Source organism: Leucogemmata humicola (assembly GCF_055379415.1).
Map to the genome: position 1 here is coordinate 4,311,234 of NZ_AP040875.1, position 115,343 is coordinate 4,426,576.

Annotated in this window: 109 protein-coding genes and 4 tRNA genes (1 of these 113 only partly in view); 23 read left to right on the forward strand and 90 right to left on the reverse strand. The window is 62.3% G+C overall.

Features of this window, described 5'->3' with window-relative positions; all coding sequences use genetic code 11:
- The 9 genes from AC6H4Z_RS18335 to AC6H4Z_RS18375 all read right to left on the reverse strand — a co-directional run.
- Positions 1–379: the 5' end (the start) of an adenylosuccinate synthase gene (locus AC6H4Z_RS18335; RefSeq protein WP_497543411.1), read on the reverse strand. It extends 902 nt beyond the left edge of the window; only the first 379 of its 1,281 coding nucleotides appear in the window; it begins with the start codon at positions 377–379; its stop codon lies off the left edge, out of view.
- Positions 380–492: 113 nt separating this feature from the next.
- Entirely contained in the window at positions 493–2,409 is a 1,917-nt protein-coding gene (locus tag AC6H4Z_RS18340; protein ID WP_497543412.1) for a multicopper oxidase domain-containing protein, read from the reverse strand.
- Between the two features lie 158 nt (positions 2,410–2,567).
- The gene (locus AC6H4Z_RS18345) at positions 2,568–3,062 is read right to left on the reverse strand and encodes a DUF456 domain-containing protein (protein ID WP_497543413.1); all 495 of its coding nucleotides are present in this window, start codon (positions 3,060–3,062) and stop codon (positions 2,568–2,570) included.
- A complete protein-coding gene (locus tag AC6H4Z_RS18350) occupies positions 3,062–3,964 on the reverse strand; it encodes a M28 family peptidase (protein WP_497543414.1) in 903 nt (300 codons plus the stop codon). Before AC6H4Z_RS18350 ends, AC6H4Z_RS18345 begins: the two co-directional genes overlap by 1 nt.
- 574 nt (positions 3,965–4,538) lie before the next feature.
- Positions 4,539–5,429, reverse strand: coding sequence for a dihydrodipicolinate synthase family protein (locus AC6H4Z_RS18355; RefSeq protein ID WP_497543415.1), 891 nt, complete (start codon positions 5,427–5,429; stop codon positions 4,539–4,541).
- On the reverse strand, positions 5,426–6,703 hold the full coding sequence (locus tag AC6H4Z_RS18360; protein ID WP_497543416.1) for a type IV pilus twitching motility protein PilT: 1,278 nt from the start codon (positions 6,701–6,703) through the stop codon (positions 5,426–5,428). Before AC6H4Z_RS18360 ends, AC6H4Z_RS18355 begins: the two co-directional genes overlap by 4 nt.
- 1 nt (position 6,704) lies before the next feature.
- Positions 6,705–7,739, reverse strand: coding sequence for a D-2-hydroxyacid dehydrogenase (locus tag AC6H4Z_RS18365; protein WP_497543417.1), 1,035 nt, complete (start codon positions 7,737–7,739; stop codon positions 6,705–6,707).
- A complete protein-coding gene (locus AC6H4Z_RS18370; RefSeq protein WP_497543418.1) occupies positions 7,739–8,383 on the reverse strand; it encodes an MgtC/SapB family protein in 645 nt (214 codons plus the stop codon). The genes AC6H4Z_RS18365 and AC6H4Z_RS18370 overlap by 1 nt, the downstream gene beginning before the upstream one ends.
- 215 nt (positions 8,384–8,598) lie before the next feature.
- Complete coding sequence (locus AC6H4Z_RS18375; protein ID WP_497543419.1) at positions 8,599–9,453, reverse strand: IS1 family transposase; 855 nt, start codon at positions 9,451–9,453, stop codon at positions 8,599–8,601.
- A 106-nt stretch (positions 9,454–9,559) separates the two neighbouring features.
- Between AC6H4Z_RS18375 and AC6H4Z_RS18380 the strand changes: the two genes are divergently transcribed.
- The gene (locus AC6H4Z_RS18380) at positions 9,560–10,708 is read left to right on the forward strand and encodes a P63C domain-containing protein (RefSeq protein ID WP_497543420.1); all 1,149 of its coding nucleotides are present in this window, start codon (positions 9,560–9,562) and stop codon (positions 10,706–10,708) included.
- Positions 10,709–10,833: 125 nt separating this feature from the next.
- Here the strand turns inward: AC6H4Z_RS18380 and AC6H4Z_RS18385 are convergent, their stop codons facing one another.
- The 4 genes from AC6H4Z_RS18385 to trpS form a co-directional block, all read right to left on the reverse strand.
- Positions 10,834–11,094 (reverse strand): hypothetical protein, encoded by a 261-nt coding sequence (locus AC6H4Z_RS18385; protein ID WP_497543421.1) that lies wholly within the window; start codon positions 11,092–11,094, stop codon positions 10,834–10,836.
- A gap of 354 nt (positions 11,095–11,448) precedes the next feature.
- A complete protein-coding gene (locus tag AC6H4Z_RS18390) occupies positions 11,449–11,709 on the reverse strand; it encodes a hypothetical protein (RefSeq protein WP_497543422.1) in 261 nt (86 codons plus the stop codon).
- Between the two features lie 83 nt (positions 11,710–11,792).
- A complete protein-coding gene (locus tag AC6H4Z_RS18395) occupies positions 11,793–12,335 on the reverse strand; it encodes a metal-dependent hydrolase (protein WP_497543423.1) in 543 nt (180 codons plus the stop codon).
- Positions 12,336–12,817: 482 nt separating this feature from the next.
- Positions 12,818–13,840: a tryptophan--tRNA ligase gene (gene trpS / locus AC6H4Z_RS18400; RefSeq protein ID WP_497543424.1), complete on the reverse strand. Its 1,023-nt coding sequence runs from the start codon at positions 13,838–13,840 to the stop codon at positions 12,818–12,820.
- Between trpS and AC6H4Z_RS18405 the strand changes: the two genes are divergently transcribed.
- The 5 genes from AC6H4Z_RS18405 to AC6H4Z_RS18425 all read left to right on the forward strand — a co-directional run bounded on the left by AC6H4Z_RS18405 (position 13,834) and on the right by AC6H4Z_RS18425 (position 21,738).
- The gene (locus AC6H4Z_RS18405; protein WP_497543425.1) at positions 13,834–14,643 is read left to right on the forward strand and encodes an inositol monophosphatase family protein; all 810 of its coding nucleotides are present in this window, start codon (positions 13,834–13,836) and stop codon (positions 14,641–14,643) included. The two genes, trpS and AC6H4Z_RS18405, sit on opposite strands and share 7 nt — an antisense overlap.
- A 63-nt stretch (positions 14,644–14,706) precedes the next feature.
- Complete coding sequence (gene ftcD, locus AC6H4Z_RS18410; RefSeq protein WP_497543426.1) at positions 14,707–16,230, forward strand: glutamate formimidoyltransferase; 1,524 nt, start codon at positions 14,707–14,709, stop codon at positions 16,228–16,230.
- Between the two features lie 392 nt (positions 16,231–16,622).
- Entirely contained in the window at positions 16,623–19,748 is a 3,126-nt protein-coding gene (locus tag AC6H4Z_RS18415) for a SusC/RagA family TonB-linked outer membrane protein (protein ID WP_497543427.1), read from the forward strand.
- 43 nt (positions 19,749–19,791) lie between these two features.
- Positions 19,792–21,159, forward strand: coding sequence for a hypothetical protein (locus AC6H4Z_RS18420; RefSeq protein ID WP_497543428.1), 1,368 nt, complete (start codon positions 19,792–19,794; stop codon positions 21,157–21,159).
- Positions 21,160–21,255: 96 nt separating this feature from the next.
- Entirely contained in the window at positions 21,256–21,738 is a 483-nt protein-coding gene (locus tag AC6H4Z_RS18425) for a hypothetical protein (protein WP_497543429.1), read from the forward strand.
- Between the two features lie 98 nt (positions 21,739–21,836).
- On the opposite strand, the gene AC6H4Z_RS18430 is transcribed toward AC6H4Z_RS18425, so the two are convergent.
- The 31 genes from AC6H4Z_RS18430 to rpsL all read right to left on the reverse strand — a co-directional run bounded on the left by AC6H4Z_RS18430 (position 21,837) and on the right by rpsL (position 46,010).
- Positions 21,837–24,743 (reverse strand): M14 family metallopeptidase, encoded by a 2,907-nt coding sequence (locus AC6H4Z_RS18430; protein WP_497543430.1) that lies wholly within the window; start codon positions 24,741–24,743, stop codon positions 21,837–21,839.
- Positions 24,744–24,883: 140 nt separating this feature from the next.
- Entirely contained in the window at positions 24,884–25,639 is a 756-nt protein-coding gene (gene map, locus AC6H4Z_RS18435) for a type I methionyl aminopeptidase (protein ID WP_497543431.1), read from the reverse strand.
- Complete coding sequence (locus tag AC6H4Z_RS18440; protein WP_497543432.1) at positions 25,636–26,271, reverse strand: adenylate kinase; 636 nt, start codon at positions 26,269–26,271, stop codon at positions 25,636–25,638. The genes map and AC6H4Z_RS18440 overlap by 4 nt, the downstream gene beginning before the upstream one ends.
- Positions 26,272–26,390: 119 nt before the next feature.
- Entirely contained in the window at positions 26,391–27,728 is a 1,338-nt protein-coding gene (gene secY, locus AC6H4Z_RS18445) for a preprotein translocase subunit SecY (RefSeq protein WP_497543433.1), read from the reverse strand.
- A gap of 9 nt (positions 27,729–27,737) precedes the next feature.
- Entirely contained in the window at positions 27,738–28,235 is a 498-nt protein-coding gene (gene rplO / locus AC6H4Z_RS18450) for a 50S ribosomal protein L15 (RefSeq protein WP_497543434.1), read from the reverse strand.
- Positions 28,232–28,486 (reverse strand): 50S ribosomal protein L30, encoded by a 255-nt coding sequence (gene rpmD, locus AC6H4Z_RS18455; protein ID WP_497543435.1) that lies wholly within the window; start codon positions 28,484–28,486, stop codon positions 28,232–28,234. The genes rplO and rpmD overlap by 4 nt, the downstream gene beginning before the upstream one ends.
- Positions 28,487–29,359, reverse strand: coding sequence for a 30S ribosomal protein S5 (rpsE, locus tag AC6H4Z_RS18460; protein WP_497543436.1), 873 nt, complete (start codon positions 29,357–29,359; stop codon positions 28,487–28,489).
- Between the two features lie 3 nt (positions 29,360–29,362).
- Positions 29,363–29,716, reverse strand: a complete 354-nt coding sequence (gene rplR / locus AC6H4Z_RS18465; protein ID WP_497543437.1) for a 50S ribosomal protein L18 — start codon at positions 29,714–29,716, stop codon at positions 29,363–29,365.
- 2 nt (positions 29,717–29,718) lie between these two features.
- Positions 29,719–30,258 (reverse strand): 50S ribosomal protein L6, encoded by a 540-nt coding sequence (gene rplF / locus AC6H4Z_RS18470; protein WP_497543438.1) that lies wholly within the window; start codon positions 30,256–30,258, stop codon positions 29,719–29,721.
- An 11-nt stretch (positions 30,259–30,269) separates the two neighbouring features.
- Positions 30,270–30,668 (reverse strand): 30S ribosomal protein S8, encoded by a 399-nt coding sequence (gene rpsH / locus AC6H4Z_RS18475; protein ID WP_497543439.1) that lies wholly within the window; start codon positions 30,666–30,668, stop codon positions 30,270–30,272.
- Between the two features lie 134 nt (positions 30,669–30,802).
- A complete protein-coding gene (locus tag AC6H4Z_RS18480) occupies positions 30,803–30,988 on the reverse strand; it encodes a type Z 30S ribosomal protein S14 (RefSeq protein WP_497543440.1) in 186 nt (61 codons plus the stop codon).
- 71 nt (positions 30,989–31,059) lie between these two features.
- Positions 31,060–31,743, reverse strand: coding sequence for a 50S ribosomal protein L5 (rplE, locus tag AC6H4Z_RS18485; RefSeq protein WP_497543441.1), 684 nt, complete (start codon positions 31,741–31,743; stop codon positions 31,060–31,062).
- Between the two features lie 11 nt (positions 31,744–31,754).
- Positions 31,755–32,159, reverse strand: coding sequence for a 50S ribosomal protein L24 (rplX, locus tag AC6H4Z_RS18490; protein ID WP_497543442.1), 405 nt, complete (start codon positions 32,157–32,159; stop codon positions 31,755–31,757).
- Position 32,160: 1 nt separating this feature from the next.
- Positions 32,161–32,529 carry a 50S ribosomal protein L14 gene (rplN, locus tag AC6H4Z_RS18495; protein ID WP_497543443.1) on the reverse strand — a complete coding sequence of 123 codons (369 nt, stop codon included), beginning with the start codon at positions 32,527–32,529 and terminating at the stop codon, positions 32,161–32,163.
- Between the two features lie 12 nt (positions 32,530–32,541).
- Positions 32,542–32,817, reverse strand: coding sequence for a 30S ribosomal protein S17 (rpsQ, locus tag AC6H4Z_RS18500; RefSeq protein ID WP_497543444.1), 276 nt, complete (start codon positions 32,815–32,817; stop codon positions 32,542–32,544).
- A gap of 1 nt (position 32,818) precedes the next feature.
- The gene (gene rpmC / locus AC6H4Z_RS18505; protein ID WP_497543445.1) at positions 32,819–32,995 is read right to left on the reverse strand and encodes a 50S ribosomal protein L29; all 177 of its coding nucleotides are present in this window, start codon (positions 32,993–32,995) and stop codon (positions 32,819–32,821) included.
- A 13-nt stretch (positions 32,996–33,008) separates the two neighbouring features.
- Entirely contained in the window at positions 33,009–33,437 is a 429-nt protein-coding gene (gene rplP / locus AC6H4Z_RS18510; protein ID WP_497543446.1) for a 50S ribosomal protein L16, read from the reverse strand.
- Between the two features lie 15 nt (positions 33,438–33,452).
- Positions 33,453–34,112 carry a 30S ribosomal protein S3 gene (gene rpsC / locus AC6H4Z_RS18515; protein ID WP_497543447.1) on the reverse strand — a complete coding sequence of 220 codons (660 nt, stop codon included), beginning with the start codon at positions 34,110–34,112 and terminating at the stop codon, positions 33,453–33,455.
- Complete coding sequence (gene rplV / locus AC6H4Z_RS18520) at positions 34,112–34,546, reverse strand: 50S ribosomal protein L22 (RefSeq protein ID WP_497543448.1); 435 nt, start codon at positions 34,544–34,546, stop codon at positions 34,112–34,114. The genes rpsC and rplV overlap by 1 nt, the downstream gene beginning before the upstream one ends.
- On the reverse strand, positions 34,547–34,873 hold the full coding sequence (rpsS, locus tag AC6H4Z_RS18525; protein WP_497543449.1) for a 30S ribosomal protein S19: 327 nt from the start codon (positions 34,871–34,873) through the stop codon (positions 34,547–34,549).
- Between the two features lie 13 nt (positions 34,874–34,886).
- On the reverse strand, positions 34,887–35,717 hold the full coding sequence (gene rplB, locus AC6H4Z_RS18530) for a 50S ribosomal protein L2 (RefSeq protein WP_497543450.1): 831 nt from the start codon (positions 35,715–35,717) through the stop codon (positions 34,887–34,889).
- 19 nt (positions 35,718–35,736) lie between these two features.
- The gene (locus tag AC6H4Z_RS18535) at positions 35,737–36,024 is read right to left on the reverse strand and encodes a 50S ribosomal protein L23 (RefSeq protein WP_497543451.1); all 288 of its coding nucleotides are present in this window, start codon (positions 36,022–36,024) and stop codon (positions 35,737–35,739) included.
- A 3-nt stretch (positions 36,025–36,027) separates the two neighbouring features.
- Positions 36,028–36,885, reverse strand: coding sequence for a 50S ribosomal protein L4 (gene rplD, locus AC6H4Z_RS18540; protein ID WP_497543452.1), 858 nt, complete (start codon positions 36,883–36,885; stop codon positions 36,028–36,030).
- 11 nt (positions 36,886–36,896) lie between these two features.
- Positions 36,897–37,583, reverse strand: a complete 687-nt coding sequence (gene rplC / locus AC6H4Z_RS18545) for a 50S ribosomal protein L3 (RefSeq protein ID WP_497543453.1) — start codon at positions 37,581–37,583, stop codon at positions 36,897–36,899.
- Between the two features lie 194 nt (positions 37,584–37,777).
- Positions 37,778–38,086 (reverse strand): 30S ribosomal protein S10, encoded by a 309-nt coding sequence (rpsJ, locus tag AC6H4Z_RS18550; RefSeq protein WP_025411782.1) that lies wholly within the window; start codon positions 38,084–38,086, stop codon positions 37,778–37,780.
- Positions 38,087–38,184: 98 nt separating this feature from the next.
- Positions 38,185–39,387: an elongation factor Tu gene (tuf, locus tag AC6H4Z_RS18555; protein WP_497543454.1), complete on the reverse strand. Its 1,203-nt coding sequence runs from the start codon at positions 39,385–39,387 to the stop codon at positions 38,185–38,187.
- Between the two features lie 159 nt (positions 39,388–39,546).
- A complete protein-coding gene (gene fusA / locus AC6H4Z_RS18560) occupies positions 39,547–41,643 on the reverse strand; it encodes an elongation factor G (RefSeq protein ID WP_497543455.1) in 2,097 nt (698 codons plus the stop codon).
- Between the two features lie 561 nt (positions 41,644–42,204).
- Positions 42,205–43,047, reverse strand: coding sequence for a carboxypeptidase-like regulatory domain-containing protein (locus AC6H4Z_RS18565; RefSeq protein WP_497543456.1), 843 nt, complete (start codon positions 43,045–43,047; stop codon positions 42,205–42,207).
- 257 nt (positions 43,048–43,304) lie between these two features.
- Positions 43,305–44,978: a glycogen synthase gene (locus AC6H4Z_RS18570; RefSeq protein WP_497543457.1), complete on the reverse strand. Its 1,674-nt coding sequence runs from the start codon at positions 44,976–44,978 to the stop codon at positions 43,305–43,307.
- 163 nt (positions 44,979–45,141) lie between these two features.
- Positions 45,142–45,612 carry a 30S ribosomal protein S7 gene (rpsG, locus tag AC6H4Z_RS18575; protein ID WP_497543458.1) on the reverse strand — a complete coding sequence of 157 codons (471 nt, stop codon included), beginning with the start codon at positions 45,610–45,612 and terminating at the stop codon, positions 45,142–45,144.
- A complete protein-coding gene (rpsL, locus tag AC6H4Z_RS18580; RefSeq protein WP_497543459.1) occupies positions 45,609–46,010 on the reverse strand; it encodes a 30S ribosomal protein S12 in 402 nt (133 codons plus the stop codon). Before rpsL ends, rpsG begins: the two co-directional genes overlap by 4 nt.
- Positions 46,011–46,194: 184 nt before the next feature.
- Here rpsL and AC6H4Z_RS18585 point away from each other — a divergent pair, with 184 nt between their 5' ends.
- A complete protein-coding gene (locus AC6H4Z_RS18585) occupies positions 46,195–46,905 on the forward strand; it encodes an SDR family oxidoreductase (RefSeq protein ID WP_497543460.1) in 711 nt (236 codons plus the stop codon).
- A gap of 95 nt (positions 46,906–47,000) precedes the next feature.
- Here AC6H4Z_RS18585 and AC6H4Z_RS18590 read toward each other — a convergent pair whose 3' ends face one another.
- The 5 genes from AC6H4Z_RS18590 to AC6H4Z_RS18610 form a co-directional block, all read right to left on the reverse strand.
- On the reverse strand, positions 47,001–47,816 hold the full coding sequence (locus AC6H4Z_RS18590; protein ID WP_497543461.1) for a DUF4397 domain-containing protein: 816 nt from the start codon (positions 47,814–47,816) through the stop codon (positions 47,001–47,003).
- A 7-nt stretch (positions 47,817–47,823) separates the two neighbouring features.
- Positions 47,824–49,407 carry a RagB/SusD family nutrient uptake outer membrane protein gene (locus AC6H4Z_RS18595; RefSeq protein WP_497543462.1) on the reverse strand — a complete coding sequence of 528 codons (1,584 nt, stop codon included), beginning with the start codon at positions 49,405–49,407 and terminating at the stop codon, positions 47,824–47,826.
- Positions 49,408–49,418: 11 nt separating this feature from the next.
- On the reverse strand, positions 49,419–52,496 hold the full coding sequence (locus tag AC6H4Z_RS18600) for a SusC/RagA family TonB-linked outer membrane protein (RefSeq protein WP_497543463.1): 3,078 nt from the start codon (positions 52,494–52,496) through the stop codon (positions 49,419–49,421).
- A 431-nt stretch (positions 52,497–52,927) separates the two neighbouring features.
- Entirely contained in the window at positions 52,928–54,241 is a 1,314-nt protein-coding gene (locus AC6H4Z_RS18605; protein ID WP_497543464.1) for a 1-acyl-sn-glycerol-3-phosphate acyltransferase, read from the reverse strand.
- Between the two features lie 72 nt (positions 54,242–54,313).
- On the reverse strand, positions 54,314–56,794 hold the full coding sequence (locus AC6H4Z_RS18610) for an ADOP family duplicated permease (RefSeq protein WP_497543465.1): 2,481 nt from the start codon (positions 56,792–56,794) through the stop codon (positions 54,314–54,316).
- A gap of 163 nt (positions 56,795–56,957) precedes the next feature.
- Between AC6H4Z_RS18610 and AC6H4Z_RS18615 the strand changes: the two genes are divergently transcribed.
- On the forward strand, positions 56,958–59,363 hold the full coding sequence (locus tag AC6H4Z_RS18615) for a phosphocholine-specific phospholipase C (protein ID WP_497543466.1): 2,406 nt from the start codon (positions 56,958–56,960) through the stop codon (positions 59,361–59,363).
- 40 nt (positions 59,364–59,403) lie between these two features.
- Here AC6H4Z_RS18615 and AC6H4Z_RS18620 read toward each other — a convergent pair whose 3' ends face one another.
- The 16 genes from AC6H4Z_RS18620 to cysS form a co-directional block, all read right to left on the reverse strand.
- Positions 59,404–59,943: a hypothetical protein gene (locus AC6H4Z_RS18620; RefSeq protein WP_497543467.1), complete on the reverse strand. Its 540-nt coding sequence runs from the start codon at positions 59,941–59,943 to the stop codon at positions 59,404–59,406.
- An 82-nt stretch (positions 59,944–60,025) separates the two neighbouring features.
- On the reverse strand, positions 60,026–60,490 hold the full coding sequence (locus tag AC6H4Z_RS18625; RefSeq protein WP_497543468.1) for a hypothetical protein: 465 nt from the start codon (positions 60,488–60,490) through the stop codon (positions 60,026–60,028).
- Between the two features lie 52 nt (positions 60,491–60,542).
- Positions 60,543–64,856, reverse strand: coding sequence for a DNA-directed RNA polymerase subunit beta' (gene rpoC / locus AC6H4Z_RS18630; protein ID WP_497543469.1), 4,314 nt, complete (start codon positions 64,854–64,856; stop codon positions 60,543–60,545).
- Positions 64,857–64,859: 3 nt separating this feature from the next.
- Complete coding sequence (rpoB, locus tag AC6H4Z_RS18635) at positions 64,860–69,476, reverse strand: DNA-directed RNA polymerase subunit beta (RefSeq protein WP_497543470.1); 4,617 nt, start codon at positions 69,474–69,476, stop codon at positions 64,860–64,862.
- Between the two features lie 223 nt (positions 69,477–69,699).
- Positions 69,700–70,092, reverse strand: coding sequence for a 50S ribosomal protein L7/L12 (gene rplL, locus AC6H4Z_RS18640; protein WP_497543471.1), 393 nt, complete (start codon positions 70,090–70,092; stop codon positions 69,700–69,702).
- A gap of 85 nt (positions 70,093–70,177) precedes the next feature.
- Positions 70,178–70,696, reverse strand: coding sequence for a 50S ribosomal protein L10 (rplJ, locus tag AC6H4Z_RS18645; RefSeq protein ID WP_497543472.1), 519 nt, complete (start codon positions 70,694–70,696; stop codon positions 70,178–70,180).
- A gap of 3 nt (positions 70,697–70,699) precedes the next feature.
- Positions 70,700–71,392: a 50S ribosomal protein L1 gene (gene rplA, locus AC6H4Z_RS18650; protein ID WP_497543473.1), complete on the reverse strand. Its 693-nt coding sequence runs from the start codon at positions 71,390–71,392 to the stop codon at positions 70,700–70,702.
- Positions 71,392–71,814: a 50S ribosomal protein L11 gene (gene rplK, locus AC6H4Z_RS18655; protein WP_497543474.1), complete on the reverse strand. Its 423-nt coding sequence runs from the start codon at positions 71,812–71,814 to the stop codon at positions 71,392–71,394. Before rplK ends, rplA begins: the two co-directional genes overlap by 1 nt.
- A 228-nt stretch (positions 71,815–72,042) precedes the next feature.
- The gene (nusG, locus tag AC6H4Z_RS18660; RefSeq protein ID WP_497543475.1) at positions 72,043–72,588 is read right to left on the reverse strand and encodes a transcription termination/antitermination protein NusG; all 546 of its coding nucleotides are present in this window, start codon (positions 72,586–72,588) and stop codon (positions 72,043–72,045) included.
- Positions 72,589–72,593: 5 nt separating this feature from the next.
- On the reverse strand, positions 72,594–72,863 hold the full coding sequence (gene secE / locus AC6H4Z_RS18665) for a preprotein translocase subunit SecE (protein WP_497543476.1): 270 nt from the start codon (positions 72,861–72,863) through the stop codon (positions 72,594–72,596).
- Positions 72,863–73,015: a 50S ribosomal protein L33 gene (gene rpmG, locus AC6H4Z_RS18670; protein WP_497543477.1), complete on the reverse strand. Its 153-nt coding sequence runs from the start codon at positions 73,013–73,015 to the stop codon at positions 72,863–72,865. The genes secE and rpmG overlap by 1 nt, the downstream gene beginning before the upstream one ends.
- 117 nt (positions 73,016–73,132) lie before the next feature.
- Positions 73,133–73,205 (reverse strand) — tRNA-Thr (locus AC6H4Z_RS18675).
- 86 nt (positions 73,206–73,291) lie between these two features.
- Positions 73,292–73,364 (reverse strand) — tRNA-Gly (locus AC6H4Z_RS18680).
- A gap of 67 nt (positions 73,365–73,431) precedes the next feature.
- Positions 73,432–73,516 (reverse strand) — tRNA-Tyr (locus AC6H4Z_RS18685).
- Between the two features lie 62 nt (positions 73,517–73,578).
- Positions 73,579–73,651: transfer RNA gene (locus AC6H4Z_RS18690), tRNA-Thr, on the reverse strand.
- A gap of 100 nt (positions 73,652–73,751) precedes the next feature.
- Positions 73,752–75,164, reverse strand: coding sequence for a cysteine--tRNA ligase (gene cysS, locus AC6H4Z_RS18695; protein WP_497543478.1), 1,413 nt, complete (start codon positions 75,162–75,164; stop codon positions 73,752–73,754).
- Between the two features lie 96 nt (positions 75,165–75,260).
- Between cysS and AC6H4Z_RS18700 the strand changes: the two genes are divergently transcribed.
- Positions 75,261–76,919 (forward strand): alpha/beta hydrolase-fold protein, encoded by a 1,659-nt coding sequence (locus AC6H4Z_RS18700; RefSeq protein WP_497543479.1) that lies wholly within the window; start codon positions 75,261–75,263, stop codon positions 76,917–76,919.
- Between the two features lie 9 nt (positions 76,920–76,928).
- Here the strand turns inward: AC6H4Z_RS18700 and AC6H4Z_RS18705 are convergent, their stop codons facing one another.
- The 8 genes from AC6H4Z_RS18705 to uvrA form a co-directional block, all read right to left on the reverse strand.
- Positions 76,929–77,447 (reverse strand): ATP-binding cassette domain-containing protein, encoded by a 519-nt coding sequence (locus AC6H4Z_RS18705; RefSeq protein ID WP_497543480.1) that lies wholly within the window; start codon positions 77,445–77,447, stop codon positions 76,929–76,931.
- A 347-nt stretch (positions 77,448–77,794) separates the two neighbouring features.
- Positions 77,795–79,006 carry an AI-2E family transporter gene (locus tag AC6H4Z_RS18710; RefSeq protein ID WP_497543481.1) on the reverse strand — a complete coding sequence of 404 codons (1,212 nt, stop codon included), beginning with the start codon at positions 79,004–79,006 and terminating at the stop codon, positions 77,795–77,797.
- The gene (locus tag AC6H4Z_RS18715) at positions 79,003–79,788 is read right to left on the reverse strand and encodes a PspA/IM30 family protein (RefSeq protein WP_497543482.1); all 786 of its coding nucleotides are present in this window, start codon (positions 79,786–79,788) and stop codon (positions 79,003–79,005) included. The genes AC6H4Z_RS18710 and AC6H4Z_RS18715 overlap by 4 nt, the downstream gene beginning before the upstream one ends.
- A gap of 3 nt (positions 79,789–79,791) precedes the next feature.
- Entirely contained in the window at positions 79,792–80,196 is a 405-nt protein-coding gene (locus tag AC6H4Z_RS18720; protein ID WP_497543483.1) for a type III secretion system chaperone family protein, read from the reverse strand.
- A gap of 111 nt (positions 80,197–80,307) precedes the next feature.
- Positions 80,308–81,186: an L-serine ammonia-lyase, iron-sulfur-dependent, subunit alpha gene (sdaAA, locus tag AC6H4Z_RS18725; RefSeq protein ID WP_497543484.1), complete on the reverse strand. Its 879-nt coding sequence runs from the start codon at positions 81,184–81,186 to the stop codon at positions 80,308–80,310.
- A gap of 24 nt (positions 81,187–81,210) precedes the next feature.
- A complete protein-coding gene (sdaAB, locus tag AC6H4Z_RS18730; RefSeq protein WP_497543485.1) occupies positions 81,211–81,879 on the reverse strand; it encodes an L-serine ammonia-lyase, iron-sulfur-dependent subunit beta in 669 nt (222 codons plus the stop codon).
- A gap of 39 nt (positions 81,880–81,918) precedes the next feature.
- Positions 81,919–83,796, reverse strand: coding sequence for a multicopper oxidase domain-containing protein (locus AC6H4Z_RS18735; protein ID WP_497543486.1), 1,878 nt, complete (start codon positions 83,794–83,796; stop codon positions 81,919–81,921).
- A gap of 53 nt (positions 83,797–83,849) precedes the next feature.
- A complete protein-coding gene (gene uvrA, locus AC6H4Z_RS18740) occupies positions 83,850–86,690 on the reverse strand; it encodes an excinuclease ABC subunit UvrA (RefSeq protein ID WP_497543487.1) in 2,841 nt (946 codons plus the stop codon).
- A 55-nt stretch (positions 86,691–86,745) separates the two neighbouring features.
- On the opposite strand from uvrA, the gene cutA reads away from it, so the two are divergent.
- The 6 genes from cutA (at position 86,746) to AC6H4Z_RS18770 (ending at position 91,969) form a co-directional block, all read left to right on the forward strand.
- Positions 86,746–87,081, forward strand: a complete 336-nt coding sequence (gene cutA / locus AC6H4Z_RS18745; protein ID WP_497543488.1) for a divalent-cation tolerance protein CutA — start codon at positions 86,746–86,748, stop codon at positions 87,079–87,081.
- Between the two features lie 40 nt (positions 87,082–87,121).
- A complete protein-coding gene (locus tag AC6H4Z_RS18750) occupies positions 87,122–87,454 on the forward strand; it encodes a tetratricopeptide repeat protein (RefSeq protein ID WP_497543489.1) in 333 nt (110 codons plus the stop codon).
- Positions 87,451–89,013, forward strand: coding sequence for a transglutaminase-like domain-containing protein (locus AC6H4Z_RS18755; protein ID WP_497543490.1), 1,563 nt, complete (start codon positions 87,451–87,453; stop codon positions 89,011–89,013). The genes AC6H4Z_RS18750 and AC6H4Z_RS18755 overlap by 4 nt, the downstream gene beginning before the upstream one ends.
- Positions 89,010–89,768, forward strand: a complete 759-nt coding sequence (locus AC6H4Z_RS18760; protein ID WP_497543491.1) for an ABC transporter ATP-binding protein — start codon at positions 89,010–89,012, stop codon at positions 89,766–89,768. Before AC6H4Z_RS18755 ends, AC6H4Z_RS18760 begins: the two co-directional genes overlap by 4 nt.
- Complete coding sequence (locus tag AC6H4Z_RS18765; RefSeq protein ID WP_497543492.1) at positions 89,761–91,536, forward strand: putative ABC transporter permease subunit; 1,776 nt, start codon at positions 89,761–89,763, stop codon at positions 91,534–91,536. Before AC6H4Z_RS18760 ends, AC6H4Z_RS18765 begins: the two co-directional genes overlap by 8 nt.
- Positions 91,537–91,666: 130 nt before the next feature.
- Positions 91,667–91,969 carry a hypothetical protein gene (locus AC6H4Z_RS18770; protein WP_497543493.1) on the forward strand — a complete coding sequence of 101 codons (303 nt, stop codon included), beginning with the start codon at positions 91,667–91,669 and terminating at the stop codon, positions 91,967–91,969.
- 1 nt (position 91,970) lies between these two features.
- On the opposite strand, the gene AC6H4Z_RS18775 is transcribed toward AC6H4Z_RS18770, so the two are convergent.
- From AC6H4Z_RS18775 to AC6H4Z_RS18815, 9 genes are all read right to left on the reverse strand, one after another.
- The gene (locus AC6H4Z_RS18775) at positions 91,971–92,477 is read right to left on the reverse strand and encodes a zinc ribbon domain-containing protein (protein WP_497543494.1); all 507 of its coding nucleotides are present in this window, start codon (positions 92,475–92,477) and stop codon (positions 91,971–91,973) included.
- Positions 92,474–93,112, reverse strand: coding sequence for a cytochrome c-type biogenesis protein (locus tag AC6H4Z_RS18780; protein WP_497543495.1), 639 nt, complete (start codon positions 93,110–93,112; stop codon positions 92,474–92,476). Before AC6H4Z_RS18780 ends, AC6H4Z_RS18775 begins: the two co-directional genes overlap by 4 nt.
- Positions 93,109–95,145 carry a heme lyase CcmF/NrfE family subunit gene (locus AC6H4Z_RS18785; RefSeq protein WP_497543496.1) on the reverse strand — a complete coding sequence of 679 codons (2,037 nt, stop codon included), beginning with the start codon at positions 95,143–95,145 and terminating at the stop codon, positions 93,109–93,111. The genes AC6H4Z_RS18780 and AC6H4Z_RS18785 overlap by 4 nt, the downstream gene beginning before the upstream one ends.
- Entirely contained in the window at positions 95,142–95,600 is a 459-nt protein-coding gene (locus tag AC6H4Z_RS18790) for a cytochrome c maturation protein CcmE (protein ID WP_497543497.1), read from the reverse strand. The genes AC6H4Z_RS18785 and AC6H4Z_RS18790 overlap by 4 nt, the downstream gene beginning before the upstream one ends.
- Positions 95,601–95,690: 90 nt before the next feature.
- The gene (locus AC6H4Z_RS18795) at positions 95,691–96,008 is read right to left on the reverse strand and encodes a hypothetical protein (RefSeq protein ID WP_497543498.1); all 318 of its coding nucleotides are present in this window, start codon (positions 96,006–96,008) and stop codon (positions 95,691–95,693) included.
- Positions 96,008–96,646 carry a uracil-DNA glycosylase family protein gene (locus AC6H4Z_RS18800; RefSeq protein WP_497543499.1) on the reverse strand — a complete coding sequence of 213 codons (639 nt, stop codon included), beginning with the start codon at positions 96,644–96,646 and terminating at the stop codon, positions 96,008–96,010. The genes AC6H4Z_RS18795 and AC6H4Z_RS18800 overlap by 1 nt, the downstream gene beginning before the upstream one ends.
- The gene (gene glpK / locus AC6H4Z_RS18805; protein ID WP_497543500.1) at positions 96,643–98,130 is read right to left on the reverse strand and encodes a glycerol kinase GlpK; all 1,488 of its coding nucleotides are present in this window, start codon (positions 98,128–98,130) and stop codon (positions 96,643–96,645) included. Before glpK ends, AC6H4Z_RS18800 begins: the two co-directional genes overlap by 4 nt.
- On the reverse strand, positions 98,127–99,146 hold the full coding sequence (gene mtnA, locus AC6H4Z_RS18810; protein ID WP_497543501.1) for an S-methyl-5-thioribose-1-phosphate isomerase: 1,020 nt from the start codon (positions 99,144–99,146) through the stop codon (positions 98,127–98,129). Before mtnA ends, glpK begins: the two co-directional genes overlap by 4 nt.
- Positions 99,147–99,162: 16 nt before the next feature.
- Complete coding sequence (locus AC6H4Z_RS18815) at positions 99,163–100,227, reverse strand: DNA topoisomerase IB (RefSeq protein WP_497543502.1); 1,065 nt, start codon at positions 100,225–100,227, stop codon at positions 99,163–99,165.
- 53 nt (positions 100,228–100,280) lie between these two features.
- On the opposite strand from AC6H4Z_RS18815, the gene AC6H4Z_RS18820 reads away from it, so the two are divergent.
- The 8 genes from AC6H4Z_RS18820 (at position 100,281) to AC6H4Z_RS18855 (ending at position 108,023) form a co-directional block, all read left to right on the forward strand.
- The gene (locus tag AC6H4Z_RS18820) at positions 100,281–101,060 is read left to right on the forward strand and encodes an enoyl-CoA hydratase/isomerase family protein (protein WP_497543503.1); all 780 of its coding nucleotides are present in this window, start codon (positions 100,281–100,283) and stop codon (positions 101,058–101,060) included.
- A gap of 6 nt (positions 101,061–101,066) precedes the next feature.
- Positions 101,067–102,197, forward strand: coding sequence for a DNA replication/repair protein RecF (recF, locus tag AC6H4Z_RS18825; protein ID WP_497543504.1), 1,131 nt, complete (start codon positions 101,067–101,069; stop codon positions 102,195–102,197).
- A complete protein-coding gene (locus AC6H4Z_RS18830; protein WP_497543505.1) occupies positions 102,194–102,505 on the forward strand; it encodes a DciA family protein in 312 nt (103 codons plus the stop codon). The genes recF and AC6H4Z_RS18830 overlap by 4 nt, the downstream gene beginning before the upstream one ends.
- Before the next feature lie 167 nt (positions 102,506–102,672).
- Positions 102,673–104,613: a DNA topoisomerase (ATP-hydrolyzing) subunit B gene (gene gyrB, locus AC6H4Z_RS18835; protein ID WP_497543506.1), complete on the forward strand. Its 1,941-nt coding sequence runs from the start codon at positions 102,673–102,675 to the stop codon at positions 104,611–104,613.
- An 81-nt stretch (positions 104,614–104,694) separates the two neighbouring features.
- A complete protein-coding gene (locus tag AC6H4Z_RS18840) occupies positions 104,695–105,810 on the forward strand; it encodes a serine hydrolase domain-containing protein (protein ID WP_497543507.1) in 1,116 nt (371 codons plus the stop codon).
- A 34-nt stretch (positions 105,811–105,844) separates the two neighbouring features.
- The gene (locus AC6H4Z_RS18845; protein WP_497543508.1) at positions 105,845–106,729 is read left to right on the forward strand and encodes an alpha/beta fold hydrolase; all 885 of its coding nucleotides are present in this window, start codon (positions 105,845–105,847) and stop codon (positions 106,727–106,729) included.
- 6 nt (positions 106,730–106,735) lie between these two features.
- Entirely contained in the window at positions 106,736–107,167 is a 432-nt protein-coding gene (locus tag AC6H4Z_RS18850; protein WP_497543509.1) for a PPC domain-containing DNA-binding protein, read from the forward strand.
- A 76-nt stretch (positions 107,168–107,243) separates the two neighbouring features.
- On the forward strand, positions 107,244–108,023 hold the full coding sequence (locus AC6H4Z_RS18855; RefSeq protein ID WP_497543510.1) for a bestrophin-like domain: 780 nt from the start codon (positions 107,244–107,246) through the stop codon (positions 108,021–108,023).
- A gap of 19 nt (positions 108,024–108,042) precedes the next feature.
- Here the strand turns inward: AC6H4Z_RS18855 and AC6H4Z_RS18860 are convergent, their stop codons facing one another.
- From AC6H4Z_RS18860 to AC6H4Z_RS18895, 8 genes are all read right to left on the reverse strand, one after another.
- Positions 108,043–108,948, reverse strand: a complete 906-nt coding sequence (locus AC6H4Z_RS18860) for a VOC family protein (RefSeq protein WP_497543511.1) — start codon at positions 108,946–108,948, stop codon at positions 108,043–108,045.
- Complete coding sequence (locus AC6H4Z_RS18865) at positions 108,935–109,423, reverse strand: MarR family winged helix-turn-helix transcriptional regulator (protein WP_497543512.1); 489 nt, start codon at positions 109,421–109,423, stop codon at positions 108,935–108,937. The genes AC6H4Z_RS18860 and AC6H4Z_RS18865 overlap by 14 nt, the downstream gene beginning before the upstream one ends.
- Positions 109,424–109,490: 67 nt before the next feature.
- A complete protein-coding gene (locus tag AC6H4Z_RS18870; RefSeq protein WP_497543513.1) occupies positions 109,491–110,429 on the reverse strand; it encodes an alpha/beta fold hydrolase in 939 nt (312 codons plus the stop codon).
- Positions 110,430–110,445: 16 nt separating this feature from the next.
- Entirely contained in the window at positions 110,446–112,542 is a 2,097-nt protein-coding gene (locus tag AC6H4Z_RS18875; protein ID WP_497543514.1) for a M3 family metallopeptidase, read from the reverse strand.
- A 27-nt stretch (positions 112,543–112,569) separates the two neighbouring features.
- The gene (locus AC6H4Z_RS18880) at positions 112,570–112,992 is read right to left on the reverse strand and encodes a DUF983 domain-containing protein (RefSeq protein ID WP_497543515.1); all 423 of its coding nucleotides are present in this window, start codon (positions 112,990–112,992) and stop codon (positions 112,570–112,572) included.
- A 10-nt stretch (positions 112,993–113,002) separates the two neighbouring features.
- Positions 113,003–113,245, reverse strand: a complete 243-nt coding sequence (locus tag AC6H4Z_RS18885; RefSeq protein WP_497543516.1) for a hypothetical protein — start codon at positions 113,243–113,245, stop codon at positions 113,003–113,005.
- Positions 113,246–113,303: 58 nt separating this feature from the next.
- A complete protein-coding gene (locus AC6H4Z_RS18890) occupies positions 113,304–114,914 on the reverse strand; it encodes a M56 family metallopeptidase (protein WP_497543517.1) in 1,611 nt (536 codons plus the stop codon).
- Positions 114,911–115,294, reverse strand: coding sequence for a BlaI/MecI/CopY family transcriptional regulator (locus tag AC6H4Z_RS18895; RefSeq protein WP_497543518.1), 384 nt, complete (start codon positions 115,292–115,294; stop codon positions 114,911–114,913). The genes AC6H4Z_RS18890 and AC6H4Z_RS18895 overlap by 4 nt, the downstream gene beginning before the upstream one ends.
- Positions 115,295–115,343 lie beyond the last annotated feature (49 nt).

Sequence of the window (115,343 nt, forward strand, 5' to 3'; positions counted from 1 at the left end):
ACTGCGAGTGAGAACTCTCGGCATCCACGATCTTGTGGTACGGCAGCACCAGGTGCGCGCGCTCGCTCACATAGAGCCGGCCCTCGACGTCGATGCCGTCGGCGACGAGCTCGTCGATTTCGGTGAAGAGCGTCTCAGGGTCGAGCACCACGCCGTTGCCGATCGCGCAGCGCACGCCTGGGTGCAGAATTCCGCTCGGAATCTGGTGCAGGACGAATGAATGCTCACCCAGATCGACCGTGTGGCCGGCGTTTGCGCCGCCTTGATATCGGACCACCCAGTCGGCGCGTTCAGCGAGAACGTCGACGAGCTTGCCTTTCCCCTCGTCGCCCCATTGGGCACCAACGACGACGACCGTGCGATTGCTCTGAGTAAACATGTCTACCGGTTTTGCCGCGCAAAAAAAATCGCCCCGGCGGCTCACCCGGGGCGTTGTTTTAATCTAGGCCAATGGGCGGGGGAGTCAACGCATCCTCCCGCCCACACTGTTGGCTACCTCACATGCACCGCGACGGTCCGCGTCGGCGGCAAAGGCGAAAAATTGGGAGGCGTCGGGACGCCCGGTGGAAAGGGCGTTGGTCCAAACGTGAGCGCCAAATCGGCGCCCTTGGCGGGCGTGAGTTCGAAGTCGTAGATCTCGCCGGCATCGAACACCACTACTGCCGGTCGGGGCGTCGCCTGCGACACAGGCAGTGCGGCGCCGTCTTTGGCGACCGCCTTCCACAGCACGGGGGCCTTGCCATTGAGCATCGACACGAGCACCGGGCCGCCGTCCGCGAGGTTGATCAATCGGAATCGATACGTCGTTCCGGCGCGAAGGTCCATCGCCTTCGGTTGCGCCTCGCCGTTCATCAGGTAGTTGGCGAACGGGCCGATAATCACGTTCTTGGTCGGGCCCGCGGTGCCGAAGAACAAGACGCGATCGTGGTCCGGATCGAACTGCTGCCCAGGCTCGACGACGATGATCGGCCCGTAGAGCCCGGACGCGATTTGCGACGACTCATTGATGTGTGAGTGGTACATGAACGTCCCTGCGCGAGGCGGCGTATATCGAATCGTTATCGAATCGCCCGGGGCGATCGGCTGCAACGTTTGGTTGCCGCTCCCGCTCCATCCGGGAACGCCGTCCGGATAGCTCTCCAACTCGATGCCGTGCCAGTGAATCGACGCACGCTCCTTCGCGCTATTGACTACCGTGATCGCGACAGGCTTGCCTCGCTCGAGCACCAAGGTCGGCCCGGACGACGGCGCTACGTTCGCGTCCTTCTCAGCGGGCGTGCCTCCGAGCACCATCGCGTACCCCGTATTCGTTCCGTACGCGCGTTCCTTCTGCCGAACGATCATTCGTATTTTGCGCGGCGCCTCGGCAAGCGCTACCGGCGGACCCTTTGGCGCGACGCGAAGGCCGAGCACGAGCCCGAACATCTGATGTGGACCATCCGCCAGGTGATGGCTTGCCATGCTTTCGTCGAAGTGGTCCTTGTCGCGATCTAGCGACGACGACGACGAGATGTGCTCGGCGTAGTGGCAGTGGTAGATCCAATTGCCCGCGCGATCAGGAACCCAAGAGATCGACATCGTCGAAAACGGAAACGCGACCTCGGTCACCGCGAGGCGCTGCTGCTCCTTCGTGTAGATCGAGTCGCTTGCACCGTCGCCCTTGTGCTCGACGCGGAAATAGAACCCGTGCAGGTGCATCGGGTGGTCGAGCTCAGTCAGGTTGATCACGCGCCAATGCACCGAGTCGCCCTGCTTCAGATCGATGCGCTCTGTGTGCGGCCACGAGAGTCCGTTGATCGTCATCGTCGCGCGACCCAAACCGGTCGGACTCTTCGCGTCGAAGGTGTTCCAGATCGACATGACAAGCACTCTGTCGGCCGTCTGCGGCCCGGTGCCATCGATGATGATCGCTCCCGAGAGTTCCATGTCCGGTGCGAACCGCGATCCGAAATACACTTTGTCGACGCTGCGGCGCGCGAGGTAGTAAAAGTTGCCGGGCGTTCCCGCCTTGAACTGCACGTCGCGCGATGCACCGGCTGGAATCACGATGCTGTCCGTCATTCCGCGCGTCTTGCCGAACCCGAAGACGGTGAGCGGCTTGTCGAGCGAATTCTTGAGCGACGCTTTTACATCGGTGCCCACCGGTACGCGAATGAGCGGACCTGGAGCGGACAGCGGCTTTCCTTCCTCGGCCCAGGCCGCGACAGGAAGCGCGCTGCCCTGTTCGCCTTCGGGCTTCCACGTACCGTTGCGTGCTTCGAGCCGCACCGTGAGCACACCGTTTTTCAGTGTGCCGGCTGGTTTGCGATTGTCATTGGCGACGACCGATTCCGGTGCGCGCGGAGCAGCGGCAGCGGCAAGGCAGACGCACGCGCCAATGAGCGCGGCGTGCCTGAGAAGCTTGTTCATTCCCGAGCCTCGTGAAGGGGGAAAAGCGTGACGAGGACTACGACAGCAACGGCGCCGACGTGGGACGGGCGAACGTAAGGTAGATGCTAATGAGAAGTCAATTAATGCTCATGGAAGAGTCGTGTGGTGTCACACGCATCATCGTCGTCTTGTGCGCGCTAGCCAACCCATAGCACGCCGATCAACCACGCTCCCATCGCAAGGCCGATCCCGACCTTGACTGCCGCGGCGACGACGCGACCTAGCAACGCGCCCCACGCGACACGCGTCGCTCCCATGTGGTCCTTGGTGCCGCTCCATTCGAACACAAAGGCACCGACGAACGCACCGACGAATGCGCCGATCACCGAACCGACGATGGGAATCGGAACGCCCATGAACGCTCCGATCATTCCACCGATGATTGCTCCCCAACCAGCGCGTCGCGACCCGCCGTACTTCCGCGCAAACCGCCCCGCCAAGATCCACTCGAGCGCTTCGGCGATCGCCATCAGCACGCCCACGCCGATCACGGTGGCCAGACCGATCGCGCCCCCCGGCACGAGCAGGTAGTAGCACAACGCGCCTGCGAAGATCACGAGCGTCCCCGGGAAACCAAAGGGGATCATCACGAGACCAAGCAGGACCGCGAGAACGAGAAGGATTGCTGCCATCAGCCGAGCTCCGTTGCCATGCGCGCGAGGACCTGGGCGGCCCCGGTAATGCCGGTTCCCCGCATCCCGGACAACGTGTCGCGCGACGTGTGGATCCTCTGTAGCGTACGAACGGTGCCACGGCTGAGTGTCAATGTCTCCCAGCCGGCGTCCGCCAAGGCGACGCTGTCTGTGAGAATTCCCGGGATGAGGCGTAGGACTCTCGGCGGCTCTGCCTCCACTGCGACCGCCGCCGTCTCAAGGCGTGCGATGAGTTCGTCGGGGCGCGATCGTGAGAACATCACGACCAACGGCCCGAAGTCGTCCACACTATCGCAGTTGAGAGCAACGCCAGGCGCCAATGTCTTCGCCCACGCACGCGCCCCTGCCAGCGCGAGTTCTTCGGCGTCGGTGATCAACACGCCGACGCGCGCTGTCGCCGGAATCGCCTCCGCGGCTTCGAGCACCGCGGCCACGCCGCTCGCGTTGTCCAACGTCCCGTGATTCCGATCGCCGACGACCGACAGAATGAGCGGCAGCGCACTCAGCCACGTGAAGATCAGAAGGGCCATTGCGGCACCACCGCTCGGCTCACGCACAAGACTCACCGCGATCATCGCGACGACACCAATGGACGTGCCGACGACACCTGCCACGCGCGCGATCATCGACACCGGTTGCCACTTGGAATCGATATGTGCCACGAGCCACACTGTCGGCGGCCCCCCCGGTCGAACGCCTTGGAGATTCACGCCGCGTCGACGCATTAGCGGATAGTCGAGCACGCCTCGCCGGCCGAGCACCGCCAGCGTGCCGAACGCAACCACGAGAACGACGCACGCAGCCACGGTCCACGCTGGATTCCCGCGGCCAAAGTACAACGTGCCCGTGACGAACGCCGCGACGACACCGCTGATCGGCATGGCCCACGATGCCGGAAATGCTGAATACTCGAAAGAGTGTTCGCTAATAGCAAACCCGGCGTGACGGAGAACGTCCGCGCAGTACCGGCGGGCCTCCGCGACACCCGGCCCTCCAGAGGGACGAGAAAGAGAGCCGATGATGGAAAGATGAGCCATGGAACAGCGAGAAAGGGCGCGAGATGCCAGAGGGCGCCAAATGCCAAACGGCGCGAAATGCCGAACGGCGCAGAATGCCGAACCGCGCGAAATGCCGAACCGCGCGAAATGCCAAACGGCGCCAAAGAGCGTTTACAGCGAACGTCGGGCCCGACCGGCCGATGCGGTCACGCCGCGAACGCGGTTGCGCTCCGTTCGTCGTTCAGCGCCGTTCGGCATTCCGCGCCGTTCGGCATTCCGCGCCGTTCGGCATTCCGCGCCGTCTGGCATTCCGCGCCGTCTGGCATTCCGCGCCGTCTGGCATTCCGCGCCGTCTGGCATTCCGCGCCGTCTGGCATTCCGCGCCGTCTGGCATTCCGCGCCGTCTGGCATTCCGCGCCGTCTGGCATTCCGCGCCGTCTGGCCTTTCGCGCCGTCTTTATTTCACCATCTCGCCGACGATCTTCCGCTGCTCCGCCTCTAACGGTCGCAACGGCAACCGCACCGGACCGCCGTTCAGTCCGACCTGATCCATCGCCGCTTTCACTCCGGGAATTCCCAACTCGCCCACGATCTTCGCGCCCAACGGACTCACGCGCACCTGCGCGGCCGTCGCCGCGGCGTCGTTCCCCTGCACGAACGAGTTGTAGACATCGAGCGTGAGCCCCGCCGCGAAGAGCGCCACCGCAAGGATTCCACCCGGTGCACCCGCCTTCAACGCATGGTGAAAGAGCGGCGCGTTTCCGGTGAGCACCGAAAAGGTGGCCGACTGCGCTTGCATGTACGCAGCGAGTTGATCGGCTTGGCCGGAGCTGTCCTTGATCCCGATGACGTTCTCGTGCGCCGCAAGCTCGGCCACGAGCGCGGGCGGCAGCGAGAAGTGCATGTATTTCGGAATGCTGTACAGCACGACCGACACCGGGCTTTCGTCGGCGATGCGACGATAGTGCGCCCGCAGCGCATCGATCGTCATTGCGCCGCCGTAGTAGTGCGGCGCGACGACCAGCACGGCATCCGCGCCGCGCGACGCAGCGTCGCGCGTCTGTTGCAAACACGTTCGCGTCGATTCAGCGCCCGTGCCGACGATCAACAGCTTGTCGCTTGGTACGACATCGCGCGCCGTTTCCACGAGCGCGCACCGCTCCGCGGCATCCAACAATGCCGCTTCGCCTGTCGACCCTGTGACGACCAAGCCGTCGAGGCCGGCCGCGAGATGGGCTCGTCCGTTGGCGGCGAATGCCGCGAGATCCAGCTCGTCGCTATTTCCCGATTTGAACGTCGAGACGACGGGGGCGAAAATTCCGCGAAGTCGGTTGGCAGCCAGTGTCATGAAAGAAAATCTAGCCCACCAACCTGCATTCCTTCGAGTTGGGGAACCGCGATCACCGTCTCAGCCGGCAACTCCGGAACGGCCGGCAGCCCGAGCGGCGTCAATGCCGCCGGAGCCGGCGGCGACTGAGGGACCGCCGCGGCTGCGAGGGGAGTCGGCGCGCGCGGCGCGGGGCGCGGAGCCTCCGGCTGAGCGGGCGCCTCCGACAGCGTCGAGAACATCCGCATCTTGAGCTCGAAGTCCGACGGGTTGCTCGCCGCGGCCTTGGCCACGTCGAACGTCACCTCGCCAGCGGACACGAGATCCGCGAGACACTGATCGAACGTCTGCATGCCGTACTGCTCGCGACCGTCTGCAATGAAGTCGCGAATCTCACCGATGCGCGTGCCTTCGAGAATGAGATCCTTGATCGCCGGCGTGTTGATCATCACCTCGGCCGCCACCGCGCGTCCCTTGCCCGTGCGCTTGGGCAACAGTCGCTGCGACACTACTGCGTAGAGCGACTCGGCCAACCGAACGCGAATGACGTCCTGCTCTTCGGGCGGGAACATTGCCATGATGCGGAGAATCGTGCTCTGCGCATCGGGCGTATGCAGGGTCGACATCAGCAAGTGGCCCGTCTCAGCGGCCTTGATCGCGGTATCGACCGTTTCGGCGTCGCGCATTTCACCGATCATGATCACGTCCGGATCCTGACGCAACGCGGCGCGCAATCCCATCTTGAAGTCCGTCGTGTCTGAGCCGATCTCGCGCTGCGTGACCGATGACATCTGATCGGTGTGCAGGAATTCGATCGGATTCTCGAGCGTGAGGATGTGTCGGTTTTCGCGAACGTTGATGTAGTTGATCAGCGCCGCCATCGTGCTCGACTTACCCGATCCCGTCACGCCCGTCACGAGCACCATGCCACGCTCGGTTTCAGCGATCTTCGACAGCACCGGTGGCAAGCCGAGCTTTTCGAAAGTCGGCACTTCCCACGGAATGACGCGCATGATGATCGAGAACGAACCGCGCTGCTTCATGATGTTCACGCGGAAGCGTCCGATCCCCGCCGCCGACCATGAGCAATCGTAGTCCAGGATCTTATCAAGGCGCAGCTTGTCCTCCTCATTGTTCATGAGGTGGAGGGCAATGGCTCGCGTCTGTTCTGGCGTCAGCGCCTGCTTGGTCAGCGCCACGAGCTCGCCGTTGATGCGCGCGCGAAAAACGTCGCCCGCTTTGATGTGCAGGTCCGACGCGCCGCGATCTACAGCCGCCTTGATGATCTTTTCCATTTCAGTACCCAGCTCTCTTGTCGACGATGTTTCTCAAGGGCTCGCCCTTTGAGTATCGGCGCCAGTTGTCCAAAAATAGATCGAGCTGCCGGGGCCAAAATCGGCCGGGGGAAACCGGGGATATATGAGGACTCAGAATCACCTGCCGGAGCCCCCACAGAGGGCTGGTCGGGGGAACCGGCTCCTCCTTGAATACATCGAGCGCTGCACCCCGCAGCCGTCCAGCCGCCAGTCGCTCGGCCAGTGCGTCCTGATCGAGTAGCGCTCCGCGAGCCACGTTGACGATGATCGCCGACTGGGGCAGAAGGTCCAGTCGCTCCGCCGTGAGGAGGCCGTTCGTGTCACCCGTAAGCGGCGCCGCCAGTACGACGACGTCGTGCTTCGGGAGCTCGGCCTCGAACTGATCCAGTCCCACGACGCGCTCGAACCCCGGCGGTGGGCCCATGCCCACTCGCCGTCGAACACCGGTGCATCGAGCACCGAGCGCGCTGAGTCGTTCAGCTGTGGCACCCCCTATACCTCCAACACCAACGACCAAAGCGCGCACTGAATCCATCTCGCGCAGCACCGAATCCATGCGGACGAACGGCTGCTTGTTCCATTCAGCCCGACGCTGCTGGTCGATGACCATGTCCAGGCCGCGCAGGAAGTGCAGTACGCTGCCCACGACGTACTCAGCGATCGGAATGGCGTGAATTCCCGCCGAGTTGCTGAGCAGCACGTCGCTCGCAACCATCTCGTCGTGCAGGGCGGTCCCGACGCCTGCCGCCGCGGAGTGAACCCAGCGAAGCCGCTGCGCTTCGACAAACAGCACGCGCGGAATTCCAAAACCGTAATAGGCCTCCGCTTCGCGAACGGCGTTCATCACTTCGTCGCTGGGGCGCGGTGGTCCGTCACCGTCGGAGCTGGTGGGAGCGCGGACGACGTGCACGCGCCAGCCCGGAGGAGTCTCGTCGAGAATTCGACGTTCGCCTTCGGGAGTGAGTGCCCAGTTTTTTGAAGTCGCCGCGAGATCGAGAACGAGAAGTCGGTCCATCAATCCGTTGTGATGCTGATGACGTCTGGTCGGCCGCGGAGTACGTCGCACAGGACGTCGAACTGTTTGGTGGCTCCGATGAGCTCGAGCTCGAACGTGCGATCGGAGTTGTGCTCAAAGGTACGACGAGCAAATACGTGTACGCCCTGCTCGTCGATGACCTTCTCGAAGGTGTCGTACGACGCACCAGGGCGAACGCGAAGCGTTGCCTTGATACGCCGGCGCTTGGCCAGCAGGCGCCGCTCGACAGGACGCAGTCCAACGAGAACGAGCACAATCAACGTCGTCGTTCCAACCGCGTCGACGTAGGCGCCCGATCCCACCGCCGCGCCGATCGCGGCGACCACCCAGATGGTCGCCGCCGTCGTGAGGCCGATGATCGCGCCCTCGCCATGCAGAATCGCGCCGGCGCCAAGGAACCCGATCCCCGATACGATCTGCGCGGCAATGCGCGTTGTGTCGCCGTACGGACGACCATCCGGCGTGAAGCCAATCCGCGCGATGTCAACCGACAGCTGTGTGAACAGCGCCGCGCCTACGCAGATGAGGATGTTGGTTCGCAGGCCGGCGGGTTTCCCCGCCATCTCGCGCTCCATCCCGATCGCGCCGCCGAGGAGCGTTGCCAGCAAGAGTTTGCCGAGCACGCTGAGCCGCAGCGCCTCGGCGAGTGCGGCGAGCGATGTGTTCGAGTCGGCGGAAGCAATTGCGGAAACGAAGATGCGACGCCCCGGCGTGTCGGAGACAAGACCGAGGGCTCACCCTACGCTACGTCGGCAACGAGCGAGCCCGAGAGGATCGCCTGCAGTATGACGTGGCCGTCCCAGCGTCGCAACCGCCCTGCACGGCTCCGGCACTGGTTCTATTCGATTGTAACAGCCGTTGGGTCCATCGCGGTGACGAGATCGTCAACCGTCCAGGGGCGGAACGCCAGGCCGTGCATCATGGCTGGCGTCATCTTGCGGCCCTGCTCGGCGCTCAGCGACTGATGCACGCGAATGAAGTTATGCGCGAAGAAGTGCAGCGCCACAGCGTGCGCGTGGTTCTCCGCCTTCTTGGAGTGCTGATTCGTGAGGCGAGCGAAGCGACGGCACCGCTGGCGCGTGTGCAGGTTCACGTTCTCCACGTGGCTCGTCGTCGCCTGGTCCATGTCCGGCGTGCCGATGCGCTTCTGCTTCGTGACTGACGTGCAGATCGCCGGACCATAGCGCCGCGCCGATTCCTTATCCGTCGTCTCGTAGTTCTTGATGCACACGGCGTAGTCTGCCCGGCGCCACGTGAACGACTTCGCAATCGCGTCGTGGTAGGCGCCCCAGCTATCCGTCGTGATTTGCGTGCGACCGTAGGTCCGCTCGGCGGCATCCGCGACGAACACGTTCGTGCTCTCGCGCGTGTGCTCGCCCACCAAATAGCTGACGATCAATTTCGTCTGCGGATCGAGCGCGACGAACGTCCACACGTCGCCGTAGGCGGGATTGAGCGAGCGGTTGCGGTGCGCGCCGACGAACGACCACTGCTCGTCCATCTGGATGAACTTCGCGCGAATGCCGGTCACCATGTAGTCGTGGTAGAAGGCCGCGAACTCGCCAGCCTCTGCAAGCAGACGAAGGACGGTGCCCTTTGAGACGCCGCACGCGCGGGCGGTTGGATTCACGCCCATGCCGTCAGTGAGACACCGCAGAACCATCGCCCGGACCGCCGCGCTCGTTTTGTTCATGCGCCAATATGCGTACCCCTAAGCATTCTGTCAATACGTAGGGGTAGGCATTGCGGAAACGCTCGTGCGGCTGTATTCTAACCCCTACGCACAACAAGGAGCGCCGGTGGACGAGTCGAAGAGGTTCGGGGCACAGGGCGGTAAGAAACGGGCGGCCAACCTGACGAAGGAACAGCGGAGCGAAGCCTCTCGCAAAGCGGCTCTCGCCAGGTGGGGCGCGGACCTGCCAACCGCGAAGTATCCGGGCACGCTGGAGATCGGAGATCTGAGATTGCCGTGCGCCGTGCTGTCAGACGACAGGACTCGGGTGCTCACGCAGACGGATTTCATGAAGGGAATGGGGATGTACTACAGCGGGTGGGTAGCCAAGAACCGGACGGCCGAGGACCGCGCTGCAGATGTGCCGCATTTCCTGAGTTCCAAGAGCCTTAAGCCTTTTATCGACAAGCATTTAGGTGATCTGCAGTCAATATCGGTGCGCTATGTGGCTGACGGCGGCCAGATCGGCGTTGGCATTAAGGCAGAGATCATCCCGAAGATCTGCGAGATTTGGATGGACGCCGACGAGGCAGGCGCTCTCACAGGGACGCGGCAGAAGCTGATTGCCGAAAAGGCGCGAAAGCTCATGCGCGCTCTCGCCTACAAGATGATCGAAGTGCTGGTGGATGATGCGACGGGATTCCGCGCAGATCAGGACCAGCGGGACATCGCACGGGTCATCCGCGCCTATGTGGCGAAGGATCTACAGCAGTGGGTGCCGACCTTCCCCCGCTCCTTCTTCGAGCAGCTCTGTCGTATCCGAGGGCGCACGCTGAAAGACGACATGAAGATGCCACGCTATTTCGGCATTTTCGTGAACGATCTCGTCTGGGACAGGCTGGCGCCCGTCATCAAGGACGAACTGCGCCGCCGCAACCCGTTGGAGGACGGGCGCCGGAAGCACAAGCATCATCAGTTGTTGACGAAGAACTACGGCACTCCCCGCCTGCTCCATCACCTAGGACTCGTGGAAGGACTCGCGGATCGCTTTCAGCCGGGTCAGTGGGACGAGTTCATGGCACTCGTCGACATGAAGCTGCCCAGCTACAGCAAGACGCCCTTACTGGCCGGTGAGAGCGACAGTCCCCGCGTGCCACGCGCCAAGCGCGCGAGTGTTGGCGCTACTCGACCGCGCGCGCTGATCGCGGCGCCTTCCGACCCTGCGGCGTTATCGCTGCCTTTTTCGGAAGAGGGAGATTCTCCGCCTGTTGAGTGAGACGCGCTACAACATCGAAGGCCGCGACGTTTGGGTCGCGAGAGGGTGCCGTCCGCTTCTTCGGGGACGGCTTCTTCTTTTTTGCTGACTTCACCGGGGACTTTTTGGCGGGCATAGGATGTCCGCTACTTCTTCTCAGCGCCGACCAGACTGGTTGTCTTGGTCTTAATGATCTTCGGCCTAGAGGCCCCACCGGTCAGGTCAAGCACGATGGTCGCCCGAACGATGGCGATGCTCTCGTGAAGGTCCGCGACCCGGCGCACGATCTCTTGCTTTGCGTTCGCCTTGATTGCTTCAGCCTTCTCCCGCTCGGCTCGAACACTGGCAAGGGCGACGGCCACGCAGGCGCCTACGACCACGACGGCGAGCGTAATCTCGTAGGTCAAGAGTGCGGAAAAGTTTTGGTCGCTAATCATCATCTGTAGTCACCGTAAACCATTCCGCAACAATCGCTGCGAGGAAGATTACTAACCCGGTCGAAGCCAAGACAATCGCCGGACGCAAATCTGCTGAGCTACCACGCAACTCCAACGCCCAATCGAGCGGAGCAAACGTCATCTGGAGGATGCCGATCTCGCGCGCGGCCTCAAGGACTCGCTTCCAGAGTCTCCTCCGCTGAGCCTGTTTGGGTGACGACACGGCGGGAATGTACATACCCCGAAGTCGCCCGCCAGATCAAAGCTGACTTCGGTTTCCACCGCTTTGTAACACCTCAAATGCTACCAGTGCCCACGGCTCCGCTAGCGCGCGTCGAGATCGGTGATGTCGCCAGGCAGCGTGTCAGGCGACGCATCGCCGTAGCTGATACTCCGCGCCTGTTCTTCCAACGACGCGATCGCGGCGTCATCAGGCTCGGTTGGCGTAGCAAAATTGCGGAACACCGTGCCCCCGCACTTCTCGCACGTGACCGCATTCGGCGCTGCCTTGTCGTAGAACTTCTCGTTGCCGCACGTCAGGCACACCAGCGTCAGCAGTCCGCGCGGACCCTTGTCGTTTGCCATGATTCACTCGCGTTGAGTTGCTCATGAGCGGTGCAAGACGCATGCGGTCGCCCTGCACAGCGAGCTGAACACGCCAACGAGAGTTACGGGTAGAGCCGTGTCGTCATGTCGCGAAGCGGCTCTTTGATCGCCGGGTCCTGAATCGCCGCGAAACCGATCTGCATCGCAATCAACCCCACCGGGATGAGAAACTTGACGGGGCGCCGGCGCGCACTCGGCGAGAGCGATCGCGAATACACGAACCAGCAGAGAACGATCACGACGACTTCGAGCAAAACATCTGCAACCGGATGCTCATACAACATGAGCCCGACTTGCGGCCCGCCTGGCCAGGTCGGCTTGATGCCCGTGATGAAGTCGGCCGCCCAGTGCGAGATGTATGTCAGCGCAACGGCAAGCGCGTCGCCCGGCTGGCGAGAGAATACCCAATAACCGAGTGCAACCAGCGTCGCGCCGATTCCAACGGACACCAGCGAGTGCGACAGAATGCGGTCGTGATGTCCAAGGAGATCCAGGACCCACTCGATCCAGTCCGGCGCGAAGGCGACCGGGACGAGAACGGCGAGCGGGATTCGCGGTCGAACGCCTTTGACGAGAAGGGCGATTGCGGCGTGGCCGGCGTACACTCAGCGCGTGCGTCGCAGGTAATGGTCGAGCGCGACGAGCCACATCCAGGGAAGAACGAGGGCGACGCCGATTGCGATCTGCTTCATCGCACGACGCTCGGCGCCGCCCACCCGACGCTCAATACGGACGCGCCGGCTTGCTTCGTTTTTGCGCGCACTCGTCGCAGAGCGTCGCGCTGGCTTGCAACATCGTTCCACAACTTCCGCAAAGACTGAACACGCGCACGCCGTGTGGTGTCACCTCGCGGTGAATCGACGCGGCGTGAACAGAAAAATTGAAGATTGTAGGGGTCAGCGTCCGATGGACGCGTCGATTCGCTTTCCAGGCCTTGATTCGCGCGAGTAGTGCACTGAGGAACCGCATGAGACGCCGGGAAGGAGCCGCGCAAGTACTTCATCCTCGCCGGCAGCGCGCGGCAGCAGGGCCGGCGGCGAGACCGACCACCCAAAATGCACGGCTCATGCCGGACACCGGTGCGCGATCAGAGGGGGTCAAAGCCCATCCGATCACGCACAGCATCCATGGTCTCGCGCGCCAAGGTTCGGCAGCGAGCCGCTCCGGTAGCCAGAGCGTCTTCCACGAGCTGCGTATCCTGCGCCAGCTCCGCGGCGCGGCGGCGAATCGGAACGAGCTCCTGCTCCATCGATTCCGCCAGCACCTTCTTGCAGTCGATACAGCCCCAACCCGCTGTGCTGCACTGCGTCGCCACGTGCTCGACGGTGCTCGGCGTGCTGAAGCCTTTGTGCAAATGATAGATGTTGCATACTTCGGGCGTGCCCGGATCAGTTTTGCGAATTCGCTTGGGATCGGTCACAGCCGGCCGAAGCTTGGCCCAGATCGCCTCGGTCGACTCGAGCAGCCCGATGGTATTGCCCATCGACTTCGACATTTTGGACTGGCCGTCGAGGCCCATGATACGGCGCGTCGGCGTCAGCAATGCCTCAGGCTCGGGGAAAAACGCCTCGCGCTCCTCTGCCCCATCCTCGGTCGTGCGCCCCGTTGCGCGGCCGAATAGGCCGTTCCAGCGACGCGCAGCAACCCGAGACAGCTCGAGATGCTGAATCTGATCTTCACCGACCGGAACCTTGTCGGCGCGATAGAGCAAAATGTCCGCGGCCTGCAGCACCGGATAGTTCAGGATGCCCGCGTTGACGCTCTCCTGTCGCTGCGACTTTTCCTTGAACTGCGTCTGCCGTTCGAGCTCGCCGAGCGGCGTGACCGTGTTGAGAATCCAGGCCAGCTCGGTATGTTCCGGAACCTGCGACTGCACGAACAGCGCAGCCGCGCTCGGATCGATTCCCGCCGAGAGCAGACCGATCGCCATCGCCCGTCGACGCTCACGCAACTGCTCGGGTTCGTACTTCACCGTGATCGCGTGGTAGTCCACGATACAGATGATCGTGTCGAACGAGTGCTGCAGGAGCGCCCAGTTTTTCACCGCGCCGAGGTAGTTGCCGACGTGCAATTCCCCGGACGGCTGTATTCCACTGAAGATCCGTGACATCCGGTCAAACTAATACGAACCGTGCGCTGCTGGCGACCTGCGTCGCTGCCGCCGCACGCGCTGCACAGGTCATTCGCGAACGCTCCGCCGATCGCCCGAGCATCACCTGGGAACGGAAGTCGGAATTCGACTTCGTGACCGACATCGACCGCGGCGCCGAAGAAGCCATCACCGAAGTGGTCGCCTCGCGCCACCCCGATGCACGCATGCTCGGCGAAGAGCTTTCCCCGACGATGACCGACCGCGCGGGACTCGTCTTTGTGGCGGACCCGCTCGACGGGACGACGAATTTTCTTCACGGCCTGCCCTGGTACGCCGTTTCGATCGCCGCAATGATCGACGACGAGCTCGCCGCGTCGGCGGTGCTCAACGTCGCGAATGGCGAGCTGTTCACGGCCACCGCCGGTGGCGGCGCCCGATTGAATGGCCAGCCCATCGCCGTTTCACAGATCACCGAACCCGCGCGAGCGCTGATCGGCACCGGTTTCCCGTTCAAGGGCAACGAGCACGTCGATGAGTATTTGCTCATGCTGCCGCGGATCATGCGAGAGACCGCCGGGATTCGTCGGCCTGGAGCCGCCTCGCTCGACTTGGCATGCGTCGCCGCTGGCCGCTTCGAGGGCTTCTGGGAAATCACGCTCGCCCCGTGGGACATTGCCGCCGGGATTCTCCTCATCCGCGAAGCTGGGGGAATCGTGACCGACCTCGCCGGTGCCCCAGCACGCGTGGACCACACGGGTCTGATCACCGGAAACCCGGCGATGCACAGATGGTTGAGCGAGGCGCTGGCAGCGGCAGTTTAGCGTTTCGCCGGCCGCATTAGACTTCGTCCAAACCTCGACTCGAAACCCTGAACCCTAGCTGTCATGCGCCTGGTTGAATGCGTTCCGAACTTCTCCGAGGGCCGTCGCCCTGACGTCGTCGCCGCCATCCGCGACGCGATCGCGGCCGTCGAGGGCGTCACGATTCTCGACGTCTCCTCCGATCAATCGCACAATCGCACGGTCATGACGCTCGTCGTGCCCGTCGAGAAAGCCGTCGACGCAGCATTCGCCGGCATTCGAGAGGCGCGTGAACGCATCGATCTGAATCACCACACCGGTGAGCACCCGCGCATGGGTGCCACCGACGTCGTGCCCTTCATTCCGCTCGAAGGCACGACGATGGAAGACTGCATCGTCCTCGCGCGCACCCTTGGCGAGCGCGTCGGAAAGGAGCTCGGGATTCCAGTCTTCCTATACGAGCGCGCCGCCACGACACCGACACGCGAGAATCTCGCCGACGTGCGCCGTGGCGAGTTCGAAGGGATCCGGAACGAAATGAAAGCCGGCGCCGCTACGCGACGACCGGATTTTGGTCCGTCGAATGTGCACGCGACCGCCGGCGCGACAGCGATTGGCGCGCGTCCCTTCCTCGTCGCCTACAACGTCTACCTCGGCCCGGCGTCGAACCTCGCCGTCGCGAAGAACGTCGCGAAAGCCGTGCGCGGATCGTCGGGCGGTCTGCGCTATGTGAAAGGCCTGGGCCTCGAGGTCGACGGTCAGGCGCAGGTGTCGATGAATCTCGTTGACACGGAGAAGACGCCGCTGCACCGCGCGTACGACATGGTGAAGATGGAAGCGGAAGCCCAAGGCGTGTCGCCGACCTGGAGTGAGATCGTCGGGCTAGTTCCCGAGCGCGCCCTGTTCGAGACCGCCGCGCGCCACATTCAGCTGCGCGACTTCAAGAGCGAGATGGTGCTCGAGCACAAAGTACGCGCCGCAGTCTCGGGTGGTGAATCGCTGACTGGCTTCGTCTCTTCCGTCGCGTCGTCGTCGCCCACCCCGGGTGGCGGAAGCGTCGCCGCGCACGTGGGTGCACTCGGTGCCGCGCTCGCGCAGATGGTGGCTGGACTCACCGCCGGCCGAAAGAAATACGTGTCAGTCGATACGGAGATGCGCGAGCTCGGACTCAAGGCTGCGGGTCTTGTGACGACCCTGTCGTCGCTCGTGCAGCGCGACGCTGATGCGTATGGCGCCGTCTCCTCCGCGTACAAAATGCCGTCGGAGCCGGAAGACGCGGCGACCAAACGTGCCGCCGCGATCACCGATGCGCTCCTTGGTGCGGCCGAAGTTCCGCTCGAGACGGCACGCGCCTGCGCGGCGGTCGCCGAGTTGGCCGCGACGTGCGCGAACAAGGGCAACACCAACGCTGTGTCCGATGCCGGCGTCGCCGCGCTGCTCGCTGACGCCGCTTGTCGCGGCGCTGTTTACAATGTTCGCATCAACATCTCGTCACTCGAAGACAAGTCGCGCGGCAAGGGCTTGATCGAAGAGGCGAACCAGCTCCTCGCGCAGACAAAGAAGTACGTCGACGAAGCAACGGCGGCCGTCGAACGCGCGATTGGGTGAGCGGGACAAGGTGACATCGGTGCTCGGCGCCGATGTCACTTCTTCGTATGGGAAAGCAATAACACGGCGAACGCCGGAGTCCTGAGTCGAGACGTCGGCGATCGTCCCAGCCCTTCGACTCAACCCTTGCCTTTCCGTAACCTGTCACCTATTCGGCAGCGTGACGGAAATGCCCATCACGAGAGTTGTCAATCGACGCCATGTTGTTGACAGCCCGTGGCGTTGCCGGTACGTTCGCCCCTCCAATCCAACGACCACCGCGCAGCTGACGACGTCTGCGCGCGTGTGAGCGCCTGCAATAGCGGCACGCACAAAAGAGTAGTCGGACGTACCTGCGCCCGATGACGGTCGCAGTTCTTGCCAACGCATCACCTGCCTGGGAGAACTCTGCTATGCGATGGGGTCGGCATCTTACTGCACCAACACTCACCGTTCGGCCCGCCCCTTGGCGGCGATGGACCACACTCGCACTCGCGGCGATTGGTCTACTCGGCGCCACAACGCGCGCGTCAGCTCAAGGCACAACCGGCGTGATCTCCGGCAAGGTCACGGACGCTACGAGTGGCATTCCGATCGCTGGCGCAAGCGTTCGAGTTGGCTCCTCACAGCTCGGCGCACAGACCGGCGAAGACGGACGGTATACAATCCGCGGCGTCGCCGCTGGGTCCGTTGAACTGCAGGTCAATCGCATCGGCTACGAAGCAAAGAAGGCAACGGTTCGAGTTGTCGGCGGCCAGACCGTGACATCCGACGTCGCTCTCGGTCAGGCTGCGTTCTCCCTCGGCGAAGTGGTCGTCACCGTCACGGGCGCGCAAAAGAAGGCTGAAATTGCAAACACAGTTGCCTCGGTCGACATCGCGGCCAAGGCGACTGAAACGTCGGCGAACTCACTCGGACAGTTGCTCTCCGGTCAGGCAGCCGGCGTGCAGATCGTGTCTGCCGGCGCAGCTGGCGGCGGCTCGCGTATCCGCGTTCGCGGCCAGTCGTCGCTCTCGCTCGGCAACGCGCCGGTCGTGTACGTCGACGGCATCAAGGTCAACTCGACCGCGACGGATGGCAGCGCAACGCGCTCCTCGCGCTTCGATGACATCAACCCCGACGAAATCGAGACCATCGATATTCTCAAGGGACCGGCCGCCGCTACGCTCTACGGAACGGAAGCAGCGAACGGCGTCATCAACATCACGACCAAGAAGGGCAAGTCCGGCTCGACGCGCTGGTCGTTCTTCGGCGAGAACTCGGTGTCGAACGATCAGGACGCTGGCCACTATCGCGACCTCTGGATCTCCTTCCAGAAGAACGCAAACGGCACGCTCACGCAGTGTCAGCTGACGCAAGTCGCGAGCGGCGCCTGCAAAATCGATTCGACGTATCACGGCAACGTCCTGAACCAGGACGGCCTCACGCCACTCGTTCATGGTGCCGTCAATAAGCTTGGCGCCCAAGTGACCGGTGGTTCGGAGCGAAATCAGTATTTCGTGTCCGGCGAGTACAATCGCGAGCTCGGACCCTACAAGATGCCGCAGGCCGAGATCAACCGCCTCCAGACGGAGCGCGGCGCGGCGATCCCGTATAACTCGATCTTCCCGAACGCCGACGGTCGCGCGAACCTCCGCGCAAACCTCTCGACGCAGCTGGGATCCAAGGCCGACTTCAACATCTCGAGCGGCTACGTCGCACGCACCAATCGTCAACCGCAGAGCGAAGACAACTCGGTCGGATTGATGGTGGACGCGCTGGGCGGACTCGCTCGTACCGATCTAAAAGACAGCCGCGGCATCGCACTGAACGGTTACCGCAGCTATCCAATGGGTGACGTGTTCTCGCAGGAACGCACGGAGAACATGAACCGTTTCACGCAGGGCGCGAACGCGCGGTTCTATCCATTCGAGTGGCTCAGCACCCGCGCCAACTTCGGATTCGATTACACCCTGCTCGAAACGAAGAACCTGACGCGCTTCGACCAAGGTCCGTTCGGCGAAACCTCACGCGCGGGCAGCATCAGCGATCAACGCGCCGAGAATTCGCAGTACTCGGTAGACGTCGGTGCGACGGGCACGTTCGCGCCGCGTAGCAACTTCAATAGCAAAACGTCGGTGGGCCTGCAGTACTATCGCACCTACACCGACTTGTCTGGATCGTCTGGCCTCAACTACACGCCGGGCGCAACGCAGGTGAGCTCTGGCGCGACGCAGACGGCAACGTCGGGAACGGACCTCACGATCACGATGGGCAGCTACGCCGAGCAGGTGTTCTCGTTCGCCGATCGCATCTTCGTCACCGGCGGCCTGCGCTACGACGGCAACAGCTCGTTCGGTAAGCAGTTCAAGGGCGTGCTGTATCCGAAGATCGGTGCGTCGTGGCTCATCTCGGACGAGAGCTTCTTCCCGCACAAGAGCTGGCTCAGTTCATTCCGCGTTCGCGGAACGTACGGCGCATCTGGCGTACAGCCGAGCACCACGGCGGCCGCCCGCTACTTCACGTCGGCCACGGCGACCATCGCCGGCATCGATCAGCCGGGCGTCCGCATCGGCGCACTCGGTAACGCGAACCTCAAGCCAGAGTATTCGGGTGAGTTCGAGACGGGCTTCGACCTGTCGATGTTCAGCAGCCGCACGACGCTCGAATACACGTACTACAACAAGAAGACGAAGGACGCGATCATCGCACGTCCGCTCGCACCGTCGATTTCTGGTTTGCAAAACATCTTCGACAACCTTGGTTCGATCCGCAATCAAGGCCAGGAAGTCACGCTCAACAATCGGCTCATCGAGAACAACGAGTTCGGTTTCGAGCTGCAGCTGACCGGTTCGACGAACACGAACAAGATTCTAGCGCTCGGCCAAGGCGTGACGCCAATCTCGACGGGCAATCGCGCGACGCAGTACAACGCGCCGGGCTACCCGCTGTATGGTTTGTGGGGCAAGCCCGTCACGTACGCCGACAAGAACGGCGACGGTATCCTGTCCGTCTCAGAAGTCTGCCAGGACGTGAATGGCTGCCGCGCGGCTGACACGGCGATCTACATCGGACCGTCGTTCCCGACGCTCGAGTTTGCGATCAATCCGCGCCTCGAGATGATGAAGCACAAGCTTGCGATCTCGGCGCAGCTCGATCACAAGCAGGGCATGAACAAGTTCAACAACACGCTTCGCCACCAGTCGCAGGGCGGTCTCTCGGCCCAAGGATTCTGGGATCCGAATGCGTCGCTGCTGAAGCAGGCGAACGTCATCGCCACGAACAACTACGCCACGTACACGGGCTACTACGAGAACGGCCGGTTCACGCGTCTGCGCGAAGTTTCGGTCTCATATCAACTTCCTGATGTGATCGCGAACAAGGCGCGCGCGAGCCGCGCGACCATCATCGCTGCGGGCCGCAACCTGCACGTCTGGACGCCGTATACGGGCGTCGATCCGGAATCGACCGTTGGAAACGGAGACCAGCGCGGTAACGAGGAGTATTTCGGAACACCGCCGCTTCGCTACTTCACGGTCCGCCTCAATCTCAACTTCTGAGGCGACGCTTACCATGACTCACACTCACAGCATCCGGAGAATGATGTCACTCTCCTCGAAGGTGCGATCCCGCGCCTGGGTACTTGCCGCACTTGCGCTCGTCGCGTCGGCGGGTTGTACGAAGGACTCGTTGCTCAAGGTGACCGATCCGGACATCCTGAACCCGGGCGACTTTACCACGACCGCTGGCGCAACGCCGCTCCGCATCGGCGTGCTCGCCGATTTCGCGACGGCGTTCGACGGCAACACCGATTCGTTCACGACCATCACCGGCAACCTCGCCGACGAGCTTCTCGCCAGCGACACCTTCGATGGTCGCTTGACGATCAACGCCCGCAAGTCGGTCGAAGTGAACACGGAAATGGAAGCGGTCTATCGTGTGATGCAACGCGCGCGGACTGGTGCCGCTCGCGCTGCAGGCATCCTCGCGACGACCGCACCGACGCCGTTGGCGAACCGCGGCGAACTGTACATGGTCCTCGCCTATTCCGAGATGTTCCTCGGCGAAGGTTGGTGTTCTGGCGTCCCATTCTCGAGCGAAGACGGCACCACGACGACGCTCGGTCAGCCAATGACCACCGACGCGATGTTCACGCTTGCCGCTGCACACTTCGACTCGGCGCTCGCGCTGGCTGAGACGAATGCCCGCGTGCTCAACGGCTCGAAGATCGGAAAGGCGCGTGCCTTGGCGAACCTCGGTAAGTTCACGGATGCCGCGGCCGCAGTTGCCGGCGTACCGACGACGTTCATTCTGACTACGTCGCACTCGGCGAACAGCGGTTCCAACGGCATGTGGAGCGGTTCGACGAGCGGTGCTTCGCGCTATCGCGTGATGACCAGCGAGGGCAAGAACGGCCTGCCTTTCCTCAGCCAGCCGACGACCGCCGATGCACGCATTCCGTGGGCGACGTCGACGCGCGTTGGATTCAGCAGCCAGTTCACCGCGCAACCGAACCAGCTCAAGTTCGGCCAGTACACCGACGGCGTCGTCACGACGGGTGCGGAAGCACGACTCATCGAAGCGGAAGCCCAGTTGCAGGCCGGCACGCAGGCGGCTCGCGACGCGGTCTTCGCGGCACTCAACGCGCTGCGCACTGGCGGCGCGCCGATCGGCGGCGCCTCGACGGCGAACGTCACCGTCGCAGCGATCGCAGGCACGTCGCCGACCACGCAGAACGACGCGGTCGATCAGTTGTACAAGGAGCGAGCGTACTGGATGTGGCTCACCGGCCATCGCCTCGGCGATCTGCGCCGCCTGGTTCGCATCTACAAGCGGGACTCGGAGTCGGTCTTCCCGACCGCCGCGCTGACGTCACCACTCGACGGCACGTACGGAACGAGCACCACGATCACGGTGCCGTTCTCGGAGCGCAATAACGCGAACTTCAAGGGATGCCTCGACGGGAAGTAGTCCGCGCAGCATTGTTGTAGAGGGGGGCAAAGAGCGCCGCGGGCTTTCCCCGCGGCGCTCTTTCCTAATCAGAATCCCGAACCAGAAGGATGCATTGTGAGACTGAAGCGCCCGTTGTTTTTGATGCCGCTCGTCGTTGGATGCTATTCGTATTCGCCCATCGAAGTGAACGCGGTTGCGCCAGGGTCGGAAGTTCGTGCACGCATCACTGGCGCCGCGATGGATCGTGTCGCTCCGCTCGTTGGCTCGTTCGACACTCGAGTCCTGACTGGAACTGTCGTCGAGAACAACGCCGGTACGATGCTGGTTGAAGTCCCCACCGGAGCGATGTCGAACGTCGTCGCGAATGTGGTGCAACTGCACGCGCGCGTTCCGCTTGCTGCCGCGGACATGGTGAGCCTGGAGCAGCGAAAGCTCGATGTCGGCCGGACGAGCTTTCTCGGCGCCGCGATCGTCGCTGGATTCGGCGTTGCGGTGGTTGCCGCGATTCACGCCGGCGGAGGCAGCTCCGATGAAGGCAAACAGCCGGGCGAGCCACCGGCGATCAATCGAATTCCGCTCTTCAGACTTCGGTTCTAGCGGCTGTCAGAGATCTGACATTGGAAACTTAGAACAAAGGCCCGCCCGCGCATTTCGCACGGGCGGGCCTTTTCGATTCCGAGCACTCCGATCAACCGTTAGGGAACGATGCCCTGCGGCTGCGTCGGAGCGTAGATGCCGTTGAACAGGAACTTGAACGTCCCGTGCGGCTGGCCGCGGAAGGTGATCTCGGGTCCGAAGAGATACACCTTACCCTTGCCGTAATTCGACTCGACGACGGCCGCGCCGCCCTCGAGGTAGTTCTGGCCCCACGCCCAACCGCTGCGCAGCGGCGTGGCGGTGTCGAACCACGCGACGGCCTTCGTGCCCTTGAGCGCTGCATCAGGCTTGAGGCGGAAGACCGGGCTGTTGTCGAAGAAGACGTCGAGCTTCGGCGTCAGACCAGCGGCAACCGGCGCGTTGTTGTCTACCGCAACGCTAAGGATCGAACCCGGCACGTAGTACTCCTCACCGGCGAGGGCGCGGTCCGGCTGACCCGGCGCTTTCACGAGCAGGTGGTTCTCGATCGGCAGACCAAGCTGGAAGCCGAGCGACGTGGCGCGACCGACGGTGATCACCGTGCCGCCTTCGTTCAAGAACGCCTTGATCGCCGGAAGCGTGACTTCGGTCGACAGGTTGCCCTGCATGGCCTGGAACTCGGCCGGGATCGCGGCAGCACCGCGACCACCACCGCCTCCGCCGCCGCCACCACCGCCCGCGCCACCACGTCCGCCACCGATGCCCATGTCCGACGGGAAGATGATCACGTCGTACTTGGACTTCAGGTTGCCAGCGTCGAGGTCACGCGGGTACACGACGGTGAACGGAATCTCGAAGTTCTCGAACTCGAGACGCGTCCAACCGGACGACATCGATCCGCCGTAACGATCGGCGAGGGCGATACGCTTCGCGGAGAGCTTCTGCGCATCGGCCGGGCGCGACGTGGCGCCGACGAAGCTGACGCCCAAGTCGGCCGCAGACTTCTGCAGCACGGCGAGCGACGCAGCCGGGACGAAGAACGTACCAGCCGGATAGGTCTTTCCACCGGCCTGCATCGGCGACTTCGTCCAGTACACTTCCCCGCCAGCCTTGAACACGCGGTTGATGACCGTGAACGCGTCGTTCTCCTCGTGCGACATCAGGAAGCCAGCGGCATTCGCAGCCGTAGCAACCGTGCCGGCCAGCGGCGTGGCGAGATCGTGTCCGCGAATCTGCTTCGTGTTCGGCACGTCGAACGCTTCCATCACGCGGTCGAACTTCACGCCCATTTCATAGGCGAGCGTCCAACCGGCGTTGTCGTACGGACGACGCGGCGGGCCACCCGGGTAGGCAAAGTCGTTCGGGTGATCCTGCGGCTCCATCATGTCGAGCACGTGCGCACGAGCTGCCTGGTTGTTCTTGATCACGAACGAGCCAGCCGGATACTGCTTGCCGGCGACCGTGAACGGTGCCGTCGCCTGGTCGATGTAGACGCCGACGTGGCGAAGCGTGTTCACGAACTTGACCGCCGTGAGGAAATCGCCCTGGTCCGCCGGGATGATGTACCCGCGCGGATCGCGCTTTTCCTTGGCATGGAGCACTTCGTTGTACGCGCGCATCTGCGCGTCCACCGGGGCGCCGCGACCAAACGGAGCCACTGGATCGCCGACGGCGCCGCCCGGCTGATTCGCCGCACCTGCGCCCGGAGCACCGCCGCGGCCACCACGGCCGCCACGACCGGCCGCCGGAGCACCAGCCTGCGCCGCCGTGTTGTTCAACGCTGCCTCAGCCTCGGCGATACGATCGCCGCTGATCGTCCAGCTATCGGTGTTGCCCTTCTCGATGGCGTGCTTGGCCATCAGGTACTTGTTGTACAGGAACGTCTCGCGGTAGCGGCTCGCGAGATCGAACTGCGAGTAGTTCGCCGTCACCGAGTAGTCGATCGACTGACGGAAGTGCCACACGCCTGGCGTCGCCGGAGCCGGCAGGTCGCCGCGCGGAAGCTGCTGCTCGGGAATGAACGGAATTCGCTCGGGCGTCGGGTTGCCGATCGCTTCGGTGAGAATGCCGATGATGCCCTGGAAGTAGCCGATCGTGCGAAGACCACCGTTCCACCACGTCGAGTAGTTGGAGCCGGAGCGCATCGTGAAGCCCGGCTTGCCTTCCTCGAGGAAGCGCTGGTGCATCGCCGCGCCAACCATGTCGAGGCCCATGACGATCATGGGATCGAAGTTGTAGTTGAACGGGTCGCGGAACGGTGGCGAGAAGATCACCGTACCGGCAGGACCGGTCTGGTGATGGTTGTACATGATGACCGGGTGCCACTCCCAGAACATGAAGTGGTTGATGTTCTTCGTCTCCGCGAGGTTCGACATGAACGAATCGCGGTTGTCGTCGTGCCCGGCGTATTTGTTGTAGAGCCGCGGAATGTTCATGTTCCGCTGCAGCGTGTCCTTGTCCTTCATGTACCAGTCGGCCACGAGCTGCATGCCGTCTGGGTTCGCGTGGACGGCGAGGATGATGTCGTCCTTCAGGATGCGCTTCGTCTCGTCGTCCTGGCGCGTGATGAGCTGATAGGTGGTCTCGATCAGCTGGTTGGCGCCGAGGACTTCGGTAGCGTGAAGGCCGCCGTCGAACCACACGACCGCCTTGCCTTCCTTCGCGAGCGCATGCGCCTGGGCATCCGTCAGTCCCTCGCCCTTGGCGAGCTTCATCGAGATGTCCTTGTACTTCTGCAGCAGCTTGAAGTTCGCCGGATCGGTGATGATCGCTGCGAGGTGCGGACGCCCTTCTGACGACTTTCCAATTTCGACGACCTGCATCCGGTCGGATTCAGCGTCGATCTTCTTCCAATACGCCATGAACTGGTCGTAATTGGGGAGGAAGTAGTCGTCACCGATGTTGTGGCCGAAAAACTCCTTCGGCGACGTGATGTGCCCCTGAGCGCCCGCTGCGCCGGCCGCGAACAACAGCGGCAACGTAGCAACAACGGCGGCGCGCCAAGGACGAAGTCCCCGCATCGACATCCAAAACCTCCGGAAGGGTGGGAAAAACAGCATCGTCCCAGCAGCCGAGGAGACGGGCTGGGGACGGGATTGTACGGCTGGAGCCTGGGATAGGTTAGCCTCTGGAAGTACGCGCCAGAAGGGGGTACCGCTGTCCCGCGCTACGCCGCCCGCGTCAGTACGAGCGGGCCGCCTTCCGTGATCGCGACGGTGTGCTCGAAGTGCGCCGAGAGCGACCCGTCCTGCGTCACGATCGTCCATTTGTCGCTGAGCGTCTTCGTCGCCGGGCCACCGATGTTCACCATCGGCTCGATGGCAATGGTGAGCCCCTGCACGAGCTTCTCGCGGCGCTTTGGCTTGCCGTAGTTCGGCACCTGCGGTTCCTCATGGAACTCGACGCCAATGCCATGTCCGACGAGGTCGCGCACGACGCTGAAGCCAGCCGCTTCGACGACCGCCTGCACCGCCGCACCAATATCGCCGATGTGATTCCCAAGCGTCGCCGCCGCGATGCCCGCTTCGAGCGACTGTTTCGTCACGTCGAGCAACCGCTGCGCTTCGGCGGTGATGGTACCGACGGCCACTGTCGCGGCGCTGTCGGTGAAATAGCCCTTGTAGCCGACGCCGATGTCGATCGAGATGATGTCTCCATCGGCGAGAACGCGTTTCTTCGACGGAATGCCGTGCACGATCTCTTGATTGATCGATGCACAGATGCTTCCCGGAAAGCCGTAGAGTCCCTTGAACGCCGGAATCGCCCCCTCGTGGCTGCGAATGAAATCCTCGGCGATCTGATCGAGCTCGGCGGTCGAGATTCCCGGACGCACGGCGTTGCGCAGCACGTCGTGCGTGGCGCCGAGGATCTTTCCGCCCTGCACCATCAAGTCGATTTCGCGCGCCGACTTGAGCTGGATCACGACTTCAGCGCCTTGAGCGCCCTCGTCGTCACATCGTCCACCGATCCAACCGCGTCGATGATCACGACCTTATCGCCGTTGTGCTTGTACCAGTCGAGCACGGGCGCCGTTTCGGCGTCATAGACGCGCAGACGCGTGCGAATGGCTTCGGGATCGTCATCCTTGCGACGTACGAGCGCGCCGCCGCACTTGTCGCACACACCACCAACGGCGCGGCCGGTGTACGGCGTTTGACAATTCTCGCATACGGTCCGATCGCTCAGGCGACGCACGATCTCTTCGTTGTCGATGTCGAGCGCAAGCACCGCGTCGGTTCGTCGCGACAATGTGCCCAGCATCAACCCCAACCCCTCGGCCTGCGGCACTGTGCGGACGGCACCGTCGAGAATGACGCCCTTTGCGTACTGCGGCTGCGACAGTTCCTCGCGCAGGATACCGAGGATCACGGTGTCGGGCACGAGATCACCGCGATCCATGAACGACTGCGCCTCTTTGCCGAGCGTCGTTCCGGCACGGCGCGCCGCACGAAGCACGTCGCCGGTGGCGAGCGTCGGAATGTCGAGGAGTTTCGCGAGGAGGGGAGCCTGTGTTCCTTTGCCAGCACCAGGCTTCCCGAACAGGACGATGATCATGTTGTGTGGGCGCCAGGCGCGAGGCACTGGGCGCTAGAGAAATGGGAATGCGTCGATTGAAAAAAAGCCCGGCGAGAACCGCCGGGCTTTCCTTGTTTACAGCGCCCAGCGCCTAGTGTCTAGAAGCCACCCGGCGCGCCCTGCCGTCCACGGAAACGTACTCGGCCCTTTTTCATGAAGCCGTCGTACTTACGAAGGAGCAGGTGCTGCTGCATCTGCGTCAGCGTGTCGAGTGCAACACCGACCACGATGAGCAGCGACGTACCGCCGAAACGGAACGGCGTGTTCATGAGTTCGCCGATCCAGATTGGAAGCAGAGCAATCGCCGTGAGAAACAGCGCGCCCGGCAGCGTGATCTTGGAAACGACGTCGTCGATGTACTCAGCGGTCTTCGCGCCCGGCTTCACGCCAGGAATGAAGCCGCCCTGCTTCTTCAGGTTTTCCGCCAGGTCGACCGGGTTGAAAATGATCGACGTGTAGAAGTACGTGAAGAACAGAATGAGAATCGCCATCAGGATCAGGTACAGCGTGGTACCTGGCGCCAGATAATCCGCGAAGTCGCGCATGCGCTGGTTGCCCATGAACTGAGCAATGGCGCCTGGAACGACGATCACCGATTGCGCGAACACGATCGGCATGACGCCGGACGAGTTGATGCGCAGCGGAATGAAGCTCCGCGATGCCTCGCGCTGCCGTCCCCGCGCCATCGTACGCTGCGGGATCTGGATCAGCACGCGACGTGCGGCCATCGTCACCGCAACCACCGAGGCGACGACTGCGACCATGACGAGGAGCAGAACGACGAGCGAGAACGCGCCAATCGCGCCGGTGCTCACGAACCGGAACGAGTCGAAGATTCCCGGCCAGATTCGCTCGACGATCGAGAAGAAGATCATCAGGCTGGCGCCGTTGCCGATGCCGCGCTCGGTGATCTGCTCGCCCAACCACATGACGAAGATTGCGCCCGTCGTGAGGAAGAAGGCCATCGACAGACGGAAACCGAAGCCAGGATTCGCCACGGCGCCCGGAAGCGACTCAGCGAAAATTGCGAAGCCCCACGCCTGCACTGCAGCGAGCAGCACTGTTGCGTAGCGCGACCACTGGTTGATCTTTTTCCGGCCTTCCTCGTCCTTCGACATCTTGTCGAACGACGGCACCACTGCCTGCGCGATCTGTTGGAAGATGCTCGCCGAGATGTACGGCATGATTCCCAACGCGAACACCGTGGCGCGCGCGAGCTGGCCGCCGGTGAACAGGTTGTACAGACCGAGCAAACCACCGCCGTTCTTCTGTGAATCGAGGAAGTCGGCGATCGCCTGCGGGTTGATACCGGGCGCGGTCACTGCTGCGCCGATCCGGTAAACCAGAAGGCACAGCAGTGTGAAAAGGATCTTGTCCTTCAGCTCGGGGGTCTTGAAGAGATTCTGGACCGCCGTCGCCGCGTTGTTTTGCGCCATGGGAATTGGTTACTCCTCGATGCGGCCTCCGGCCGCAACAATCTTCTCGCGTGCGCCGGCGCTGACCTTGAGGCCCTTCACCGTGACCGCCTGCGAAATCTCGCCGTTCGCCAGCACCTTCACCTGACCCTTGTTGTCGCGGATCAGACCCGCCGTGGCGAGCGACTCGCGCGTGATCTCACCGCCGAGCTTGGCCAGATCGTCGAGACGCACGACCTGATTGTCCTCGCGGAACGGGTTGGTGAATCCACGCTTCGGAAGACGACGCGTGATGGGCATCTGACCGCCTTCGAAGTGCGGCTTGCCGCCGCCCGGACCGTGATGGCCGGCGCGTGCCTTGATACCCTTGTGACCCTTACCAGACGTCTTACCCGTGCCCGAACCAGGACCACGGCCGAGACGCTTGCGATTCCGGTGGGACCCCGGAGCAGACGAGAGGTTGTGAAGTCCGATCTTCACGACTCCATCCTCGCTTCCCGCCGCCTTTTTCCCGCTTCCGGCTTTCATGATTCCTCCACCGTCACCTGAACCAGGTGACGTACCTGCTTGAGTTGACCCTTGAGGCCCGGCGTGATCGCCTTCACCACCACATCCTGGTGGTGCTTGAGACCAATCGCCTCGAGCGTCGCGCGCATGCGCCACGAGTGCCCAATGCCACTACGGACCTGCTTGATCCGAACGTTACCCGTCTCGGGCAGGTTCTGCTTCTCAGTCTTCCGTGGCCCCTTACTCGGGTGCCACACGAATGTACGTGGCATTTACACAGCCTCCTTCTCGGGCGCGTGCACGACCTGACGGCTCTTCGCGCGCGACCGGTACGCCAGGGCCGACGGCTCGATCCCACGCTCGCGAGCGATCTGTTCGACCGTCGTGAGCTGCTGGAGACCGTCCATCGCCGCACGCACCATGTTGTGCGGGTTCGTCGAACCCAGGCTCTTGGTAAGAATATCAGAAATGCCTGCGCATTCCATGATGGCGCGGACCGCGCCACCGGCGATGACGCCGGCGCCCGGCGCTGCCGGCTTCATGAGAACTTTGCCTGCACCATGTTGACCCGTGATCTCGTGGGGAATGGTGCCGCCCGTGAGGGGGATGTTCACCATTTTGCGACGCGCTGCGTCAACGGCCTTGCGGACCGCTTCCGAGACTTCGTTCGCCTTACCCGACGCGAAACCAACCTTGCCCTGACCATCGCCCACCGCGACGAGCGCGTTGAACGAGAAACGACGTCCGCCCTTTACGACCTTGGCGACGCGGTTGATCGCGATCACGTTCTCGACGAGATCGCTGGCCTCTCCACCACGACCGCCACGATCGTCGCCGCCACGACCACCACGGTCGCCGCCGCCACGTCCGCCGCGATCACCGCCGCCAGGACGATCACCACCGCCGCCAGGGCCGCCACCGGGGCCGCCGCGACCACGACCGCCACCAGGGCCGCCGCGTCCACCGCCGCCACCACCACGACCGCCGCCGCCACCGCCGCGGCCACGACCGCCGCCGCCGCCAGGTCCGCGACCACCGCCGCCTGGACCACGACCGCCGCCACCGCCGCCGCTACGCGCGGACTGTCCGCCGCCGGTGCTCGAGGAGCCCGAAGAGCTCGCGCCCGAATTCGAAGTGTCTTCCATGTTTTAGAACTCCAGCCCGCCTTCGCGGGCTCCGTCGGCCACTGCCTTCACGCGGCCATGATACTTGTACCCGGCGCGGTCGAACACGACTTTCGTGATTCCCGCGTCCTTGGCTCGGGCTGCGATGCGCTTGCCCACTTCGAGCGACTTTTCCGTCTTCTTGCCCGTTTCGATGCCCGTGCTCGACACCGTCATGAGCGTACGACGGCTCACGTCGTCGACGATCTGCGCGGTGATGTGCTTGAGCGAACGGAAAATCACGAGACGCGGACGTTCTGACGTCCCCGAAACCTTCTTGCGTACGCGCAGGTGGCGCCGATGGCGATACTGCTCGCGTGTCTTTGGAATAGCTGGCATGGTTACTTGCCTCCCGCCTTACCGGCCTTACGGCGAATGACTTCGCCGGCGTACTTGATGCCCTTGCCCTTGTACGGCTCGGGGGGACGGAGACCGCGGATCTCAGCCGCGACCTGACCAACAAGAGCCTTGTCCGATCCGTCGATGAGGACCTGAGTCGGAACGGGCGCGGTCAGCTTGATGCCGGTCGGCGCCTTGTACTCGATCGTGTGCGAGAAGCCCAGCGACAGCTGCAGACCGTACGGGCGAACCTCGGCCTTGAAACCGACGCCCGTGATCTCGAGCTGCTTCTGATAGCCCTTCGTCACACCTTCAACCATGTTCGCGATGAGCGAACGGGTGAGGCCATGGAGCGACTTGTGGTTCGTCTCGTCCGAGGCGCGGGCGACGCTGAGCACATTCTCTTCGCGCGAGACGGTGATGCCGCTGGGGAGCTTGTGTGACAGCTCACCCTTGGGGCCCTTCACCTTCACCGCGTTATTGTCGACCGTCACTGTGACTCCGCTAGGAATCTGGACGGGAAGTTTTCCGATACGTGACATGGGTGTGTCTCCTACCAGACGACGGCGACGAGCTCGCCGCCGGTGCGCGCCTGCCGCGCCTCACGGTCGGACATCAAGCCCTTGTTCGTGCTCACGATCGCGAGGCCAAGGCCGTTGCGAACGCGCGGGATTTCGCCAACGCCCACGTACTTACGAAGGCCCGGCGTGGAGACGCGCTGCAGCTCGCGAATGACGGCCTGGTCGCCGGCGTACTTCAGACGCACGCGGAGAACCTGCTTGCCCTCATCGGTCTTGAGCGTCGAGTAATCCTGAATGTAGTTGTTCTCTTTCAGGATTCTGGCGATCTCGATCTTCATCTTCGACACCGGAATGTCGACGCGGCGGTGCTTCGATCCGCAAGCGTTGCGGATCCGCGTCAGCATATCGGCGATCGGGTCGGTCATGCTCATGAATAGTTCCTTGTCCTCTCGTATCCCTGTGGACGTGGAGGATGTTGAGTGTTCGGATCAGGTCTCGGGTCTCAGGTCTCTGGTCACAGGGTTTCCCCTCGGACCAGTGACCTGTGAACAGTGACCTGAGCTAGCTACCAGCTCGCCTTGCGCACGCCGGGGATCATCCCCGACAGCGACAGCTCGCGGAAGCAAATACGGCAGAGGCCGAAGCGGCGCAAAAATGCGCGCGACCGTCCGCAGCGACCGCAGCGATTGTGCTGCCGCACCGCGAACTTCGGCTTCCGCTTGCTCTTCTCGATCATGGCCTTACGAGCCATTTCAGAACTCTCTGTTCAGATGGTTGTCTACTGACCGCCGGAACGCTTCGCCCGACGCGTTCCCGTTCTGCCTACAGTGCGCGTCCGCCCTTCTTGTCGTCGCTGCGGAACGGCATGCCCAACTCCTTGAGGAGCGCATACGCGTGATCGTCGCGATTCGTGCTCGTCACGAACGTGATGTCCATGCCGTGAATCGACTCGATTTCGTCGTAGTTGATCTCCGGAAAGATCATCTGCTCCTTGATGCCCAACGAATAGTTGCCGCGGCCGTCGAACGACTTGGTGCCGAGTCCGCGGAAGTCGCGAATGCGCGGGATCGCGATCGAAATGAATCGATCGAGGAACTCCCACATGCGCGCGCCACGCAGCGTCACCGCCGCGCCGATTTCCTGACCCTGACGCAGACCGAAGTTGGCGATCGACTTCTTCGCCTTCTTGCGCACTGGCGCCTGGCCCGTGATCGTCGCGAGCTCTTCTACCACCGAGTCGAGCGCCTTCGGCTGCTTGATCGCTTCGCCGACGCCGATGTTGATGACGATCTTCTCGAGCTGCGGAATCTCGTGCGGGTTCTTGAGGCCGAACTGCTGGCTCAACTTGCCGCGCACCGTCGCCTGGTAGAACTCCTTGAGGCGCGGCGGCGGAACGGGCAGACCGGCACCCGCGTGCGGGCCCCGCTGCTTCGTCTCGCCCTTCTTGCCACCCTTGGAGCTCTTCGCCGACGAGCCGCCCTTCTTCTCTTTCTCTTTGGTTGCCATGATCTAATTCCTCAGCGGGGTCGCGGGATTGCTTCCCCGCTCTTGACCGCGATTCGCTCTTTGGTGCCGTCGTCGTCGATCTGACGGCGGGTGCGCGTCGGCGCGCTCGTCTTCGGATCGATCAGCATGACGTTCGACGCATGGATCGGCGCGGGGAAATCCACGATGCCACTCTGCTCGTCGGCCGTACGCGCGCGGCGGTGCCGCTTCACGATGTTCACACCGTCGACCGTGACACGACCGGTCTTTCGGTAGACGCGGATGACTTTGCCTTCCTTACCCTTGTCGTCGCCGCGCACCACGCGAACCGTGTCGCCCGTCGTGACGTGCAACTTCACACGCTCGGCGTTGTCCTGGTGACGCTTGCGATTGACCGCACGCGGGCGGTCGGTTTTGCGATGCTTGAGATCTCTCATGTCAGATCACCTCGGGCGCCAACGACACGATCTTCATGTACCGCTTCTCACGCAGCTCGCGCGCGACCGGTCCGAAGATACGAGTCGCCCGGGGCTCCCCATTTTCGTTGATGATGACGACGGCGTTTTCGTCGAACCGGATGTAACTCCCGTCCTTCCGCCGCGTCTCCTTGGCCGTGCGCACAACCACCGCGCGCGCGACGTCGGACTTCTTCACGGTGCCGTTCGGCAGCGCGTTCTTCACTGCCACGATCACGACGTCGCCCAGGCCGGCATAACGCCGGCGGGTTCCACCGAGGACGCGGATCACCTGGGCGGTCTTCGCGCCAGAATTGTCCGCCACCTTGACCATCGACTCTTGCTGGATCATCGGTCGTCTCCCTTACCGCGCCCGTTCGACGATCTCGACCACGCGCCAGCGCTTGTCCTTCGACAACGGCCGCGTCTCCGCGATGCGCACCGTGTCGCCCGTCTTGGCGGTGTTCTCCTCGTCGTGCGCTTTCACGCGCTTGGTGCGTGTCACCATCTTCCCGTACACCGGGTGCGGTACGCGGCGCTCGATCTCCACCACGACCGTCTTCTGCATCTTATCGCTCACGACGAGGCCCACGCGCGTCTTGCGCATGGCCCGGGTCTGGGCGTCGTTGGTATTCGTCATCTCAGCCATTGGTCGTTACCCGCTGTTCGCGCAACACAGTCTTGAGGCGCGCCAGGTCGCGGCGAATTACACGCAAGCGAAGCGGATCCTCGAGAGGTTCCGTCGCGCTGCGGAACTTGAGGCGAAACTGCTCCTCCTCGAGCTCCTTCACGCGCGTCTGGATATCATCACTGCTCATTTCGCGAATTTCGTCAGCTCGCATCGGTGTGCGCCTCCTCGCGGGCCACGAACTTGGTTTTCACAGGCATCTTGGCGGCCGCAAGCGCCATCGCCTTGATCGCGATTTCGCGCGTCACGCCTTCGAGCTCGAACATCACACGGCCCGGCTTCACCACCGCCACCCACATCTCGGGCGAGCCTTTGCCCTTACCCATGCGGGTTTCGGCCGGCTTCTTGGTGATCGGCTTATCCGGGAACACCCGGATCCACACCTTGCCGCCGCGCTTGATGTGACGCGTCAGCGCCACACGAGCAGCTTCGATCTGACGAGCCGTGATCCACCCCGGCTCCAACGTTTGCAGGCCATAGGTGCCGAACGAGATCTCACTGCCACGATGGGCGAGACCAGTCATTCGACCCTTAAACCGCTTACGGAATTTGACGCGCTTTGGACTCAGCATTGTTCAATCGCCTCCTTACATGCCGGAGGAATAAGTGGTACCACGGCGGTCTTCGACCTTCTCACCCTTGAAGATCCAGACCTTCACACCGATGGTGCCGAACGTGGTCTTTGCCGTCGACGTCGCGTAGTCGATGTCGGCGCGCAGCGTATGAAGAGGAACGCGGCCCTCGTGATAACCCTCGACGCGCGCGATTTCAGCGCCGCCCAGACGGCCACCACACTTGATCTTGATGCCCTGCGCGCCCATGCGCATGGCGCTCTGCACCGCGCGCTTCATAGCGCGACGGAACGAGATGCGCTGCGCCAACTGACTCGCAATGTTGTCGGCCACGAGCTGTGACTCGAGCTCGGGACGCTTGATCTCTTCGACGTTGATGCCGACTTCTTTGCCCGTGAGGTGCGCGAGCTCGTCGCGAAGCTTGTCGACTTCCGCGCCCTTCTTGCCGATCACGACGCCCGGACGACCGGTGTGCAGCGTGACGACGACCTTGCCCGGCTTGCGATCGATGATGATGTCCGCGATCGCCGCATGGCCAAGGCGAGCCTTCAAATACTTACGAAGGAGTTCGTCCTCGCGAAGCAACGCCGGCAGGTCACGACCCGCGTAGTAGCGCGACTTCCAATCCTTCGAGATGCCGAGTCGGAAACCGACCGGATGTGTCTTTTGTCCCATTAGCGCTTTCTCCCGGTCTTCGCGGCCTTCCCCGTCTTTTCGGCGAGGCGGATTTCGATATGACTCGTGCGCTTCTGAATCGGCGTCGCGCGTCCCATGGCGGCAGGCATGAACCGCTTGAGCTTCGGGCCCTCGTTCACGACGGCGCGCGTGATATACAGCGCGTCGACGTCGAGTGAGGTGTTCCCTTCGCGCGCCAAATGCTCAGCATTCGCAACCGCCGAGCGCAGCGTCTTCTCGATCTGCTTGGCCGCGTGCTTCTTGGAGAACGCGAGATAGGCAAGCGCGTCGTTCACGCTCTTCCCGCGGATCTCGTCGATGACGAGGCGCATCTTGTACGGCGACTGGCGCGTGGAGCGCTGGGTCGCCTGCGGACCCTCCAACTTGCGCTCGGCGACGTGGCGTTCCGCACGCGCACTACTCTTGGCGCTCATTTACTTACCTCCGCGCGCGGCTGGAGCGGCCGGAGCCGCCGGCGTCGGCGCCTTCTTGTCGACCGCCTTCTGGCCCGTGTGTCCACGGAACAGGCGCGTCGGCGCGAACTCGCCGAGCTTGTGGCCGACCATGTTTTCCGTCACGTAGACGGGGATGAACTTGTTCCCGTTGTGCACGGCGAACGTGTGTCCCACGAACTCGGGGAGCACAGTGCTCGCACGCGACCAGGTCTTGATCACCCGCTTCTCGCTCTTCGCGTTCATCGCATCGACTTTCTTGGTCAACGCTTCCTGAACGAACGGACCCTTTTTGACTGAACGTCCCATGGGAATCGATACCTTATTGAGTCGCTTTGCCGCGCTTGCGGCCGCGGACGATGAGGCGCTGTGACGACTTCTTCTTGTTGCGGGTCTTCACGCCTTCCTTCTTGCCCCACGGGCTGACGACGTTGCGTCCGCCGCGCGTACGACCACCGTGCGGGTGATCGACCGGGTTCATGACTTCGCCGCGAACCTTCGGACGGCGACCCTTCCAACGCGTCTTACCGGCCTTGCCCCACGACACGAGCTCGTGCTCCTCGTTGCCGACGGTGCCGATCGTCGCGTAGCACTTGGCATGGATCAACCGCATTTCCGACGACGGCATGCGGAGCGTCACGTACTCGCCTTCCTTCGCGACGACCTGCGCCGACATTCCGGCCGAACGGCAGAGCTGCGCGCCTTTACCGATCTTCAATTCGACATTGTGCACAGCGGTACCCAGCGGCATTTCCGCCAGCGGCAGCGCGTTGCCAAGACGAATATCCGAGCCCGGACCCGACGTGATGCTGTCGCCGACGCTCAGGCCCTTCGGGTGGATGATGTAGCGCTTCTCGCCATCCGCGTACGTCACCAGCGCGATACGCGCCGAGCGGTTCGGATCGTACTCGATCGAGGTGATCGTGCCGACGATGCCGTGCTTGTTGCGCTTGAAATCGATGATGCGATACTGCCGCTTGTGGCCACCGCCACGACGGCGCATCGAGATGTGACCGTGATTGTCACGCCCGCCGCTCTTCTTGATCGGCTCGAGCAGCGACTTCTCGGGCGTCGTCTTCGTGATGTCGGAAAAATCCGACACCGAACGAAAACGCGTGCCCTTGGTCACCGGCTTGAATTGACGAATTCCCATGGTTTTATGCGCTCCGCGCTCAGCCTTCGAAGATCTCGATCGTGTCACCCTCGCGGAGCGTCACGATTGCTTTTTTCCAATTGGCGCGACGGCCGACGGTCTTGCCCATGCGCTTTTCCTTGCCGCGCTGGTTCGACGTCCACACGCCGGTCACCTTCACGCCGAACAGCTGCTCGATGGCCGAGCGAATCTGCGGCTTCGACGCGTCGACGTGCACCTCGAAGGTGTACTCGCCACGGGCCTGATAGGCCGCGGAGCTCTTCTCGGTGATCAGCGGACGCACGATCGTGCGATGTAGGGTAGGCATTGATTACTTCCCCTTCTTCTTCGCCGACTTTGCAGCCGGCTTCTTGGCAGCCGCTTTCTTCGCGGCCGGCGCGGTCTTCGCGCTCTTCTTGGCGGCAGTCTTGGCCGCAACCTTCTTGGCGGGAGCCTTTTCAGCCTTGGGCGCCGCAGCCTTCTTGGCAGCTGGCTTCTTCGCCGCAGCGTTGCGCTTCGGCGCGGCAGCTTCACGCTCTTCAGCGATCGGCGCGAGCGTCTGTCCGAGCGCGCCAGCTTCGATCAACACCGCGTCCGACCACAGAATGTGGTACGTCGACACGTCGCTGTACGGCATGACGTGCACGGTGGTGAGGTTGCGGCCGCTCAGGAACACGTTCGGCTTGGCGCCGTCGGTGAGGATGAGCACTTTCTTATCGGCGAGACCGAGGCGGACGACGAGCGACGAGAGTCGCGACGTCTTCGGTGCATCGTAGTCGAAGCGGTCGATCACGAAGATCGAGTTCTCGCGGGCGCGCGCATTGAGCGCGCTCTTGCGAGCGAGGGCGCGAACCTGACGCGGCACGTACTGCGCGTAGCTACGCGGAATCGGTCCGAAGACCGTACCGCCGCCCACCCAGTGCGGAGCGCGGGTCGAACCGGCGCGAGCGCGACCGGTGCCCTTCTGCTTCCACGGCTTCTGATTACCGCCGGTGACGTACTTGCGAATCTTCGTCGACGCGTTGCCCTGGCGCTGGTTGGCGAGGAACGCCTTCACCGCCTGGTGCATCACCGGCATGTTCACGGTGCCGTCGAACAGAGCCTCGGGGAGCGCGATCTTCTCGCGGGCAGTCCCCTGCGACGTGTAGGCCGCGGCCTGGAACGATGTTGCTGTCGTGTTGTCAGCCATGAGGGGTACCCTTAACCCTGCTTGCGCACGATCACGATCCCGCCCGGCTTACCGGCGACCGAACCGCGGATGTAGATCAGGTTGCGTTCCGTATCGATCTTCTCGACGCGGAGGTGAGTCTGCGTGTGCTGTGCATCGCCGTAGTGTCCAGGCATCTTCTTGCCCTTGATGACGCGCGACGGATCGGTGCCAGGTCCGATGGAGCCGGGACGCCGATGCTTCGTGTTGCCGTGCGTGTTCGGACCACCACCGATGCCGTAGCGCTTCACGACGCCCTGAAAGCCGCGTCCCTTCGAGGTGCCGGTGACCTTGACGGTCTCGCCCACCTTGAACACGTCGACTTTCACCACGTCGCCGACGTTGTACGTCGGGATCTCGATCTTCGCGTTGCCCGGCTCGTCGAGTCGAACGCTGCGCAGGATGCGCGGCGGAGCGTCGAGTCCGGCTTTCTTCGCGTGACCGACTTCAGCCAGCGTCGCACGATGTCCCTTCGGAGCAGCCTTCTCGCCCTTCGCCGCAGCGCGGCGGAGACGCGACGTGCCGAGTCCGAGCTGGATCGATGCGTGGCCAGCCTTTGCCTTGTCCGTAACTGCGAGCACCGGGTTCGGCTCAGCCTCGATCACCGTTACCGGGATCTGCTGCCCCTGCTCATTGAAGATCTGGGTCATGCCCAGCTTTTTACCGATGATACCGATCACTGTATAGCTCCTCGGAGTCACTGCCAGCCGTCGTGGCTTAATAGCAGTTGGACTGTGGTCTGGCTTGTGGAGGTCTCAGGTCTCTGGTCCGTGGTCTGAGGGAAACTGCGACCTCAGACCTGCGACCTGTGACCGAAAGAATACGCCATCAAAACCAAACTCGATTAATCCAGTACGAACTTTCTAACAAACGACTACTCGACTTTGATCTCCACATCGACGCCGGCCGGAAGATCCAGCTTGGTCAACGCATCTACGGTCTGCGCTCGCGAATCGAGAATGTCGATCACACGCTTGTGCGTCTTCAGCTCGAACTGTTCGCGCGACTTCTTGTCGACGTGCGGCGAACGGAGAACCGTCCAGCGCTGCGTCTTGGTCGGCAACGGAATCGGGCCGGACACCTGAGCGCCCGTCTTCTCCGCCGTCCGAACGATGTCCGCCGACGCCTGATCGATGACTGCGTGATCGAAGGCTTTCAGACGGATGCGAATTCTGCCTGCCATGATTGCGATCTCTTTAGAGAAATATTCTCGAGGTCTCGGATCTCTGGTCTGAGGTCTCGGGGAAACCCTGAGACCTCAGACCAGCGACCAGTGACCTTTTACGCGAGGATCTTGGTGACGACGCCTGCACCAACCGTACGACCACCTTCACGGATGGCGAAGCGTACCTGCTCTTCCATGGCGATCGGCGTGATCAGCTCGATCGTCATCTGAATGTTGTCGCCCGGCATGACCATCTCGGTGCCGGCCGGCAACTCGACGTTTCCGGTGACGTCCGTCGTACGGAAGTAGAACTGCGGACGATAGCCCTTGAAGAACGGCGTGTGACGGCCGCCTTCGTCCTTGTTCAACACGTAGACTTCCGCCTCGAACTTCGTGTGCGGCTTGAGCGAACCCGGCTTGGCCAAGACCATACCGCGCTCGATTTCCTTCTTGTCGACGCCGCGGAGCAGAAGACCGACGTTGTCGCCAGCCTGGCCCTGATCGAGCAGCTTGCGGAACATCTCGACGCCCGTGACGATCGACTTCTTGTCCGTGCCGAAGCCGACGAGTTCGACTTCTTCACCGACCTTGATGATGCCGCGCTCGATACGACCCGTGGCAACCGTGCCGCGACCCGTGATCGAGAACACGTCTTCGACCGGAAGCGCGAACGGCTTGTCGATCTCGCGAACCGGCTCCGGGATGTACGTATCGAGAGCGTTGTACAGCTCTTCGAGCTTCGCAATCCAGGCCGCGTCGCCGTTGATGGCGCCGATGGCCGAACCACGAATCACCGGCGTCTCGTCGCCCGGATAGTCATACTTGCTGAGCAGCTCGCGGACTTCGAGCTCGACGAGGTCGAGGAGCTCGGCATCTTCCACGAGGTCGCACTTGTTGAGGAACACGACGATCTGCGGCACGTTGACCTGACGGGCGAGCAGGATGTGCTCACGCGTCTGCGGCATCGGACCGTCGACCGCGCTCACCACGAGGATCGCGCCGTCCATCTGCGCGGCACCCGTGATCATGTTCTTGACGTAGTCGGCGTGACCTGGGCAGTCGACGTGGGCATAGTGACGGTTGGGCGTCTCGTATTCCACGTGCGACGTCGCGATGGTCAGAATCTTCGTCGAGTCGCGACGTCCCTGCGATTCGGACGCCTTCGCGACTTCGTCGTAGGCCACGTACTTCGTGCCGTAACCCTTATCCGCCGACACCTTGGTCAGCGCCGCCGTGAGGGTCGTTTTGCCGTGGTCGACGTGGCCGATCGTGCCGACGTTCACATGCGGCTTGTTCCGCTCGAACTTTGCCTTTGCCATTGAACTGATCCCTTGTTGGTTGGTTCTGCTACTACTCTCAGGCGCTAGGCACTTAGGCACTAGGCGCTAGAAAAAAGGAGGTGCGTTCGACGAAAAAAACCTACTTCCGAATCTCTAGCGCCAAGCCCGCGAGCGCCGAGCGCCTTCAGTCCTGCGTGCTTACTTGTTGACCTTCGCGACGATTTCTTCCGCCTTGCTCTTCGGCACCTCGTCATAGTGCGCGAACTCCATCGAGTACACCGCGCGCCCCTGCGACATCGAGCGGAGCTTCGTGGAATACCCGAACATTTCACCGAGCGGCACCGTCGAGGCGATCACCTGCGCTTCGCCTCGCTGCGTCATGCCGCCAATCTTGCCGCGCCGCGACGACAAATCGCCGAGCACGTCGCCCATGAACGCATCGGGCGTGACCACTTCCACGTTCATCATCGGCTCGAGCAGCACCGGATGCGCCTTCTTGGCCGCCTCCTTGAATGCCATCGATCCCGCGATCTTGAACGCCATTTCGCTCGAGTCGACGTCGTGGTACGAGCCGTACACCAGCTCGACCTTCACATCGACCATTGGATAGCCGGCGAGAATGCCGTTCTCCAACGCTTCCTTGATCCCCTGCTCGACCGGCGCGATGTACTCGCGCGGGATCACGCCGCCCACGACCTTGTCCTCGAAGATGAAGCCCGCGCCAGTCTCGGACGGCTCCATGTTGATGACCACGTGGCCGTACTGACCCTTACCGCCCGACTGACGAATGAACTTCCCTTCGACCTTCTCGACGCGCTTGCGGATCGTTTCGCGATACGCGACCTGCGGACGACCGATGTTCGCGTCGACCTTGAATTCGCGCATCATGCGGTCGACGATGATCTCGAGGTGCAACTCGCCCATTCCCGAGATGATCGTCTGCGACGTTTCCTCGTCCGTGTGAACGCGGAACGTCGGATCTTCTTCCGACAGCTTCGCCAGCGCGATACCGAGCTTGTCCTGGTCCGCCTTCGTCTTCGGCTCGATCGCGACGTCGATGACGGGGTTCGGGAACTTCATTGCCTCGAGGATGATCGGATGATCATCATCGCACATCGTGTCGCCGGTGCGCGTGTCCTTGAGGCCGATCGCGGCCGCGATGTCGCCGGCGCGCACTTCCTCGATTTCCTCGCGCTTGTTCGCGTGCATCTGCAGCACACGGCTCACGCGTTCACGCTTGTCCTTCGTCGAGTTGTAGACGTACGAGCCCGACTTGAGCACGCCCGAGTACACGCGGAAGAAGGTCAACTTTCCGACGAACGGATCGGTCGCAATCTTGAACGCCAACGCCGCGAACGGCGCATCGTCCGACACCGGACGCTCCGCCTTGTGCTCGTCGTGGTGCGGGAGATGTCCCTCGATCGCCTTGACGTCGACCGGCGCCGGCAGGTAGTCGATGACCGCGTCGAGCAGTGCCTGCACGCCCTTGTTCTTGAAGGACGCGCCGCACAGCACGGGAATCATCTTACCCGTCACCGTTGCCTTGCGAATCGCGCGACGAATTTCGTCCATCGTCAGCTCTTCGCCGTTCAGGTACTTCTCCATCAATTCGTCGTCCTGCGCGACCGCATGGTCGATCACCGCATGGCGCGCCGCTTCCACGGCGTCCTTGTACTCCGCGGGAACGTCGACGACGGTGAACGTCTTGCCGAGCGTCTCTTCGTCGAAGATGTACTGCTTGCGCTCGAGGACGTCGATGTGGCCGGTGAACAGCTCGCCCGAACCCACGGGCAGCTGCAGCGGGAACGCGTCCTTCGACAGGCGATCCTTGATCATGCGCATGCAACGATCGAAGTCAGCGCCCGTGCGGTCCATCTTGTTCGAGAAGATGATGCGCGGAACGCCATAGCGATCCGCCTGACGCCACACCGTTTCGGTCTGCGGTTCGACACCAGCGACCGAATCGAGCAGCGTGACGGCACCGTCGAGCACGCGGAGCGAACGCTCCACCTCGACCGTGAAGTCCACGTGTCCCGGCGTATCGATGATGTTGATGCGGTACTCGGTGCCAAAGCGCGTCCAGAAAGCAGTCGTCGCGGCAGACGTGATCGTGATGCCGCGCTCCTGCTCCTGCTCCATCCAATCCATCGTCGCGGTGCCTTCATGCACCTCGCCGATTTTGTGCGCCTTACCGGTGTAGTACAGGATGCGCTCGGTCGTGGTCGTCTTACCGGCATCAATGTGGGCCATGATGCCGATATTGCGATAATGATCGAGCGAGGTGGATCTAGGCATAGATATGAGCTGAGCTGCTAGATACAGGCGCCGAAAAGCGCCAAGGGATCTGAGTTGTTTTAACGAAGACTTCTTATCGAACACCTACGACGCGCAACTTCCACCAGCAAAAACGCGGGTGGACCGGGCCCCTCTCGAAAGAGGGCGGTGTCCATCCGCCATCGCCGGGTGCACTCATCGCTGCTGCACGAGTGGGGACCCACGGCGCGCCGAGATCGCTGATTCCCGCACACAAGGCGCGAGAGACGACTTCGACGTTGAATTGTCCTGCGTTTCTTTTCGGGAGTCGAGGCACTCGAGTGAGTCGCCAAGACCGGAGCAGGCCCCTGCGTAGTGCAGGCCCATAAGAGTCGGCGCGCAGTTTCGCCGATGTACGTCGCGCTACACGAGTTCGGTGACGAGCACCAAAATCCTGTAGCCCCTTGAATTTATTGGCAATTGGCCCGGTGTCAACGCCCCAGGCTCCGAGGCTGCAAGCTTTTGCGTCCCACCGCAACGAAAGCGGCGCACCGGCCTCAGCCAGTGCGCCCCGCTACGAACCTAACACCGTCCCTAAACGACCTACCCTCGGCGCATCCAGATCGCCACCGCGCCGCAACGGAGGTCAGGCGCCGAAAACTCGGGCGGCATCTCCGCCACTCCCCGGAAAACCTCCACCGCCTCGATCGACTCGAGCTGCATCGTACCGAGCGCATCCGTGGCCGGATCCGCGCTGCCGGCGATATCCATCCGATGCCCATCCACGAACCAGCCGACGTGACAGGCCGACATCGTATTCCCATTGCTTACGGTCGTGCCCGCTCCGCCCCGCGTCATCTGCATCGTCGACGCGAGTGCCGGATTGCCCACGCTGAACCCCGGGACCCGCTGGAGGAACTCACCGAGCGTCGCCACGTTGGCCTTTTCCAGGCCCACCCGGTCGAACTGCAGACCCGTCCCCACCGCACGACGGGTTCGGAAGGATTCAGGCACACTTGCGCGACGGTTGCCGTCGGCCTGACGCGTCGTGTTCTGACCACCCTTGAGACGCTCCACCACGCCAATCCGATGCTGCGGGTCGCCGGTCACGGCAATCGGAATGCGAATCGTCAGCTGTTCACCGTTCTCGAATGGAACCGGAACCGACAGCACCGAGGTATACCCGGGGCGAATCGCCGCGATCTGATAGACACCGTTGGCAGCCTGCAGCGAGAACTGGCCGAGCGAGTCGGTTGCGCTGTAGACGACAGGTGTATCCTTGGTCGGATCAACGAGCATTACCGTTCCGCGAACCGGCGCGCCGGTTTCATCATCGTACAGCACGCCGCGAACGATGATCTGCGCGCCAGCGATGAGTGGAATGCTAAGTGCGGCAAACACGACGCTTGCGGTCGTCGCCGCGCGGCAAATGAAATGAAGCCCCATGGTGCACCTCGAGAGCGAAACGATGTCACCGGGTTTCGTTCCGAATTGCGCCTGCAATCCTTCGTGCTTCCTTGGTCCGACCGCGCCTGAGCTCCGTTCGCTCCCCGCACCTCGTCCCCACCCCACACGCCGACCCGGTATCGATTCTCTAGACGAAGTTCGTGCCAGATGCCTGGCGCGGCCTCTGGTTTTCGACGGAATCCTAAAGTCGATGTGACCAACTCGGCCGCGGCGCGCAGGGGCGCCGCATCGGGCCGCTAGTGCGTGGCCAGCACTCCGTGTCCGACGACGCGACGGTACACGTTGAGATACTTGTTGGCGGATTGCTCCCAGCCAAAATCGCGCTTCATCGCCGAGCGCATCATTTCAAACCAACCATCGGGTTCTTCGAACTGATCGATGGCGCGAGCCACTGCACGCGTGAAATCAGCGGGCGTGTAATCGTCGAAGAGGAAACCCGTCACGCCGTCTTCGATCGTATCGGCGAGGCCACCAACACGCCGCGCGATGGGGATGGTGCCGTATCGCTGCGCGCGCATCTGCGTGAGCCCGCATGGCTCGTACTGCGACGGCATGAGACACATGTCGGCGCCCGCGAGCAGTCGGTGCTCGAGTGCATCGTTGAACCGCGTCTCGACGACGATGCGGTTCGGTGCGCGGTTGGCGATCGCCTTTAGAGCTTCCTCATAACGCGGCTCGCCCGCTCCGAGAAAGGCGAATTGCGCGTCGAACGCGAAGTATGCGGGATCGCCGAGGATGAGATCGAGTCCTTTTTGCGACACGAGACGCGCGCTCATGGCGACGATCGGCATCTCGTCGGTCGGACGGAGACCCATCTCGCGCTGCAGCGACTCGCGGCACTCGATCTTACCGGCGAGGTTGTCGACGGAATAGTTGCACGAGAGAATCGGATCGGTGGCGGGATCCCACAGCTGCTGGTCGATGCCGTTTGCAATTCCAACAAACCGATCGCGCAACGACACGAACACGCCATCGAGACCGAAACCGCCGGCTTGTGTTCGCAGTTCGTGGGCGTGCGTGGGACTCACGGTGGTCGCCGCGTCGGCGAAGACGAGTCCACCCTTGAGCCAATTCATGCGGCCGTACCACTCGAGCTGACGCCAATTGAATAGCGCCGCCGGAACACCGAGGTCGGCCATCGCTTCAGGGGGGAAATGCCCCTGGAATCCCGCGTTGTGCACCGACAGCACGACCTTCACGCGGCGGAAGCGTTCGTCCGACGCCAGGCTGGTTCGCAAATAGACGGGCGCCAGCGCCGTGTGCCAATCGTGTGCGTGGACGAGCACCGGCTCCGAGCCGGCAATCGTCGGCAACGCACTGAGCGCGGCAAGCGTGAAGCACGCGTACCGTCGGCCGTTGTCGAGATAGTCGGTTCCCGGAGGACCGTAGATGTACGGGCGCGCGAAGTACTCCTCGCTCTCGATGAAGTAGACCGCGGTGCTCGCAAGCGGATGATCAGGCGCAACAACGAGCCGCCAAAGTCGAACCTCTTCAGAGCGCGGACCAACCTGCACACGGAATGCGGGCCCGACCGGCTCGATGTGCGGCGCGTTCGCCTTCACGGCGTCGTACAACGGCATGACGATCGCCGTCGGGATGCCGCTGGCCGACTGAAAGCGCGCGAGGCTGTTCACGGCTTCGCCAAGTCCGCCACTTCGGGCGAACGGCGCAAGCTCCGCCACGATATGGACGACGCGCACGGCGCGACCATCGGGTGAGCACAGCGGCGGCGACGGCGGCCCGAACGCGGTGTTCGATCCGTTATCGCCTGGGGGAATGATCGCGGTCATCGAGATTGCTGGTGTGGCCAGCAACTCTTTCCGGCGCGCCACTTTGCTCATGGGTATCCCTTTGACCGTCGGCACGGTCGACTCTTGCTCACGATACGCCGCCTGTTCTGCGAACGCCATGCCCGGCGCTGGGGCCGGTCAGTCGATCACGTGATTGACGCGTGACGGCATGGCCGAACAACAAAGCCATTGTGATGGAAGTTACTTCCACAAGCAAAAGTCCCGTGAGCGACAGCGTCGCCCACGGGACTTTAGACCAAACCGAGATTCGGTTGTTACGAGCTTACCAGCGATAGTGCGCGAACGCCTTGTTCGCGTCGGCCATGCGGTGCGTGTCTTCCTTCTTCTTCACCGCGTTGCCCTCTCCCTTGGACGCCGCGATGATCTCGGCGGCGAGCTTTTCGGGCATCGACTTTTCGTTGCGATCGCGCGAGTACGAGATCAGCCAGCGCATCGCCAGCGCCGTGCGGCGCTCGGGACGCACTTCGACTGGCACCTGGTACGTAGCACCACCGACACGGCGGCTCTTCACTTCGACGACCGGCTTGAGGTTCGAGAGCGCCTGTTTGAAGACGTTCACGCCCGGCTGGTTCGTGCGGCTTTCAACGAGGTCCATGGCGCCGTAGAAGATGCGCTCAGCGGTCGACTTCTTCCCCTGGAGCATCATGGCGTTGATGAACTTCGAAACGGTCTGGCTGTCGTAGCGCGCGTCAGCGAGGACGGGGCGCTTTACGGATCCTTTTCGGCGGCTCACTTCTTCTTACCTCCAGCCGCGGCGCCAGCCTTTGGCTTCTTGGTTCCGTACTTCGAACGGCTCTGGTTGCGGCCGTTGACGCCGGAGGCGTCGAGCGATCCGCGAACGATGTGATAGCGAACGCCCGGGAGATCCTTCACACGGCCGCCGCGCACGAGCACGATCGAGTGCTCTTGGAGGTTGTGGCCTTCACCTGGGATGTACGCGATGACTTCGAAGCCGTTCGTGAGGCGAACCTTGGCGACTTTCCGAAGGGCCGAGTTCGGCTTCTTTGGCGTGGTCGTGTACACACGCGTGCAAACGCCGCGGCGGAACGGATTCGACTTGAGCGCGGGCGACTTTTCCTTCTTGGCCAGGTCGCGGCGGCTCCGTCGGACGAGCTGATTGATCGTTGGCATGTAGGACGGAAGAAATGCGAACGGGATAGCCCCGTGGATGCACTTCCCCCGACCGAAAGTGGCCGGGGGAGACTGGGAAACGTACCTGATCGGAAAAAGGCTGTCAACGCCGCAATACCAAGCAGCCGTGGCAATTAGCCTTCGCTGGCCCGGGTTTCGCCGATGCCGCCGCCAGGAGACAACCATGAAGATCAAGAACGCCGTCGCGCTGGTCACTGGCGCCAACCGCGGAATTGGGCTGGCCTTCACACGTGAGTTACTCGCGCGTGGAGCACGCAAGGTCTACGCTGGCGCCCGCGACCCTTCGACGATCACCACGCCCGGCGTCGAGGGGATTCGACTGGATGTGACCAAGCCGGACCAGATCGCCGCGGCAGCAACGCGCCTCGCCGACGTGACGCTGTTGATCAACAACGCCGGCATCGGCCACGCGGGTGGTTTTCTCGCGCCAGACAGTGAGGACGTCGCCCGCGCGCAGCTCGAGACGAACTTTTTCGGCACGCTTCGAATGAGCAAAGCGTTCGCGCCGATACTCGCGGCAAACGGCGGCGGCGCGCTCGTCAACGTGCTGTCGATCGTGTCGTGGATCAACGGTGGTAGTCTCGCGGCGTACGCGGCGAGCAAGTCGGCAGCGTGGTCGCTGACCAATTCCCTGCGCTTCGAGTTGGCGGCGCAGCACACGCAGGTCATGGCGCTGCACATGGCGTTCGTGGATACAGACCTGGCGCGATCACTCGAGGGTCCGAAGTCGAGCCCTGAGGATATTGTGAAGCGCGCGCTCGATGGTCTCGAGGCGGGACTGAGCGAGGTCCTCGCTGACGATCGAACTATCGGCGTGAAGCAAGGCCTCTCGGCTGACCCGCCAAGCTACTTCCCCGCGAGGAACCGAGCGTGAGTTCGTCTCGATGAGAATTTACGAATAGTCACCCGGGAAAGACAAAGGCCCCGCCGATTGGCGGGGCCTTTGTGCTCAAACTCGATCGCTTGGATCTAACGGTTCGCCGTGGCGTCGAGCTGTGGACGAGTCGCCGCGGTCGTAGACGTGACCGTCATGTCACCACGCGCAGTGATCGTGTACACTCTCGCCAGGGACAGCGAGACGCCCGTACGAACGATGAGAGCGGTGTTTGAACCAGGGGCGCGTACGGTCAGATCGTATACGCTACCGGGCACGCTCAGGAAGGCGCCGCCGCTCTTGTACGCGATGGACGATCCGACCACGACGGAATCACCCGTTGCGGTGTTCTTTGCGTACAGCGTCATCGGTCCCGAGTTCGGGCTCGCGTTCACGAAGCGCACCGACGACTTGGTGAAGTCGATGTCCGGCGAGAACGGATCTTCGATGATGAAACCGTCAACCGTCTTGGCCGTCGCATCGTAGAAGCCGCTCGTGAAGAACGAGTAGTACTTCCCGGTAACGATCGTCGACGAGAGTTTCGCGGCCGAAACACCGACGTCTGGCGTGGTCGCGATTCGTCCCGAGAAGGCCACCTGGCCCGCTGCGATCGACGAATACAAACCGCCGTTGCCCAGCGCGCCCGACGCGGTGCCCGTTGTTGCTTCGATGCCGCTGGACGCGCAGAGCGGATTGGGAGGTACGGTGGCCGGCGTGCAGCTCGTGGAGCTGATCGCCGTCACCTTCGCGTCGTTGGCAAAGAAGTTCATCGCCGGCGTGTTCACGCCGAAGTTGTGGAACTTGACGTACGCGCCGGTCGTTGGGGCCGAGATGCTCTGAACGCCGTCTTTGGAGCACGCCGTGAGCACCGCGGCGCCCAGCAGCGCCGTAAAGAATGAGAGTCTTGTCATGGCTGGGTTACGGTTGAGTGATCCAAATGGGCTTCGTGTGGTAGTCGAGCAGGTCGCCGCCAATGACCTTCAAGGCTCCCAGATTCCACACATACTCAGAGTTGTACCGAGGACGAATGCGCTGCGCGATCTTGCCCGCGTTGTCGGGATACAGGTTCGTGGGCGGTGTGAAGCCCGGATAGACCTGCGCTCCGGTGGCCGGATCGTTGTCGGTGTAGTGATACCGACGCATGTCCATCCACAGTTCGTTGTGGCCCCACGCCCACTGCGCGATGTACTTCTGCGTCATGATTTGCGTGAGCGTCAGCGACGATGCAGCCGTCGGAACGATGCGCGTATCGCCCAGGAACGCCGCCTTTTCCGCCGCGGTGATCTGAACCGGCGTTTGGTTATTGTCGAGATTTCGCGCGTTGACGAAGTCGATGTGCGCGGAAATCCCGTTTCGGTATGCAGTCAGCGCCGTGGCCTTGTCGCCCGAACGGAACGCCGCTTCGGCCTTCACGAACTGAAGCTGCGCGTACGTCATGAACGGGAACTTCGACTTGTCGTCGAAGATGTACCGGCTCGGCAGAAGGCTACCGGTTGTGCCGGTGTAGCCGAAGAAGTTGAACGGCTGCTGCGGTGCCAGCAGCGCGCCGAACCCGGCGACGTTGATGTCGACGCCGCGATACTGACCATCGGACGCCGGCGCGAGCATACGGCTCATGCGCGGATCCACTGCTCCGAAATCAGTGCCGTTCATCAGGTTTACGACGAACTGCGTCTGACGGTAGTTGTTGATGTTCGCACGACGCGCGCCCCAGAAGTTCATGTCAGCAAACGCGGGGTCAACACCAGGGTAAGCAAACAGAGCATCATCCGCTTCGCTCGTGAACGACTTGTCCACCGCGGCGATGACGTCGGCCGGCTTGTACGTGCTCTTGTTCGTGAAGTGATTGAGGCTCATCGCCTGAAGACCGTACGCCATCTTCAGCCACTTCGTGCGATCGCCGTTGTAGATCTTGTCCGTCTTTCCGAGATACGTGGCGTCGACCGCGCCGTCAGTGCGTTGGAGATCCGTGATCGCCAATCCCAACAGGCGCTGCACTTCGCTGTACGCGAACTCCTGCGAGTCGTAGTCGAACACGCTGCGCGTCGGATCGATCGCTTCCTTGATGATGATCTCGCCGTGCATGTCGGTCAGCACCTGCCAACCCCATGCCTTCATGAAGTAGCCGACACCAGCCATGTCCCAGCGCTGTTCTGCTTCGGCCTTCTTGATCATGTCGACGAGATTCTGGCCCAACGACCAGTACACATCGCGCCACTGCTCCGCGCCGTTGTCGCTGGCGGGATCGTAGCCCATGCGGTCCCACGTGCCGAGCGTCGTGACGCCGTTGGCGGGAATCCACTGCTGGGTGTACCGGCCGATGAAGCGGCCGTCGTACTGTGGAGCTGTGACCATCCAGTGCTCCATCGGCGAGAGATACAGATTCGCCGACACCGACTCTGGAGCGTTCGGGTTGGTGTTGACATCGAGGTATTTCTCGCAGCCGGTCGCGAGGCCCATGGCCCCTACGAGGAGCGCGGCCGTTATATGGCGTCTAGTCATCGGTCGTGTCCTCAGAAACTCAATTTGAAGCCGAAGTTGATCCCGCGCGGAATTGGGAAATCGCCGTAGTCGATGCCGACGCCGCCGGAACCGCCGACCGCCGCGTCGTTACCGTTCGCGATCGGATCGAGGCCGGTGTAGTTAGTCCAGAGGAAGACGTCGGTCGCCGTGATGAACACGCTGGTGTTCTTCCCGAAGCGCGCCGGCAGGGCGTACTTGAGGGTCACGTCGCGCAGACGCAGCCAGTTGATGTTCTTCTCGATGAACGGCTCTTCGCTCATGCTCGTGTAGTACGCCGTCTGAATGGCGGGCGTGACGACGATCGTGTTCTGCGTCGGGTTCGCGCTGTTTTCCTTACCATCGCGAATCACACCAGCGATGACGCGCGGCGTGTTGCGATCTTCGGTGCTCGTCGCGAGACCGTGGATCGTGAGATAGTGCTCGGTCGCGTTGAACACGTCGCCGCCCTTTCGGATGTCGAATAGGAAGCTCAGCGTCGCGCGCTTGATGCGGAAATCGTTCGAGAGACCGATGGTGAAGTTCGGCTGACGATCGTAGCCGTGGTCGATGAACGTCGTCGATCGGATCGGAAGACCCGTGGTCGGATCGATCAGGATCTGGCCCTGGTTGTTGCGGAGATAGAACAACCCGGTCAACGACATCGTGGAGAGACCCGGCTCCGTACCGTTGCGGACGTTGCCGTACAACCACGTGTCGGAGACGTACGACTCAGGCAGCGCGTTCGGCAGCGAAACCGTCTTGCCGCGAGCACGCGCAAAGTTGGCCAGCACGTCCCACGAGAAGTCGCGCTGCGACACCGGTGTGGCGCGCACCGAAACTTCGGTGCCTTTGTTCTCGGTCGAGGCGCCGTTCAAGTTGAAGAGAATGAAGCCCGTGCCGTAGCTCTCGCGGAGGTTCTGGACGATCTGGTTCTGCGTCCGCTTGTGGTACACCGTCGCGTCGACACCGAGGCGGTTGTCGAGGAAGCTGAGCTCCGTGCCGAATTCGTACGAGTGCGCAAACTCGGGCTTGAGCAGCGGGTTCGGTCCGGTGAATCCGTATCCGTAACCGCCGAACGACGTCGTCTTTCCTTCGAGCGTCGTGCGATACGAGTAGGGCGGTGCGTCGCGACCCACCGAGGCGACCGCGGCGCGGAGCTTACCGGCGGTGAGGTACTTCTGAAGGCCCGGGAACGCGTCGGTGAAAACGAAGCTCGACGAAACCGATGGGTAGAAGAACGAGTTCGCGCCCTTCGGAATGGTCGACGTCCAGTCGTTACGACCCGTGGCCGTGACGTACAGGTAGTTTCGGAAGCTGGCGGTCGCCGTACCGAAGGCGCTCACGAGACGACGCTGCGAGATGACCGTGCGACTCGACTTGCTCAGCGTGTTGTTGACCGAGATGAAATTCGGATCGAGGAAGTTCACGCCCTCTGAGCCGTCGACCGACGACTTCTGATCGAGCACCGAGTTTCCAACGAAGCCGGTGATCGACAGCCCCTTGCCGAGCGTCCGCTCGTTGACGTTGAAGAGCGTCAGGGCGCTGAGGTTACGCGTGACGTCGTCATTGATGTCGAGAATGCCGTTGGTCGTTCCGGCCATCGCGCTCTCGGGGTGGCGCAGCATCAGGTCCTGGCTCGTATACGCGTCGGAGCCGAGGTTGGTCTTGAGGTAGCCCCACGAGAACGGCGAGAGGGTAAAGCCGGCGTTCGCGTTGATGCGGTTCGTCTTGTTGTTGCTCTTGTTCTTGTTGACCGCGAAGTACGGGTTGTCGACTTCCGTAGCCGCCGAGAGTCCCGTGATACGCGCGCGCGTGCCGGCCGGCGTCAGCCAGTTGGCCGCATTGTTCGTATCAGGCCACGCGACCAGACCGATGAGCGGGCTGTCGTCGCCCTTGTAGGCCTTGTCGTTGTTCGAGTAGATGTAGTTCATCGACACGTCAGCCAACAACCAGGGCGTCACCTGACCCTGCGACGAACCCGTCAGGTTGATCTTGTTGAGGCCCGTGTTCGGAACGACGCCGACCTGCTTGGTCGATCCGGCCGAGATGCGGTAGCTGACCTTGTTGTCTTGCGAGCCGCCGCTGAACGCCAGATTGTGGCGCTGCATGACGCCCGTCTGGAAGAAATTGCCAATGTTGTCGTAGGTCTTGGTGCCCGCCGGGTACGGCGCGCCAAAGTAGATGTACGAGCCGTAGCCAGAACCTGACACGCTGAGCGTGCCGCTCGGACCGAACATGTTCTGGACTTCGGGGTGCGCACGCACCTGCTCGACGCGGTAGCTGTTGCTGTAGTCGAAACCGCCGGAGCCGAAGTGGCCACGCTTGGTCGTGATGACGATCGCGCCGTTCGCCGCGTCGATGCCGTAGAGAGCCGAGGCTTCCGGTCCCTTGAGGACCGTCAAGGACTCGATGTCTTCCGGATTGATGTCGGCGGCGCGGTTCGTGAAGTCGACGTTGCGGTTGCTGAAGGCAAGCGCGGACGTCGGCGCGTCGGAGGCCAAGGAGCCGGTGTTAGTGGTCTTGTTGTCGAGCGGCAGGCCGTCGACGATCACCAGCGGCTGATTCGTGCTGCTGATCGAGCTGACGCCGCGAATGACGATCGACGACGACGCGCCCGGTGCGCCCGAGGTGCTCGTCACGTCGACACCAGCGACGCGGCCCTGGATCGCGTTGAAGAAATTCTCGCGCTGCGTGCCAGAGATGTCCTGACCGCGCACCGTCTGCTGCGCCGTGCCAAGCTCGCGCTGCGATGCCGTCTGGCCCATGGCCGTCACGACGATGGCGTCGAGCGACGCAGCCACGCGGCGAAGCTGGACGTTGATCTGGCCTTCAGCACCGACTCGGCGCTCTTCTGGAGCCGTGCCGATGAGCCGGAACTGCAGGACATCGCCCTGCGAGGCGCGAAGGGAGTAGTTGCCGTCCGTGCCGCTGGTGCTGCCCGAGTTGGTGCCCTTGATGACGACCGACACGCCCGACAATGGGGCGCCCTGTTCGCTCGTCACCTTGCCGGTGACTGTTCTCTGCTGCGCAAAAACCTGCGCCGCAGAAAGAAACAGTCCCATGAACACCATGAGTACTCTTTTCTTCATAACGAGGGGTACCGGGTTTGTGGGGGACGCTGGGTGGAAGTCTGCCCGCCAAGAACGCGGGCTGATGGTGCCGAGGGGGATTCCCTCGCGGATGGGATTTCGGATGCGTGCGAAGTCGACTGGTCGTCGTGCCGCGTAGCTAGTTGCGTAGTCGGTGCAACGTGAGTGGCCGATCCAGTTGGCGACGTCTTCGCCGCTGCCTGCAGAGGCACGCGTACGGTGAGAGGCAGAATGGTCGCATTTGTTACTCTAGTGTGCAATACCCGCAATGAATTCGAAATTTTATCCAATTTCCGGCATCATACACGATGTCAGCGTTCGATCAACCGATTGTCAGCAATCGTTCGCCGGAGATGGCCAAATCCTTTCGCACCGTCCCGGTTCGTGGAAGCGCGCGCCATGCTAGTTCCAGAATATGGAACCGGGGCGAATCAGCCGAGTCGCGCGACGTAGTTCATTGGTAGGGAGTCGCGTAGGCGAACGGCGTGCTCGAATGGGCCAAGCAGGTGGGCCACGCTATTGGCGTAATAGCTGACGAGCTCCCGGCCGCGTGGCAGAACCATGTACCCATCGCCAACCTCGGCGAGGATCCGCCGCATCCGCAGCATGCGCCAGGCGCGATCGAAGGTGTCCTCGATGCCGCCGTCGTGTCGAACGATGCGACCATTCACCTCGACGAGAGCGTCGCGCATCTCGGTCATCCGCTCGAGCAGTGCAGCCCGCGGAATGAAGTCTCGGTCGAAGCTCTGAATGGCGGCGCAGGCGAGCGGCACCGGCGTTACCGGCACCAATTCGCCAATGCGCGACATGACCGAGTCGCACAGCGATTGCACACGAGCCAAGCGCTCAGGTCGCGGCAAGTCGTACAAGTCCGCGTTCGCGGCGAACCAGTCGGCGATCGGAATTGGTGCTCCAACGGTGACGGCCGCACGGCCATATCGCTTCCAGCGGCGTGCAACGAGTCGCGTCGCATTCCACCAGACGTATCGAGCGACGCCTCCGAATTGGCGAAGGCGCGACAGTCGTCGCCTGTTTACGGACGACAATTCGCGGAGCAGCGAGCGATCCTCGAGCACCCGATCGTAGTTGATCGCGACGGGAACGATGTAAATGCGCGATCGAAACGCCGGGTCGCGCGCAATTCCGAGTACGTAGTCGAGGAGTCCGATCTTCGGAGATTTCAATCGGCCGTCGCGCGTGAGCCCGCCCTCGAGGAAAATCCCCTGGGTTACGCCTTCGCGCGTGATGAGCTGCACGTACCGCTCGAGTACGACGTGGTACAACGGCTCGCGATACTTCCGCCGAATGAAGTACGAGCCGAACGCTTTGAACATGTGCTCGAGCGGAAAAGCGCGCGCCCATTCACCGACTGCATACGAGATCGCCACCTGTCCAGCGAGAGCGTAGCTCACGAGGATGTAGTCGGCGTTCGACCGATGATTCATCAGGTAGACGAGCACCGCGTCGCGCGGCAGCGCCTTGAGGGCAGCGGGCTTCTCGTGCTCCACCGCCACTTTGTAGAACAACCCCAACAGGCGTTCTGCGATTCGATAGCCGACTTGGTAGTACGCCACGACGTTGAAGAACGGGACGATCTCCTTCACGTAGACGGCGACGCGCGCCCACGCATCGGCTTCGCTGATGTTGTTTGCAGCAGCATGATCGTGCACGGCGCTTGTGATCGCCGGATCGGCGAGCAGCCGATCACGTACCACCTGCCGGCTGGCGAGCTTGAAGCGGTCCACTCGAGCGCGAAAGCGCAGGAGGGCGCGTCGCCCGGGCCGCCGAAGGAGGCTGAACATCCCGCTATGTCGGATTCACTGCCCGCGAATTGCCGTCAGCGGAGAAACGCGCGCTGCGCGGGTTGCCGGCAACAGCGCGGAGGCGACTGAGGCAATCAGAACGAGCACGACGGTCGCGGTGAAGGTTGCGACATCGTGCGTTGGCGTACCGTACAACAACGGCGCAACGAAGCGACCGACATACAGCGCTCCGAGCACGCCAATCACGACTCCTGGCGCGGTCACGATCAGTGCATCACGCACGATGAGTCTGTAGACGTTCGGCACCGAAGCGCCCAACGCGCGACGGATTCCTAGCTCGCGCGTGCGTCGGCGAACCGAATACGAAAGCACGCCGTATACACCAATGAGCGCGAGCAGCAGTCCTACCGCGGCGAAGGCGAAAATCTGGCGTGCTGTCGTTGCAACTCCCTCGAGTTGTTGCTTCACCGCATCCGATACGATGGTCGTCGACACCGGTCGGTTGAGCACGATCTCGCCGAGTTGAGCGCGCATTGGGCGAAGCACGGGTGCCAGGGCTCCGTTCAGGCGAACGAAGAACGTTGGAAATGCTGACGGCGCCTGCGCGAAGGGGCGATACAGCTCAGGGCCGTCGCCCGCGAGCAATAGACTTCCCCGCCCCGCCTTGTTGTCGCGCGCGACGCCAATGATCGTGACGGTCACCGACTGACCGGGCAGCGTATCGATGCGCAGTTGTGCACCGATCGGATCACGCCCAGGCCACCAGTGATTCGCCGCCCACTGATTCACGATCGCCACTGGTGTGGACGCGTCGCGATCGGTGACCTCGAAAGCACGTCCTCGCACGATCGGAATGCGAAGCGCATCGAAGTACGCGGAATCGACGGCAAGGATGCTCGACGGAGTGACGTCGCGCGCAAGCGGCGTCGGGGCGTCAGTCAGCGTGAGCTGTGCCGGAGCGCGCGTAGAGCCGAGCGCGATCGTTGCACGCGTCGACGTTGTTCTGACTCCAGGAAGCGCACGGAGGGCATCCTCGATGCGCGCAATCGCTGGCAGATACTTCTCCTTCACGCGCCAATCGTGCGGCAGACTTGGCGTCGCCTGAACGAGTTGCGATGCGGCGAAGCCCAGGTCAGCGCGTGACAGTCGAAAAACCGTGCGAACGGTGAGGCCCGCCGAGATGAGCAGCGTCACCGCGCACGCCACCTGCGCTGCGACGAAGAGTCGCTGTGCGCGCGTGCCACGCTCACCGCCTGGTGCACTCGACGCGCTCTCACGAAGCGCATCCTGTGCATTGGCTCCGAGCACGAGCTTCACCGGAATGATGCTCATCACGACCGCCGCAACGATCGCGACCGCAGCGGCGAACACAACAACGTGTTCATCGATGCGATAGTCCATTCCCGCCGGCCGGAAGGTGTCGAGCACGGCGAGAGATCGAATCACGGCGAGGAATGCGACCGCGAATCCAAGTCCCACAACCGCGCCTGCGACGGCAAGTAAAGCGTTCTGCACCAGCACGTGACGAGCCAATCGCCGGGGCTCGGCGCCAAGCGCAGCGCGCACAGCAAATTCACGCCGCTGATCGAGACCGCGAGCGAGTAGAAGGTTGGTCAGGTTCGCGCACGCAATGAGCACGACGCACACGACGACCGCAAAGAAGATCAGATCGTAGTTCTGCGTCGCCGCCGTGTAGCGCTCGCGCAAGGGCAGCGCAGACAGCTCGAGTCGCGCTTGCGATCCCGACTGGCGTTCACCCGCATCGACCTCGACGCCCGCCAACTCAGCGCGTGCCTGCGCGATGGTCGCGCCTCGTGCCAGGCGGCCGATGACCGTGACGGCGCGAATCGATGGACGCGTACTTGGATCGAGTGACGGAACTGCAGGGAGCCAGAAGCGCGATCCCGATTCGAAGTCGAATCCCTGCGGCATGATACCAACCACAGTGTACCGCGTGTCGCTCAATTGAATTGCTGTACCCAGTATTCCTGGATCCTGCCCAAAGCGCGTGGCCCACAGTTCGTGGCTGAGAATGGCGACTGGCGCCGATCCGAGTCGATTGTCATCGGCGGTGAAGAGCCGCCCACGCTCCGGCGTGGCGCGGAGCAACGGAAACAGATTGTCCGAGACCAACGTGCCGAGTACCACTTCGCTCTCGCCGTTCACGGTGAGGGCCTTTCCGCCAGAGACGTGCGCGGCGATCGCATCGATGGTTTGAAAGCGATGGGGCGCGAGCGTTTTTTGATAGGTCGTGAACGATACGGTGCACGCGGCCTTACAACTATTGGCCGCAGCAGCGACTCCGGGCGCTTTGCTCGCCGGAGTTTCCGACAGCACGATGAGGCGATCCGCATCGGCAAAGGGCAGCGCGCGAAAGCGCACAGCGTCGACGACGCTGAACGCACTTGCGCTCGCGCCGACAGCCAGTGCAAGCGACGCGACGACGGTGAACGTGAAACCGAGATTGACGCGCAATGATCGCAGCGCAATCGATGCGTCGGCGCGAATTCCGTCGAACACGAGGCGGATCGACATAGGCGAGCGGGTAAAGGCCAGGGGTGGGCTGCCGTTCGTCTAAGAGACTGCCGACGACGGGGAGTATCAAGCGGAGCCGTCAGGAGACGCAGTCGTTACACGCTCCTCGGGTTCTCGCGGGCGGGCTCGCGTAACGTCCGCGGCATCGACATTCTTTGAGCACATGCAGACGAGACGCGAGTTCCTCCACAGCGCAGCCCTCCTCACGAGCGGTGCCTTCGTCGGCGGTTCAATCCCTGACGCCATCGCTCGTGCATTGGCGATCAATCCTGCCGCCGGTACGACATTCCGCGACGCCGAGCACGTGGTGATTCTCATGCAAGAGAATCGCTCGTTCGACCACAGCTACGGCGCCCTGCGCGGCGTGCGCGGCTTTCGCGATCCGCGCGCCCATGTGCAGCCGAGTGGAAATCCGGTCTGGTTTCAGACGGACGCGAAGGGCGACACGTACGCTCCTTTCCGGCTCGACATTGCGCAGACCAATGCGACGTGGATCGGTGGACTGCCGCACACCTGGCCCGATCAGGTGGATGCACGAAACGGTGGACGATACGACAAGTGGCTGATCGCCAAACCAAAACGTGATCTGCCCTTCACGCTCGGCCATTACGCGCGCGCGGACATTCCGTTTTACTACGCGTTTGCCGACGCGTTCACGGTGTGCGACCAGGCGTTCTGTTCGTCGCTCACCGGTACCACGGCTAACCGTCTCTACCTCTGGACCGGCAACGTGCGCCGCGACACTGCAGACGTGGCCCGCGTGATGAACGAAGACACGGTGTACGATCGCGAGGCGTCGTGGCCCACATTCCCCGAACGCCTCGAAGATGCGGGCGTGTCGTGGCGGATCTATCAGAACGAAATCAGCATGGACTCCGGGTTGCACGGCGAAGCGGACGCTTGGCTCGGCAGTTTTGGTGACAATCCGATCGAATGGTTCACGCAGTACAACATCCGGTTCGCCAAGAGCCGCCGCACTTACCTGCCGATCTTTCTCGCCGAAGCGCCCAAGGAGATTGCGGAAAAAGAGCGCGCGCTGACGGCAACGAATCTCACGGCCGATGCGAGAGCGAAACTGGAGAAGGAGATCGCGGCGCTGCGTGTGGCCGTACAAACCGCCGAAGCGGAACGTCGGAAATACACCGACGCAGCGTGGAACGCACTGTCCGCGCGCTCGAAGGCGCTGCACCTCAAGGCGTTCACTACGAATAGCACCGATCCAGAATATCGGTCGCTCACCAAGCTTTCGTATACCGATGGCGCGGTGCAACGCGAGATCAATGTGCCGAGCAGCGACATTCTGCATCAATTCAGACGCGATGTGTCGGCTGGTGCACTGCCGGCGGTATCGTGGCTCGTTGCACCACAGAACTTCTCCGACCACCCGAGTTCCGCGTGGTTCGGCGCGTGGTACGTCTCGGAGGTGCTCGACATTCTGACGAAGAATCCGGAGGTGTGGAAGAAGACCGTCTTCATTCTCTGCTATGACGAGAACGATGGCTATTTCGACCACGTTCCCCCGTTCGTCGCGCCACATCCGTCGCGGCCTGAAACGGGACGTGCATCCTCTGGCCTCGATACGACCGCGGAGTGGGCGAACGTTCATGGCCGTGAGAGTTCACTCGGACTGGGCTACCGCGTTCCGCTCGTGATCGCGTCGCCGTGGAGTCGCGGCGGCGCAGTGAATTCACAGGTATTCGACCACACGTCGGTCATTCAGTTCATCGAGACGTGGTTGGCGGGCAAGGGCAAGCAGGTCAAGGAGACGAACATCAGCGACTGGCGGCGCGTGGTCTGCGGCGACCTGACATCGACCTTTCGCCCGTACGACGACGAGCACATCGAGTTGCCAACGCCCCTCGACCGGAATGCGACTGTCGAGCGCATTCACACCGCGAAGTTCAAGGATCGCCCGCACGGGGGTGCGCCGCTCACCAAGGGAGCGATCACCAGCACCAACATTGGCGCGGCCCAGGAGCCTGGAACGAGACCATCTTGTCCGTTGCCCTACGAGTTGGTCGTGAATGGCCAGGCCCGTGACGGGACGCTGATCCTCGCGATGGCCGCGCGACGCGACGCATTCGGTGCGGCCGCACAAGGAGCAGCGTTCAACGTTTACTCATATTCCGGCGCTGGCGAAATGACGGCCCGCGCCTACGCCGTGCGCGCGGGTGATACGCTGAGCGACGCGATCCCGATCGCGGCCGACTATCGCGTGCGTGTCGACGGTCCGAACGGCTTCATGCGAGAGTTCTCCGCGCGCGGTGGCGACAGCGGCGATGTGAGGATCATCATCGACCACGGTGCGAAAGAAGCGCTGAATCTCATCGTAAGCAGTGGAAGTGGAGCGACTCGCGACGTCGAAGTCCGCGACGAGGCGTACGGCGCCCAGGTGAAGCGCTTCCGCGCGGCCCCTGGAGTACCCGCGACACTCACGATCGATGTCGCGCCTTCTCACGGTTGGTACGACTTCACCGTTCGGGTTGCCGGCCTCGCGTATCGGTATGCCGGGCGAGTCGAGACGGGGAAATGGAGCATCACCGATCCAGCCATGGGCGAGAAGGCGTAGCGCGAGGCCGTCGTCGCCGAAGCTGGAGAAGGCTCCGAACTCAACGTTCGATCTCGAGCAGGTGTTCGGGGGTCCCGAGATAGACCATCATGTGATACCGCATCGTCTCCCAGCGCTCATCGGGAGGCTCCCACGGCAGTGTCTCGTCGTACGACGACTCGAGTAGTTCGACGTCGTGATCGATCGACGCTTGGAGTTCAGGGTCTATCGGCTCGTCGTCGATCAACTCCAGATCTTCGTCGTCGATGCTCGATGCTTGCAGATCGTGGATCTGGATCCATTGGCACTCGAAAATCACGCCGTTCTCGTCGCGTAGCTGCAAGTCCAGCGCTTCACGTCGATCGCACGCGGCCCGAAAATCGGCGAACTCGGTGAGGCTCGAGTATCCGCGGTACGCCAACCGTTTTGCGGCGCGGGCGAGAGCGTGCGCCGCCGCGGGAACGCCGGTGGCGTCGGGAAGCAGGCGAAGTCCCTCTGCAGTTGGGTCAATGAAGCCCAATCGCACGTGATCTTGAACGTGTGGGATATCGAGGGAGGTATGGCCGAGGAGTCTGCCTCGACTCGATAGTGCGTACTGCATTGGTGCTCCATGAAAGGATCGAAGGAACAATGGAGCGAAAGGTCAGAAGGGACGTCATCTGTGAAATGCGGTCGGGAGCAATTCATCCCAATCGCTGGAGGGCGCAGCGGCCGAACGGCGCAGCGGCCGAACGGCGCAACGGCCGAACACCGCGACGGCCAAACACCGCGACGGCCAAACACCGCGACGGCCAAACACCGCGACGGCCAAACACCGCGACGGCCAAACACCGCGACGGCCAAACACCGCGACGGCCAAACACCGCGACGGCCAAACACCGCGACGGCCAAACACCGCGACGGCCAAACACCGCGACGGCCAAACACCGCGACGTGCGTCCTTGCGTCGGTTCGCCGTTCGGCCGGTGCGCTGTTCGGCCGGTGCGCTGTTCGGCCGGTGCGTCGTTCGGCCGGTGCGTCGTTCGGCCGGTGCGTCGTTCGGCCGGTGCGTCGTTCAGCCGGTGCGTCGTTCGGCCGGTGCGTCGTTCGGCCGGTGCGTCGTTCGGCCGGCGCGCCGTTCGGCCGGCGCGCCCTTCGGCGCCGTTCAAAAAAGAACGGCTCCCCTTTCGGAGAGCCGTTCTTTTTCAATTCAGTACTTCTTTACTCTGTTCCTCCCTTCACTCCCGGCCGCGGAAGCGCTGGGAAATCATCATCATCCGCCATCGAGAAAACATTGGGCAGCGTTTCCGACATCGTTGGCAGCGGCTCGAACCCTTCCGGCTGCGCAATATCGATATCGACTTCCTGATACCGGTACATACCCGTACCAGCCGGAATCAGGTGTCCGATGATGATGTTCTCCTTCAAGCCGAGCAGATCGTCCTTTGCGCCACGAATCGACGCATCGGTGAGCACGCGCGTGGTCTCCTGGAACGACGCCGCCGAAATGAACGACTGCGTCGTGAGGCTCGCCTTCGTGATACCGAGCAGCAACGGCTCGGCCGATGCGGGCGATTCCTTCTTCTTCTTCGCCCGATCGTTCTCATCGCGGAAGACCTGACGATCGACGTGCTCCCCTTCGAGGAACTCCGTCTCGCCCGGCTCCATGACACGCACCTTCTGCAACATCTGCTTGACGATGACGCCGATGTGCTTGTCGTTGATTTTCACGCCCTGGAGGCGGTAGACCTCCTGGACTTCGTTGAGCAAATACTCCTGAACCGCACGCGGTCCCTTGATCCGCAAAATGTCGTGCGGATTGACCGGACCTTCCGATAGACGGTCACCAGCACGGACGCGGTCGCCCTCGTGCACGCGCAAGTGCTTACCGGCCGGCACTTCATACAACTGTGCCTCGCGCGTCTCGTCGAGCGAACCATCGTGGTTGATCGGCGCGACGTAGATCTCGCGCTTACCGCGCTTGATTTCGCCGAACCGCACGACGCCGTCGATCTCGGAGATCGTTGCCGGATCCTTCGGACGACGCGCTTCGAACAATTCGGCGACTCGCGGCAGACCGCCCGTGATGTCGCGCGTCTTGTACGCTTCGCGGCCGACCTTGGCGATGATCGTTCCTGGATGAATCTTCTGTCCATCTTCCACGGTGAGCTGCGCGCCCGCCGGGATGATGAAGTCGCGAACGCGCTTCTCCTTTCCGCCCTTCTCCTGCACGATCTCGATGTGCGGATGGAGCTTCTTTTCGCGGTCTTCGATGATGACACGCTGGCGGAGACCGGTGAGCTCGTCGAGCTCCTCGGACACCGACTCGTCTTCGACGATGTCGACGAAGCGAACCGTGCCTTCCACGTCGGCGAGAATCGGGTTCGTGTACGGATCCCAGGTGAAGATCACCTGTTCGCGCTTCACGTCCGACCCGTCGTCGACCATGAGGATGGCGCCGAGCGGCACCTGCAACCGAGCGGCGATCGCGGCGTTCTTGTCGTGCGACGCCTTGATGAGAATCTCGCCTTCGTACGACGTGATGATGCGCTGGCCTTCGGGGTTGGTGACCGCGATGAGGCGATCGCCGTACTCGATGACACCAGCAACCTTCGACTTACGCGCCGTCTGCTCGGCGATACGAGCGGCCGTTCCACCGATGTGGAACGTACGCAGCGTCAGCTGCGTGCCCGGCTCACCGATCGACTGCGCGGCAATGATACCAACCGCTTCACCGAGATCGACGACATTCATCGTCGCCAGGTTGCGGCCGTAGCACATACGGCAGAGACCGCGCTTCGCCTCACACGTGAGGACAGAGCGGATCTTGATCATTTCGATTCCAGACTCTTCGATCTGGGCAGCCTTCTCTTCGTCGATCAACTGACCGGCTTCGACGACGAGCGTACGACGACCCGACTCATCCAACTCGTGCGGATCCTCGACGTCCTCGGCGGCGAAGTTGCCGACAATGCGCTCCGAGAGCGGCTCGATCACATCCTCGCCTTCCTTCAGCGCGGAGATTTCGAGACCCTGGATCGTACCGCAGTCTTCTTCCGAGATCGTCACGTCCTGTGCGACGTCCACGAGACGACGCGTGAGGTATCCTGCGTCGGCCGTCTTGAGCGCCGTGTCGGCCAGACCCTTACGAGCGCCGTGCGTCGACGTGAAGTACTCGAGTGGCGACAGACCTTCACGGAAGTTCGACTTAATCGGGCTTTCGATGATTTCGCCGATACCACCGGTGAGCTTCTTCTGCGGCTTCGCCATGAGTCCGCGCATACCCGCCAGCTGACGGATCTGATCGCGGCTACCGCGTGAGCCGGAGTCGAACATCATGAACACTGGATTGAAGCCCTGCTTCGACTCGCGCATCGACTTGACCATCTCGTCGGCGATGTCGGAGTTGGCGTGCGTCCAGGTGTCGATGACTTTGTTGTAGCGCTCGCCGTTCGTGATGTTACCAGTCTGGTAAGCACGCTGGAACCGCTCAACGCGCTCCTCGGCTTCCTCGAGCAATCCGGCCTTGGCGGTCGGAATTTCGAGATCTTCAATGCCGATGGAAACGCCGCCGCGCGTGGCGTTGGCGAAACCGAATTCCTTCAAACGATCGAGGAAGCTGACCGTCGCGGCGAGACCCGCCTTGCGGTAGGACTCGAAGACGAGCTCGGACAGCGCCTTCTTCTTCATGTCGAAGTTCTTGTAGCCCAGCTCCTTCGGCACGATCGCGTTGAACAGCACGCGGCCCGCCGTCGTCTTTTCCCAACGGTCGCCCTGATCGGCGTCCTTGACGTAGTAGTACAAGGCGCTGTGGCGCGTCAGACGCTGAAGCGCGAGCTCCATTTCGATCTCGGCCACGTCGGTGAAGCGGCGCAGCGTCTTGAGATCGACCGTGTTGAAGTTCGCCGGCGCCTTGGTCGCGAAGTAGCAACCGAGCACGATGTCCTGTGACGGCTCGGCGACCGGACGTCCGTCCGACGGCTTGAGAATGTTGTTCGACGACAGCATGAGCAGACGCGCCTCGAGCTGTGCTTCGAACGAAAGCGGAACGTGTACGGCCATCTGGTCACCGTCGAAGTCGGCGTTGAACGCCGCGCAGACGAGCGGGTGAATACGAATGGCCTTTCCTTCGACGAGCACCGGCTCGAACGCCTGGATACCCAAGCGGTGAAGCGTCGGCGCGCGGTTGAGCAGCACCGGGTGATCGCGAATGATCTCTTCGAGAATTTCGTACACCTCCGGCGATTCACGCTCCACGATCTTCTTGGCGCGCTTCACCGTTTCGGCGATGCCCTTCTCGACGAGCTTGTGGATGATGAACGGCTTGAACAGCTCGAGCGCCATCAGCTTGGGCAGACCGCACTGGTGTAGCTGCAGTTCAGGACCCACGACGATGACCGAACGGCCCGAGTAGTCAACGCGCTTGCCGAGCAGGTTCTGACGGAACCGGCCCTGCTTGCCCTTGAGCATGTCGGACAGCGACTTGAGCGGACGCTTGCCGCGACCGCGGATCGCCTTGGAACGACGACCGTTGTCGAACAGCGCGTCGACCGCTTCCTGCAGCATACGCTTCTCGTTGCGCAGGATGACTTCCGGCGCGCGATGAAGGATGAGCTTCTGGAGGCGGTTGTTGCGGTTGATGACGCGACGATAGAGATCGTTCAAGTCGGAGGTCGCGAAGCGACCGCCGTCGAGCGGAACGAGCGGACGAAGATCCGGCGGAATGACCGGAACGACGTCGAGGATCATCCACTCAGGCTTGTTGCGCGTGTCGCCAGAATCACCGGAATTGCGGAACGCGTCGACGATCTTGAGACGCTTGAGCAGCATCTTCTTACGATGCTGCGACGTCTCGGTGACGACGGACGCGCGAAGCGTTTCCGCGAGGCTGTCGACGTCGAGACGGCGGAGCAGTTCACGCACGGCCGGCGCGCCGATATCAGCCATGAAGGCCGTATCGTTCTCTTCCTTCGCCTTGGTGCGGAGATTCAAATATTCATCTTCATCGAGGAGCTGGTTGACTTCGACTTCCTGCTCGCCCTTCTCGATGACGACGTAGTTCGAGTAATAGATGACCTTCTCGAGATCACGCAGCGTGATGTCGAGGAGATTGCCCATCGGACTCGGCAACGTCTTGAAAAACCAGATATGCGCGACGGGAACGGCGAGTTCGATGTGACCCATGCGCTCGCGGCGCACCTTGCTCAGGGTCACTTCGACGCCGCAACGGTCGCAAATCACACCGCGATAGCGGATGCGCTTGTACTTACCGCAATGACATTCCCAATCCTTGACCGGCCCAAAGATTCGCTCGCAGAACAAGCCGTCTTTCTCAGGCTTGAATGAGCGATAGTTGATGGTCTCGGGCTTGGTGACTTCGCCCCACGACCACCAATTGCGGAGACCCTGGAGTTCAAGGCGCTCGCGCTCCTTGGGGTCCTTGGGTCCGCGAATCTCTTCAGGCGACGCGATGCGGACCTGAATGAAGTCGAACGAGCTGGCGCGCTGTTCGCGCACGCTACGGAAGTCAATCATGAATTACTCCTCGCCTCCATTGCCGTTGCTCGACGTCCCGGTGTCGATCCCCGTGCCCCAGAAGCCATCTACGCTCTGGCCCATCGTGACCTTGATTCCGAGCGCCTGCAGTTCCTTCACGAGCACGTTGAACGACTCCGGAATACCCGGCTCCGGAAGGTTCTGACCCTTCACGATTGCCTCGTATACTCGGCTTCGACCGTTCACGTCGTCCGACTTGACCGTGAGGATTTCCTGAAGGACGTGCGCGGCGCCATACGCTTCCAGCGCCCACACTTCCATTTCTCCGAAGCGCTGGCCGCCGAACTGCGCCTTACCAGCGAGCGGCTGCTGCGTGACGAGTGAGTACGGTCCGATGCTCCGCGCGTGAATCTTGTCATCGACAAGGTGGCTGAGCTTCAGCATGTAGATCTCACCGACCGTCACCGGCGACACGAACGTCTCGCCGCTGCGGCCGTCGCGCAGACGAACCTTTCCGAACGGCGTCAAACCGCCGAGGCGCATCAGCTCGATCGCTGCCGCATCGACATCCGCTTCGGACTTCTTGCCGAGCATCGCGGCGAGTGCCGGAAGCTCGTGATCGTTCAACAGGCCAGCCGCATCCGTCGCCTTGCGCTTCTCGAGATGCTTGAGCGCTGCCTTGTACTCGGTGCGCTTCGATGCCGTCTGCGTTTCGTCGTCGACCCAACCAGTGTGGAACGTGATCTGGTTGTCCGTCGCCGTCGTCTCGCGTTCAGCCAACTCCTTCGCCGCAGCGGCGAGGAAGTCGCGAATCTGGTGGAACAGGTCGCGGGTCTCCTGCGACATCGACCGGCCACCGAGATCGTTGATCGTTGCTTCCTGCAATCGCACGAACACTTCGCCTTCCTTCTCCAGGTTCGGCTTGATGTCGGCGAGCAGTCCGAGAATTTCCTTGTCCGTGATCGTCGGAACCGGCGTGCGCAATTCGAGCGCGCGTCCAGCCCAGAGCACACCGGACATCTTGAGCATCAAACCGATTTCGCGCTCGTTGGCACCCTGGAACACCGGCGTCTTTGCATAGAAGCCGAGGATCTTCGCCACCCACCCAAGGTGAGTCTCGAGGATCTGACCGACGTTCATTCGCGACGGTACGCCGAGCGGGTTGAGCACGATGTCGACGGGGCGGCCATCGGGGAGGAACGGCATGTCCTCCTCAGGAACGACGCGAGCAACGATACCCTTGTTGCCGTGACGTCCGGCCATCTTGTCGCCGACCGAAACCTTACGCTTCTCGGCCAGATAGACCTTCACGAGCTGGATCACGCCCGGCGGCAATTCGTCGGGCTGGAGAATGCGGTCGATGCGCTCTTCCGCCTTCTCCTCGATCTTCGCCTTTTCGTCGTTCGACGCGTCGATGATCTGACGCACGCGCTCGTTCACGCGCTTGTTCTCGACGCGCAGCGTCTTGAGATCGATCGTTGCCAGCTTCATGTCGCGCAACGAATCCGCCGTCACCTTGGTACCGGCCGGAATGGCCTCTTCCACGGTGCCGCTCTTGAGCGCCAGCGCGATGACCTGCCCGTCGAGGGCGTCGATCAGCTCACCGTCGCGCACTTCGTTGACGCGAATCTTTTCATCACCTTCGAGGCGACGCACTTCACCGATGCGTTCGCCGCGATCCTTTTCGACCACCTGGTCTTCGATGCGCGAGAAGATCTTGACGTCAATCACGACGCCTTCCATTCCCGGCGGCACCTTGAGGGACGAATCCTTCACGTCCTTCGCCTTCTCACCAAAGATGGCCGTGAGGAGCTTTTCTTCCGGCGACAGTTCCGTCTCGCCCTTCGGCGTGATCTTACCGACGAGAATGTCGCCCGGCTTTACGTGCGCGCCAATGCGCACGATACCGCGCTCGTCGAGGTCGAGCAGCGCTTCTTCCGAAACGTTCGGAATTTCACGCGTGATCTCTTCCTGACCGCGCTTCGTATCGCGGACGTGCAATTCGAGTTCTTGGATGTGGATCGACGAATAGACGTCGTCCTTCACCAAGCGCTCGGACAGCACGATGGCGTCTTCGAAATTGTGTCCGTACCAGGGCATGAACGCGACCGTGACGTTCGAGCCGAGCGCAAGCTGGCCCATTTCCGTCGCGGCACCGTCGGCCAGCACGTCACCCGTATTGACCTTTTGGCCCTGACGGACGAGCGGACGCTGGTTGATAGCCGTGTCCTGGTTCGTTCTCCAGTACTTCTTCAAGCGGTAACGGTCGTGCTGCGTCAGACGCGCCAACGGACGGTCAGCGCCGTCGTCGCCCGCCTTCTTGCGCACTTCCGCCGGACCGGAGTCGATGATGATCTCATCGGCCGTCACGCGCGACACCACACCGCCGCGCTTGGCGATGACGACGGCGCCCGAGTCCACGGCCACCTTTTCCTCGAGACCCGTGCCGACGAGCGGCGTGCGGGGATTGAGGAGCGGGACCGCCTGGCGTTGCATGTTCGAGCCCATCAACGCGCGGTTGGCGTCGTCGTGCTCGAGGAACGGAATGAGCGCGGCCGCGATGGAGACGAGCTGCTCCGGCGCCACGTCCATGTAGTCGATGCGATCCTTCTGCACGAGCGGCACGTCGCCCTGCTGACGCGCGAGCACGAGATCGCCAATGAAATGGCCACTCGAATCGACGCGCGAGTTCGCCTGCGCGATGATCGCGTCCTCTTCCTTGTTGGCATCGAGCCACGCGATTTCGTTCAGCACCTTGCCGTTCTTCACGACGAGGTACGGCGTCTCCACGAAGCCGAGATCATTCACTCGCGCATAGCACGCGAGCGACGTGATCAGTCCGATGTTCGGACCTTCCGGCGTTTCGATCGGGCACATACGGCCGTACTGCGAATAGTGCACGTCGCGCACTTCGAAGCCGGCGCGCTCGCGCGTCAGACCGCCCGGTCCAAGCGCCGACAGACGACGTTTGTGCGTCAACTCGGCCAGTGGGTTGGTCTGATCCATGAACTGGGACAGCTGCGACGATCCGAAGAACGCCTGAATGACGGCCGAAACCGTTCGCGCGTTCACGAGGTCGTCGAGCGAAATCTTTTCTGGATCGGTGTTGATCGACATGCGCTCCTTCACCAGGCGCGCCATGCGTGACAAGCCGACCGAGAACTGATTCGCGATCAACTCGCCCACCGAACGAATACGGCGGTTGCCGAGGTGGTCGATGTCGTCGACGTGCCCGCGGCCTTCGTGGAGTTCCACGAGGTAGCGAACGATCTCGACGAAATCTTCCTTCGACAGCACCGTGTAATCGGCCGGCATGTTCATGCCGAGCCGTTGATTGATCTTGTATCGGCCAACGCGGCCGAGGTCATAGCGCTTCGGCGAGAAGAACAGACGCTCGAGCGCCTGCTTCGCCGTCTGCGCGTCGGGCGCGTCGCCCGGACGGAGCAGCGCGTAGATCTGCGACAGCGACTCCTTTTCGCTGTGCGTCGGATCCTTGGCGAGCGTGTTCTTGATCAGCGTCGACTCGGCGCGGCCGGAGGCGACGAACACGTTCACCTTGGTGATCTCCGCCTTGCGGATCTTCTTGATCAGCGTGTCGGACAGCGACTGACCAGCTTCGGCGATGACTTCGCCTTCGCTGTCGACGACGTCGACGGCCAGACGACGGCGCACTTCGCGCTCACCGCGCTCGATGGCGTCCTGTTCGTCGCGCAGATCGATGCGCATGTGCGACGCAAAGACCTTGATCGTATCGATGTTCTGTCGGCGGAGACGGTTGTAGACCTCCTCGGACAGCTCATCGCCTTCCTTCACGAGCATCACGTTCTCGGAACGCTCGCGCTCGGCCTTCGCCTTCTTGGTGCGCGCTTTGGGCGCGTCTTCGGCCGTGGCTTCACCCGGCAGCGCGATGTCTTCGGCGATGATGGCGCCGATCACTTCGCGCACGTCGGTGCGGCTCTCACGCTTCTTGGTGAGATCCAGCTCGCGGACGGCGAAGAAGAGGCGGAGAATGTCCGAATTGCTCCCGTAGCCGAACGCGCGGAGGAGCGCGGTGGCCGGGAACTTCTTCTTCTTGTCGATATGGACGTATACGACGTCGTGGATGTCGACGGTAAACTCGACCCACGAACCGCGGAACGGAATGATACGCGCCGAGATGAGGCGCTGTCCGTTCGGGTGCGTCGATTCTTCGAACACGACGCCCGGCGATCGATGCAACTGACTGACGATGACGCGTTCGGCGCCGTTGATGACGAAGGTGCCGAGCGGCGTCAGCAGGGGCAACTCGCCGAGATAGACTTCTTTCTCGATGATGTTGCGTGGCCGCTTCTGCTCGTTGACGACCTCGTTGATGACGAGCTGCAGCGTCGCTTTGAGCGGCGCTGAGTACGTCATGTCACGCTCGATACACTCCTCGACGGTGTACTTGGGCTCGCCGAGCGAGTAGCGAACGAACTCGAGGGAGAAGTTTTCGTGGACGTCGGTGATGGGGAACAGGTCTTTGAAGACGCGTTCCAGTCCGATGTCCTCGCGGTCATGCGAAGCCGCGTCCAGTTGCAGCAGCGCCTCGAAAGCGCGCGTCTGGATGTCCAGGAGGTGGGGCATTTCCATCCCCTGGTCGAGCTTCGCGAAAGAAATCTGCTTGATCGTATCAGGCATTGTTCACTCGGGAACAGGCCACAGACAGGCACGTCGTACGAGACGGACGCGTCGTAGCGCGTCCGTCTCGTCGACGGCCCTGAACTGCAAGAATTTGTGGTGCGCGGAGTTTCGAGATCACTAAAGGCGCTTGGCTGAAGGGAAGAAACGAAGGTCTCAGGTCTCAGGTCCGTGGTCTCAGGTTTTTTCCCTGAGACCTCAGACCAGCGACCAGCGACCTCGGTTACTTCACTTCGACCGTCGCGCCCTGCTCTTCCAGCTTGGTCTTGATACCGGCCGCCTCGTCCTTCGAGACGCCAGCCTTGACGGTCTGCGGCGCGCCATCGACGAGATCCTTGGCTTCCTTGAGGCCAAGACCCGTGATTTCGCGAACAACCTTGATGACCTGGATCTTCTTGCCACCGGCGTCCTTGAGGAGGACGTCGAACTCGGTCTTCTCTTCAACTGCGGCAGGAGCCGCACCAGCACCGCCGCCGGCCGGGGCGCCGCCCACCGGGGCAGCCGCGATCGTGACGTTGAACTTGCTCTTGAACGATTCGATCAGCTCGGCGAGCTCGAAGACGGACATGTTGCCGATCGCGTCGAGAATCTCGTCCTTGCTCATGGTCGTAGCCATTGTCGTAAATCTCCTGGTGTTATTAAAAGTCGGTCAAACGATAGATCGGTCAGTTAACAGCTTGGGGTCGGTCGCTGACCGACTTTCAGGCACTCCCTTCCTTCTGAACGCGAAGCGCTTCAACAACTCCCGCAAAGTTCTGGAGCAGGCTGTTCATGGCGCCGGCAAACATCGCCATCGGCGCCTGCATGCTGGCACCGAGCTCGGAGAGCATCTGCTCGCGCGACGGCATCGAAGCCAACTTCGTGACCTGGGCCTTGTCGATGGGCTTGCCTTCGAACACGCCGCCCTTCACTGCCGGACGCGCGTCGTTGGCCTTGGCGAAATCCGTAATGATCTTCGCCGCACCCACCGGATCCTTCGTGACCACCAGGCCCGTCGGTCCACGCAGGCGCTCGCCGACGAGACCACTCTCGTTTACGGCGCGCAGAGCCAGCGTGTTCTTGATGACCACGTAATCCACGTTCGCCTTCCGGAGCGTACGACGCAGTTCCGTCATTCGCTTCACGTTCAGCCCCGTGAAATCCGTGTAATAGAGCGCCGTAGCACTCTCGAGTTTCGTTTTCAGCTCGGCGACGAGCTGTTCTTTCTCGGATCGCTTCATGGCTCAGCCCCGGTACGGGTTAATGTCGATCGTAACGCCGGGGCCCATCGTGCTGGAGACCGAGACGTTCTTCACGTACACGCCCTTGGCCGCTGCCGGCTTGGAGCGGACGATTTGATCCATGAATGCGGTGAAGTTCGTCTCCAACGCGTCGATTCCGAACGAGACCTTGCCGATCGGCGCGTGGACATTGCCAGCCTTGTCGACGCGGAATTCGATCTTACCGGCCTTCGTTTCCTTGACGGCGTTGCCGACGTTGAACGTCACCGTGCCCGCCTTGGGATTCGGCATGAGACCGCGCGGACCGAGAACGCGTCCGAGCTGACCCAGCTGACCCATCTGGTCCGGCGTCGCAATGAGGACGTCGAAATCGAGCCAGCCATCCTTGATCTTCTGGATGTGCTCGACGCCGACAAAGTCGGCACCAGCGTCTTCGGCTTCGCGCGCCTTGTCGCCCGCCGCGATGACGAGCACGCGGACGGCCTTACCCGTACCTGCCGGCAATACGACCGTACCACGCACGACCTGGTCGGCGTGACGCGGGTCGACGCCCAAGCGAACGGCGATCTCCACCGTTTCGTCAAACTTGGCGAACGCGCTCTTCTTCACGATCTCCAGCGCCTGCTTCGGCTGATAGATCGAGGCGATGTCGCGGTTCTTGGCGGCGGTGTTGTACTTCTTTCCATGCTCGCGCATTAGTCAACGACCTCCATTCCCATCGAACGGGCAGCGCCGGCGATCATCGCCATCGCCGACTCAATGGTGTCGCAATTCAGATCCGGCATCTTGATCTCAGCGATCTTGCGGACCTGCGCGCGGGTGACCTTCCCGATCTTCGTGCGGTTCGGTTGACCCGATCCCTTCTCGATGCCCGCTTCCTTCTTCAGAAGGATCGCCGCAGGCGGCGTCTTCGTGATGAAGGTGAAGGACTTATCCGAGTAGATCGTGATCTCGACCGGGAGAATCGTATCCTGGCCCTGCGTCCGAGCGTTGAACTCTTTGCAGAAGGCCATGATGTTGATGCCCTGCGGACCAAGCGCCGTACCTACCGGAGGGGCAGGATTGGCCTTGCCCGCGGGGATCTGCAACTTCACGAACCCCGTGACTTTCTTTGCCATAGAACTCCTTGAACTGCCGCCTGTCGTACCGGCGGTCGATCTCCCACTGGCTTAATTAGAGTCGGAGTGGTGGCCGACTGTCCGTCATCCTCTGCTCGCTTCGCGAGCGCAGGATCTATCGTCCCTACCCAGTAGCAAGCAACTCGGCAGTCACTGTGCGTCCCGCGTGACAAGCCACGCTGTAGCCACAGTAGATCCTCCGCCGCTGGAAGCGGCGGAGGATGACAGCTAGTACGCCTTCAACTGCAAATAGTCCAATTCGACCGACGTCGGCCGACCAAAGAGCGATACAGAAACTCTCACTTTCCCCTTGTCCGCCATCACCTCTTCCACCGTTCCATTGAAATCGGTGAACGGCCCTTCGGTGATTGCGACTGCCTGACCAACGAGGAATGGAATCTCCTCGTGCGGCTCCTCTGCTTCCTTCTCATCGGCGATGCCGAGGAGTCGGTTCACTTCGTCGGGACGCAGTGGCTGTGGGAAGCGTGAATCGTGTCCCACGAACTTGATGACGCCCTGAATACCGTTCACGACGTGCGCGGTCTCCTGGTTCAGATCCATCTCGACCAGGACATAGCCGGGATAGAGCTTCCGTTCGACCGTCACCTTCTTGCCGTTCTTGATCTCGACCACTTCCTGCGTCGGCACGAGCGCCTGACGAATCACACGCTCCTCGGCGGGTCGCGCATCAGCTTCGATCTTTCGCTGCAGCAGCGAGCGCACCTTGTTCTCGTGCCCCGCCGTCGTCTGGATCGCGTACCAACGATGTTCCATTCGGTCTATCGCCCCGCGAACAGCGACGGAATCGCCTTGATCAGAATTCCCTGAAGCGCAAAATCGAGAATCGTGATAAAGAGACCGAGCAAGAGTACGAAGATGATGATGGCAATCGTCGCCGACTGCACCTGCGGCCGGTCGGGCCACGTCACCTTCCGCATCTCCGCCATCACGCCGTGATAGAAATCGACGAGTCTGGTGCCGATGCCCGGGCCATTGCCCGAGCCGCCGGCGCCGCCGGAAGTTCCGGGACGAGCGACCGCGTCAGCCATTACTTGGTTTCCTTGTGGACCAGATGCTTGTTGCAGCGCGGGCAGTACTTCTTCCACTCGACGCGCTCCGGGTGCAGGCGCTTGTTCTTCGTGGTGAAGTAGTTGCGATTCTTACAGTCACTGCACGCGAGAATGATCTTGTCTCTGGGCATCGAACTTCAGGGTTGAAGGGTGGAAGGGTTGAGGGTTAAGGGCAGGAATGCGCCGCCCACGCTTATCGCGTAGGCGGCGCTTCAATTCACCCTTCCCATTGGCCCTGCCGTACTAAGAGCTGACGACCGGGATTGAACCGGTGACCTCACCCTTACCAAGGGTGTGCTCTACCGACTGAGCTACGTCAGCAACCTGCTACCATCAAACAGATCCGTGCGTTCCAAATCTTCTAAACTTCAAACTTCCTAATCGCCGCCCGTTCATCGACCAACCAGAGCGGGAGACGGGGCTCGAACCCGCGACATCAAGCTTGGAAGGCTTGCGCTCTACCAGCTGAGCTACTCCCGCATCTTACACCAACCAACGAATCAAACACCCTTCCGCGCCGAGTGCTCGACCCCTCAAAAGCATCGAGTGGTGGGGGAAGGATTCGAACCTTCGTAGGGCGTTAACCCGGCAGATTTACAGTCTGCTGCCATTAGCCACTCGGCCACCCCACCGGACTTTCACGCATCCAGCCTTCCGATCGTGGCGACGAGTCACCTACGCCAACAAAAGACAGAGCTGACGGCCAGAATCGAACTGGCAACCGCCTGATTACAAATCAGGTGCTCTGCCAATTGAGCTACGTCAGCGGACGGCCAATTTTGCGCGAGACTCATAGGATAAGTAGCGCCGGAAAGCGTGTCAAGACGCGCTCCTATCGCAGCTTAGACGCCACCCTCCCAACTCTCCCTACCGAACCCGCTTCCACTTGGTTCCCCCCGCCCCATCCTCGATCGCAATTCCCCGCTCCACCAGCTCAGCCCGCAACCGATCCGCCTCGGCGAAATCCCGGCGCTCTCGAGCCGCCCTACGCCCCGCCAAACGCTCCTCGACCCAGGCAACGAGCTCCTGATCGTCGACCCGACGGTCCGGGACGATATCCAGAACACCGTTGATCCGCGCGAACGCCCACTGCGCATCCGCCAATGCCGCCGAATCCTCGCCCCTACGGTCGAGCTCGGCATTCGCACGCGTGATGAACGTGAACAGACCCGCCAACGCGTTCGGTGCGTTGAGGTCGTCGAACAGAGCGCCCTCGACCGCAGCCACCGCTTCTCGAGCCGCGGCCGCTAGCTCCGGCGTTCCGCCGGTCGCCGCCGCCAAGCGCTCCGCAAAATCCCCAACTCGACGCACCGCGTTGATCGACGCCTCCAACGCCTCCTCGGACAGATTCAGCTCCTTCCGATAGTGCGTGTTGAAGACGAAATGGCGCACCGCCGCCGACGAGATGTCCGCCTCTCGCATACCGCGAACGGTGGTCACGTTGCCCATGCGCTTGGCCATCTTGGTGCCTTCAGTCAACAAAAACGCCCCATGGCACCAGAAGCGCGAGAATGTCTCGCCCGTCGCGGCTTCCGACTGCGCGATCTCGTCCTCGTGGTGAGGAAAGATCAGATCGATTCCACCGCAATGGATGTCCAGCGTCTCACCAAGCAGATCGATCGCCATGGCCGAGCACTCGAGGTGCCAGCCAGGGCGGCCGCGGCCCCACGGCGAATCCCACGCGGCACCGGACGCCTCATCCTCGGGCTTCGCGGCCTTCCACAGGGCGAAATCCTGGGCGTTCTCCTTCGAGTAATCGTCCTGCGCCACGCGCGCACCTGCGCGCACCTCTCGCTTGTCGAGCCGCGACAGACGGCCGTACGCCGGAAAACGATCGATCGCGAAATACACCGAATTGTCGTCGGCGACGTAGGCGACTTTGCGCTCGATCAACTTCTGCACGAGCGCGATCATCTGCGGGATATAGTCCGTCGCCTTCGGATATTCCTCGGCCGGCTCGATTCGCAAATACTCACGATCTTCGTGAAAGATCGCCGTCACTGGCTCGGTGACTTCACGAATGGTCTTGCCCTGTTCGTGCGCGCGGCGAATGATCTTGTCGTCGACGTCGGTCAGGTTCATGACCTGACGCACCTTCCAGCCGCGCAGCCGCAGCGCGCGACGAAGCAGGTCGGCGAACAGGAAGGTCCGGAAATTTCCGAGGTGCGCCGGATTGTAGACCGTCGGTCCGCAACTGTAGATACGCACGGTGTCGCCGTCGGCGGGAGCGAACGGGTCGATCGAGCGTGTCATCGTATTGAACAGGCGAAACTCGGTCATCATCTCGTCGTAGATTCGGAACAGATGCGTAGCGCGCGGAGGTCCGTGAATGCTATCGTCTACGGTGCCGTCACTCAATCGTTGGAGCTCATGATCATGTCGTTTCCGACTCGCATTGCGGCTTCGGCCCTGGCCATGGCCCTCGCGATCACGTCCGCGCACGCGCAGCGTGTCGAGATCACAGCAGACGCCGCGGTTGCGAAGGGACCGGTAACCGGCCGCGTCTTCGTGTTCCTCGCCTCGACCGCCGATCGAGAGCCGCGGCTCCAGGGCGGTTCGTACGGAGGCAGCGTTCCGTTCTTCGGACTCGACGTCGACCAGTGGCGGCCCAACACGGCCGCCGTGATCGATTCCAAGATCCTCGGCTTTCCCTTCGAGTCGCTCGCACAGGTACCCGCCGGCGACTACTACGCGCAAGCGATGCTCGTGCCATACACGAAATTCTCGCGCGCCGACGGCCACGTGATCTGGGTGCACAACGACCAGTGGGAGGGCCAACACTTCAATTCGTCGCCCGGCAACCTGGTGAGCGACGTGCAACGAGTGCACTGGGATCCAAAGTCACGCACAGCAGTCGCGCTCAAGCTCACGCGTGTGCTTCCGCCGGTCACGGTACCGGCCGACACGCGCTGGGTAAAACGCATCAAGATCAAAAGCGAATTGCTGTCGAAGTTCTGGGGGCAACCGATGTACATCGGCGCAACGGTGCTCCTACCCAAAGGCTTTGACGAAGAGACCACGCGCCGCTATCCGGCCGTCTACATCCAGAGCCACTTCGGACTCGGTGCGCCGTTCGGTTTCACGGAGCAGAGCGGCTCCGAAACGGCGGAACAGAAGGCTGCACGTTTGCTCACGTCGGCGCGCGAACCTGGTTGGCTTTTCGCGCGCGATTGGACGAGCGACAATTTTCCGCGGATGGTCGCAATCACGTGGCAGCACCCAACGCCCTACTACGACGACTCGTACGCCGTGAACTCGGTGAACAACGGTCCGTATCAGGATGCGCTGCTCACCGAACTCGTGCCATTGCTCGAAAAACAGTTCCGGCTCATTCCCGAGTCGAATGCACGTTTTCTCACGGGCGGATCCACCGGCGGCTGGGAATGCGCTGCGCTACAAATTCAGCGGCCTGATTTCTTTGGCGGTGGATGGTGTCTCTATCCCGACCCGGTCGACTTCCACCGCAATCAGCTCGTCGACAACTACGGTGATACGAATGCCTTTGTCCCGAACGGTGCGCGCGCGCCGGTTCCTGAGCGCTACATGGCGCGAACACCGGAAGGGCAGCCTCTCGTCACGCAGCGTCAGATGAGCCAACTCGAGGCGGTGCTCGGAAGCAAAGCGCGCAGCGGTCAGCAGTTCGATGCGTGGGATGCGGCATACGGTCCGATCGGTGACGATGGCTACCCGATTCGTCTGTGGGATCGGCGGACGGGAACGATCGACAAGAACGCCGTGTCGTGGTGGCGCGACAAAGGATACGACCTCACCGACAACCTCGTTCGCAACTGGTCGAAAACCGGCACCGCACTCGCGAGCAAGATGCACGTTTATGTCGGAGACATGGACAATCACTACCTCAATCTTGCCGTCTATCGGATGGAAGAAGCGGCGAGCAAGCTGACGAATCCGAAAGCGGATTTCACGTTCGAGTACGGCCGACCGATGAAGCCGCACGGATGGCAGCCGATGACGAACGCCGAAATGATCCGAATGATGGAGACGTTCCGCAGCACACACGCGGTTCGCCCATAGCTCCGTCGCTCACACTACCGGTTCGGCCACGCGCGACACGGGGTCGAGCCGGGCCGCTGGTTTGAGCTGGCCACCCCGCAAGAACAGCACTTTCGGCGCGAGCGCGCGTACAGACGACTCATCGCGCGACGCGAACACGATCGCGTCGCCACGCTGCCGGCGCTCATCGATCCAGAGACCGACGTTCGCGTCGAGATCGAGCGCGCAATCGATCAAGTGAATGCCAGCGTCGGCGTTGCTGACTCGGCGGGTGTCGGCGGCGGTCCAGTAATACGCGATCGAGTTCGCAGCATCAGCGATCGATGCGTGGCCGTACCAGCGCGCGTCGCCCGAGTCAGGCCGTAGCAGCCCGGCAACGCACAGCAGGAGCGTGGACTTGCCCGCGCCGCGCGGTCCCACGATCGCGACACAATCGCCGGCGTGAATGCTGAGATCAACGCCGCGCAGGACGTGCGCCGCCACACTACAGCCGGCCGTGCCCGCGACAAATCGTTTGTGAAGATTCCGGCACTCGAAGACGATCGACATGCCGATCGATACCACGCGCAGTCGCGCGCTACTTCATCGCACCAATGCGAGCGTCAACAGAATAACGCGGACTCTTTGTTGTTGACCACGAAGGGCACGAAGAACGGCGATCGAGTCCTTTGGTCGGGAACCACAAAAGGATTGAACCACAGAGGACGCAGAGGTCGCAGAGAAAACCAACAGCGGACTGACTTGAACCGCCGAAAGACAATGACGTGGCGTACGGCTGTCTAGCAGTCCTCTGCGTCCTCTGCGTCCTCTGTGGTCAAAGCATTTGCTGTTAACGGCTTCATGTCCTTCGTGACCTTCGTGGTCAAACAAGGCCGCGAAAGGCGGGGACTCGATCGCTAGAAGCTTCTGCGATGCCCCGCAGACTCGGCGACCGACACGACATCGAGCGGCGGACCAAGCGGCGCGATGACCCCTCCGCCGGGGGCCGGGACACGCAGCAGGACCGGACGTTCACGCGACGTACGCCTGAACCCGTGCCCCTCGTAGATGCGCGTGATGAGGATTCGTCGAACGATGACCATCAGCGCGGCGAGCGTCGGCAGCGCGACGATCAATCCCAGTCCGCCGAGCAGCTGCCCGATCACGAGTACCGACATGATCGTGAGCACGGGCGGCAGATCAACCTTCTTCGACATCACGAGCGGCGAAACCACATTGCCCTCGATCAGGTGCACGACCACGCCAAGCCCCACCACGAGCAGCGCGTGACCGAGCGGGCTGAAGCCGTGATACCCGGTGCCCGTCAGGACGAACAGTGCCGGAAGTGTCGTCGACAGCAGCGTTCCGAAAAACGGAACGATCGCAACGAGACCAGTGAAGATTCCGAACGGCAACCAGAACGGAACGTTCAGCAGGAATAGTCCGAGCGCCGTGATTGCGCCGAGGAACGACATCGTCAGCAATTGTCCGACGATATACGCGCGTAGCGAATCGCCGAGATCGGCGAGCACATCGCGCACGAGATCGCGATGGATGGGTGGGAACAGGGCGATCAACCACTCGCGATACAACGCCGGATGCAGCGAGAGGTAAATGGCCATCACGGCCACCGCGAAAACATTGATCGCGGCATGCACGATCTCGAATAGCTTCGTCGGCAAGCCCTTGAACAGCCCGCTCGCTTCACCGTACGCTGCTTGCAGCGTTCGATGTTCACCCGGGGGACCGATCATCTCGCGAAGCGCCGGGAATTTCCCAGCGAGCGAATCGATGCCGCTCTCCCACGACGCGATGAACGTCGGCATCTGCTCGATCAGCTTTCGCGTCTGCTCCACCACAGGTGGCGCGAGAATCCAGGCGAGCAGCGCTAGTGCACCGAGCGTCCCGAGAATCGCCGCGGAGAGCGCGAGTCGTTCCGACGCATGCAGTCGCCGTTGAATCCACGCCGAGACCGCCCCCAAATACAAGGAGACGAGAATCCCGAGCATCAACAGTACAAAAACCTGAGCGACGGTCTTGAACAGCCATATACCAAGGACTGTCAGGACCGTCGCTGTCAGAATTGGGCCAAACCGGAACCGGTACGGCCGCGGTGCTTCAGCTTTCAATGGTTCTTCTTCTCGCTCGTCAGATCCTCGATCTCGGCGTGCACGGTCTCTTCGTCAGGCCGGCCCGCGCCGAGCGCCTTTTTGGTCGGCGAACCGGAGGAGAGCATGCCCATTTTTTGCTTGAGCGCAAGGAGTTGCACGTCGACGCTGCCGGCGGCGGCACCCTTTTCGAGCTGCTTGAAGTCCTGGGCAAGTCGATCGCCCGTGAACTCTTCCTCGATTTCGATCGACGCCTTGAGCTGACGCTCGTTCGTCTCGATGCGTTCTTCCATTCGTGCGAAGGCATCGAACGCCGACTTCTCCGACATCGACGACATCGTTTCCGCGATCCGCTTCTGCGCCTGCGCGCGGCGCTGGCGCGCGACGAGCAGATTCTTCTTGCGCTTCGCTTCTTCGATCTTGTCGTTCAGGTCGCGCAGCGAGTTCTTGAGCTTTTCAGTCTCGACGCGGTGCGTTTCCCACGTCTGCGCCAGCTGCTCGCCGTGCGACATGTGCTCGCCCTGACGCATGAGCGCCTGTTTGGCGAGGTCGTCGCGGCCTTCCTTGATCGCCAGCATCGCCTTCTGTTCCCAATCGGCGCCCTGGCGGAATTCCGCGTCGGCCTGATCGCGAAGACGCTTCTCGTCGGCAATGGCAGTCGCGACCTGCTGCTTGGCCTTCGCCAGCTGCGACCGCATGTCGATGAGGATCTGCGTCAACATCTTCTCGGGATCTTCGGCCCGAGAGATCAGATCGTTGATGTTCGAGCGCAGCAGACTCGCGAATCTATCGAAAATGCCCATGGGTTATTGTGCCTCGCGATACGAGCCGAGTTCACGCAGATGCGACGCGAGCGCGACCGTGATGCTCTCGAACGCAGCGAGAAATTCTTCGAAGTCCAGATGTGAGAGCTCGAGGGCTTCGGTCATGACGATCGATTCGTCTTCGATGCCGTACGAGCCGTGAACGAGATCCGTCGCATTGAGCTCGAGCAGACGGCGGCTGAGCGTCGCGAGCGCCTCTCGATTCGTTGGCAGCGTCATGACTTTCACGCGCAGCAAAACAACGGGCGGCGAATAGTGGACGACGACGCTGAAATCCAGTTCGCCGGCGGGTTTCGCGACCCAGAGTCCTGGCTCGACTTCGCTGAAACTTGCTCCGTCGGCTCCGAGCCGATTGAGCCAGCCCTCGACGTCTTCCTTGGTCACCATCGCAGGTCCTTTCGTGAGTCTGTTTAGTCGTACGAAACAAACGGAGAGACGTTTCAACCCGCGGCTAAGCTACGGCGCCACGCGCGCTTGGTCGAGATCAAATCTGATACACTAGCCCCGCTTGATCTGCACCAATCGCTCCCGGGCGAGCCGCCGTCCGGTGGGCGTCGCGGCCAGTCCACCACCCGCCGTTTCTCGATAGCGAACATCCATTTCGCGGCCGATCTCGCCCATCGTATCGATGACCTCATCGGCGGGAATGGCGAAGGTGATGCCGGCCATCGCCATCTCGATTGCCGCGAGCGCAATCGCCGCACCGGTCGCATTGCGAAACACGCAGGGCAGCTCCACCAAACCGCCCAGCGGATCGCACACGAGGCCGAGCGTTCCCTGTTGGGCAATGGACACGGCATGCGAAACCTGATCGGGCGATCCGCCCATCATTTCGGTACCCGCTCCCGCCGCCATTCCCGCCGCCGCACCCGTCTCCGCCTGACATCCGCCTTCCGCCCCGGAAAGCGACGCCCGCTCAGCGATCACGGCGCCGATCAGGCCAGCTGTCGCGAGCGCGTCGACGAGCTTTTCATCGGATAGCCCGTGTGCCGCGGCCAAACCAGTGAGAACGGCCGGCAGAACTCCGGCGCCTCCCGCCGTTGGCGCCGCGACAATGACACCCATCGCAGCGTTCACTTCCTGCACCGCCAGCGCGCGCGCGAGAATGTCACGAAAGGGCGTGTTCGCCAGCGGACCGGGGGGCCCGGAGACCAGCTTTGCCGCATCACCGCCGACGAGTCCCGAAGCCGATCGGAGATTGCCGACGAGACCCTGCTCGACCGCGCCCTTCATTACATGCAGCGCTCGGGCGAGCGCATCGCGGATTTCCGACACGGGCCGGCCCTGGTCGTCCGATTCCGTTTCCAACGCGAGTTGCGAGAGCGATAGGCCGCGGGCGTTGGCATCGCGAACAGCGTCGGCGAGGGAGCGATACATAGGCGTTTATAGATCTCTAAACTGTTACGCCGACACCTTGTCGAGCCGGAAGGACCAGCGCACCCACGGCAGTTCGCGAATGCGATCGCGAACTTGCACTTCGGGCGGCTCGTCCAGCTCGATGACCATGAATGCGTCGCCACCGCGCTTCTTTCTCGTGAGTCGAAGTGTGGCGATGTTCAGGCCCTCGTCGGCCAGCAGCGTCGCAATGCGCGCAACCGATCCCGGAATATCCTCGGCCACGAGGACGATCGTGTGATAGTTGCCAGATACCTCGACCGGATAGCCGTCGATCTGCGTCACGAGCACGCGGCCGGCACCGAGCGATGATCCCATCATCACGGCCGTTCGGTCGGCCCGTTCGAGGGTGATGCGCACCGTGTTCGGATGCGCCTCTTCGTCGAGCGTCGTTTTGTCGAAGCTGTAGTCGAGGCCGTCGCGTTCGGCGATTTCCAGGGCGTTACGAATACGCTCATCGTCGGGGCGAAAGCCCATGAGGCCAGCGACGATTGCCTTGTCGGTGCCGTGCCCTTCGCCCGTGCGCGCAAACGAGCCGTGGAGCTCGATCTTCGCCCGCTCAGGCGTGCCGCCGACGAGTCCGCGAGCAAGGAGTCCGAGTCGACACGCGCCCGCCGTATGCGAGCTGGACGGGCCAACCATCACGGGGCCAATGATATCGAGAAGCGAGACCATGCCCAAAGCTAGCGGCTCGCGGTCAGGCGAGCTGCAGAATCACTCGACGACGATCGAGAGCAGGACGTTGGAATAGCTCATGACGCGCATCCGATACTCCCCCGGCTTTGGCGAAAACTCGAAGTCGAAGGTCTCGCCCGGACCTACATGCAATCGTGCCGGCCTCAACGTTCGATTCAAACCCGAGGTCGGAATGGCGTCCTTGGCCACCGGCGTCCATTTCACCGCACCGCTGTCACTCTCGATGATGACGTCAGCCTCGTCGTCGATCGTCATGTTATAGAAGCGCAATCGGTGTTTCACCCCGGCCTTGAACCTGATTGGCTCCGCGCTCGGAAGACCGTTCAGGACGTTCCATGCTGGACTTTTTTGCCCCTCTTGGCCGATGCCGAACGTATGATCCGTCTCGGGATCCCACTTCTGTCCCGGCTCCAGCACGATCAGAGGACCGTAGAGTCCCGCCGTGAGCTGGTGAATGTCGTCGGCATGCGCGTGGTACATGAACGTGCCGGCGCGCGGCGGTGTAAACACGGCAGTGAACGAATCAGCCGGCGCGATGTACGGAGCCGTCTTGGCACCGGCACCACTCCAGCCGGGAATTCCGTCATAGAAGCTCTCGAGTTCTATCCCGTGCCAGTGAACTGACGTCGGCTCGGCAAGTTGATTCACGACGGTGATTGCCGTCCGCTCGCCACGCGTCACCGTGAGCACGGGTCCAGGTGACGTCGCACGCGCCGTCTTGTCGGTCGAATCTCCGCGCGCGATCAGATAACCGAACGTCGGTTCCGAGCCGTACGACTTCTCGACTTTCTTGACGATGAGACGCACCTGCTTCGTCGCATCGACTCGGGCGGATCCAGCCGCAACCGCGCCGCGCGACGGCAGTACCGTCACGCCGAGTACGAGGCCGCCCATGCCGGTCATGGCGTGATGTTCGGCTGGACCCATGTCGTGATGTTCGTCGCTGGGCTTTCGGTCGAACACATCGTCGATGCGATCGGCCGCCACGTGAATTGGCCGATGACAGTGGAACAGCCAGTTTCCGGCGCGATCGGGCGACCACACCATGCGAAACGTATTGAAGACGGGAACCTGCTCAGTGACGACGAGCGTCTGTTGCTTGCTCGGCACGGGGCGATCCGTTCCACCGTCGCCTTTGGATTCGACGCGAAAGTAGAATCCGTGCAGATGCATCGGGTGCTCGCCGCCACCGAAGTTCACGACGCGCCAGCGAATGCTGTCGCCCGTCGTATACGTCAACCGCTCGGTGTATGGCCAGCTCTTTCCGTTGAGCGCAAAGATCAAGCGATCGCCCTTCGACGCATCGGCCGTGTCGCGGATTTTGTCGTAGAGCGACAGCGCGAAAATTCGATCGCGAGTCGGCACTCCCGAGTCGACGACGATGATGCCGTTGAACTGGCTTCCATCGGCGTCGTTGATCACGGGCTTGCCGCCACGCATCGGAATGCCCCAGTAGACGAACGTCCCTGGACGACGGGGTGTGAAGCTCAAATGTCCCGTCGCTCCTGGTGCGACGCGCAGCGTGTCCGCCTTTTTGCACGGCCGCCCGCACGCGGCGGCAAAGTACATCGTGTCAGGCAGCGCGTTGCGAACCTTCAGATCAACGCGAGTGCCGAGTGGCATTCGAAGCAGCGGGCCTGGGGCACTTGGCGCCTTTCCCTCTTCGCCAAAGAGCTGCGTAATGACGGGGGGCGCACTGTCGGGTCCCGGAAACCATCTGGCGAGTTCGCCTACGAGCGACACGGACAGAACTCCGCCGCGTAGCGTTCCCGCGCTCGTGGTGTTGTCGTTCGACGTTCCCGCGCGGAAGTCAGCGACAGGCGAACTCGAACGGGATGGCGCCGCGGGCGCCAGCATGACGAACGCGACTAGCGCACTGAACAGGCGTGTCTGCATCGCGCCATGTTATGGCGCGTATGCAGCACGGTCAATGACAATTCTCGCGTGACCTATCCGACCTTTCGCTTCGACTTCTTGGCAAGCAGTGGTTTGAGATACTGCCCGGTGTGCGATGCAGCCACGGCAGCCACTTGTTCCGGATTTCCGGCGGCTACGATGGTTCCGCCGCGGTTTCCGCCTTCGGGACCGAGGTCAATGATCCAGTCGGCCGTCTTGATCACATCGAGATTGTGTTCGATGACGAGCACAGTGTTACCGCGATCGACGAGTCGATGCAGAACGTCGAGCAGTACGCGTACGTCCTCGAAGTGCAGACCAGTCGTCGGCTCATCGAGGATGTAGAACGTCCGTCCCGTGTCGCGCTTCGAGAGCTCACTCGCGAGTTTCACCCGCTGTGCTTCGCCGCCGGACAACGTCGTCGCGCTCTGACCGAGATGGATGTAACCCAGACCAACGTCGGCGAGTGTTTGCAACTTCTGGAAGATGCGCGGCTGGTTTTGAAAGAACTCCACCGCATCATCCACCGTCTGCTCCAGCACCTCGGCGATGCTCAGACCGCGGAAGCGGACTTCGAGCGTCTCACGGTTGTAACGCTTTCCCTTGCACACTTCGCACGGCACGTACACGTCAGGCAAGAAATGCATCTCGATCTTCACGAGACCGTCGCCCTGACACGATTCGCACCGTCCGCCCTTCACGTTGAAGGAAAAGCGACCCGGCCCATAGCCGCGAATCTTTGCTTCGGGCAGCTCGGCGAACAGTTCACGAATCGGCGTGAACAAACCCGTATACGTTGCAGGGTTCGAGCGCGGCGTACGACCGATCGGACTCTGATCGATGTCGATGACCTTATCGATGTGCTCGAAGCCGCTGATGCTCTTGTGCGCGCCGGGAATCACTCGTGCACGATAGAAGTGCCGCGCCAACGCGCGATGCAGAATGTCTTCGATGAGCGTCGATTTTCCGGATCCGGACACGCCCGTGACGGCAACGAACAATCCGAGCGGGATGTCGACGTCGACCTTGCGAAGATTGTGTTCGGTCGCGCCCTCGATGCGAATGACGCGATGCTTCTCGGGCGGACGACGCGTCGCCGGCGTGGCGATCGTCACCTCGCCGCTCAGGAACTTTCCCGTCACCGATGCAGGATTGCGCATGATCTCGTCGATCGTGCCAACGGCGATCACTTCCCCACCGTGCTTGCCTGCACCAGGCCCAAGATCGATCACGTGATCGGCTGCGCGCATCGTCTCTTCATCGTGCTCGACAACAATGACGGTGTTGCCGAGGTCGCGCAGTTGCTCGAGCGTGGCGAGCAACCGCGCGTTGTCGCGCTGATGCAGTCCGATCGACGGCTCGTCGAGGATGTACAACACGCCCACGAGTCGTGAACCGATCTGCGTCGCCAACCGAATGCGCTGCGCTTCACCGCCCGACAGCGACTCGGCGGCACGGCCCAGCGTGAGATAGTCGAGCCCGACGTCGACGAGAAAGCGCAGGCGCTCGCGCACTTCCTTGAGGATTGGTCCCGCGATCTCTGGATCGAGACCCGGACTTCCATTCTTGCGGACCGGAATCGACTCGAAGAATGAAAGTGTGTCGGTGACCGGATACTCCACGACGTCGCCAATGTTCTTGCCGTGCACGGTGACCGACAGCGCTTCGCGCTTGAGCCGGCGTCCGCTGCAGTCGCTACACGGAACTTCAATCATGAATTCCTGAAGTTCCATGCGAACCGAATCGGATTCCGATTCGTCGTACCGGCGTTCGACGTTCTTGAGCACACCTTCCCACTCGATCTCAGTCGATGCCTTCTTGCCTCCGCCTTCGCGCTTGGCGCCGTGCAGAATCGCGTCGCGAACGGATTTCGGAAGCTCGCCCCACGCCGTGTTGAGATCGAACTTCAGCTGACGCGCGAGCGCCGGCAGCACGATCTTGCGCAGGTACCCGCTTGGCTCGCCCCACGGCAACACCACGCCCTCGAGAATCGAGATCTGCGGGCTACCGAGGATGAGCTGCTCGCTCACACGACGCCGAGTGCCGAGGCCACCGCAGGTCGGACAGGCGCCGAAGGGCGAGTTGAACGAGAAGTGACGCGGCTCGAGTTCGGGCAGCGAGATACCGCAGTTCGGGCAGCCGTATCGCTCCGAAAAAATCTCGGTCGTCTTCGCATCGGCGTTTCCGACTTCGACGATACCATCGGCAAGCTTGAGCGCCGTCTCGATCGAATCGGTGAGCCGGCCGTGGTCGTCCGGTCGAACGACCAGACGATCGACGACGACGGAGATCGTGTGGTTCTGGCGGCGATTCAGCTTCGGCGGCGACGCGACCTCGATGAGTTCATCATCGACATACGCGCGAATGAATCCCTGTTTGCGAACGCTCTCGAACAGGTCGCGGAACTCGCCTTTGCGTCCCTGCACGAGCGGAGCACGCACTTCGATCTTGGTGTCGCGCGGCCAGCCAAGCACGAGCTCGGCGATTTGCGCGGCACTCTGTCGCTGCACCGGACGACTGCAGTTCGGGCAATGCGGCGTTCCCGCGCGTGCCCAGAGCAGACGGAGATAGTCGTAGATCTCCGTTACGGTGCCTACCGTCGATCGCGGGTTGTGTCCCGCCGTTTTCTGCTCGATCGAAATCGCCGGCGACAACCCCTCGATGGAGTCGACGTCGGGCTTTTCCATCAAGCCGAGGAATTGGCGGGCGTACGCCGACAGCGATTCGACGTAGCGGCGTTGCCCTTCGGCGTAGATGGTGTCGAACGCCAGGGACGATTTTCCAGAACCCGACAGGCCGGTCACCACGGTGAGCTTATCCCGTGGGATGGTCACGTCGATGTTCCGGAGGTTGTGCTCTCGAGCACCTCGAACAATCAGCGCGTCTTCTGCCATAGCCTGGGAAAGCTGCGGGTGGGACCGATGTGAGACAAGTCGCTATATTCGGTCCATGCCACATACCGACGCCATGGTCGTGCTGACCACCGTCGCCTCGGACGAGGAGGCGGTGACACTGATTCGCGAACTACTCGATCGGCGCCTGATCGCCTGCGGGACGTTGTTCCCCGGTGCGCGGTCGCTGTATCGTTGGCAGGGAAAGGTCGCGGACGAACGCGAAGTGGTCCTGCTTCTCAAGACGCGATCCGCGCGCCTCGACTCACTGCGCGCCGCGTTCACGGAGCTTCATCCATACAAGGTTCCCGAGCTGCTCGCGCTCCCGGTCGAAGCCGGCCTGGACAAGTACCTCGAATGGATCAACGGCGAAACCACGCTCGCCCTGGCGTAACCCGCCGCTCGAAATCCCACTTAGACGTTGATGTAGCGCCATGACGGTGAAGGCCGACGACTCGAATCCGAACGAGCTCTTGGAGCTCGCAATTTCGCTCTGTCGCCGTGCGCGTTGGCGCGAGGCGATTGATCCGCTGCAACGCGCGCTGGCCCTCGATCCGTCGAAGGTTGCCGCGCACTATCAGCTTGGCGACGCGTATAACCAGACCGACCGTCTCCCCGACGCGCTCGAAGCGTATGAGACGGCCGTGAAGCTGCAGCCCGATCACTGGCGCGCGCTCAAGGGCATTGGCGTGATCCTCGACCGCATGGGAAGACCCGCGGAAGCGACGGCCGCCTATCAGCGGGCTCGCGAGGTTCAGCGTCGTTGAGGAGAAAGCGCGCAGTCCTTGCCGGGGCGATCATCGTCGCCTGGGTCTTCGGCCTCGCGCTTCTGATTCGACGACAGTATTTCCAGCCGCAGCTCGAGCGACTTGCTGAAGGTGCGAGCCGCGTTGCGCCGGGCGCGGTGTACTACGGCGTCATGCAGGGCGACCGACAAGTCGGCTTCGCGTCGTCGACGATCGACACGACAGACGGATCGATCGTCGTCACCGACTATCTCGTCGCCGATCTGCCGATAGGCGGAAAAGCACGCCGCACTACGGCGCGAACAAACGTCCATCTGTCGCGCACGCTACACATGCGGTCGTTCGACTTCTCGCTCGACGGCGAGGGTACGCCTGTTCGTGCCGTGGGTCGAATTGACGGCGACAGCGTGCTGGTTCTCGCAATCGGCGCTGGTGCCGACAAGGTGGACTCGCAGCGCGTCGCGCTCTCCGGCCCTGTGTTTTTGCCCACGCTCGTCCCGTTGGCGGCGGCGATCACCGCTCGCCCGAAGGTCGGCAAACACTACGTCATTCCGGTGTTGGATCCCGCGCGTATGGCTCCGGCCGACGTGCGCATCGACGTTCGCGCCGAATCACTCATCATCGTCCACGACAGCTCGGCGTATGACTCGACGAGCGGAAAGTGGCATGGCGTGCAGCCCGACACCATTCGCGCGTGGCGGCTCGCCGCCGATTCGGGGCGCGGCTTCAGCGGTTGGATCGACGAACAGGGCCACGTGGTGGCGACGTCGCAGTTGGGCTTCGATCTCCGCCGGCTCCCCTACGAAGTAGCATTCGAGAACTGGCGAAACGATACCACGCGCGCCGCCATCACCGACGATCGCGACATTCTCGAAACGACGGCGATTGCGGCCAACAAACGAATGGCAAAGCGCATCGACGCGCTTCGTGTTCGCCTGTCAGGCGCCGCGCTCGGTGGCTTCGATCTGAACGGCGGCCGCCAACGCTTGGTCGGCGATACACTGGTGGTGACTCCCCAGCCTGACAGCTCACTCGTTGCCGGTATGCGTATCCCCTATCGGGAGCGCGATCGCGCGAACTCGCTCGCCGAGCCGCTGATTCAGAGCAACAGTCCTGAAATTGTGAGGCTGGCGCAGGGGATCCGCAGTGGAGAGCGAGATCCTGAGATCGTGGCCCGGCGAATCAATCAGTGGGTCCACGACTCGATCGCCGATCGAATCACCTTCGGGGTGCCGAGCGCCCTTCAGGTGCTCAAGTCGCGAACGGGCGATTGCAACGAGCACACCCAGCTTTTCGTGGCTTTGGCACGGGCGGTTGGCATACCAACCCGCATTGCAGCGGGTTTAGCCTATGTCGATGGCAAGTTTTATTACCACGCGTGGCCAGAAATTTTACTGAAGGACTGGGTACCGGTCGATCCAACATTCGGACAATTCCCTGCTGACGCAGCGCACCTCCGGTTCGTCATAGGAGGACTAGCACGTCAAACCGAATTGCTTCGACTCATGGGCAACTTGAAGATCGACGTCATCAGTGTGAACGGAGGCTCTGCCTCCAGCGGTCCGCGTGGCCGCGAGTGATCAAGCTCACAAACGTCATTAAGCGGTACGGCAGCTTCACGGCGGTCAACGGCATCGATCTCGAAGTGCCGAAGGGTGAACTGTTCGGATTCCTCGGCCCCAATGGCGCTGGGAAGACGACCACCCTGCGTATGATCGCGGGAATCCTTCGCCCAACGAGCGGTTCGATTCAGATCGGCGGCATCGATCTGTTGAAGAATCCGATCGTCGCCAAGAACCGGCTCGGCTTCGTTCCCGATCGCCCGTTCATCTACGAAAAGCTCACCGGCTCGGAATTTCTCCGCTTCGTCGCCGGCCTGTACAACCAGGAAGGTCCGCAGGTCGAGCATAGAGCGCGCGAGTTGCTGGCGCTGTTCGATCTCGAGGACAAGCGCGACGAGCTCGTTGGCAGCTACAGCCACGGCATGCGTCAAAAGCTGATCATCTCGAGTGCGTTCGTGCATCGCCCTGAGGTAATCGTCGTCGACGAGCCGATGGTCGGTCTCGATCCAAAGGCGGCGCGCATCATCAAAGATCTGTTCCGCGAGTACACGCGGCGCGGCAACACAGTAATGATGTCGACGCACACGCTCGAGGTCGCGGAAGGCATGTGCGACCGCGTTGCAATCATGCAGGGCGGCGTGCTACGCGCCTGCGGGACGATGGACGAATTACGCGCCAGCGCCGAGTCGGGAACGATGGGCCTGGAGCAGATCTTCCTGAAGTTGACCGGAGAGAACGCCGCTCGCACGCTCGTCGATGTCCTCGATGCATGATTCGGAGGCGTTGACCGGCGCGCAGCTCGATCGCCGCACCGGAGCCGATGGTCGAGCGAAGTACAACTCCAGCCACCGCGCACCGGCGGTGGTGCTCCCCAATGTGTCGACGGCGCACCTGCTCATGCCGAAGTGGCTTTCGGCGCGGGCGCACACGGCGACCGGCGAGCGCGGCACGACACTCCGCCTCGTCTTTCTCGGCGTATTTGGCCTCGCCTTCTGGGGCTTCATTTTCGTTCTGCTGTTCCGACTGCTTCGCTTCTTCCGCGACGTGCAGGAAATTGGACCGCTGCTCGCGGGAAAGCTGCTCGCGCTGATTCTCGTCGGCTTCTTCTCGATTCTATTGTTGTCGAACGTGATCACCGCGCTCTCGAGTTTCTTCCTCGCGCGTGATCTCGATTTGCTCGTCTCCGCGCCAGTGGACTGGTTCACGCTCTATCTGGCCAAGCTGTTCGAGACGCTCGTGCATTCGAGCTGGATGGTCGTGCTCATGGCCGTGCCGATGTTCGCCGCGTACGGCGTTGTATATGAAGGTGGGCCGCTCTTTCCATTCGTGGTGCTCACGGCGTTCCTTCCGTTTTTGATCATTCCCACGGTGCTCGGCAGCGCGGCAACGCTACTGCTGGTGAACCTGTTCCCAGCTCGGCGAACGCGGGACATCCTGAGCGTGATCTCGGTGCTCGCGGCTGGCGGCATCGTGATTCTCTTCCGGATGGTCCGCCCTGAGCGGCTCGTCCGTCCCGAGGGCTTTCGCTCCCTCGTGGATTTCATCACGGTTCTCAAAGGCCCAACCTCGCCGCTCATGCCGAGCGATTGGGTGCAGCACGCGATCATGTCGTGGCTACGCGGCCGACCCGATCCACTCCCGTACTATCTGCTCTGGTCGACCGCGGCCGCGGGTTTGGTGCTGGGAGCATTTCTACATCGCTGGATGTACACGGCCGGCTTCAGCAAGGCGCAGGAGAGTGCCGAGCAGTTCGCGCGCACCGGCGTGCTGGCGCGCTTCGCTCATCGCATGCTCACGCCCTTTGGCGTGGTGCGACGCGAGCTGGTGATGAAGGAGCTGCGGCTGTTCTTCCGCGACACCACGCAGTGGTCGCAGCTCATTCTCCTGGCCGTGCTGGTGATGGTCTACGTCTTCAACATCAAGTTCCTGCCCCTGCACGGCACCGGGATGACGTTCTTCCTGGTCAACGTCGTTCCCTTTTTGAATCTCGTCCTCGCCGGGTTCGTGCTCGCGTCGATCGCGGCTCGATTCATCTTCCCCGGCGTCAGCCTCGAGGGCCGGACGCTCTGGCTGCTCCGTTCCAGCCCGATGTCGATGAAACAGCTGCTATGGTCGAAGTTCTGGGTCGGAGCCCTGCCGCTCCTGATTCTGGCGGTGGCCATCATCGGCGTGACCGACCTGCTGCTCGAGGTCAGTCAGTTCATGATGCTGGTATCAGTATTCACGATCTCATTGATGACGCTGGCGGTGTCGGGCTTGGCCATTGGGTTCGGGACCCTGTTCCCCCAGTTCGAAACCGAGAATGCCGCCCAGATCCCGACGTCATTCGGCGGGCTCGTGTTCATGATGAGCTCCGTGGCGCTGATCGGGCTCGTGGTAATGCTCGAAGCGCGTCCGGTCTATTCATACCTGTCCTCTCAGGCGTACGGTACGCCCGGCGACCCACTCGGCATGATACTGGGCTTTGGCGGGGCGATCATCGTGTGCGCCGCCGCGACTGTGGTTCCGATCGGGTTCGCCCTTCGCCGGCTGGAAGCCTAGTAAAAGAGCTTCGCAGATCACCTGTGACGCCGGCCCAGATGCCAGGGTCGTTTATGCCAGATTCCCGTTTTTGTTCGGGAATCCGTCACTCGACAGGACCACTCGTCCTCGGTCGACCAGGACGAGTTGAATGAACCCCACTCCGGAGAACGTTCTCATGAAGAAGATCACCTTTGTTGCCGCTGCCGCGATGCTGTTCGCGGGTGCGACGCTCCACGCCCAGGCCACCAAGCAGGACACCACCAAGAAGGGTGCTGCAAAGCCGGCCGCCACGGCCGCCGCTGCGAAGCCGGCCGCTGCTACGGCTGCGCCGAAGCCCGCTGGTGAAGCCGCTGCAAAGCCGGCCAAGGACAGCACGCATAAGAAGGCGTCCGGCAAGAAGTCCAGCAAGAAGCCGGCGGTGAAGAAGGATTCGACCGCGAAGAAGCCGTAAGCTAGGCCGCGAGTCGGGTTCCGCAGTTCACGCAGTACCGCGCATCATGCGCGTCGACAGGTGCGCCGCAACCGGCGCACCTGTCGTGTAAGTACCGGCCGCAGTTCGAACAAAACGCGGCATCGGGTTCCGGGCGCGGGCCACACGTCTGACACGAAATGTGTTCGCGGCGGTACGCGCGAACGGCCGCTTCGATCTCGTCGTCGAGCGGACCATCGGCAACCATCGCCGAGCCCGCCGAAGCGACGGTCGCTTCTCGACGCATCGCATTGATCGCTTCCTGGGTGTAGCGCGTCTTCAGCTCGCTGTAGTCCGAGTCCGACAGCTTTCCCGTTTCACGGTCAAATTCGATTTCTCTCAACGCCGCGATAGCCGCTTCGCGCATCGAGAGCCGCGGCACCGGAGTGGAGCGATTCTCCGTGCGCGGGACCCCGAAAAACACGGGATAGAGCACGAACGCCAGCGCGCCCACAGCGAGCAGCGTTCCGATGATGAGCGCAGTGATCACTCGCGTTCCTCGCCCTTGATCGCTGCATCCAACCGATCCAGCTCATCCTGCGTCGCGTCCACCGAGCCCATGGAAGGCCTGGCCTTCGCCGGTGCCGTCGGCTGCTGTCTGCGTGCGTTGGCAGCCCAGCGGCGCATCAGCATGAACACCGTCACGCCGCCCGCGATCACCGCGAGCCCAGGCGCGAACCACGCAACGAGGTTGAAGCCAGACTTGGTCGGCGCCATCAAAACACGCTCGCCATACGTACCAACGAACGCGTCCATGATTTCCTTCGCGCTGTAGCCACCCTCGACGAGTGCCATGACGTCGCGATGCATCGCGGGCGACACCTGACAGCTGAAATCCGTCGTGCGACAGGTGAAGACATCGAGCGTGCAACCGCACTGACAGTGCAAATGATGCTCGAGTTCATCGCGCTGCGATGGGTTCAACACAGGCGCCGCACCCGGTTTGGGTGGCAGGCGGACGGGCAACGCCGCCGACTGATCCATCGCAAACAGGTTGTTCGTGTCGCGCACGATGCTCGAGTCGTGCATCGCGCCGCGCTGCTGCGCGTGACCGCGCTGCGTGATCAGCAGCGCCGCCGCCGACATTCCGACGGCGCGTCCCAGGAATTCTCTGCGCGACGTCATACTACGTTGGCAAGTTCGGCGGACTTGCCCTTGGGAGACATGACCGCGGCATATCCGCCGGCCGGTCGTCGTCGTTCCGCCTGCGGCCACATGACGACCAACCCGCCGATCATCATCAGGAATCCGCCCAGCCATACCCAAACGACGAGTGGATTGAATGTCACTCGCAGCTCAGCCGTGTCGCGGTCGCGTAGACCGGCGAGCACTACGTAGGTGTCCTGCCTGGCGGTGTAGTGAATTCCAACTTCCGTGATCGGCTGGAACAGCTGATTACCCTGCGAGTCGAGATATCGGCGCTTTTCACTCGAGATGATTCCGACCCGCTTGCCGTCGACGAACGCCTCGAGACCAACCGCCTGCGTTTCGCGATCCGGACGACTGGATGTAGACACGCCCTGACTCACGAACTTCCAGGTGTGTCCGTACGGATCCTTCGCCTCGTACGACTGTCCGGTGCTGAGCGTGATGTCGTACTCGAGCTTGAACGCCATGCCGGCGAACGCCGCAAACAGCATCACGATGCCCGCGTGTACGATATACCCGCCATACCGCCGGCGATTGCGCCCAACGAGATGCAGGAATGCGGTGACCGGCGATTCCTTGTTGATCGACTGGCGGGCGCGAATGCCCTTATAGAACTCTTGCACGATCGTACCGGCGACGAAGCCGCACAGCGCGTAGGTCACCAGCGGTGCGAACGCGCGCATCCCAACTGCGAAAAGCAGCGCCGCCACGACCACACCGAATGCCGCAGGTCCAGCAAATTGTCGCTTGAGATTCGAGACCGACGCTCGTCGCCACGCGATGAGCGGGCCAACACCGGTGAGGCCAAGCAGAAGGAGCCCAAGCGGAACGTTCACCGAATTGAAGAACGGCGCGCCGACCGTGATCTTGGTGCCGCGCGCCCACTCGGAAAGAATGGGGAACACGGTCCCCCACAGCACCGCGAACGCGATACCGCAGAGCAGCAGATTGTTGTACAGGAACGCCGCCTCGCGACTCACCATGCTCTCGAGCTCGACCTTCGCCTCGAGATCCTGAAGGCGCGTGCCGACGAGATAGATCGTGATGCCGGTTGCGAGGAAGAAGAACGTGGCGAACCAACTGCCCACCGGCGACTGCGCGAACGAATGAACGCTCTCGATCACGCCGCTGCGGGTGATGAACGTTCCAAAGATCGAGAGCAGGAAGCTGATCACGACTAGCACGACGTTCCACTTTCGCAGCATGCCGCGCTTTTCCTGAATCATGATCGAGTGCAGGAACGCAGTCGTCGTGAGCCAGGGCAGGAACGACGAATTCTCTACCGGATCCCACGCCCAGTACCCGCTCCATCCGAGCTCGACGTACGCCCACCACATGCCGAGCACGATGCCGATCGTGAGGAAGAACCAGGAGAGCAGCGCCCAACGACGCACGACCCCGAGCCACTCCGCGTCGAGCCGGCGCGAGAAGAGCGCGGCGATGGCGAACGCAAACGGAATCGCGGTGGCGACGTAGCCGAGATACAGATTGGGCGGATGCAGCGCCATGCCCGGATTCTGCAGCTGCGGATTCATTCCCTTGCCGTCGACCGGCAGGAAATCGAGACGAGCAAACGGATTGGCCTTGAACAACGCCGTCGCGAGGAAAAACAAAATGATCGCCGACAACGTGCCTGTCGCCCACGGCACGAGCTCGCGATTCCTGTTGCGACTCGTCGCAATCGCGATCGTGGAATACATCGACAGAATCAACGCCCAGAAGAGCAGCGATCCGGCCTGGCCGCTCCAGAAGGACGTGAAGATGTACACGTTCGGCATGTTTGAGCTGATGTGGCTCGCGACATACTCGAGCGAGAAATCGCGCGACAGCAGCGCGGTCCACAAACCAGCCGATGCGAGTACCACCATCGCGAACGTCGCGTACAATCCGCGCACACCACTCGCCGTCAGATCATCGCGGCGGAGTGCACCACCAGCGTACGACGCCGTCGTCGACCAGGCCGCCATCAACAGCGCGACCCAGAGCGACAGCTCACCTATGAGAATCACGCTCGGCCGGCTCCCGCCTTATATCCGGCCGTCTGCTTGTACTTGTTCTCCGGGTTTTCCGGGGCATTCTCGTAGCGCGACGCACACTTCGCCAGCAACTCAGTCGCGTGAAAGGTGCCGTCTGCGCCCATGCGTCCGCCGACCACGACGTCGACGCTATCGGTGAACGTGTCCGGGGCAATGCCGCGGTAGATCACGGGAATCATGCGAGATCCGTCGGTCACCTGAAATGCGTACTCGCGTCCCCCCGGGTCACGCTTGATCGAGCCGGGCACGACGCGAGCGCCAACCTTCACGCCTGCACTCGAGAAGCCGGGGTCGACCTGCATCTTGGCGCTCAGTTCCGTGGGCGTGAGATAGTACACGCCGGTCTGATTGATCGAGCTCGCCATGAGATATCCAGCAACACCCACTACCAGGGCGCCGCCGATCAAGAATTTGGTGCGTGCTTTCATGACAGGAACCTCGGAAAGACGTGCCCACGGACGCGCTCGGTTCAGGCCGCGCGACAGACCTTCAATATAACGGTTGAGCGCCTGCGGGATTCAGCGTTCCGTACGATGGAGCAGGAGGCTCGCCGCCAACAGACCCCCGGCATCCCAGGTAAGGTCCTTTACACTGAATTCCCCGCCCGCATGCCGGTCGTAGACCTCTTTGCCAACGCTCACCGAAGCCGTAACCGCGGACGCGCCAACCAGCGCCCCTGATCGACCAACGCCCACAAAGCGAAAACCGCTGAACGACGCCGACTGAACGAACGCCGCCATCGCAAAGTGTTTGGCCTTATCGGCGCTAAACCACCGGTCGCCCTGGGAATGGTCGTCCCCAAAATGCAGGGCGAAGATCAGCGCCAAGCCGCGCATCAGGCCACACTCCGCACTGAGCGTTTGACCCCTGCTTTGGTCAGCTCGCGACCGATCAGCCGCAGGGCGCGCTCGAGTAGCTCAGGGTGATTCCCTTGATAGATCCAACTGCTCGCGCCCGAGGGATGCGGCAGGGGAACCATCAGCGATTTTCCGCCGACGTGCTCCACCGGAAAGTCGCGTCCGATGAGCTCGTCGAGCGGCCGGTCGGGGAGAAAGCGCGTGATCGCCAGCCTTCCGACGGGAATAATCAACGACGGTTGGATGATCGAGAGCTCGTCGTCCAGCCAAGTGCCGCACCGATCCTGTTCCTGACGCGACGGCACACGATCACCGCGACCACTGCGATTCGGCCCGGGATAGCAGCGCGTCACCGCGGCGATGTACACACGATCGCGGAACGTCGCCTCATCGATGCCTGCGCGCTCGAGCCAGCGGAATAGCGCCTTCCCTGCGCGCCCGGCGAAGGGCCGTCCTCCCGCCGCTTCGACCTGACCGGGAGCCTGGCCAACGAGCATCACCTTCGGACGGGTCGCCTTCGAGATGATCGGCACGATCCCCGGTGCAAGCGCACAGGCGCGGCATGCCACGAGTGCACGGCAGTGATCCGCAAGTCGATCGGCGCGCCGCGGACTCACGCGTCGCCCTCGGCGTCACGCGCCCACGACACTGCCGCTCGCACGGCGCGATGCCACCCGCGCATCGCCGTATCGGCCGAGGCACGATCCATCTGCGGCGCGAAGGTGGTGAACTCGCGCGTCGCGAGAAACTCTTCGCCGTTGCGCCACACGCCGGCCGCGAGACCAGCGAGCGCAGCCGCGCCGAGCGCGGTCGTCTCCACCATGTCGGGCCGCTCGACGGGAACGCCGAGCATGTCGGCCTGATACTGCATCAGCCAATCGTTCATCGTCGCACCACCATCGACGCGCAATCCTTTGAACGGCGCGCCAGTCGCTTCCGTCATCAACTTCAGTACGTCTACAGTCCCGTAAGTCATCGCCTCGAGTGCGGCGCGCACGAGGTGCGCGCGTCCAGAACCTCGCGTGAGACCAACGATCGTCCCTCGCGCGTTCGCCTCCCACGTGGGCGCACCGAGTCCAGTGAGCGCCGGCACGAAGTACACGCCTTCGTTCGAAGAAATCGAACGCGCGAGTTTTTCCGTCTCGCCCGCTTTCTCGATGATGCCGAGTCCATCGCGCAGCCACTGCACCGCTGCTCCAGCAATGAAGATCGCGCCCTCGAGAGCGTACACCGGCGCACCTGTCGCGTTGCACGCGATCGTCGTCAACAATCCGCCGGTCTCGTGCGTCGGACGCGTCTCGCCCGCATTGAGTAGCAGGAACGCGCCCGTGCCGTACGTATTCTTGCCGCTGCCGGGTGCCCAGCATCCCTGCCCGAACAGCGCCGCTTGTTGATCGCCGGCAATGCCTTGAATCGGGACTTCGGCGCCAAACGCTTCTCTCGTCGTCACGCCGAAGTCGCCACACGATTGGCGTACTTCAGGCAGCATCGACATCGGAACGCCGAACAGTTCACACAGTTCTTCGCTCCACGCCATGCGATCGATGTCGTACAACATCGTGCGCGAGGCATTCGTCGGATCGGTCGCGAATACGGCACCACCCGTCAGCTTCCAGACGAGCCATGTATCGATCGTGCCAATCGCGAGATCGTTCGCATCATAGCGTTCGAGGAGGCGCTCTTCGCGCAACAGCCACTCGATCTTCGTCGCCGAGAAGTAGGGATCGGGAAGAAGGCCGGTACGCTGCGTGATCCAAGCGGTGCGCGGCGCGAGTTCCTGACAGCGCGCCGACGTGCGACGATCCTGCCAGACGATCGCGCGATGCACGGGCCGTCCAGTCGCGCGCTCCCAGATTACGATCGTCTCACGCTGGTTGGTGATACCGATCGTCGTCGGCGTGGCGCCAGCGGCATCCATCGCAGTGCGCGCAGCAACGAGCACGCACTCGAGGATCTCGGTCGCGTCGTGCTCCACCCAGCCGGGCTTTGGAAAGTATTGAGGAATCTCGCAATACCCTCGGCCGGCAACGCGACCATCCTCGCCTATCATCAGGCAGGTGGCGCCGGTAGTTCCCTCGTCGATGGCAAGAACGTATTTCACGGATTACTCGCGAAATTGTACGGAGGCCGATGGACGCCGCGATCGCTGATGATCGCCGCAATCAGCGACGCTGGCGTAACATCGAACGCCGGGTTGTAGACATCCACGCCCGCCGGTGCGGTCGATGCGCCAAATCCGCTGCGCACTTCATCGGCGTTCCGCTGCTCGATGAGTATTTCCGCGCCGTTGGCAGTCAGCGGATCGAACGTGCTCGACGGGGCGGCGACGTAAAACGGAATTCCGTGATGCTTCGCCGCAATCGCCAGCTGATACGTCCCGATCTTGTTGGCCACGTCGCCGTTCACGGCAATGCGATCCGCGCCGACGATACAGAGATCCACTTCACCGTCGGCCATGAGCGACGCGGCCGCGCCATCCACGAGCACCGTTACCGGAATGCCCGCGCGCTTCAGCTCCCACGCGGTCAGCCGACTTCCTTGCAGCAGCGGGCGCGTCTCGTCGGCGTAGACGTGAACACTTCTTCCCTGCTCCACCGCGGCGTACACACCGGCGAGTGCCGTCCCGATGCCGCCGGTGGCCAGCGCCCCGGTGTTGCAGTGCGTGAGTATCCGGGCTCCGTCGGGAATCAGCGTCGCCGCATGTGTGCCGATCGCACGACACATGGCGCGATCTTCTTCGAGAATTGCGGTTGCTTCGGCGATCATTGCGCTACGGCTGATCCCCGCGCGAAGCGCGGCGTTCATCACACGATCGGCAGCCCAGGCAAGATTCACGGCGGTCGGTCGAGCACTCCGAATCCGCGCGTGCGCGGACATCATTCGTTGCGTGGCAACGCTACTGTCGGACTCGGTGCCATCGAGGCCGAGTACGATGCCCATCGCGCCGGCAATTCCGATCGCCGGTGCGCCGCGAACGGCGAGTGTCAGAATCGCGTCGTATACATCTTCGACGGTGCGCAGATTGCGATACACCTCGCGCCCCGGCAGCTCGCGCTGATCGAGGATGCGCACACCTTCTCCGTCGTCCGACCAGCGAACGGCTTGGATGACGTCCATCGACCAAACGTAGGATTCAACCCTGCTCGGCGGAACCCGGTCGGCGGGGCGATCGGCGTCGCTCGGGAAAATGTTGGTCGAGAAATCGGATCAATGCGCGTTCTTCGGGCGAATGCGCCCGCCCGCGATTAGCGGCCTGTCGTCGCGCTCGAGGGAGCGGAATTGTCTCGCCGTCGTCGAGGTACCTGGCAATGACGATCGGATGGACGTACGACTTCCGGCAAATGGTCGGTGTGTTGCCGAGCTCCGACGACACGAGACGCATGGCCAGGGCGACGTTGCGCTTCGCGGCTGTTGGATTGGCGGCGGGACCCAGTTCCGCCAACACGGTGGCGGCGCGGAGTGTTCCACCCCACGTGCGAAAATCCTTCGCACTGTAGTGGCCGATGCGTCGTTTGAGATACGCGTTCACGTCGCGCGCGTTCACCGCATGCCAACGCCCGTTCCGCTGATACCGAAACAATGGCTTTCCCGGTGTGCGAAGCTGACGCTCGACGAGACGCACCAACTCACGGTCGGTGACCACCTGCCGTTGACGAATGCTTCCTTTGCCCTTGTAGGCAAAGCGCGCCATTCCATCGATCACGTCGACGTGCGACTTTCGCAGTGTGGTGATGCCGAACGTCCCGTTCTCGCGCTGATACCGTTCGCCACCAACGCGACAGAACGTTTCTCCAATCACGCGCAACACCGTCGCAGCGACCGTATCGGCGTCGAGCGACGTCGTGCGCGCCTTCGGATGGGCGTCGGCAGTCAGGGTGCGACGGATACGCGGCAGCTCCTTGGCGAGCTGGCGAACGCGATGGTATTTGCGGAGTTCGCGTCGCTCGACCGCACGATCGTTGTAGCGATACTGCTTGCGTCCGCGCGCATCGATTCCCCACGCCTGAATCGCCGAGCGGGGCGACACCGCGATGTGCACGTCGCGCCACGCCGGAGGAACGCGCAGCGCGTCAAAGCGCAGAAGCGCACGACGATCCGCGATCACACGTCCATTCGGCCCCGCATACCGGAAGCCGGCCCTTTTCGATCCGAGTCGACGAACCCAAGTAGTCACAGCCGACGGAAGGGCAAGTCCCACACCCGTACGGTAGAGCGACTCGACGCGCGGCGCCGCGCCTGTAGATTCCGCGGATGCCCTTCGAAACTCTGACCCTCGCCGTCACCGACCGGATCGCGACACTCACGGTCAACCGTCCCGACAAACTGAACGCCCTCAACGATCGCGTGATCGCCGAGCTCGGAGATGCGATCGATGAGCTTCGCAGCGCGGCGGATGTCGGCGGCATCATTCTCACCGGTGCCGGCCGCGCCTTCGTTGCTGGCGCGGACATCTCCGAACTACAGAAGCACGGCGCAGTGTCGGCGAAGGCACTCGCCCAGCGCGGTCAGGATGTATTTCGCCGCTTCGAGACATCGCCCAAGCCAGTCATCGCAGCGGTGAACGGATTCTCACTCGGCGGTGGCTGTGAACTCGCGATGGCGTGTCACATCCGCATCGCATCGGAGTTCGCGAAGTTCGGCCAGCCCGAGGTGAAGCTCGGACTGCTGCCGGGCTACGGCGGCACGCAACGTCTTCCGCGACTCGTCGGAAAAGGACGCGCGCTGCAGCTCCTGCTCACCGGCGATATGATCGACGCGCAGGAAGCGTTTCGAATCGGGCTTGTAAACCGCGTCGTGCCCGCTGCCGAGTTGATGGCCGCGGCAACGACGATGATGCAGACGATACTCGGAAACGGTCCGCTCGCCGTGGCACACTGCATCGAAGCGGTGAACGCCGGCTACGATCTTCCGCTGACCGATGCCATGACGCTCGAAGCCACGGCATTTGGCCTGCTCGCTGCGACGGAGGATAAGCAGATTGGCACGCGCGCATTCCTCGAGAAGACCGCTGCCAAATTCACGGGCACGTGAGTGTCGTTGAAGGCCCGCCTCGCGCACCTCGAGGTGCGCGACTTTCGCAATCTCGCACGCGTCGATCTTTCGCCGCCTGCTGACGGTCTCGTCGTCATTGGCGAGAACGGTCAGGGTAAGACGAATCTGCTCGAGGCGATCTACTACCTCCAGATTCTCCGTTCGGCGCGTGGCGCACGCGATCAGGATCTGATTCGCTTCGGTGCCGACGCGTTTCACATCGGCGCTACGGTCGACACGGATCGCTGCCACGAGGTGGGCGCTGGATTCGAGCGCGCGGGAAAGCGAAAGCGTGTTCGTCTCGACGGCGACATTCCGGAACGGTTGAGCGATGCGCTTGGCGCTCTTCCGTCGGTGCTCTTTTCGCCAGCGGATGTCGAACTCATCGCTGGCGCCCCCGCGGCGCGACGACGCTTTCTCGACATCATGCTCGCGCTCACGGCGCGCGGCTATCTCGCCGCGCTACAGCGCTACCGCAGCGCGTTGGCTCGGCGCAACGCTGCGTTGCGTGAAAGTGCGCGCTCCGGCCGGGCATCCTCCGCGAGCGTTGCAGTCTGGGAGCCGGCGTTGGCCGAGCACGGCGCGTTGTTGATGCAGGAACGTCGCGCCTGGGTCAGTGCGATGGACGCGCGCTTCGAGGCGCTCTGTCGAGAGATCGGCGAAACCGCGCGGGTTCAGGTTCGGTACGCCGGAACGCTCGACGCGACCGACAATCTGGCGTCGGCGCTCTCTGCGGCGCTCGAGGAAAAGCGTGGACTCGACCTCCGACGTGGTCTCACGCACGCCGGGCCGCATCGCGACGATCTCGCGATCACAATCACCGGGCCCGACGGTACTGGCCGAGAGTTGCGTTCGTTCGGATCCGCCGGACAACAGCGGAGCGCAGCAATCGCCCTCCGGATGCTCGAAGCGTCTACATTCACTGAACGCACGGGTCGGTCGCCGCTGTTCTTGCTCGACGACCCGTTCGCCGAGCTCGACGTCCGACGATCGGCGCGCGTACTCGATCTGCTCTCTGGAAGCGGACTCGGGCAGACTGTCCTCGTCGTGCCGCGGGAGAGCGACATTCCATCAGAATTCACGGGCCTCGAGCGCGTTCGCGTCGTAGCCGGCCAGATCGCGCCATACGAGACATGACCGAACGAAAGAAAAAGAAACCAGAAGCGATCGGCCACATTCTCGCCGGCGTACTCGGTTCAACGGGCATCGCGAAGCGCGTCGAACAGGCTGGGATCATTCCCGAATGGCCGAGCCTGGTCGGTAAGCAGATCGCGTCGGTGACGTCGCCAAAGTCGATTACGGCGAACGGAACCTTGTTCGTCGAAGTGAAGACGAATGCGTGGATGAACGAGCTGTCGCTCCTCGAGCCGGAGCTGCTGAAGTCGCTGAATACCAAGCCGGAACGCGGTCAGATTCGACGAATTCGCTGGCTGCTGGCGCGGTGAACTCCGGCGGCCGTTGACGCGCCGCGGCGACGATCGCTAAATCGTTGCGAACCAAAGCCTTGGCGCGCTTTCACCAGGTTGATTCCGGCCGCGACCCCGGCTACATTTTATAGGATGGATCCGAGCCGATCTTCGGCTTTTCTACGGACTGATTTTTCGGGTGACCAATGGCGACAAAGAACGCGGACGAGACCGGGAAATACGACGCTGGGCAAATCCAAGTTCTCAAAGGCCTCGAGGCGGTTCGCAAACGCCCAGGCATGTACATCGGATCGACATCCGAACGTGGATTGCATCACCTCGTCTATGAGGTCGTCGACAACTCGATCGACGAAGCACTCGCTGGATTCGCGGACAACGTTCGCGTCGCAATCCATCAGGACAACTCGATCACCGTCGAAGACAACGGCCGAGGCATTCCCGTCGACATCCATCCGACGGAGAAGATGCCTGGCCTCGAGCTCGCGCTCACCGTACTGCACGCCGGCGGAAAGTTCGACAAGGACAGCTATAAAGTGTCCGGCGGTCTACACGGCGTCGGCGTGTCGGTGGTGAATGCGTTGTCGGAGCGGTTGAAAGTGTGGGTCAAGCGCGACGGCAAAGAGCACTACATGGATTTCGCGCGCGGCGACACCACGACCAAGATCAAGGTGCTGCGTGACGTGCCGAAGAAAGAGACGGGCACGAAGACGTGGTTCAAGCCCGATCATCAGATCTTCACCGATCTGATCTATCGGTACGACACCATCGCAATGCGTCTGCGCGAGCTGTCGTTCCTGAACAAGGGCGTGATGATCACGCTCACCGACGAGCGCACCGGTCAGGAAAAGTCAGAGACCTTCCTCGCGAAGAACGGCCTGCGCGAGTTCGTGCAGCACCTCAATGCGTCGCGCAAGCCGCTGCACACGGAAGTTGTGTACATCGAGACGACGCGCGACGACGTCGGCATCGAGCTCGCGATGCAGTACAACGACGGCTACAACGAGAACATTTTCTCGTTCGTCAACAACATCAACACACACGAAGGCGGCACGCACCTCACCGGCTTCAAGTCTGCCCTCACGCGCGTCATCAATGCGTACGCCGCCAAGGGCAACATGCTGAAGAAGGCGGACTTCACGCTGTCGGGCGACGACGTGCGAGAAGGTCTCACCGCCGTTCTGTCGGTCAAGGTTCGCGAGCCGCAGTTCGAAGGTCAGACCAAGACCAAGCTCGGCAACTCTGAAGTGGAATCCGCGGTAAAGACGCTCGTCAACGAGTGGTTGGCCGCGTATCTCGACGAGCATCCGCGCGTCGCGAACATCATCATTGAGAAGGCCGTATCGGCCGCACGCGCTCGCGAAGCAGCGCGTAAGGCTCGCGACCTCACGCGTCGCAAATCGGCGCTCGACGTCGGCAACCTGCCTGGCAAGCTCGCCGACTGTCAGCTCACCGATCCAGCGATGTGCGAGTTGTACCTCGTCGAGGGTGACTCCGCAGGCGGTTCGGCCAAGCAGGGCCGGCAGCGCGCGTTCCAGGCGATCCTGCCGCTCCGCGGTAAGATCATCAACGTCGAGAAGGCACGCATCGACAAGGTGCTGTCGAACGAGGAAATCCGCACGATCATCACCGCGATCGGTAGCGGCATCAAGGAAGAGTTCGAGCTCGAGAAGGCGCGCTATCACAAGATCATCATCATGACGGACGCCGACGTCGATGGAGCGCACATTCGTACGCTTCTGCTGACGTTCTTCTTCCGCCAGATGCCCGAGCTCATCGAGGCGGGATACATGTACATCGCGCAGCCGCCGCTTTTCCGCGTTGCGCGAGGCAAAGAGGAGTACTACGCGTACGACGAGTCGGAACGCGACGAAATCGCGACGAGACTCGCGGGTCCAGAAGGCCGAGGCAACGTCAACGTGCAGCGATACAAAGGCCTTGGCGAAATGAATCCCGACCAGCTCTGGAACACGACGATGGATCCAGAACGGCGCACGCTCCTCAAGGTCAACATCGAGGAGGCCGTCATGGCCGATCAGATTTTCCAGACGCTCATGGGCGACGAAGTCGAACCGCGCCGATTGTTCATCGAGAACAACGCTCAGTTCGTAAAGAACCTGGACATCTAGAGATCGAGATCTGAGTATGAGGGGGAGAGCGAATCGCTCTCCCCTTTTCTTTTGCACCGACTCACTCGACAGGAGACGTTCGTGCTTCGCTCGCGCCTTTTCTTCGCCTTCGCTGCGGCCATGTCGCTTGCCCCCGGAGCTGGCGCACAGCAGGCAGAAGTGCGTCGTATTCTCGACTCGATGCGAGTCGCCTACGATCTCCCCGCGCTGGGCGCCGCGATCGTCACGCCTGATTCGTCTGTCGCGATCGACGTCGTTGGCGTACGTCGCATCGGCGATCCGACACCCGCAACGATCAACGATCGCTTTCATCTCGGCTCCGACACGAAAGCGATGACCGCCGGTCTGCTCGGCCTGCTCGTCGATCAGGGGAAGCTGCGCTGGACATCGAGTCTCGCGTCACTGTTTCCCGAGCTCGCCGACGAGATGCGACCTGAATACCGCACCATCACCGTTCGCGAACTGCTTTCTCATCAGAGTGGGCTCGTTCCGCATCCCACCGTTGAATTCCGGGACGGAAGTCCGCGCCACCAACGCGAAGCATTCGTGAAATGGGTACTGCAGCAACCACCAGCGACGAAGCGAAACACGTACGCCTACGCCAATTCGAACTTCATCATTGCCGGCGCCATTGCCGAGCGTTTGATGAACGGTGAGTACGAAACACTCGTCGTCGATCGCCTGCTGCGACCAATGGGAATCACGACGACCGGCTTCGGCGCGCCGGGATCGTCGACGGTCTTGGACCAACCGTGGCCGCACTTCGTGGATGCGGCTGGAAAGCGTACGGCGATTCCTCCTGGTCCCAACGCCGACAATCCGCCGGTGATCGGACCAGCCGGCCGTGCGAACATGACGCTCAGCGACTGGGCTCGCTGGGCGCGTGTCATCCTGCGGGCGTCGACCGGCGGGCCTTCACCCTGGAGCGACTCGACAGCACGCGCGCTTTTCACACCAGCAGTGTCAATCGACGCGTCGACAGGATACGCACTCGGTTGGATCGTCTCGACGCGCCCCTGGGCCGGTCCTGGCGGCCGCGTTCTTACGCACGCGGGATCGAACCTCATGAACTACGCGGTGCTGTGGCTCGCGCCCGAAGCGAAGTTCGGCGTTCTCGTCGTGACGAACCAAGGTGGACCGGCCGCGGTGCGCGCAACGGACGCCGTAGTCGGTCGGCTGATCGCGCTACACCGCTGACCCGAAATCACCGCAAAGCAGGAGGCGATTTGCGATGCCGTTCGAGGGATTCTCAACCGAGTTGATTCCAACCGAAGGCGCGAAGATTCATAGCCTTCGAAAGGGGTCTGGTCCTCCGCTCCTTCTGCTGCACGGCTACCCGCAGACCCATTTCATCTGGCACAAAATTGCGGAACGATTGTCAGAGAACTACACCGTAGTCCTGACAGACTTGCGTGGATACGGGGATTCCACCAAGCCCGAAGGCGGCGAACGTCATGCGAACTATTCCTTTCGGGCGATGGCGCAGGATCAGATCGACGTGATGCGTCATCTCGGATACGGAGAGTTCTATGTGGCCTCCCACGACCGAGGAGCTCGCACAGCCCACCGCATGTGCCTGGATCATCCGGCAGCTGTCCGAAAAGTCTGCTTCATGGATATCGTGCCTACGCTTCGCATGTATCAGGACACGACCAAGGAGTTCGCCACAAAGTACATGTGGTGGTTCTTCCTGATCCAAGACGCTCCGTTGCCCGAGCACATGATCGGTGCCGACCCTCAGTTTTTCTTGGAGCAGCACTTCAAGGTGCAGAATCGCACACCCGGCGCCCTCACCAAGGAGGCGATGAACGAGTACGTGCGTTGCTTTTGTACTCGTGACGCGATCCACGCAACCTGCGAGGACTACCGTGCAGCTGCCGGAATCGACATTGAGATGGATGAGGCCGACCAAAAGGCTGGACACAGAGTTAGCTGTCCCGTCCATGTCCTCTGGGGTTCAAAGGGCGCAATCGGCAAACTCTGGGACGTCATCGACGTCTGGAAACGGCACGCGACTGGCCCTGTCACTGGAAAGGCCCTCGACGCCGGGCACTACCTGGCGGAGGAACAGCCAGAGAGAGTGCTGCACGAGCTACTGAGCTTCTTTGATTCCTGAGGCAAGATGAAATACAGGCGAATCGACGACTCGCCGAAGACGTTTGTCATTGTCTTCGAGACGGGAGACGAGTTGGCAACGGGTCTCTCTCAGTTCGCTACCGAGCAAAAACTGGCAGCTGCCAGTTTCAAGGCGGTTGGAGCGCTTTCTTCTGTCCGCTTGGCGTGGTTCAGCTGGGAGTCCAAGAGGTACGAGCCTTCGGTCACGCTCGACGAACAACTCGAACTCTTGTCTCTGATTGGCGACGTGGCGTTGAAAGATGGTCAGCCTGTCGTCCATGCCCATGCGGTCGTTGGCAAGCGTGACGGCACCGCTCACGGCGGACATCTGCTAGAAGCTCATATCCGTCCGACATGCGAGGTTGTGCTGACCGAAAGCCCGGTTCAGTTGCAGAAGGTCGTTGATCCCGAATCAGGACTCGCGTTGATCAAACCCTAACGACGGAATCGCATCGTAGTGTTGCGGCCGCCAGCGCAGCCTTCGCCGGGCACGTAATCCGCGTTGCCGTAGCCGCATGCTCGAGCTGCACCGAAGCGTTCCGATCTGGGGGGTTGTTCCACTCATCGTCGTGCTCCTGTGCGTGACCGTTGAGATCGGATATCGCGCAGGACGACGGGCCCGCAACAAGCCGCACCACGATTCGGAGAGCCTGGCTTCCGACCTGGCGACGCCGGCTGTTGGACTGCTCGGCTTGATGCTCGCGTTCACATTTGGTTGGGCAGCGACGCGCTTCGATTCACGACTGGGCGCGAGAATCAACGAAGCGCAGGAAGTCGCCAACGTGTTTCGACTTGCCGATTTCATCGAGCCTGCTGATCGCGATCGCGCACGTGCAATGCTCGACGCATACATCTCGATCAGTCTCAACGCGCAGGGCGTCGCGGGGTTTCAAGACGCATTCGAGAAGCGCGAAGCAATGCACCGAGAGCTGTGGGCGATTGCGAAACGCGCGGGAGAAGCAGATCCAAACTCCGAGATCATAGCGCAGTTCGTCAAAGAAGTGGGTGACTTGTTGAACAGTCACCTCACTCGATCGATCCTCGCTGTATCGAGTCGAATTCCACTCGGAATCGTCTTCGGGCTCCTCGCGATTCTCGTTCTGACAATGGGCATGCTCGGCTACCAGATGGGATTGACGAGCCCGTCGAGATCACCGGCGCTCATTCCGCTCATCCTGTCGATCACGCTCGTCATCTTCCTCATCATCGACCTGGACCGGCCACTCGAGGGACTGATCCAGGTTCACGATCGCGCCCTCGCCGAGCTTCAGCGAGAGCTGCGGACGTTGCATTAGCTCGGTCGCAACGGGACCGTCAGCGCGTCGCGACGATGCGGATCTGTGTTCCCCACGGGTCGCTCGCGATCGCGTCAACTCCGCTGCGGTCGACGTCGAAGCCGCGCGTCGAAAGGCTCTCAGCCGCCGCGGCTACGCTCGACGCATCAGGTACGAGTAGCTCCCATTCGAGCAGTCGTGCGTCAGCATCGGTGGCGAGCGCCGCACCGGCAGCCCACGTGTTCGTGCCCAAGTGGTGGTGATATCCGCCCGCCGACATGAACAGCGCCCCGGGATAATTCCACACGATCTTGTCGAAGCCGAGTGCTTCGTGGTAGAACGACGCAGCTTGATCGATGTCGCGCACATAGAGATGCACGTGGCCGATCGTCGTGCCGCGCGGCGCTCCACTCCACGGCTCATCGCCGGCTTCGGCCAGTAGACTCGCGACGTCGAGCGGGTCGCTCGCCATCGCGAGCTGACGGCTGTCGATGCGCCACGTGTTCCGCGGGCGATCCGCATAGACCTCGATGCCCAGCCCGTCGGGGTCCTGCAGGTACACGGCTTCGCTCACGTAGTGATCGGACATGCCGGCGTACGCTCCAATGCTCGCCAGATGTCGCACGAACTTTCCCAGTGCGGCGCGCGTGGGAAGCAGAATCGCAAAGTGATATAGACCGATGAGCCCGCGTCGCGACATCGGGCGAACGCCGGGCTTTTCGTGAAGTTCCACGAGCACGGTGTCGTCGTCGTGGGGCCCGAGCTTCGCGACATTGCCGCTGCGCTCGATGACTCTGAGGCCAATCACACTTTCATAATAGCCGATCGATCGCGCGAGATCGGCCACTTGCAGACGTACACGCCCGACTCGCGTCGCGTCGGGCAGCCGAAACCCCGGAGGCGCGATGCCATACGCGAGTGCGGCGGAATTCTCAGTCGTTGCCATCGTTCGTTGCTCCCGGCGTGCGCGCCAACTCCAGCAGATCGGCGAGCGTACGCAGCTGCGTCGCGGACATATGTCCGAGCTGTTGCTTGTGAATTGCGACCACCGGCGCATCGAGCGCGGTCAACACGTCGAGTCCCTTGGTCGTGATTCGAGACCCGACCTGACGTCGATCCGTGGCGCTTCGCTCGCGCTCGATGAGCCCCGATTCTTCGAGGCGATCCATGAGGCGAGTGACGTCGGGGACCTGCGACACCATCCGGTCGCGGACGTCGTTGCGACACAGCCCCGCGGGACCCGCGCCGCGAAGAATGCGCAGCACGTTGTACTGCGTTGGCGTGATGTCGAACTCCTTCAACGCCTCGGCAAACGCGTGAGTCAGGACTGCCGTCGTGCGCTCGAGGTTGAGGTGCACCTCCTGCTCGAGGCTTTCAAACGGCTTCTGCTGTTTGATCTCGTTGCGAAGGTTCGATTTCATGGACTGGAATATATGTGTGACAACACATAATTGCAACTCCACCGCCCCGTCGACCCTGACCCTACTCTCAGCGCGGCTGTTTCGCCAGGAACGCGAGGATTAAGGAATCCGTGTGCTGGGCCTTTTCGAGAATCGGAAGGTGCCCCGCCCCTTCGATCGGATAGAACTCGGCCGCTGGGATCGCCTTGCGCACGCCCTCGCTCATGCTGAATGGCACCGTCTTGTCGCCCACGCCCCACACCAGGAGGACCGGCACCGCGTTGCTCGCCACGCGCCCATACACCGAGTCCATGGCCATGCCCAACCGCTCCTGTCGCGACGATAGCAACGCGCGGCCAAAGCCGCGGTAGCGCATCTGCTCGCGATACCGATCTGCCCAGTCGGGAAAGCGACTAGGCTCCATGAAGTCGCTCGCCTGACCGTCGGCCATCGTCGGTACGGCCATCGTCTGGAAGAGATACGGGCCGACCAGCGGCCAACCAATGACGCCCGCCGCCGCAGCGGTCGTTCCCGCTACGGGATCCACCAGCGTCAGCGAACGCACGCGCTTCGGATGCCGTCCAGCAAACACGCCCGTCACCGATCCGCCCATCGACACGCCGGCGAGATCGATCCGATCGGTGATGCGCAGCGAATCGAGCAACTCGCCAAGTTGTCGATCGTACAACTCGGTGTTGTAGCGGATGTTCGGGCGATCAGAGAGGCCGCGACCATACTCGTCGTACCGAACAACGCGATAACCGGCCTTGGCCAACGCAACGGTCGTCGAATCCCAGATGTAGTACGGAACGGAAAAACCGTGCACCAGCACGACCGTTCGCGCAGAGTCCGGATTCGAGACATCGTAGTGCGTCACGCCGTCCGAGAGTCGCACGAATTTCCCGGGCGCACCGCGACGCGCGGCTTCGTCGAGCGTCGCACGCTCCGGATTTCGCACGAAGTAGATCGCGCCGAGCACGACGCTCAGGCCAATGACGATTCCTAGAAACACCGTCGAACGTTTCACTCGGCCGCGCCCTCGCTCAGGAGTTACCATCCGCTGAGGTAAGGTCCTTCGTGAGACCGCGTTCGGCAAGCATCGGTTCGACAATCGGGTCGCGCCCGCGGAATTCGCGATACAACTCCGCCGCGTCGCGAGTCCCACCACGCGACAGGATCATATCGCGATACCGCTGTCCATTTTCGCGAGTCATGCCGCCGCGTTCGCAAAACCACGCATAGGTGTCCTGATCGAGCACCTCTGCCCAGAGGTACGCGAAATATCCGGCTTGATAGCCGCCATCCCAGATGTGCGCGAAGTAGCTCGTTCGATAGCGCGGCGGCACAACACGGAGATCCATGTGGTACCGGCCGAGCACTTCCGCCTCGAAGGCATCGAAATCCCGCGCCGGTGCCCCGACCGGGAGCGTATGCCAGGACATGTCGATCAACGCCGCCGAGATGTACTCGGTGAGTGCGAAGCCCTGATTGAACTTTCGAGCTTTCTTAATCCGGTCGACGAGCACCTGCGGCATCGGCTCGCCCGTTTCGTTGTGCCGGGCGTAGCGCGCGAAGACCGACGGCTCGAGTGCCCAGTGTTCGTTGAACTGCGACGGAAACTCCACGAAGTCGCGCGGTACGTTGGTGCCAGCAAGCATCGGGTAGCGCACCTTCGAGAACATGCCGTGCAGCGCGTGTCCGAATTCGTGAAAGAGCGTCGTCACGTCGTCGAAGCTCAATAACGCCGATTTACCTGGTGCGGGCTTCGTGAAGTTTGCGACGTTGTAGACGACCGGCTTCGCATCGAGCAGTTCGGACTGATCGACGAAGCAATCCATCCACGCGCCGCCGCTCTTGTTGTCGCGCTTGAAGAAATCCGTGTAGTACAGCGCCAGCGAGCTCCCGTCAGCGTCGAACACGTCGTACACCCGCACGTCCGGATGATAGACGGGAAGATCGTTTCGCTGATGAAACGTGATGCCGAAGAGCTGCGTTGCTGCGTAGAACACGCCGTCGTTCAACACTCGATCGAGCGCGAAGTACGGCTTGATCTCCGCCTCGTCGAGATGGTACTCGGCCTTGCGCACCTTTTCGGCGTAGTACTGCCAGTCCCAAGGTTCGAGCGTCGCCCCGTTGGCATCGTGATCGAGCTGTGCCTGAACGCGCCCCGCTTCGTTCTTCGCTTTTACGAGTGCCGCCGATCCGACGTCCGTAAGAAGTTTGATCGCGGCAGCGGGCGTCTTGGCCATCTGATCGCCGAGCACATAGTCGGCGGCAGTAGGATATCCGAGTAGCGCGGCACGTTCAGCACGAAGCGAGACGAGGCGCTTGACGATCGCGCGTGTGTCATTCGCGTCGCCTCGATCCGTTCGATGCGTCGCCACGTCGAAAAGACGTTTGCGCACATCGCGACGCGCGAGACGCTCCTGCCACGGCTGTTGCGTGGTGTTCTGCAGCGGCAGCAGCCACTTGCCGACCAGCTTTCTCTCCTGAGCCGCTTCAGTGGCGGCGGCGATATCTGCCTCGCTCAAGCCTTCCAGATCGGTCGCGTCGTCGATCACGAGTCCGTTCGCCTTCGTGGCTGCGAGCAACCGATTCTGGAAATCGGTCGTCAGCGTCGACTCTTCGCGATTCAACTCGCGCAACTGCGACTTGTCTGCGTCGGAAAGCAGCGCGCCTGCTCGCTCGAAGTCGAGATGATAACGCTCGATGAGCTGACAGTCCTCTGACGACAGCTTCAGCGTGTGCCGCTGTTCGTAGATCGCACGCACGCGGCGAAAGAGCGCATCGTCGAGATAGATGGCGTCGCTGTGCGCCGCGAGCTTGGGTGCGACATCGACCTGCGTCGCCTGCAAAGCATCGTTCGTGTTTGCGCCGGTAACGGCCGCGAACGCTCGCAGCACGCGCGAGAGCAGAACGCCGGTTCGCTCGAGCGCCACGAGCGTATTGTCGAAGGTCGCCGGTGACGTTTGACGCGCGATCGTCGCCACCTCGTCGAGGTGCTGACGCATCCCTTCTTCGATCGCCGGCAGGTAGTCGGCGTCGCGGATTTTATCGAACGGAGGGACGCTGAACGGAAGATTGTTCGGCGCGAAGAACGGATTGCTGGCGGAATTTGCTGGCGTCAAAGTCGTCGTCACGGCGCGGCGTAAATCGGGGCATCGACATCAGGCGCCGGGATGTTCTCCGCCTCCCTCTGCATCCCCAGGCTCGAATGGCCGAAAGCTCAGATCCCACGCGAGCCACAGTGTTCGCGAGAACGGGAAGAATACAAAGGGAAGGCTAATCGCCAGCACCACCGCCACGACCTCGACTTTGGTCCATGGCGGATTCGGCCATGCCGCGATGATCCAGACGATCGGGATGCCGATCGCGACGAGTTCGCCACCCACGAGGTTGAACACGTACGCGCCGATCCAGAAGTCCGAGCTCTCACCGCGCTCGAGCGCGAGGTCGCAGGTGGGACACCGGTCTTTCATCTTGAGCCAGCTACGCATGATTCCGCCGCCGCCACAACGTGGGCAACGGAGCCGAAGCGCGCGACCGAACTTCGTCGCGACGGTGGACGGGGCCGGCCGACCGTCGCTCATTGGGCCTCGCTCAAACGCTGAACGGTCGTCCCTCGGCAAGTCGCATCAATTGCTTACCGATGACGACGTGGATCGCGATGAGCGCGAGCACCACGAGCCCGAGCGAAATCCACACGACGGCGGACAACGCCGGCATCATTCCGCCGGTCGGCGTGTGGCGGCTGATGAACGCGACGTAGGCGTAGAGCGCGATGAAGGCGGCGCAGGCACCGAAAGCGCCCAGCCCGGCGAGCCGGGCAATCTTTGGCGGCATGACATCCTCAAATGGCAGCGTGAATCCGAAAGTTCTCCGGACCACGCCACCAACGCAACTACTTGAGGATCGCGCTCACCACTCGGCGATAGTCTATTGCCGACGTGATCGTCTCCGCCGCCTTCAGGAATGCCTTGCGCGCGTTGGGATCGCTCACCGATTGGCGCTCGGCGATCCCGATGAGTGCATTGGCTTTCTCGAAGCTGCCTCCCAAGGTGGACGCAACGTTGACCAAGTCGATCACCTGCGCGTTCGAGAGATCGCCACTCTTGGTAATTGCGGCGAGCGCCTGGCCACGCGAGTGATCCGACGCAATTGACGTCACGACCTCGAGATATGCTTTCGATAGCTCGGCATCTTGCCAGTAGTACTTCGCGATGGTGATCAGTAGCTCGGACTTCTCGTAGTCCGAGTTCATCTTCGCGGCCGATTTCGCCACGGCAATGAGCGTTTCGCGATCCGGCGGAATGGCCGCCTTCGGCGCCGGCGCGACTCGTACGGCACGCGGCGTGTCGAAACCAATCGCCACCGCGCGAGGCGCGCGCAGGCGCCGGAACGTCGGCGTCGTGTCCAACAGCGGAGCGGCAGGAGCAAACGTGTCTGCGCGCGCGGTCGCACGCGGGACGACGGGCTGCGCCGGTGCGAACGCCGCTAGTGGAAGGGCGAGTACCAAAACGCTCGCCGCGGCCACACTCAGACGTAGGCGCGAAACCCCGCGGTGATTGGTGTTCGGGTCGAGAATCGCGAGCAACCGGCCTTCGAGTTCGCTACGACGTGCCATTGCCAGTGCAGCCGCGGGCACCGAACGTCCGCCGAGCGAGCGGGCGATGTGCAATAGGTCGTAGGCGTAGTCGGTCGCGCGCGCACCGCCCTCGAGCACGAAGTCGTCGCACGCATGCTCGCGCTCCACGCGCATTTGACGCGCAGCGAACCAGACCAGCGGATTGAACCAGAAGAGCGCGACGACGAATTGCGCCATGAGCTGCGTGAGCGCATCGAAACGCTTCACGTGCGCCATCTCGTGCAACAACACGATGGTTCGTCGCTCCATCGTCCATTCATCGGAATCGACGGGCAGCAGGACAGTTGGATAGATCACACCCCACGTCATCGGAACGCAGGCCCGTTCGCTCCGCAGCAACGTCACCGGACGCGTGATGTTGAGCTCAGCCGCGAGACGCTGCGCGAGCGACAGCCACGTGCCGTCTGCGACAGGATGTGCGCGGTGCGCCCACATCGCAACGCGAAGCGTGCCGAGTGCCATCCGCAGCAGAATGAGCACGCTGCTCGCGAGCCAGATCAGTGGAACGAAGCGCGTCGCGTCGGACCGTGGGGGCAACGCATCGACGTTCATTCGCTGCGACGCGACAGCCGTTCGAGTTGACGAAAACACCGACGCACCGCTCCGGCGCACGACTCGCGGCGCTGGCGGCACCGCTGGTGCGCGCAGCAACGACGCCGCGGAAACCGACTGCAGTGCGCTCACGTCAATACGCGGCACCACCGTCGATAGCAGCGGAATCGCAGCCATGCCCGCCAATGACGCGCCCCAGACGAGGTGCTTCAACGCCGCGCTGGCGTTGCGAAACACGCGCGTGAGCGCCCATGCGAGCACGATCAACGCCGAACCTTTCAGCGCCGCATCGAAGAGAATGCTGATCAGAGTCACCGTCCCTCCTTGCGTGCTTGTTCGATCATGGCAGACAGGCGATCGAGCTCGGAGTCATCGAGCTTCGCATCGCCTTCGAGGAGCGCTGCGACGGCGTCGGTCGCCGACCCGTCGAAGAATGTGCGAACCACATGCGTCAGCGCAGATTTCTTCGCGCGGTCGCGATTGACGATCGGCAGAAAGACGTACCGAGGTCCGTCCTGCTCATGGCGGACGTGTCCCTTCTCTTCGAGCAGTCGCAGCAGCGCGCGCACTGCCGAATAGCTCGGCGGATCTGGCAGATCCTCGAGCACCTCGGCCGCGGTGGCCCGTCCACGACGATAGATCACGTCCATGATCTGGCGTTCGCGACGACTGAGTTGCGGGGCAGCGTCCGACATGCGACTCCTCGGCAGTGCTAAAAAACTAGCAGTATGCTAGATAATTGGC

Coding starts and splice junctions, on each gene's coding strand:
- fusA (WP_497543455.1), bottom strand. CDS start 41,643: ATGCCTAGATCCACCTCGCTCGATCATTATCGCAATATCGGCATCATG.
- AC6H4Z_RS18705 (WP_497543480.1), bottom strand. CDS start 77,447: ATGTCGATCGTCTTCGAGTGCCGGAATCTTCACAAACGATTTGTCGCG.
- AC6H4Z_RS18535 (WP_497543451.1), bottom strand. CDS start 36,024: ATGCCTACCCTACATCGCACGATCGTGCGTCCGCTGATCACCGAGAAG.
- AC6H4Z_RS18750 (WP_497543489.1), top strand. CDS start 87,122: ATGACGGTGAAGGCCGACGACTCGAATCCGAACGAGCTCTTGGAGCTC.
- AC6H4Z_RS18340 (WP_497543412.1), bottom strand. CDS start 2,409: ATGAACAAGCTTCTCAGGCACGCCGCGCTCATTGGCGCGTGCGTCTGC.
- AC6H4Z_RS18720 (WP_497543483.1), bottom strand. CDS start 80,196: ATGGTGACCAAGGAAGACGTCGAGGGCTGGCTCAATCGGCTCGGAGCC.
- AC6H4Z_RS18820 (WP_497543503.1), top strand. CDS start 100,281: ATGCCCTTCGAAACTCTGACCCTCGCCGTCACCGACCGGATCGCGACA.
- AC6H4Z_RS18855 (WP_497543510.1), top strand. CDS start 107,244: ATGCTCGAGCTGCACCGAAGCGTTCCGATCTGGGGGGTTGTTCCACTC.
- rplN (WP_497543443.1), bottom strand. CDS start 32,529: ATGATCCAGCAAGAGTCGATGGTCAAGGTGGCGGACAATTCTGGCGCG.
- rplV (WP_497543448.1), bottom strand. CDS start 34,546: ATGAGCGCCAAGAGTAGTGCGCGTGCGGAACGCCACGTCGCCGAGCGC.
- rpoB (WP_497543470.1), bottom strand. CDS start 69,476: ATGCCTGATACGATCAAGCAGATTTCTTTCGCGAAGCTCGACCAGGGG.
- rpsC (WP_497543447.1), bottom strand. CDS start 34,112: ATGGGACAAAAGACACATCCGGTCGGTTTCCGACTCGGCATCTCGAAG.
- rpmC (WP_497543445.1), bottom strand. CDS start 32,995: ATGAGCAGTGATGATATCCAGACGCGCGTGAAGGAGCTCGAGGAGGAG.
- AC6H4Z_RS18735 (WP_497543486.1), bottom strand. CDS start 83,796: ATGCAGACACGCCTGTTCAGTGCGCTAGTCGCGTTCGTCATGCTGGCG.
- sdaAA (WP_497543484.1), bottom strand. CDS start 81,186: ATGTATCGCTCCCTCGCCGACGCTGTTCGCGATGCCAACGCCCGCGGC.
- trpS (WP_497543424.1), bottom strand. CDS start 13,840: ATGTCACGGATCTTCAGTGGAATACAGCCGTCCGGGGAATTGCACGTC.
- AC6H4Z_RS18780 (WP_497543495.1), bottom strand. CDS start 93,112: ATGACGTCGCGCAGAGAATTCCTGGGACGCGCCGTCGGAATGTCGGCG.
- rplO (WP_497543434.1), bottom strand. CDS start 28,235: ATGAAAGCCGGAAGCGGGAAAAAGGCGGCGGGAAGCGAGGATGGAGTC.
- nusG (WP_497543475.1), bottom strand. CDS start 72,588: ATGGAACATCGTTGGTACGCGATCCAGACGACGGCGGGGCACGAGAAC.
- rplR (WP_497543437.1), bottom strand. CDS start 29,716: ATGCCAGCTATTCCAAAGACACGCGAGCAGTATCGCCATCGGCGCCAC.
- rplP (WP_497543446.1), bottom strand. CDS start 33,437: ATGCTGAGTCCAAAGCGCGTCAAATTCCGTAAGCGGTTTAAGGGTCGA.
- AC6H4Z_RS18590 (WP_497543461.1), bottom strand. CDS start 47,816: ATGACAAGACTCTCATTCTTTACGGCGCTGCTGGGCGCCGCGGTGCTC.
- AC6H4Z_RS18790 (WP_497543497.1), bottom strand. CDS start 95,600: ATGAAAGCACGCACCAAATTCTTGATCGGCGGCGCCCTGGTAGTGGGT.
- AC6H4Z_RS18860 (WP_497543511.1), bottom strand. CDS start 108,948: ATGGCAACGACTGAGAATTCCGCCGCACTCGCGTATGGCATCGCGCCT.
- rplJ (WP_497543472.1), bottom strand. CDS start 70,696: ATGAAGCGATCCGAGAAAGAACAGCTCGTCGCCGAGCTGAAAACGAAA.
- AC6H4Z_RS18430 (WP_497543430.1), bottom strand. CDS start 24,743: ATGTCGATGCGGGGACTTCGTCCTTGGCGCGCCGCCGTTGTTGCTACG.
- rplB (WP_497543450.1), bottom strand. CDS start 35,717: ATGGGAATTCGTCAATTCAAGCCGGTGACCAAGGGCACGCGTTTTCGT.
- AC6H4Z_RS18845 (WP_497543508.1), top strand. CDS start 105,845: ATGCCGTTCGAGGGATTCTCAACCGAGTTGATTCCAACCGAAGGCGCG.
- AC6H4Z_RS18375 (WP_497543419.1), bottom strand. CDS start 9,453: ATGAACAAAACGAGCGCGGCGGTCCGGGCGATGGTTCTGCGGTGTCTC.
- AC6H4Z_RS18610 (WP_497543465.1), bottom strand. CDS start 56,794: ATGTCGATCCGCCTCGTGTTCGACGGAATTCGCGCCGACGCATCGATT.
- AC6H4Z_RS18350 (WP_497543414.1), bottom strand. CDS start 3,964: ATGCCGATCAGCGGTGTCGTCGCGGCGTTCGTCACGGGCACGTTGTAC.
- mtnA (WP_497543501.1), bottom strand. CDS start 99,146: ATGGACGTCATCCAAGCCGTTCGCTGGTCGGACGACGGAGAAGGTGTG.
- AC6H4Z_RS18595 (WP_497543462.1), bottom strand. CDS start 49,407: ATGACTAGACGCCATATAACGGCCGCGCTCCTCGTAGGGGCCATGGGC.
- secE (WP_497543476.1), bottom strand. CDS start 72,863: ATGGCTGACGCGGTCGCTCGTCCCGGAACTTCCGGCGGCGCCGGCGGC.
- AC6H4Z_RS18880 (WP_497543515.1), bottom strand. CDS start 112,992: ATGAGCGACGGTCGGCCGGCCCCGTCCACCGTCGCGACGAAGTTCGGT.
- AC6H4Z_RS18345 (WP_497543413.1), bottom strand. CDS start 3,062: ATGGCAGCAATCCTTCTCGTTCTCGCGGTCCTGCTTGGTCTCGTGATG.
- uvrA (WP_497543487.1), bottom strand. CDS start 86,690: ATGGCAGAAGACGCGCTGATTGTTCGAGGTGCTCGAGAGCACAACCTC.
- AC6H4Z_RS18440 (WP_497543432.1), bottom strand. CDS start 26,271: ATGATCATCGTCCTGTTCGGGAAGCCTGGTGCTGGCAAAGGAACACAG.
- AC6H4Z_RS18850 (WP_497543509.1), top strand. CDS start 106,736: ATGAAATACAGGCGAATCGACGACTCGCCGAAGACGTTTGTCATTGTC.
- AC6H4Z_RS18360 (WP_497543416.1), bottom strand. CDS start 6,703: ATGGAAAAGATCATCAAGGCGGCTGTAGATCGCGGCGCGTCGGACCTG.
- AC6H4Z_RS18420 (WP_497543428.1), top strand. CDS start 19,792: ATGTCACTCTCCTCGAAGGTGCGATCCCGCGCCTGGGTACTTGCCGCA.
- AC6H4Z_RS18365 (WP_497543417.1), bottom strand. CDS start 7,739: ATGGACCGACTTCTCGTTCTCGATCTCGCGGCGACTTCAAAAAACTGG.
- rplE (WP_497543441.1), bottom strand. CDS start 31,743: ATGGCAACCAAAGAGAAAGAGAAGAAGGGCGGCTCGTCGGCGAAGAGC.
- AC6H4Z_RS18355 (WP_497543415.1), bottom strand. CDS start 5,429: ATGACACTGGCTGCCAACCGACTTCGCGGAATTTTCGCCCCCGTCGTC.
- AC6H4Z_RS18865 (WP_497543512.1), bottom strand. CDS start 109,423: ATGAAATCGAACCTTCGCAACGAGATCAAACAGCAGAAGCCGTTTGAA.
- gyrB (WP_497543506.1), top strand. CDS start 102,673: ATGGCGACAAAGAACGCGGACGAGACCGGGAAATACGACGCTGGGCAA.
- rplK (WP_497543474.1), bottom strand. CDS start 71,814: ATGGCAAAGAAAGTCACGGGGTTCGTGAAGTTGCAGATCCCCGCGGGC.
- AC6H4Z_RS18585 (WP_497543460.1), top strand. CDS start 46,195: ATGAAGATCAAGAACGCCGTCGCGCTGGTCACTGGCGCCAACCGCGGA.
- AC6H4Z_RS18480 (WP_497543440.1), bottom strand. CDS start 30,988: ATGGCTCGTAAGGCCATGATCGAGAAGAGCAAGCGGAAGCCGAAGTTC.
- secY (WP_497543433.1), bottom strand. CDS start 27,728: ATGGCGCAAAACAACGCGGCGACGGCGGTCCAGAATCTCTTCAAGACC.
- AC6H4Z_RS18415 (WP_497543427.1), top strand. CDS start 16,623: ATGCGATGGGGTCGGCATCTTACTGCACCAACACTCACCGTTCGGCCC.
- AC6H4Z_RS18390 (WP_497543422.1), bottom strand. CDS start 11,709: ATGGCAAACGACAAGGGTCCGCGCGGACTGCTGACGCTGGTGTGCCTG.
- AC6H4Z_RS18795 (WP_497543498.1), bottom strand. CDS start 96,008: ATGCGCGGCTTGGCGCTGATCTTCGCCCTGCATTTTGGGGACGACCAT.
- rpmG (WP_497543477.1), bottom strand. CDS start 73,015: ATGCCCAGAGACAAGATCATTCTCGCGTGCAGTGACTGTAAGAATCGC.
- rplA (WP_497543473.1), bottom strand. CDS start 71,392: ATGCGCGAGCATGGAAAGAAGTACAACACCGCCGCCAAGAACCGCGAC.
- AC6H4Z_RS18895 (WP_497543518.1), bottom strand. CDS start 115,294: ATGTCGGACGCTGCCCCGCAACTCAGTCGTCGCGAACGCCAGATCATG.
- AC6H4Z_RS18715 (WP_497543482.1), bottom strand. CDS start 79,788: ATGGGCATTTTCGATAGATTCGCGAGTCTGCTGCGCTCGAACATCAAC.
- AC6H4Z_RS18770 (WP_497543493.1), top strand. CDS start 91,667: ATGAACCCCACTCCGGAGAACGTTCTCATGAAGAAGATCACCTTTGTT.
- AC6H4Z_RS18885 (WP_497543516.1), bottom strand. CDS start 113,245: ATGCCGCCAAAGATTGCCCGGCTCGCCGGGCTGGGCGCTTTCGGTGCC.
- AC6H4Z_RS18700 (WP_497543479.1), top strand. CDS start 75,261: ATGTCGTTTCCGACTCGCATTGCGGCTTCGGCCCTGGCCATGGCCCTC.
- rplF (WP_497543438.1), bottom strand. CDS start 30,258: ATGTCACGTATCGGAAAACTTCCCGTCCAGATTCCTAGCGGAGTCACA.
- rpoC (WP_497543469.1), bottom strand. CDS start 64,856: ATGATTGACTTCCGTAGCGTGCGCGAACAGCGCGCCAGCTCGTTCGAC.
- AC6H4Z_RS18620 (WP_497543467.1), bottom strand. CDS start 59,943: ATGCAGTACGCACTATCGAGTCGAGGCAGACTCCTCGGCCATACCTCC.
- AC6H4Z_RS18600 (WP_497543463.1), bottom strand. CDS start 52,496: ATGAAGAAAAGAGTACTCATGGTGTTCATGGGACTGTTTCTTTCTGCG.
- rpsS (WP_497543449.1), bottom strand. CDS start 34,873: ATGGGACGTTCAGTCAAAAAGGGTCCGTTCGTTCAGGAAGCGTTGACC.
- rpsQ (WP_497543444.1), bottom strand. CDS start 32,817: ATGACGAATACCAACGACGCCCAGACCCGGGCCATGCGCAAGACGCGC.
- sdaAB (WP_497543485.1), bottom strand. CDS start 81,879: ATGGTCTCGCTTCTCGATATCATTGGCCCCGTGATGGTTGGCCCGTCC.
- AC6H4Z_RS18765 (WP_497543492.1), top strand. CDS start 89,761: ATGCATGATTCGGAGGCGTTGACCGGCGCGCAGCTCGATCGCCGCACC.
- rpmD (WP_497543435.1), bottom strand. CDS start 28,486: ATGCCACGTACATTCGTGTGGCACCCGAGTAAGGGGCCACGGAAGACT.
- rpsL (WP_497543459.1), bottom strand. CDS start 46,010: ATGCCAACGATCAATCAGCTCGTCCGACGGAGCCGCCGCGACCTGGCC.
- tuf (WP_497543454.1), bottom strand. CDS start 39,387: ATGGCAAAGGCAAAGTTCGAGCGGAACAAGCCGCATGTGAACGTCGGC.
- rplL (WP_497543471.1), bottom strand. CDS start 70,092: ATGGCTACGACCATGAGCAAGGACGAGATTCTCGACGCGATCGGCAAC.
- rpsH (WP_497543439.1), bottom strand. CDS start 30,668: ATGAGCATGACCGACCCGATCGCCGATATGCTGACGCGGATCCGCAAC.
- cysS (WP_497543478.1), bottom strand. CDS start 75,164: ATGACCGAGTTTCGCCTGTTCAATACGATGACACGCTCGATCGACCCG.
- cutA (WP_497543488.1), top strand. CDS start 86,746: ATGCCACATACCGACGCCATGGTCGTGCTGACCACCGTCGCCTCGGAC.
- rplX (WP_497543442.1), bottom strand. CDS start 32,159: ATGAGAGATCTCAAGCATCGCAAAACCGACCGCCCGCGTGCGGTCAAT.
- AC6H4Z_RS18830 (WP_497543505.1), top strand. CDS start 102,194: ATGACCGAACGAAAGAAAAAGAAACCAGAAGCGATCGGCCACATTCTC.
- AC6H4Z_RS18565 (WP_497543456.1), bottom strand. CDS start 43,047: ATGGGGCTTCATTTCATTTGCCGCGCGGCGACGACCGCAAGCGTCGTG.
- rplD (WP_497543452.1), bottom strand. CDS start 36,885: ATGGCTGACAACACGACAGCAACATCGTTCCAGGCCGCGGCCTACACG.
- AC6H4Z_RS18570 (WP_497543457.1), bottom strand. CDS start 44,978: ATGGCGTTCGCAGAACAGGCGGCGTATCGTGAGCAAGAGTCGACCGTG.
- rpsJ (WP_025411782.1), bottom strand. CDS start 38,086: ATGGCAGGCAGAATTCGCATCCGTCTGAAAGCCTTCGATCACGCAGTC.
- AC6H4Z_RS18615 (WP_497543466.1), top strand. CDS start 56,958: ATGCAGACGAGACGCGAGTTCCTCCACAGCGCAGCCCTCCTCACGAGC.
- ftcD (WP_497543426.1), top strand. CDS start 14,707: ATGCGCCTGGTTGAATGCGTTCCGAACTTCTCCGAGGGCCGTCGCCCT.
- rpsE (WP_497543436.1), bottom strand. CDS start 29,359: ATGGAAGACACTTCGAATTCGGGCGCGAGCTCTTCGGGCTCCTCGAGC.